Origin of the sequence: Emticicia sp. W12TSBA100-4, assembly GCF_040253585.1 — a bacterium.
Lineage (GTDB): Bacteria > Bacteroidota > Bacteroidia > Cytophagales > Spirosomataceae > Emticicia.
The window spans coordinates 1-115343 of record NZ_JBELAU010000016.1 but is presented as its reverse complement, the minus strand read 5'-3'; the positions used below and the strand labels follow the sequence as shown (position 1 = coordinate 115343).

Genomic DNA, 115343 nt, shown 5'->3' with positions numbered 1-115343 from the left:
AGGTTTCAGTAACTTTCCCATTAGTGGTGCGGGTAAAAGTTTTTTTACTGGTATCAAAGCTAATAATTTCTGTATTGACTGCTTTAATTTCAGTCGGTCCATTAGGGGTTGGGTAGCCAATACTCGTTTTAAAAAGTTGCCATTGGCCATCAATTTTATTTAACGATGGCTCTATTGTATTTTCTACTTGGCAAGCCATTAGAGAAAATAGAAAGATTGTTAAAAAAAAGATTTTCATTTTTGTTTAATATTTACAATTTCAATTATCTCAACAGTCGATTTATTTCCCCAGCCACAGATAAGTTCGCCTTTTTCTTGAGTGGCTTTGTAAGTCAAAATTACTGGAATCTGAATGTTTCCCGTGTAAGTGTTTTCTGGAAGTTTAGCAATTTCAGTGTTTAACAAACTTTTAAACATGGCACTGCTTGCTTCGGTTGGTAAAACATCTTTAATTTTATCTCCTTTCGAGTCAATCAGCGAGATATGCTCAGCACATCCATCAACAGGCAAATTATTATTGAAAATAACGGCGTTGGCTTCTATTAGAGGTCTTGTATCTTCTTCTGTAATCGCAGTACAGGTATTGACTAAAATAGAGAGCGTGATTATTGATAACATTTTCATAGTATTAATCCATTTTTTGTTTTATTCTTTAAGGATACATAAAAGTGTAAAAAGGTTGGAATCTAAAAATCAAATTCTAAAATTTCGGGGTCGTTCATTAAACTTTTGATTGCTTTTTCGTGGTTTTTTTCTGGGCCTTTTACAATCCAAATACCGCTGATATTTTCATAAGTTTTATTTTGTGTGCCACGCTCAGCTTCAAGGCCAAACTGTTCGAATTTTTCTTCATAATGTTTCAAGGTTTTAGTTTTGAATTTACAAACAATTCGGTAAGTGCGAATTGTATTTTTACGTTTAATAAATTGCTGAATAGGCACGAGCGAATAAAGAGCCGCCACTACCAAAATCATTGCTACAAAACCAGTCTCATAAAGTCCATCACCAAAGCCCACACACATTCCCAAAGCAGCTGTAACCCAAGCCGCTGCTGCCGTAGTGATGCCCGTAATGCGTCCGTTTGAATTATCTCTAAATATAATTCCACCACCCACAAAACCAATTCCTGTGACAATATTGGCGGCAATACGAGCGGGGTCAGAGCCAAGTTTGATAGAAATAATCGTAAAAAGAGTAGAACCTAAACAAATCAGAATCATTGTTCGTAAACCTGCTGATTTGCTGTGGTATTCGCGTTCGAGTCCGATAATCGCACCAGTTCCTGCCGAAATAAGTAGTTTTATAATATCTTCTGTAATAAAATTCATTGTTTTTATGTGTAAATAAATGTCAAATTTTATATAGTCAAAAGTATGATTAATTTTGACTTTTAAATTTAAAACGTTTACTTTCAATGTTAAGTTTTTATGTTTCCCGAAAAACTTAACACGAATTTTTTGTTTTTTTGTGCAATGTTTAGTGTCTTTGCGTTATAATTATATAACATTAATTTAACAATAAGTTAATATTAAACATATCTTCAGAATGAAATCCGAAATCAAACAACAGGCTGCCGAAATTGTAACTGCCTTATCAGCAGTAGTTAGTAGCGAGACGACTAACAAAAAAATCAGGAAAGCTATTGAAAAATCGGCCGAAAAATTAGCAAAAGAAGTTGCTGAGATTAAAAAAGATGCTGAGAAGAAAGAGAAAAAAGCTGCAAAAAAGGCAGAAGAAGAAATAAAAAAAGCATTGAAGAAGGCCGAGAAGGAAGCCGAAAAAGAGGCAAAAAAAGTAGCCAAAAAACTCGAAAAAAAAGCTGACAAAAAAGCTGAAAAGAAACAAGAAAAGAAGAGTAAAAAAGCTGAAAAAGAAGTAAAAGCAGTGGCACAGCCAGTAGCCCCAAAACCTGCAGTAGCACCGAAGCCAACGGTTACTAAAAAAGCGACTACAGCAAAGCCAGCGGCTAAACCAAAACCTGTTGCCCCAACTAAAGTTGTGAAAACAGAAACAGTAGAAACTAAAGAATAAAATATGAGAAAATGGTGTAAGTTAAATAATTTTCGAGCATTCATAGCATTGGCTTGCACCATTTTTTTGGTTTCATTGACGGTATCGGCTCAGAATGTCAATGAGTTGATAATCAGCGAAATAATGGCAGATCCAACGCCTACAAAGGGTTTGCCCGAGAAAGAATACATCGAACTATACAATCGCAGCGATAAGGTAATTGACCTTAATCGTTTCAAACTTACTTATAGTACAACCACCGTAACGTTTCCGAGTTTTTTAGTGCAGCCCCAAAGCTATGTGATTGTTACGAGCCGTACCAACGAAGCTGATTTCAAGCCTTACGGAAATGTGGTAGCACTCACGAGTTTTTCGCTCCTAAATACGGGCACAACGCTCACGATTCGGAATCCACAAAATAAGACAATCTTCTCTGTAACCTATTCAGATAAATGGTACGAAAAAGGTAAAGACCAAGGCTACTCACTCGAAATGATTGACACTAATTTTCCGTGCGTAGAAGAAGGAAATTGGACTTCATCATCGGCAGCATTGCAAGGCACACCCGCCAAAGAAAATGCCGTAAAAGCATCAAAACCAGATCTAACGCCGCCAACTTTGAGCCGCTTTGAGATTACAAATGGCATAAACGTAAAATTGATTTTCTCCGAAAAACTGGATAGTCTTTCGGCTATAAGTATCAATGCTTATAGTTTTGATAAAGGCTTGAAAATCAATACTATATCGGTTGGATCTCCGCAAAATACGAGTGTAAATCTTATGCTAAACTCTGCTCTACAAGAAAACACACTTTACACACTCACTGCTAAAAACATTGCTGATTGTTCGGGAAATGTTTTGCTTTCGGCACAGGCTCTTATCGGTAATCTAAAACCTGCCGATTCGGGAAATGTGGTGCTAAACGAAGTGCTGTTTAACCCAAGAAGTGGGGGGGAAGATTTTGTGGAAATCTATAACCGAACCGATAAGCTGATTTCGCTCAAAAATTGGACTTTGGCCAATGTCGATGCTACGGGCAAAATCGCCAATATTCGCACTATTTCTACAACAGATTTTGTCTTGCAACCGAAACAATTTTTGGTGCTTTGCCGAACTGCCAGTACGGTACAAAACCAATATTATAAATCAGTAAAAGCAAATTTTCTGGAAATCCCTTCGATGCCCTCGTTTCCAGATGATGAAGGCTCGGTTGTTTTACTGAACGAAACCCAAAAAGTTTTCGACCGATTCGATTACACTGAAAAAATGCATCATCCTTTGGTTGATGATAAAGAAGGTGTTTCGCTTGAAAAAATTGATTATAATAAAACCTCTACCAGCCCAACTAATTGGCAATCAGCGGCCTCGACTGAAGGTTTTGCAACACCTGGCTATGCCAATTCTCAGCTTTTAGTTGATAATCAAGAAAACATTTTTAAAATCGAACCCGAAGTTTTTACACCCGATGGTGATGGCCAAGACGAAGCGACAAAACTCACTTTCCAACTCGACCAAAGTGCTTATGTAGCCAATATTCAAATCTTCGATATCAATGGTCGATTAATTCGCCAACTTGCTCAAAACCAATTGCTTGGTATTAATGGAAGTATTGAATGGGATGGTAAGACTGTGAATAATGAAGTTGTTCCAGTTGGATATTACGTTTTGCTGGCCGAACTTTTCAATACCAACGGAGATAAAAAACACTATAAAGGCAAAGTGGTTGTTGGTAGCCGATTCTGAGTAAAAACCTTTCATCTTCATCATAAAACAAAATGAAAAAACTATTTTTCACATTCATTTTTTATATAATATTAATGGATATTTCTGCTCAGAAACCAAGCTTTGAAAGTACTAAAACTGCCATAGAAGCCAAACTCAAAACCGTTGAAGGTGAGTTTGCCGTAGCGTTTAAAGATTTACAAACAGGAAAAACACTTTTTATTAACGAAAAAGAAAATTTCCACGCTGCCAGCACTATGAAAACACCCGTGATGATTGAGGTTTTCAGACAAGCAAAAGCAGGGAAATTTAAGCTGACTGATTCGATTTTAGTAAAAAATGAATTTAAAAGCATTGTGGACGGTAGCCCGTACAGTATGAATATAGCCGATGATAGCGGAGACGGAATGTATAAGCAAATTGGTAAGAAAATGACAATCTATGACCTTACTTATCAGATGATTATTGTTAGCAGCAATTTGGCTACGAATATTTTAATAGATTTGGTCGATGCTAAAAATGCCAATGAAACTATGCGAAAACTCGGTGCAAAAGACATTCAAGTGTTGCGTGGTGTAGAAGACCAAAAAGCATTTGATAAAGGTTTAAGCAACACAACTACGGCCTATGATTTGATGCTGATTTTCGAGAAAATAGCACAAAATAAAGTGATTGAAAAGAAATCGTGCGAGGAAATGCGTAAGATTTTATTCGACCAAAAATTCAACGAAATTATTCCAGAAAAGCTTCCGAAAAACGTAAAAGTTGCTCATAAAACGGGCTCAATTACGGGCGTTCAGCATGACTCAGGCATAGTTTATTTACCCGACGGACGAAAATATGTATTGGTTTTACTCTCAAAAAAACTCAAAAATGCTGATGCGGGCGTAAAAGTTTTATCCGAAGTTTCGGAGATGATTTATGGCTTGATGTAAAAAATATCACGCAACCATTTGTATCAATTATTACGTACATATAAAAAAATAAAAAATTTCACAGCGTTTTAAATCATTCGTTCGTCTTAGTAATTGTACAGTGATTATGACAGCAAACTGTGAAAAACCGTACTAACAAACTTGATGAAAATGCGTTACGTAAGAAAGATAACTGAAGAACAAGTTGAGCATCTAAGAGAGGTATCACGCCGTAGTAGAAACTACCGTGAGCGTGAGCGAGCAAAAGCTATTTTATTGAGTTACAAAGGATACAATGTAACTGTATTGTCTGATATTTTTGAAGTAAGCCGTGGCACAATTACCAACTGGCTGGATGCTTGGGAAGAGCGTGGCGTTTTTGGATTGAAAGATTTACCTAAGCAATTAAATACCAATTCATTAAGCGAAAAACCTTTGATGTATAATTGAAAATTTTGAAACAAATCTACTTTTTTTCTCTATGGAAAGTCTGTTGCTACTGGCGGCAGGCTTTTTTTGCAAATGCCTAATATCTTTCTGTGGACTCATGGACTATCGACTGTTTACTAAAAGGCTATTTTAATTTAGCAAGAAAATACTGGACTAATCTGATTTCTTGGGTAAATTTGCTTAGAAATATCTACAAAAAAATCATTCTGTAGATTATTGCTTCTTTCATCAATGAAACCAGACTTCTCGAAAATATCTTTAGAGTCAAGCACATCGCTTCCTACCAACGAAACGCAATCGGGAACTTCGACATACTTTCGTACGGCTGAGGGCATCAATCTAAAACCAAGATTCACCGCAAAAGATATTGAATCGGCCGAACATTTGCATTTTTCGGCAGGTATTCCACCTTTTTTGCGTGGGCCGTACAGCACAATGTATGTCATGCAACCGTGGACGATTCGTCAATACGCTGGTTTTTCGACGGCCGAAGAATCGAATGCTTTTTATCGCAGAAACTTGGCGGCTGGACAAAAAGGACTTTCTGTGGCTTTCGATTTGGCAACCCACCGAGGTTATGATTCTGACCACCCTCGTGTAATGGGCGACGTCGGAAAAGCAGGGGTTGCTATTGATACTGTCGAAGATATGAAGATTCTTTTCGACCAAATTCCGTTGGATGAAATGTCAGTTTCGATGACCATGAATGGGGCAGTTTTACCAATTATGGCATTTTATATTGTAGCTGCCGAAGAGCAAGGTGTTTCACCCGAAAAACTCTCTGGAACTATCCAAAACGATATTTTAAAAGAGTTTATGGTGCGAAATACTTACATATATCCACCAGAGTTCTCAATGCGAATTGTAGGCGATATTTTTGCCTATACCTCGAAAAATATGCCGAAATTTAACTCGATTTCGATTTCGGGGTATCATATTCACGAAGCAGGAGCTCCCGCTCATTTAGAGTTGGCCTATACGCTTGCCGATGGTTTGGAATATATCCGCACAGGAATTGCGGCAGGAATGGATATTGATAGCTTTGCTCCACGTCTATCATTTTTTTGGGGAATTGGCATGAATCATTTCATGGAAATTGCCAAAATGAGAGCGGGGCGTTTGCTTTGGTCAAAAATTGTGAAGCAATTTAATCCCAAAAGTGCTAAATCTTTGGCTTTACGCACGCACTGCCAAACTTCGGGTTGGTCACTGACCGAGCAAGACCCATTCAATAATGTGGCTCGGACAACCATCGAAGCAATGGCTGCTGCTTTGGGGCATACGCAATCGCTGCATACGAATTCGTTGGATGAAGCTATTGCTTTACCAACCGATTTTTCGGCCAGAATTGCTCGTAATACACAGTTATACATTCAGCACGAAACCGAAATTTGTCGAGTAGTTGACCCGTGGGGAGGCTCGTATTATGTAGAATATTTAACCAAAGAGTTGGTAGAAAAAGCATGGGCTTTGATTGAGGAAGTGGAAGAGTTGGGCGGAATGACAAAAGCGATAGAAACTGGTTTGCCAAAAATGAGAATCGAAGAGGCGGCAGCCAGAAAGCAAGCCAGAATTGATTCGGGAAAAGATATAATTGTTGGTGTAAACAAATATAAAACCGATACCGAAACAATTATTGATGTATTAGATATTGATAATCAGGAAGTTAGAAGAAAGCAAATCGAAAAACTCGAACATATAAAAGCCGAAAGAAACGAAGTCGAAGTGCAGGCGGTTTTAGATAAAATTACGGAAGTTGCTGCAATTAATGGAAGTGAGGGTGAATTAAACCTTCTCGCCCTCGCTGTCGATGCTGCTCGCAAACGTGCCACTTTGGGCGAAATATCTTACGCTATGGAAAAAGTATCAGGTCGCCATAAGGCAGTTATTCGTTCGATTTCGGGCGTGTATCAAGCAGAAGTTTCAGATGATGAAAATTTCAGATTGGCTAAACAAATGGCTGACCAATTTGCCGAAATCGAAGGTCGTCGTCCGAGAATCATGGTCGCTAAAATGGGACAAGATGGTCACGACCGTGGAGCAAAAGTAATCGCTACAAGCTTTGCCGATTTAGGTTTTGATGTAGATATTGGTCCACTTTTCCAAACGCCTGAAGAAACGGCTCGTCAAGCAGCTGAAAACGATGTGCATATTGTAGGAGCTTCAAGTTTGGCGGCTGGACACAAAACGCTCGTTCCGCAACTCATCGAAGAACTCAAAAAACTGGGTAGAGAAGATATTATGGTTATTGCTGGGGGCGTAATTCCCGCTCAAGATTATCAGTATCTTTATGATGCGGGCGTAAAAGGCGTTTTCGGGCCTGGAACTGTTATTTCGGTAGCCGCTCAGAAGATTTTGAAGGAGTTGATGGCTTAACTATTTTACCACAAAGAACACAAAAACACTAAGTTTCACTAAGCTGAAATTTAGTGTTTTTTGTTTTAATATTCTCTTTGCAACTTTTCAGCCTCTTTCTGCATCTACCTTACAATATTACGATTTTGAAACCGTAGTATAAATAAGAAAAGCTATTCCATGAAAACACACCAACCTTTATGCGTAAAAAACTATTACTCCTATTATTTATTACTCAAAATCTACTTGCTGCTGGCGGCATTAAAGGCAAAATCAAAAACGAAAAAGGTGAAGTAATGCCCTACGCTTCGGTGCTGGTAAAAGGTACAGAAATTGGCACAATGGCCAACGAAAATGGCGACTATGAAATCAAACTAAAAGCGGGTTCTTACGAAATTGTTTTTCAGTACATTGGCTACCAGTCGGTCACGAAAAAAGTTGATATTGGAGAAAATGTACAGACACTCAACATCACGATGAAAGAAGTGAGTATTGAGTTGGGAGGAGTGAAGGTTTCTAATAACAGCGAAGACCCTGCCCTCACAATTATGCGGAAGACCATTGCTATGTCGCCGATTCATCACAAAGAAGTAGAAAGTTATTCGCTTCGCAATTATGTTCGTGGCTCTTTTAAGGTGGATGATGTTCCGTTTATTTTCAAGAAAGAAATGGAAAAAAACTTCATCAAAGAGGGACAAACGTATGTGTTAGAATCGGTCAACGAAATAAAATTTAAGCAACCCAACAGCCTTAGCGAAAGAGTGCTTTCGGTTCGCTCGAATATTCCGCCAACCATGAAAGGAGCAGAGAGTATTTCATTTAGCCGAATCAATTTTTATAATCCTCGAAACGAGGAATCGCCCATTACAGCCAAAGGTGCAATCAATTATAAATACGTTTATGAAGGTTTTTTTCAAGATAAAGGGCTGTATATCAATAAAATAAAAGTAATTCCGAAAATAAAGTCGCCTGGACTTTATCGTGGTACGATGAATATCATAGAAGGCACGTGGAGTCTGCACAGTGTGGATTTTGAGTCGGAGGAGCAGATTGGTAAAGTAAAAATGAAAGTAATTTTTTCACCAATCGAAGATATTTGGATGCCCGTACAAGCCGATGTATTCAGTACGATTGACGCTTTTGGAATAGAAGGCTCAGCACGAGTGGTTACATCTTTTAAAAACTATCAGTTGGTTAAAAATCCAAAGTATGCTACCATCAAACCACAAGTGTTGGACGATAAGATTTTCAAGACCGAAGCCAAAGGCCTTAACCGTAAGAAACTGGATACAAAGACCATTCTCGAACAGAAGGAGATAACACTTAAACAACTCAAAAAACTCTCGAAAGACCTCGAAAAAGAGGAGATAAAAGAAAAGAAAGAGAAAAAAGAGGAGATTATTGCCTCGAATTATTCTCGCTCGGAGGATACCCTTGCACGCAAACGCACCGAAGATTTTTGGGCTGAAGAACGCCAAGTGCCGCTGACTGAAATTGAGGTAAAAGGTTATAAGCGAGCTGATAGCATTTATGCTGTAAATGCCACAAAAATAAATGTAAAGCTCAAAGAAGATTCGCTCAAAAAAGCACGTCCCGCCAAATTTAAATTTGGGCATTTGATGTCGGGTAATTCATATCCTTTTAATCCAATCGACAAAAACGATAAAAAGAAAGGCTATAAAGATTATTTTACGATTGGAAATTGGAAAGAAGATACACGCTACAATGCCGTTGAAGGCATCAATATTGGTTTCCCGAGATTAAGCTATCGCCACAGAATTGATTCGCTTGGTTCGTTTTCGATGAATGTCAAGCCGCATTATTCAATTCAAAGAGAAAGACTCAATGGCTCGCTTGGCATTGGTTATGGACAGAAAAAGTTTGGTATCGGTGCAGAAGCAGGGCGTAAAGTATTTCAGATGAATAACGAAGAACCCATTAATAACTTAGTCAATGCGGCTTATGCTTTGCTCGATAATCGTCATTTTGGGAAGTTTTATGAACAGAAATATGTACGAATCAATTTCAGTCCACGTGTCAATGATAATATTTACTTACGAACTTATTTACAATTTGCTGAGCGATACCGTTTGACTAATATTGAGAAGCAAGGTTTCCGAAAAATAGCCGACAAATACTATGAATCGAATGACCCAATTCATCAAGATTTCAAAACAACTGCTTTTGATACGCACACCCAAACCCGATTTAATGCAGTGCTGACTTACCGACCATTTTCGAGAGTCAGAATCTATAATGGAAATCGTTATGTGCAAACTTACGGCCCAACTTTCCGACTCGAAAACCTTTCGGCATTTGGCGAAACTGGCTTTAATCGTATCGAATTGGGCATGAATCATGACTTTAAGTGGAAATTAAAAGATGTGTCACTCAGAGCAGAAATCGGAACATACTACGGAAATAAACCTACTTATTTTCTTGATTATAAGCACTTTAATGGCAACGAAACTTTTATTCAAACCCACCAAGATTTTCGAGATTTGCCTTATTATCAGTACAGTACCAATGGGAGCTATGCCCAATTATTCACCAAAGTCGATTTCAAAAGATTATTACTGACCAATATTCCGTACCTCCAACGAAAGGGCTGGGAAGAACGTCTCTACGGAAACGTTTTACTCACCAATCAAATCAAACATTATGAGTTGGGATATGGCATAAAAGGTCTTTTTGGTCTACTCAATGCTGAGGTTTACAGTATTTTCAATCAAAATCAATATTCTCATACAGGCTTTAGGGTTTATTTACCGATTAAGTCGGGGGTTAATTTTTAGAATCGTGCATAAGTTTTTATCTTTGTCCAAAATAATAAGGAAATGATTGCACTACGTGAGCCAAAACCAGTCAAACGTCCACCTCGGAAAATTCCTGTCCATCTCGTTTATGAAATAATGGATGGAAAACCCATCTATTATCGTGGGTATCGAGATGTGCTTTTGAATAAAAAAACTTTTGAGGAAATCATGGGAGCAAGTAGTTTGCAATCAATCATCATTTATTATTTGGTAAGTTTTATTGCGAAGTTTATTGATGAAGACAAATTTACTGTGCTTACTGGCGAAGCAGGTTTGCATTTAGACCATCGCAATAATTTGGCAAACGATATTGCAATTTTTGATAACACAATTTTGACTCCCGATAAAATCAATAAAAAATATGCCGATGTTCCACCTAAAATTGCCATAGAAGTAGATATTACCGCTGATATTGAAGACTTAGGCGAGTCGGGGTACATTTACAAGAAAACTCAAAAACTACTTAGTTTCGGTACAGAAACAGTTTTTTGGGTATTAACAGCCGCTCAAGTAGTGATTGTGGCTACTTCCGAAAAAATCGAAACTTTTAATTGGAATAAAGATATTCAATTGATTGATAATCAGCTTTTTAATATTGGGAAATTTCTTGACAAAAAAGGAATTATAGTTGAGTAAGTAAAAGATTTTAATCCAAAATACTGTTATAAACGTTATATAAACATGAATCAGAAGGAATTCATGTTTTTTTCATTAAATAGGGTAATTCCTATGCAATAAATTTTACTAATAATGACCACAAATACAAGCGAAGCACTTTTCGCAAAAGCCAAAAACTTCATTCCAGGAGGAGTAAACTCACCAGTAAGGGCATTTCGTTCGGTAGGCGGAAATCCAATTTTTATTAAAAGAGCAAAAGGTGCTTATATCTTCGATGAAGACGATAATCAATACATTGAGTTAATTAACTCTTGGGGGCCGATGATTTTGGGTCACGCTTTCGAACCAGTTGAGCAAGCAGTGAGTGAAGCCATCAAAAACTCATTTTCGTTTGGAGCTCCCACTCGCCGTGAAGTAGAAATGGCCGAATTGATTATCTCGATGGTGCCTTCTATCGAAAAAGTGAGAATGGTAAACTCTGGCACAGAAGCCACAATGGCAGCTATCAGAGTAGCCCGAGGTTATACAGGAAGAGAGAAAATTATCAAGTTTGAAGGCTGCTATCACGGTCATGGCGATTCGTTTTTGATTGCCGCAGGAAGTGGAGCCGTTACGATGGGCGTGCCTGATAGTCCAGGAGTAACCAAAGGTGTGGCCAATGATACCTTGACAGCTCCTTACAATAATTTGGAAGCCGTTCAGATGCTTTGCGATGCCAACAAAGGACAAATCGCAGCGTTGATTTTGGAGCCAGTTGTGGGAAATATGGGTTGTGTTTTGCCTAAAGAAGGTTATTTACAAGGCTTACGTGATATTTGTACAAAAGAAGGAATCGTATTGATTTTTGATGAAGTAATGACAGGATTCCGTTTGGCAAAAGGTGGAGCTCAAGAGCGTTTTGGCGTAATGCCAGATTTGACAACTTTGGGTAAAATCATCGGTGGAGGAATGCCAGTAGGGGCGTATGGTGGAAAAGCCGAAATCATGAATTGTGTGTCGCCACAAGGGCCTGTTTATCAAGCAGGTACACTTTCTGGAAACCCGATTGCAATGGCTGCGGGTCTGACGATGTTACACCACTTAAATGACCATCCAGGAGTTTATACGCAACTCGAAGCAACTGGAAATCAGATAGTTAGTGGTATTCGTTCGATTCTGGACAAACTGAATCTCAATTACCAAATCAACCATGTTGGTTCGATGTATAGCCTTTTCTTTACAGAAACACCAGTAGTAGATTTTGAAACAGCAAAGACATCAGATACCGCTAAATTTGGTAAATATTTCCACGGAATGCTTGACAAGGGTATCTATCTTGCACCGTCTCAATACGAAGCTCTTTTCCTTTCTACGGCTCTTTCGCAAGAAAACATTGCTGAGATTTTAGCGGCGAATGAAGCAGTTTTGAGTATGATATAATTAATTTAAGCCTTTTTTATCCCGTAGGGATTGAATATCGGTAGAAAGATATAATACTGTTCATTTATCATGCCGTAGGTATGAAACATTATAGCCGAGAAGTGTCATACCTATATTCAATTCCTAAGGGATAGTTCAGAATTGATGGAAAACGATGAAGTATTCAGTAATAACCCCCGTATATAACCGTCCCGAAGAAGTCAGAGAATTGCTTGAAAGTTTGAGCAAGCAGACCTTCAAAAACTTTGAAGTAATCATCATCGAAGATGGTTCAACTTTGAAGTGCGATGAGGTATGTGCGGCTTTTCAAGAAAAACTTGATTTGAAATATTTCTTCAAACCAAATTCTGGACAAGGTTTTTCTCGAAACTACGGCTTCGAGCAAGCAACGGGCGATTATTTTGTGCAGCTTGATTCTGATGCGATTATTCCTGCAAATTATTTTGAAATTGTAGATAATCATCTAAAAACTAATTGGTTAGACGCCTACGGTGGCCCCGATGCGGCTCACGAAAGTTTCACGGATATTCAGAAAGCCATTAATTATTCGATGACATCAGTTTTTACAACGGGCGGAATCAGAGGAAAGAAAAACAATGCTGGTGGACAGTTCCACCCACGAAGTTTCAATTTCGGAATTTCTCGTAAAGTTTGGGAAGAAACGGGTGGCTATACCATGACTCGCATGGCCGAAGACATTGAGTTTAGTATCAGAATTTTATCGAAAGGTTTTAAAGTTGGTTTGATTGAAAAAGCCTTCATTTATCATAAAAGAAGAACTGATTTTGGTCAGTTCTTCAAACAATTGCATTTCTTTGGTCGTGGGCGTATCAATCTTGCCAGAATGTTTCCTTCGGAGCTCAAATTGGTGCATTACTTCCCGATGCTCTTTACACTCGGAGTTTTATCCATTCCGATAATCTTCTTTATTGATAAAATTTTATTCTTTATTGCCGTTTTTCTACTCTTACTCTACATTATGATGATAGTGATTGACTCTGCAGTTCATAATAAAAGTCTAAAAATCGGTTTTCTTAGCGTAATTGCCTGTTTTATTCAGCTAATGGGCTATGGTTTTGGTTTTATGCAGGAAAAGTTTTTAGGAGATAAGAAATAAATATAAGTACCCAAAAACTGTCGACCATTGACTATCGACAGTGGACTTTCAAATAAAAACCTCCTGATTTTCAAGCACTTCTTCTTTCAAATCTTCAATGATTTTATCTAAACCTTCGTACCAATCAAGGTGTGGAGAATGTGCTTCACAGCCACCTGCGTGCGGTACACAGGCCGTGTATTGATGTTGTTTGTGGCAAGCTGGGCAGCGTGCAATTGTCTTGAAAGTATCCCAAATGTGGCCGCAGTCGCATTGCCAATATTCGCCGCCATCGGGTTCCCATTTACATTTTGGGCAACAAATTTTTATTTCACTCATAATTTTTAGTCAACGGACGACGGTCGGTAGTCCATAGTTTTTCTTTCAATCAACCGTTAAATTCACCAACATAAAAGACTTAATTTTGGTTTGAAACCGCTAAGTATTTTTTCAGATAATCTACGCTTCTAACAAAAGGATTTAGTCCTAAATATAAACATAGTGCCGATAATGAATAGCCCAAAAGTTGCGTAATAAAGATTGAATAGTGAATTTTATTTGGGTCGTTATAAACAGCATCATTGAGAAGACCAACGGTAAGCGGACCAAAACCAAGCCCGATAATATTGACCACGAATAAGAAAAAAGCCGAGAAAATTGCTCGCATTTTGTTTGGAACAATTTCTTGAATAGCTGCCGTTGCTGAACCGTAAGGAAACGAACTAAAAAAGCAAAATCCTGCAATAAAATATATTCCAATGTTGATGTCTTCAATCAATAAGCCAACCGTACAGAGCGATGCTGCTATCATTCCTCTAAAGCCCGCCAACATTTTGGCCTGAACTACACCTTTTTTTGTCAGATAATCAGCATATTTTCCGCCCGTAATTACGCCTAAGGTTGAAAAGGCCGTCACCAAAAGTCCAAATGTAACTCCTGCTTTCGTATCTGTCCAACCATGCACTCGGCCGAGCATTGTCGGCACCCAATAGATGCCAGCATAAGTAGCAAAAGCCATGAAAGCCATACTAAAATTTAAGTATGAAAAAGTTTGTCGATTGGCTTTGAAGTAGGTAATAATTTCCTTGAAACTGCTTGTTTCGCTTATTTCTTTATCAGAATCAAACTCTACACGTTTGGGTTCTTTGATGGTTTGAACAAGAAAAACAATCAAAATCCCTGGCAAACCAATGTAAAAGAAAATCATTTGCCACGAAAATATTTCGCCAACGAATGGTAATACGATGTTTTCTTTTCCTATCATGGTTCTGAGTGCCGCACCAATCAAAATCGACAAACCCGAACCTAAGTATATTCCCATATTGTAAACACTCAGTGCAGTTGCGAGTTTCTTCTTTGGAAAATAATCAGAAATAATCGAATAAGCCGCTGGCGAAAGTGCAGCTTCGCCGATACCAACGCCCACTCTGGCCAGAAAAAACAATGAATAACTACCTGCTATTCCGCAAAAAACGGTCATGATACTCCAAACCAAAATTCCCCAGCTGATGATGCGTTTCCGATTCATGCGGTCGGCCATTAAACCAATCGGAATACCTACTAAAGTATAAAGAACCGCAAAACTGAGGCCCATTAAAATTCCCATTTGTGTATCTGAAATACCAAAAGAAGTTTTGATTGGCTTTACGAGCAGTGAAATAATTTGGCGGTCGATGAATGAAGAAATGTAGGCAAGCAAAAGCACACCCACAACATACCACGCATAACGTAGCGAAGGTTTGGTTTCCATGAGGCTTAGGTTTAGATTATGTGTGGAAGTTAAGGCTTTTTAAGAGTAAATTATAATTATTTTAATTAAAAATTTACTTATTCTTGGCTTGAAGGCGTTTTAAAACCTTTTTAAGTAGAAACACAAAAAGTAAAACCCCAAGCACAGCCACCAAAATAGGCAACCAAAGCGTCAGAAGAGAAAAAATAATCGCAATCGAATTTTCAAAAGTTGCAAAGAAAGCATTTCCAAAACCACCAGTAAATTTAGTAGAAGCCAGTCGAAGGAGGCCAGTTCCTGCTTGGATTGTGCCAGCCACGCCACCACCTGCCAGTATTCCGAGTGTCCATTGGAGTTCAGGCGAATCTATTTTCAGAAAAGAATTCGTCAGAATTGTTCCAGCCACAAACGAAGCGGGGGTTGTAATGGTATCGAGCAAATTATCAATAACAGGAATATAATAAGCCATGATTTCGGCCACTGTAGCTGCTCCTAAAATGTAAGTTGCCGTCGGGCTACTCAACCATTCAAAGCCATTCGAAAGGTCAAGTACATGAAAACGAGTAGCCAAATTAGCTACTAACATCGGTACAAATACCCGAAAACCTGAGCAAGCACTTAGGGCAATGCCTACTGCAAGACTGATGATAAGTTCGGTCATGATTAAAAGCAAGTAGATATTTTCAGAAGTAAAGCTAACGAATTATTACAGAAATCATTTACTAAACTACCTATAAAAAATAATCGCAGAGCCAGCAGACTCTGCGATTAGGTAACTTTGAATCTATGTAATTTATTTTAGACGCTAATCAGATACTGACTTATTTAAGTTTACTGCCCTTGACCTAGTGAGAAGCCCATTTTACCATCAAACGTATAAAGGTTTTCGGTTTTTACAGTATCAATTCCTTTCTCTATAGCACGGCCGAGCAACTGAATAATGGCTTCTTTACTCATCTGATTGCCTTCAGTAGGCTTGAATCTACAACGCCAGTGGTCAGTGCAGAAAGTTTCTTCAAAACCTTCTGGCCAAACCTTGATACCTCGGTTAGTTATCATCGAAAGTTTTACCTCGTTGGTGTTAAGTGTCTGTACGATAGCGGCCAACTCGTCAGGACTTTTGCCTGCCCAGTGAACGAATAAATCAACACCGACCAATTCTTTTTTGGCTGGGGCTTTACGTACATATTTTGGTAGATTAAGCGTAGCGTTTTCGGCATAACTTACTGATTTTAAGAGTTTTGGTTCTTGACCAAGATTGGCAATTACTGCTTGAGCAAATTCTTTCGTACCAACTTTTTCTTTACTTATTCCTTCTTTGTAAATATCGTAAGTATGAATACCGTCTTCAATAGTTTTTAGCCAAGCATTCTGCACTTTTTCGGCAACTTTAGTTTGGCCGATGTGGTTGAGCATCATGATTGCTCCTTGCAAAAGTCCCGATGGATTGGCCATATTTTGTCCCGCTCTACGAGGAGCCGAACCGTGGATTGCTTCAAACATGGCACATTCTTCGCCAATATTGGCCGAACCCGCCAAACCTACCGAACCAGCAATTTGAGCGGCCACGTCAGAGAGTACATCACCGTAAAGATTAGGCATCACGATTACATCAAAAGCCTCTGGCGTATCAGCCATTTTTGCCGCACCGATGTCGATAATCCAATGCTCATTTTCAATTTCTGGATATTCTTTCGCAATTTCATCGAAAACTTGGTGAAACAAACCGTCCGTTTGCTTCATAATATTATCTTTCGTGAAGCACGTGACTTTCTTACGGCCATAGTGTTTGGCGTACTCAAAAGCATAACGCACGATTTTTTCACAGCCCGGGCGGCTGATAAGTTTTAAGCACTGAACAACCTCATCGGTTTGCTGATGTTCAATTCCTGCGTATAAATCTTCTTCGTTTTCACGCACAATAACCACATCCATAATCGGGTGTTTGGTAGCTACAAAAGGATGCAAACTCATGCACGGACGCACGTTTGAGTAAAGTCCCAAAAACTTGCGAGTCGTTACGTTCAAACTTTTATAACCACCACCTTGAGGCGTTGTGATTGGTGCTTTTAAGAAAACCTTGTTGCGTCTGATTACGTCCCAAGATTCTTTGGCAATACCTGCTGTGTTGCCAGCCAAATACACTTTTTCACCTACTTCAATCTCTTCCACTTCGATTTTTGCTCCTGCTGCTATCAAAATCTCAAGCGTGGCATCCATAATTTCTGGACCGATTCCGTCACCTTTTGCTACTGTAATTTTTGTCATTGCGTTTTGATTATTTTGATTTAACGCTGCAAAATTCCGAACAAAAATTCATTTATTTTTATTTATATTTATAATGACATACATAAACAATAATTATGAATTATACACTGCATCAATTACAGGTATTTCTGAAGATTACCCAGACACAGAGTATCACAAAGGCCGCCGAAGAGCTTTATCTCACTCAGCCAGCCGTATCGATTCAGCTAAAAAATCTGCAAGACCAATTTGAGATTCCACTCACGGAAGTAGTTGGTAGAAAGCTATTTATTACAGATTTTGGTAAAGAAATAGCGGAAGCAGCAGAGAAAATTTTGAACGAAGTTTACTCCATTAATTATAAAACAATGGCACACAAAGGCAAGCTGACAGGCCGCCTAAAAATCTCGGTTGTTTCGACTGGAAAATATGTAATGCCTTATTTTTTATCAGATTTTATTACCCGAAATGAAGGTATAGAATTGATGATGGATGTGACAAATCGGGCAAAAGTGATTGAAAGTTTGGAGAAAAATGAAGTAGATTTTTCGTTGGTTTCGGTGTTGCCCGATAATCTGAAAGTTGAAAATATTGAGCTACTACGAAATAAATTGTTCTTAGTGGCTAACACTAAAAGTAAGTTTACTAAGAAGATCTACGATAAAAGTATTTTTGAAGAATTGCCACTTATTTACCGAGAACAAGGTTCGGGAACAAGGCTTGTGATGGAACGATTCATCGAAGAAAATAAATTACCTGTCAGAAAAAAAATGGAATTGACCTCTAATGAAGCCGTGAAACAGGCTGTTATTGCGGGTTTAGGCTGTTCTATTATGCCATTGATTGGTATTAAAAACGAACTTCTACACGGTGATTTACAGATTATTCCAGTAAAAAGCTTCCCAATTACTTCGGTTTGGAATTTAGTTTGGATGAAAAACAAAAGTTTTTCGCCCGTAGCCGCTGCATTTTTGAAATACATTAATGAACAAAAAGAGGCCATCATCCACGAAAAATTTGAGTGGTTTGAGAAATTTTAAAAATTTTCAAATCCTCAGGCAACGCACATAACACTTTTGGGATTATTGTTATTGAAATGAATCTACAACACCTCATAGCATCTTGCAAAACGGCTGACCGAAAAGCTCAGAAAGCCCTGTTTGATGGGTTTTCTAAGACTTTCCTAAGGCTAAGTTTTCGGTATCTGAATGACCGTCAGTATGCCGAAGATGCTTGTTTGGAAGCTTTTGCTTTGATTTTCGAGAATCTGCAAAAGTTTGAATATCAATCAGATGCACAAGCGGAGGCTTGGATGAAACGAATTGTGGTAAATCAGTCATTAAAGATTTTACGGAAAATGAAAACCTTACTTTATCAACAGGTTTTGGAGGATGATTTTACGGAAACGAACGAAATCGGGATTGAGGATGAACTCTCAGCTCAGGAATTAATGGTAATGATTGCAAAATTGCCCGATGGCTACCGAACGGTTTTTAATATGTACGTAATTGAAGGCTACACTCACACTGAAATTGCCGAAGTACTGAATATCACCGAAGGAACGTCTCGGTCGCAACTTTTCAAGGCAAAAGCCATGATGAAGCAGAGTTTAGAGAAACAAAATTGTAGAACAGGGTTGTAGGACAGGTTTTCAACCTGTCGAAAACAGAAAACAAGAAATGATGCAAGAAGAACAAAATATCAAATATAAAATCGAAAACTTATCTGAGAGCGAATTTGCTGACTTAGATATGGATTTCGATGATACCGACTTGTGGAATAGGCTCGAAGCAAGATTGGATGAAAAAAAGACTCGAAAGCCCAGAATTTTATGGCTTTGGTGGGCAGCAGCGAGTTTATTGGTAGGCGTATTTTTTTTCAATAATTTTAGTGAAAATCCATCAAGTCAAGTTTTAAAATCAGATAAAAGGCCATTAAAAACTACTAAATCCACACCTAAAAAAGAAGAAGTAATTCGAGTAGAAATTAAGAGAAGGTATGAAACAAAGACAACAAAACCTCAAAATGAGTTACTTGAAGAAGAAGTAATTCGAGTAGAAATTAAGAGAAGGTATGAAACAAAGACAACAAAACCTCAAAATGAGTTACTTGAAGAAGAAGTAATCAATGAACAGGTTTTGAACAGAAAACAACTTGATTATCAACTTTCAAGGATAGATTTTCAACCAAAATTGGACTCAATTTCTGTCACAAAAAAAACAATTGTTTACGAACCTAAATTCAAAGCCCAGCAGGTGACAGTTGTTGATTTTCCTATCATTCCTGATGCACTGATGAAGCGAGAAAGCTTTGCCAAACGTGCTTTCCGACAACTGAAAAGCTTTAATAATGAAGGTAAAATTGACTGGCGAGAACTCAATATTGAGCCACGCAATGTGTGGGCCTATCTCGAAAGAAATTTTAAATACGACACAACCAAAATAATACCTAACGTTAAATAACACACTTTAAACTATCAAAAAATGAAAACGCAACTCTTTTTTCTTGCCTTAATTTTTTCCTCAACTTTCGCAAAAGCAAATGCCGTTGAAGATTCGCTCATTGCCAATATCGGTAAAAAAGCAAAAGTGATATTTTATGCCGAAAACAAGGCAGATTTGAACGAAATTGCCAAATATGACCTTAATAAACTCTTTGCCGAAGTGCGTAAACGCTCAGAAAAGAATTTCTCGAATAACGAAGAAGTAACGCTTCGAGAAGCCGACGACCTCAAAAATCGTGAAGTAAACACAACTGTTTCGACTAAAAAATGGCTGAAAAACATGAATTTAAATTTGTTTGTGGGGGCGAGCCCTTTCTCATCATTTACTAATGTTGTTGGTCCCGCAGTTCTGAGTACTAATTCTGTCCCACAATCTATTGAAAGGGGAAGGTTTACGGTTGAAGGAAAAACAGCTCTAATGATAGGTGTAGGAGGTTTCTATGATAAAAGTTTGCTCAAAAAAAAACGTACTGAATTAATAGTAAAATATGGTGGAGGACTTGAATTAATAAATTCGAAATTTAGTATTGAACAAAATGCAACTATTGTAAATGCTTTTCAAAATGACGTCGGTGTTGACCTTCCCATTTTTTTTACAAATGAATTAAAAAATACAAAAGTGACTTCAACTAATCTTTACACATCTTTTATTCCAACTTATAATATACTTAATGCGAGAAAACAGAAAACTTTCAATATTGGTTTAGGAGCTAAGTTTGCGGTAAATTTTAATAATATCACTTTTAAAGAAAACTTTCATCGTGGAGGAGGCCTATATATGAAAAATAGCCCGTACGTATTTATTCAAAATCCTACCTTTCAAACTGCATTTATTGCAACTATTGGTTATAAATATGTAAATGCTTTTATACAAGTCATACCAAATCATACGACAATAAAGTCTATAATTGGCACATACTATAATCCTCTTGATGATACTTCTAAACAAATCTCAAAGAAAACTTACGTAATCGGCTTACGATTCGGTAAATAACCAAACATTTTGCCATTTCCCAAAAGAGCCAAATCCAAATGGCTCTTTTTTTATGATAAAATTATCGTTTTCAAAAAATCTCTTTGTTACTTTGTGGCCTTACTGCTTTATTAAAAACTATGTTTGTTGATGCCATCGAAGAAGTTGGTCGATTTACTCGTCCGATTCAGTTTATTTCAAGAAATTATAACGAGACAATCGTCACTGGCGGAGCCGCAACGATGTTTTTCGTCAATGAGTTTTCGTGTGCCGTTACCTGCAAACACGTCATTGATTTGATAGGAAACCGCACGAATATCAATCAAAAATATGCTAATTTTAAGCGAGAGCGTGCTGCTATTCCCCGCAATCACCAATACCAAAAGTTCATCAAAGGACTCGAAAATAAGTACGATTATACCCCCGAAACGATTGTTGAACTCAACGAGCGTTTTTTGGATTGCACAGCTGACCCAACGTTGCGTTTTCGTTGGATAAACCATCCAAAATATGATTTAGCAATTATTATTTTTGAGCAGTTTCAGCAACCTTTATATCAATCGTATGCCCGATTTATGAAAGATAGTTCGGGGCTAAAACAAGGAAAATCGCTTTGCCGACTCGGTTATCCATTTCCCGAATTTACCAACTTTCAATATAATCCAGAAGTCGACGAAATTTCGTGGACAAACAGCGGAATCATCGGCACACCACGCTTCCCGATTGATGGAATGTTGACAAGGCATTTAGTCGAAAATAACGAACTTTATGGTGTTGAACTAAGCACCCCAGGCTTACGTGGACAAAGCGGAGGCCCACTTTTCGACCGAGATGGCGTGGTTTGTGGCATGCAAAGTAAGACCAATGCTCTACACTTAGGTTTTGATATGCACAATGCTTCGCATAACGTCAATGGAAAAACTATCAAAGTCAATAATCAGCCTTTTCTGCACGTTGGGCATTGCATTCACGTAGATATTATCAAATCATTTTTGGCTCAAAACGGTATAAAATTTTATGAAGCGTAGGGATTAACGCGGAATATAATGCTAAATGTTTAATGGAATACCTTACAGTTTTCCTCTTTTATTGTAAAATCAAAGATTTCATTCAAAAATCCGTACTTTTGTAAAATAATAATAAAAACAAACGATGGATATTTTTGTAGGCAGTTTACCTTTCAAACTCAAAGAGAAAGAATTAAAAGAACTTTTTGAAAAGTTTGGAGAAGTAACATCGGCCAAAATTGTAAAAAGTAAATCTACACGTCAAAATAAGGGTTTTGGATTTGTGGATATGCCCAACGAAGAAGAAGTACGTAAAGCCATATTTGAGCTAAACGGCTTTGAGATTATGGGGCGAAATTTGGAGGTAAGTATTTCGGAGAAAAAAGATAAATCAAAGGCAAAAACAACTAAAGCTCCGAAGCTAAATTCGCAAGGAAAACTATTTGTGAAAGAAGGATATAAGCCTTTCAAGGGAAACGATAAACGTGGAAACCGATGAAATTCGACGATTATAGTATTTCGCACGAACTCAAGAAAAATATTGCGGAGTTAGGCTTTAAACGCCCGACAGATATTCAGTTTAAGTCGATTCCGCCGATTTTGAAAGGTGAAGATGTGCTGGCCATTGCTCAAACAGGTACAGGAAAAACCGCCGCTTTTGCCATTCCGATTATCAGTATTTTGCAGGAAATGAAGCATTCGGTGCGATACGAAGAAGGAATAAAGTGCATAGTTCTTGAGCCTACTCGTGAGCTGGCTTTGCAAGTGACTGAAGTATTTCAGAAAATGGCTAAAGGAACAAAAGTCGAGACACTTTGCCTTTTTGGTGGCGTTGACCAAGCTCCGCAAGTAGATAAAATTGCAAAAGGCGTTGATATTCTAATTGCTACACCGGGCCGAATGTTTGATTTGATTTACCAAAAGCATCTCAAAATCACGGGCGTAGAAATCTTAGTACTTGATGAAGCCGACCACATGCTTGATTTGGGCTTTATCAAAGACATTCAAGATGTAAAGAAATTCTTGCCAAAATTTCATCAAACGCTATTCTTTTCGGCAACAATCAATGAACAAATCAAGAAAGTAGCTTATTCGTTGGTCAGAAATGCAATCAGAATTCAGCTTTCTCCCAACGACCCCGTTGCTAAGAACATTAAGCATTCGGTGGCTTTTGTGGAAATGGATGATAAACGTTTCTTCTTGGAAAGAGTCATTAACGAAAATCCCGAAAGTAAAATTTTGGTTTTTGTGCGTACGAAAGTGCGTGCCGAAAGAGTAAAATCTGCTATGCAAAGAGTGGGAATTGAAAGCGAAACGATACATGGAGATAAAGAACAACTTGATCGACTTTCGGTTTTAGATAAATTCAGAAGTGGCGAAGTTAAAATATTGATAGCCACTGATGTAAGTGCCAGAGGAATTGATATTGCCAACGTGGATTACGTAGTAAATTATGATTTGCCCGATGTACCAGAAAACTACGTGCATAGGGTAGGGCGTACGGGTCGAGGAATGCAAAAAGGTTTGGCCGTTTCGTTTTGTGCAACCGAAGAAAAACCTATCCTCGATGAAATAGAAGGCTTTATGGGAAAGAAAATCAGAGTTTTGGAACTTGATAAACAAGAATACAACGAAACGATTGATTTCTCGAAAGATACAACCAATTATGATTTGAAAGCTTTGCTCAAAGAAGCCGAAGAGTTTGAAGCATCAAAGAAAAAGACAAAAAAGAAGAAAAAATAAGGTATGGAACAACCTAACAATCCGTTGCATGGCATTACGCTTGAAAGAATAGTAAGAGAACTCAGAGATTATTACGGCTGGGACCAAATGGCTTATCATGTGAATGTCAACTGTTTTGCCAATAACCCATCGCTCAATTCGAGCTTGAAGTTTCTAAGAAAAACCGATTGGGCAAGAAAAAAAGTAGAAAAGTTGTACCTTAGAATGCTTCAAGAGCAGAATGGATAAAAAGAAACCGCCCATTGCTGAGGCGGTTTTAAGTTTTTACTTTTCAAGATTACTACGAAATTTTTATTTTGATGCTAAAATTAACTTTGCGTGTTCGGCATTTGCCGCAATGATTTCATTTCCTTTTGGGTCAATATAACCCAGTTTTCCCTCTTTTCTATACATTGCTATTCCTTCATTGAAAGAGTCAAGCATATCATATTTTGGCGAAACTACTTCCTTACCATTCTGATTGATAATTCCGTATTTTTCATCATTTAATACAATTGCATACCCATTGCTAAAGCTACGAATATCATCATATTTTGGCGAAACAATCATCTTTCCAGCTTTATTGATAATGCCATATTTATCACCCATTTTTACGGCAGCTAAATTTTCTTCAAAAGCACTTGCCATTTGGTATTGAAGAGCAATGACTTCGTTACCTGATTTGTCAATAAAACCATATTTTCCACCTATCATCACAGTTGCCAATCCTTCTGAAAATGGCAATGAAAATTCATATTTTGGAGCAATAATTTGTTCGCCTTGCATGTCAATGTAGCCATTTTTGCCATTTACATTGATTACGGCTAAACCATTAGTAAAGCCCATTGCAAACTGAAATTGAGGTTTAATGACCTCTTCGCCAACTTCGTTGATAAAGCCATATTTCGAACCACTTCTTACGAGGGCCAAACCTTCGGAAAATACTTCACACATATCATATTTAGTATCTATTACAACAGTCCCGTTTTTGCGAATAATTCCATATTTATTTTTAATTCTTACTACCGCATATTCGCCTTCAAAATCATTGACATAATCATAGATACATGGTACTTTTATTGTGCCAGTTTTATCAATAAACCCAAACTTTCCTTGAGAGCTAATCTTAGCGTAGCCATCTTTGAAACGAAGAGGTGCTTCTTGTCCGAAGACCATAGCATAAGCAAAGAACATTAGCATTAAAAACAGAATAAATTTTCTGTAAGCTGCGAGAGCGTTAAACAAGTATTGAGTATTCATGACTTTTGTAAAGGTTTTTTAATAAGTATAGCATTGCACAACTTAGACCAAACTATATGCCAAAAAAATATTAAACGGTGGTGACTTTTGTTTTAGAAATGCGTCTCAATAAATTAACTTTATTAAACTTTCCGGAAATGCCCTATTTTTGATAGTTATTTATTAAAGTATATAGGAAGAGGCTTGGAAAATGTAGAAATATTTTTTATTGAGAGTCAAATTATGTCTCTGAAACGCTGCATTTTACTGTTAAAACATTCAATTGGCGTGATTTTTGATAATAGCATATAGCCTTCGTATAGCTTTAAAATTGTGTAATTATCTTCATCAAGTAACTTAATTTATACTTTACCAAGTTCCTCAGTAAATAACTTATTGATTATCAGTAGTTTATTGTTAACAAATGATACGCTAATGACCTTGTGAGGTATAGAAAAGGTAATATTTGCAGATAATTTGAAAAAAAGGAGAGAAATATCAAAAATATGTTTGATTGTAAATTTATTTGCCTACATTTGTGCTTTTAAAGTACTAATACAAATACAAAATGTCTAACGGAACAGTAAAGTTTTTCAATGAAACCAAAGGATTTGGTTTTATCAAAGTAAATGGCTCAAACCAAGAAGTATTCGTTCACGTGTCTGAATTAAAAGACCAAATCCGTCAGGATGACGAAGTTACTTTCGACATCCAAGAAGGAAAAAGAGGTTTAAACGCCGTTAACGTAAAATTAGCATAATTATATCATCACTTCGGTGAGTAGAATTATATAATTTACAGGAAGCCCCCGATGAGTCGAGGGCTTTTTTTGTGCCTAATTTCCTGATAATCAAGGTAGTGCCGAATAATAAAAATGGTTTGGAGGTTTGGATTTGGGTTTGTAGGTTTGAGAGAAACTTTAAACCGAAAAATGTTATGGCAAGAGTAAGTGTAAAATATAGGCTTGTCGCACCTGCGGGAGTTCCTAATAATCAATTAGATATTCTTGATTTTAGTATTGGTAATTTTAATATTATGCCAACACTCCGAAATGACGAGAAAATAGGTGTGATTCCTAAAACGTTTGAAAATACTCATACTTTTGATATTTTTCCAGTGAACCAGTTTACACCAGTTCGAATTATTACAAAAAGCCCTCTTGGTACTGCGTGGGCTTTAGAAGTAACTTTCATTGTATTGGGGCTACCTAATAATACAATCGCACCAATTGTTATTGTTGCAAATTTTAATGGAATCGGTATATTTAATCAATCTGTAAAATGGCGAAACTAAAACTTTCTATTCTAATCATATTATTGATATTTAGTAGTTCTAATGTCCTTCACTCACAAGTTCTAAATCAAGACGCAAGTGGAGGTACTACTATAATGTATCATGGTTCTACTGTAAACTTTGATGCTGCAAATAGTAATCTCTCTTTTGCTTACAATAACTTTAAGAATGAATTTCCAAATAATTCGACTAAGCACGTTTTTTTTGGATTGAGGATGCGTGCAGCTGCTAAAAATGGAGTTGCTAATTTAATTACTTCTGGTAACGTTACTCCAGACGGAGAAATTGGAATTGCTTTTGGTAAGATTTTTACTAATGAGGAGAATATAAGTCCTTTATTAATAAGAATTAACGAAGCAAGGACTAAGATATTTGATTTGCAAAAAGAAAGCCAAGAGTTTTTGGAAAGTGAACTTAAGAAATTAAAAAAAATCAACACTAATAAAGAGTTGCTTCTTGATATTGAAAATATTATAAAACAAAATGGATTAGACGAAATACCTGAAACATTGAGAGTGTATAAAAATCAGAATAACAAACATTTTTTGGAAAAAGAGGCAAACGACGAATTTAGTGAATATTTAGAAAAAACGGAGCAATTGAAAAAAATAGTTTCAACTGTTAACGAAAAAAATGATAAAGATTTAATTCAATCATACGAAAAGATTGCCAGAAGCTACTGGCAGAGTAGACATCTTGTATATGGAAATATCAATCTTACAGGGACACAGTTTATGTATGAAAAAGATGCTGCTAATATAGACTTAACAAAAAGGTATAAAAAACAGAATTTTACGGGAGCTAAAATTGGTATTGGATACAATTATCAGAAAGGAGGGCAAGTTATTTACGGTTTAGGTCTTGGGTACGAACTTACGAATACATTTAGTTTACTTGATGATACAGATATTACATTAATAGATACTAAAGTAAATTCAACTCAAAAAATTGAAGTAAAAAAAGCTTTTACTGCATATTCAGGGAATTATGATGTTTTTAATAGAATTTACTTGAATGCTGATGTGATTAAATTTTTTAAAGGATTAGATAGTGAAAAAAGTGTAATTGTAGGGAATCTTTTTTTTAGACATTATGAATCAAATTATAAGAAAAAATTTCCTACGATTACTAATATAGGTGCTGGTGCTTATTTCTTCAAAAATAATGGTACTTTTTTAGGTGGGATATTTATAGAAAGTCAAGATATATTTGATAATTTATGGAAGCAGGGTTTTATCCCAGATGAAAAATTATTATTTAAAAGATTTGTAGTTGGCCTTACTACTAAGTTTAGTATTGGAACTTCAATAATTCAATACAATCCGATAAAATAAAAATTGTTTCCGAAGTCTCTCTTTAAAGAGACTTCGGAATACATATCTAACGCTCCATCACCCAAACCCCACGCCCATAGGTTGCAATGACCATTTTATTATCTCGTGGGTGAATGAATAAATCTTGTACTGAAACACTCACTGGTAAATTAGCTTGCACTGATTGCCAGTTTTTGCCGCCATTTTTTGAGGTATAAATGCCTAAATCTGTTCCGCAGTAGAGAATTGAGGTATTGAAAGGGTCTTCTCGAATCACATTTACTGGTGAGGCAGGTAAATCACCCACAATACTTACCCAAGTTTTTCCAAAGTCGGTTGATTTATAAATATATGGTTTTATGTTATCTTCACGGCGGTCGCTGAGGGTGATGAAAACCGTACCGTCTTTTGTTTTAGAGGCTTCGAGTCTTGAAACGTGGGTGTTTTGTGGTAAACCTGTCATAATTTTTATCCAAGTTTTTCCATCATCTTTCGTAAGATGCACATTTCCGTCATCAGTGCCTACATATAATGTGCCTTGCTTGAATGGTGATTCTGCCAGTGCCGTAATAGCCTGATGAGCAATGGCATAAGGTAGTTTTCCCATTCGATTTTTATCGTTATTACTCAAATCCGGACTAATGCGTTTCCAAGTTTCTCCCATATCAGTTGACTTGAACAAATACTGCATTCCGTGATAAATTGTATGATTATCAAAGTTGGAAATATGCGTATATGCCAACCATTCTCCACGATGAGTTTCTTCATCTTCCGCTTTTTTGATAGTGATATTCTTGATGCGTTCTCTGCCTTCTTTAGTCAAATCGCCTCTCTGAATTCTGCCATAAAAAGCACTTGAATACGTAATGTTTGGATCTTTGGGGTCAATCGCAATGATGCTCCCTTCACCACCTGGTACAAAATGCCAGCCGTTTTTCTTATCATTAATTCCACTACCTGCTTGCCATGATACATTTGCTCCCATTGAGCCTTCGTCTTGTACAGATCCATGAATATTGAATGGCGTTGCCATATCATAAGTAACATTATAAAACTGCGTTGTTGGAATTTCCTTGAAGAAGTTTTTCCAAGTTTTACCGCCATCATAAGTAACAATTATACCTCCATCGTTTGAAATCAAGATATAATTTGTGTCCGAAGGGTCAATCCAAAGTCCGTGATTATCCCCGTGAATGCGTACATTATTTTCATTTTTAACTATCTTCCAAGTTTTTCCTGCATCTTCCGACTGTGCGGTGTTGATTCCCATGATAAAAATCTTGTTTTCATTTACAGGGTCAACTCTAATCTGACTAAAAACCCAGCCATACGTCCCGCCAAATGTTTCCATTTGCTTGTCGTTTGCACTCATTTTTGTCCAAGATTCGCCTTTATCAATGCTTTTATAGACTTCCGCTCCCAAAATGACTAATTCTTTCGGGCGACCGTACGAATCAAGTTCCCCTTCGTTGCCTTGACGTTTGGGTGTGTGATTATCAACATACGCATACAAAACATTGGGTTTAGAAGCACACATTGCTATGCCAATTCGGCCAGTGTTTTTGGTATCGGGCAAACCATTTTTTATGATTTTCCAAGTTTTTCCTGCATCAGTTGATTTGTAGAGGTAGTCACCGTCTTCGGGAGTTGGGTCGCTCCAACGTTTACGAACTCTATTCCACATTGAGGCATAAAGTGTGTTTGGTTCAGATGGGTCAATCAATAAATCTATACAGCCAGTTTTTTCGTTTTGATATAAAACTTTGCTCCAAGTTTTACCGCCATTGGTTGTTTTATAAACTCCTCGGTCGGCATTATAACTCCACTCGTTCCCACTGGCTGCTACATACACAATGTCGGGATTGGTCGGGTGAATAACCACACGGGCAATGGTTGATGTATTTTCAAGTCCAAGATGTTGCCAAGTTTTTCCTGCATCGGTCGATTTGAATACGCCCATTCCTGGCAATGAAGCTCGGAGAATATTAGCTTCGCCAGTGCCAACATAAATAACATTAGGATTTGATTTTGACACCGCAAAGTTTCCGATTGATTGCGTACCGATTTCGTCCATTAATGGCTTCCAATTTTTTCCTGCATCTTCGGTTTTCCAAAAACCACCTGTGGCAAAACTGGCATAAATAATATTTTTATTTCCTTCAATTCCCCAAACATCGGTTGCTCTTCCGCTGGTATTGTCTGGGCCGAGGAGTCGCCAGTTTAGATTTCTATAAGGAGATTTTTTGACGAGTTCGACATGTTTCTGAAACGCATTTTTTCGGTCAATGCCCGTAGATGCACGATTATTTTGTGCGATGATTTGTTGATAAATGAAAATCGCCAAAAAGAGTGTAAGTTTTTTCATGTTTGAAGAAGATAGATTGTTTGGGTGAAGGTATTGCTTAGTAAATATAATGAAAATAGACTATTGATTGCCACAACCATCAATATAAGCTTTAAAAATCGCTCCTTGTTGGGTTTGAAAACCAGCAGTCAGTAAAATGCTTTTGGCGGCATCATAGGTTACGTTGGCAGTTGAGCCAATAATATTGTTTGCTTGAATTGTTTCCGATGCTTCATATTTTATGGTGTTTGAAATCTGATTTGTTAAGCTGTGAGTCGTCTGACAAGCTGATCGTTTCAAAACCATCATAAAACCACCATAAGGCTGCATATTTAAGCTAATTGTATTGTTGGTTTGTACTTGATAACTGGTTTCGGAAGTGTCAATGTCTCGTGGAGTTGCACCATCGTTCAAAAGCTGCTTTGTATAATCTCCAGTGGCAATGAATGATAGCGGTAATGTAATATTTCGTACTTGATTTTCGCCATTAATGCCCGAAATATACCAGTTTTCGCCTTTACGGCGAGCCATCACAACGTGCGTTCCAGGGAAGCCTTCTACTAAACGAGTTTCATCCCAAGCCGTTGGAAGATTACTAATGATTGTTTTGGCTAAAGTTGGTAAGTTTGTATAACTCGCTACCATATCAACTAAGTGAGTTACGCCCGATTCAAAGGTATTGAGTAAGGCAATTTCGTGAACGTCGGTTGTTAGGTGTTCAACTCCTCTTCCCCAGCCGATGATTGTCGGTGTATAATCCATTGGGCCAATTACATTTCTCGTAAAGGGTAAAATCGTGTGGTGACGGGGTGCGTTGGGCAAGAAACTTCCATCAAAAATATAGGCTTCAGAACCTTTCACAGCTTCCATTGCCACTAAATTTGGATATGTTCGTGACCAACCTTTTGGGATAACGTTTCCATGAAAATTTACCATCAATTCATAATCAGCAGCATCTTTCAGAATATCAATGTAAAGTTTCATTAATTCCTGTTTATCGCTCTGAAAGTAGTCAATTTTAACACCTTTGATTCCTAAAGCGTGAATACGAGCAAATTCCTGTCGGCGAGCAGATTGAATGTGCATTAAGTCACGAGGTTGTTCACCATAATCATTTGAAGGCCCGCCCGAATTATACCACAACCAAAGTTTTACGTTTTTACTATTGGCGTAGGTGATTAAGTCGTTGATGTCTCCGCCATTTCCCATTTGATTCCAATTGGCATCAATCAATGAGTAGGGTAGGTTTAAGTCGGATGCTAAATCAATGAAAGTTTTTAGTTTGGCGAAATTAGTCGGACTGCCGAGGTCTGACCACCAACTCCAAGTCGAAATCCCTGGTTGTATCCAAGTTGTGTTTGCTATCTGCGATGGTTTACTGACATGAGAAACAAGATTAGATTCTACCACATTATTGAGTTGTTTTCCAATCATTATTACTCGCCACGGCATTGTCCATGGTAGGGTAGAACCAGCATAAGATGGATAACTATTACCATCGTCTGGGTTTGGTACAGCAACCGAAAATGTACCGTTACCGAAATAAGAAGATAAGTGAGATGCGAAGAACTTTTCATCTAAATCGGCTTCGGTGAGTAATATCCAAGCATTGGGTGTTTGAAAAAGTGCAGGAAATGCCAAACCATTGAATTGATTAATGGCTTGATTGAGGCTTACGCCATTTTCGTAAAGTTTTTCATAAACAGGTCTGAAATTATCATAACCTTGAATCCATGTTTTGCTATTATTAACAGGTATTTGGAAGGTAGTTTTATCTTCAGTTGTGTAGAAAGTGTTATTGGAAGTTTCAGGAAAACGATAACGAAATGCTACTCCATCGTTGTAAGCTCTGAAAATAACCTGAAATTTACCGTTGTCTGAATTATGAAAATTAAGCGTGATTTCGTTAGCATTATTGCGAAGTTGTAATTGTTTCCCAATCAACATCGAATAGTTTTCGTCAATGGTGGCGGTGCTGCTACTTTCAAAAATTAGACTATTATAAAACGATTGGTCGATGCGAGAAATACCCAAGTTTGATTGTTCAATAACAGTTTGGGTTTGATTATTTTCGAGATATTCTACATAATATTTAAGCGTACCATCTGGTTCGATGCGTTGGATTGTGGCTCTGATTTTGGCGTCAGGGGAACTAACTTGCCAACTCTGAGCAACCAAAGTGTAGGAAATAAAACAAGAAAGAAAAGCACTGTAAATAAATTTCATATATTTTTAATTATGCACTAAAGAATAATCAAAAATATACAAATTATGCTTTTAAACCAATACTTCTTTATACTGCATATTATAGAGATTGGCGTAAAAACCATCAAGTTTCAGTAATTCCTCGTGGCTGCCTTCTTCCATGATTTTACCTTTGTCGAGAACAATAATTTTATCGGCTTTTTGAATCGTGCTGAGGCGGTGAGCAATTACGATTGACGTACGTCCACGCATCAATTTATCAATGGCGTTTTGAATCAATTCTTCGGTTTCTGTATCAACTGATGACGTTGCTTCATCTAATACAATGATTTTTGGGTCATGTACCATCGCACGAACAAACGAAATTAACTGACGTTGCCCAACCGAAAGCGTTGCTCCACGTTCTTGTACGTTATAATCGTAGTCGTTGGGTAATTGCATAATAAAATCGTGTACGCCTACGAGTTTGGCCGCTTCTACAATTTTTTCTCTTGAAATACTGCTATCTCCCAGTGTAATGTTTTTTTCGATGGTATCCGAAAACAAAAATACATCTTGCAAAACTACACCTATTTGTTCACGCAAGCTCCGTAATTCGTATTCTTTTACATCTTGATTATCAATCAGAATAGTGCCTTTGTTTATGTCGTAAAATCTTGATAATAAATTAATTATCGAAGATTTTCCTGCACCAGTTGCACCCACAAATGCAACGGTCTCGCCATGATTTACATTGAATGAAATATCTTTCAAAACCCAGTTTTCATCATTGTAAGCAAACCACACATTTTTGAATTCGACTTCACCTTTTAGATTGGCTTTTTTAGAGCCATCATTGGCCGTATAATCATCGCTATCCAATAATTTCAAGATTCTATCTGTACTCACAATACCCATTTGGAGTGTATTCATTCTATCGGCAATCATCCTTATTGGACGAAAGAAAATGTTGATAAACATAATGAAAGCCGTAACCGTACCGTAAGTAACTTCGGCATTAAGCATTTGTTTTGCTCCAAACCAAACCACCAAACCCGTACCCAAAGCCGCAATCACCTCAGCAACTGGATAATAGATGGAATAATACATAATTGATTTAATATTCTCGTCTCGATGTTTGGTATTGATGGCGTGAAACTTCTCAAACTCAATTTTTTCAGAATTAAAAATTTGCACAATGCTCATTCCTGTGATGTGTTCTTGCACAAAAGAGTTGAGGTTTGAAACCGCATTACGCACTTCGTTGAATGATTTTTTTACTTTTTCTTTGAAAACATACGTACTAATGAGCATGAACGGAATCGTACTTAGGCTAATCAACGAAAGCTTCCAATCGGTGTAGAACATCACCGAAATAATAAGAATCAATTGCAAAATATCGCCCGCAATGGCTGCAATACCATCGCTGAAAACATCGGCCAGTGTTTCAATATCTGAAATCGTGCGAGTCACGAGTCGGCCGATAGGTGTATCATCGAAGAATTTTAGGCGTAAATGAAGAATTTTATGATAGAGTTGTACTCGAATATCACGAATGATATTCTGCCCAAGCCAACCAGCCAAATACGTATTGGTAAATTGTATAAGCGATTGTACAACCAAAAGACCAATCATGATAGCCATCATTTTGGCAAGACCAGTATAATTACCTGCCGAAACGGGGCCATCAATCGTTTGGCGAATCAACAAAGGTAGGGCAGGGGCCAGTGCAGCACCGAGCATAATTGTCAGCACCAAACTATAAAACTTAACATTGTAAGGCTTAATAAATTGGAAAAGTCGTTTGAGAATTTCCAAATCGAAGATTTTGCCAGAGGGTGAAGTTTCGTTTTTTTGTATTTCCGCCACAGATATTATTTATTGAAAGTATCAATTATTTAACCGATTTTGATGCTCAATAGTTTCAAAATGACTGTTTTATCCTGTGAAATTTGTGCTGATTGAGATTCGATTGTGTGTATTGTGGTACAGAAATCATAACCCCAACAATCCATAATCACGCAATACATTCACAGGTTTGTTGTAGAAAAACAACTCAAAATCTTCAAAGCCAGCGGCTTCGTATTCAGCTTTTATTTCTTGGAAAGTATAAACCTTTTTATTTTTTGTGGAAATTTTATCCAGTATTTCCACTAACCAATCGCCTTGAGCTTGGTTGAGTTTGATACTGAAAGTTTCTTTTTTATCGTGAAAGGTGAGATTTGCCGTCTGAAAAACTTGTCCCTTTTTTGTAGTATTTGTATAATTTACCAAAGGTTTTTTGCCCAGCCAAACTACTTTTGAAGTAGGTTTTAGCATAAAATTATCATCCTCTTCAAGTAGTGCATTTTCAATATAATTCTTCGGAACTTTTGTGCGTGGAATTTTGAAATCGAACCATTCTTGAAGTGGATATTCAAAACAAATGCCGTGCATATAATTGAGCAGTGATTTCTTCAAGCCATAGCTAAATGCCTCGTGGTCAGTGCCTTTTGGGTCAGAAAAAACTAAGTCGTTATTCGCAAAAGTGCCGACCGTATTGCTCGCTTTTTGCACTGAAAATTGTTCGGGATACATTCCAACGGGGCTGTGAGCCGTCATGGCAAATTGATGCCAAAAGCCTGATTGTAATGTGCCAATTTCAAACATCTGCCGTACCATTTCGAGCGAATCAATGGTTTCTTGTGCGGTTTGGGTTGGGAAGCCATACATCAAATAAGCATGAACCATGATACCTGCTTCGGTAAAATTACGAGTGACTTTAGCTACTTGTGCAACAGTAACACCTTTTTGAATCAGTTCCAGTAGTCGGTCGGAAGCAACTTCTAAACCTCCCGAAACGGCAATGCAACCTGCAGCTTTGAGTAACTGACACAAGTCTCTGCTAAAACTCTTTTCGAATCTAATATTAGTCCACCATGTGACAGTTAGTTTTCGACGTAGAATTTCCAACGCCAACGCTCGCATCAAAGCGGGTGGAGCAGCTTCATCGACAAAATGAAAACCGTTTTCTCCCGTTTGGGCAATCATTTCTTCCATTCTGTCGCAGAGTAGATTTGCTGCAATTGGCTCGTAGATTTTGATATAATCGAGTGAAATATCACAAAAAGTGCATTTCCCCCAATAACAGCCATGAGCCATTGTGAGTTTATTCCAGCGTCCATCGCTCCACATTCGGTTCATCGGATTCACTATTTCGATAACCGAAATGTATTTATCCAAAAGTAAATCGCTATAATCGGGCGTTCCAACTTCCGACTGTTTGTAGTCTTTTAGCGGGGAATCATTTTTATAAATGACAGCCCCCTTGCCCCCAGAGGGGGAATTTTCGAGAATAAATGTTCTCTTCAAAAAAGCTCCCCCATCGGGGGCGGGGGGGGCTAAAATTGCTTCCAACGGAGCTTCTCCATCATCGAGCGAAACGTAATCGAAAAATTCAAAGACTCTTGCATCAGACAGCGACCGTAATTCGGTATTGGCAAACCCTCCACCCATCGCAACTTTGGTTGCTGGATAATTTTGTTTCACCCATTGTCCGATTCTAAACGCACTATAAAGATTCCCGGGGAAAGGCACGGAAATTACTACCAATTTTGGTTGAATTTCTGCCATTCGTTCGCCTAATATCTTTACCAGAATTTTATCAATATAGCTGTAATCTTCTTGTAAGGTTGCGTATAATTCATCAAAACGGTTGGCTGAACGCCCCAAACGCTCGGCGTACCGACTAAACCCAAAATGTGGGTCAACGCACTCCATGATGAGGTCAGAAATGTCTTCGAGATAAAGCGTTGCCAAATGTTTGGCTTTGTCTTGCATTCCCATCGAACCAAAAGCCCATTCGAGGTCTTCGAGTTGAGCAAAGCGAGAGGCTTCAGGAAGGAAATTTTCTTGACAGATTACGTGTGAAAGTGTTGGATTTTTGCCTTGCAGAAATAAAATTACAGCATCAATTGTATTTATATAGTCTTCTTGGAGTGCGATTATTCGTTTAGCGTTCTCTGAGAACATTCCCCCATCGGGGGGTAGGGGGCTAAATAATTCATTTAATCCTTTTTTAGAAAATAAAGCCAAAATCACTTCAATACCCAAATCAGCTTGGAAGCATGAAATATCTTTGGTGTTCAGAAAACCCTTAATGTAGGCCGTTGCTGGATACGGCGTATTCAGTTGGGTAAAAGGGGGCGTTATGGCAAAAACTGTTTTATTCAAGAAAGTAGTATTTTATGGCTGCTTTCGCTCCATTGTCCAAGTATTTGAAATCATCTCATTCCACCAAATACTCATTTTATCATTGGCTTGTATGCGAGAATCGCCCCAATATGTACCTGATTTGGGTAGTGTAAACATCGGCTGTGCATCAAAATTTTGATTGATGTAAGCCACAACTTTAATGATTTGCTTGTTTTTTTCGATAAACTCAAAGAAAGGTTTATACCATTCGTTCCAAATTTGTAGTGGAGTAAGTTTTACCGTTCCTTCGCCAGCCACACCATCCCAATACAGACTAATATTTTTTCGATAAAGTCCGCTCAAACTGTATCCTTGTGGAGCAGCTTCACAAATCATTAAAGGTTTTTTCTTATTGATGGCGTAATAAAGCATTTCACTCGCCAGACTTTTCTGACTACGTTTATACACCAAATTTGTGCTATTGCTATATTTTGGTGAAAGTTTTGTGCCTGCCAAATACCACGAAATGCCACAAAAATCAACGTATTTATCACCCGGGTACCAATCTCCGATATTTTCGATTTTATTTTCCATAATATCATCAATGGGAGAGGTGCAAGCTTGCCAAACCGAAAGCCAGTTTCGAGGAGTTTGACTTTTTTCGTAATTTATCCTCAAAATATCGTGTACTCGCTGAAATGCCACAATATAGCGGCGGCGGTCTTCGTAGGCTTTGTTCCAGTTTCCATCAAATTCGTAGCCGATTCTTAGGTAAAACTTTACTTTTGGATAGCTTTTCAGAAAATCAGCCAGTTCATTGATTTTTACATCATAAGCACCATTGACAAGGTTTTGGAGGTTTGTCGCATCGTTCATCCAAATGCCCAGAGCCATATCAAACGGAACGTTTTTTGCGTAGCGTTTCAGACAAACATCGTCTAACACATTTTTTACACAATTATTTCCTGCACCTTTATTGGTTTGTGATTTTAATCCTTCTAAGGTGAAAATATCTGTGTATTGAGTAAGTCCAACGGGTAGCGGAAAACTACGATAGGTGAGACACTCATCGTTTTTTTCGATATGAAAATAGTCGTAAATCGCTTCTTCATCTTGCCCAATAAAAAGGCTTTGAGCCTTTAGATTGAGATGAAAAAATAAGGAAAAAGCAATGAATAATATCTTTCTCTTGTGGGACATTTCGGGAAATTAATTACGAATTATTCGATTGACGAATAACGATTTTTGAGCTTTTGGGTAATTATAGAAAAGTTTTTGGGTATAAAGACACAGAGAAAGAAACGTATTTATTTACTTAATACTTTGCCCCCCTGTGCCTCTGTACTTTTTATTTAATATAACGAAAATCTTGTCCAGCTTCTAAACTTAATAAAATCTCGTAATACATATCAATACACGCCCGAATATCATCTTTATGGCACATTTCTACTGTTGTGTGCATATATTTTTGAGCCAATGAAATCAAAGCTGAAGCCACGCCTTCGCCCGAATAAGCAAACGAATCAGTATCTGTTCCTGTCGAACGGCTGGCTGCTGCACGTTGGAACGGAATCTTTTTCTCTGTACAAACATCAATCATAAAATTCAAAAGATTATTCTGAACGGCTGGGCCATAAGTAAGTACAGGGCCACGTCCGCAAGCTAAATCTCCGTCAGTTTTTTTGTTGTACATCGGCGATTGTGTATCGTGAATCACATCGCAGCAAATTGCTACATTAGGTTTGAGTCTTCGAGAAATCATTTCTGCACCACGCAAACCAATTTCTTCCTGCACGGCATTTACAATATAAAGCGTGAAAGGTAACGAAATGTTATTTTCTTTGAGTTTTCGAGCAACTTCGGCAATGATATATCCACCTATACGGTTATCCAAAGCACGACCAACGTAGAATTTATCGTTCAACTCCATCAAAGTATCTTCAAAAGTAATCACACAACCTACGTGGATTCCCATTTCTTCAACTTCTACTTTTTTTGCAGCACCAACATCAATAAAAATATTTTTTAATGTTGGTTTTTCTTCGGTAGCTGCCTCACGTACGTGAATGGCTGGCCAGCCAAAAATACCTTTCACGATGCCTTTGCGGGTGTGAATATTAACTCGTTTTGATGGGGCAATTTGGTGGTCAGAGCCACCATTGCGACGTACATAAATATAACCGTCTTCGGTAATGTAATTAACAAACCACGAAATCTCATCAGAGTGAGCTTCGATAACTACTTTGTAAGGTTGCCCCGGATTAATAACTCCAACGGCGGTTCCGTAAACATCAACGATTTGCTCGTCGATGTAAGGTTTTAGGTAATCTAACCAAATTTGTTGACCCGACGACTCAAAGCCTGTCGGTGAGGCATTATTTAGGTATTCGTAAAGAAATTCGATGTTTTTTTCTGCCATTGCTCGCTGTATTTTCTTTGATGAATGATTTTCTCAATTTTATGTCAAAAGTAAGGCTATAACACGAAAAAACCTTAGAGTTTTTTGTAAACTCTAAGGTTTTTGTGATAATTAGTTGTTCGATTTACTAAACAATTATCTTAAACCAGTGTCAATACTGATGTCCATAGTCGTTTTTTGTCCAGCACTTACTTTAAAACCAGTGGGTAATTTTTGCACTTTACTGGTTGTGGTAATGTGTGGTTGATAATCTAAGTTATACAAACCATCGGGTACAGAAAAACTATAAATACCTGTTCTATCCATTTTCTTTTCTGCAACAACTTTAGCAGTGCTGGCATCAATGATTTGAACGGTATATTTACCATAAATAGCATCTAATTGTTCAAACGAAAAGCCACAAGGATGGCTTTCATCAGCGTTGGCTGGTTCGATTCCACAAAGTGGGCCAATTGAAAACTTGCCTTCAACAGAACCATTTAAACTAACTTCTTCTTTTTGGCAACTTAAATAAAATACACTGGCAATTACGAATATGATTATCTTTTTCATTTTAGTAGAAATTTTGATGTCTTCTATAAATATAAGATTCAAAATTCATGCTAATGGTTGGAATGCTTGAGTAATTATTTTTTGTCAATTTCTGCGTTTTCAGGTGGAGCAACAATTGATGCCACACAGCCAGTAATATAAGCGTAGAAAACCGAACCCGTATCTGCCAAAAATCCTGGCCCACCATCATTCGGATTCGTCGGTTTTAGTTCGATATACTTTCCTGCTTTATAAGTTACATTTGCACCCGACTGTATTTTGTTAGTTGCTGAAATTGTCTGTGAAGCCTGATACACCGACGTTCCGCTTGTTTTGTTATCGTAGGGTGAAATAAGCGTATAAGTATTTTGGCAAAGTGGGGTTGCCGATAATGTTGCAGTATAAGTTCCTCTGCCATGCGTTGCTAAAATAACCGTATTATCGGCCGAACGATAACGCATTGATTCGCATCTTACATGAGCCAAGCCTGAGTTTGTCAAAGCCCAACCTGGGTTTGTTGCCGTAATATCATTGGTTGACCAAACTCCCATATCAGTTGAAATAAGTACTTGTTTGTAGTTGAGAGGGTTAAACAAAGCATATCTCACAGGAATATTAGGTAAACCATAAGTCGATTCATCTTTGCTTACCCAACTTGTTCCGCCATTGTTTGTATAAAATACTGATTTTACGTTGTACGAAGATGATGTAACAACTAATTCATTATCGGTTGCACCGATATCTATACAAGAAATAAAACCTGTAAGGCCTGTTAATATTTTTGTGGCAGTCATCACAAGTGTATTGTTATAGACAAGTTTATAAACTTCTCCATTTCCTGTGCCTACGAAAAGTGTATTTGCAGTTTTGGCTACTTTTATAAACCTTAAATTTGGAGCTAAGTTTGCTGGTGTTGCTACATCAAAATAGGGTCTTGTCCTTACATTTGAGGTTCCACCTGTTATACCATCTACACGGTAAAGGTATGTTCTAATAGAAGTTCCAAAATCAGTTTGCCCACCATAAGTCCAGAAAGTATTATTGGGCGAATCAAAATCACATGGATTTAGAAAAGTTCCTGCATTTACGCCTACTAAGGTCTTTTTATAGACACCTTCTCTATCAAATAAATAATGATTGGCAAATACATACGACATGATAACCGTATTTGGATCGTTTTGGTCAACCAATGATGCTACACCATCACCGCCGTTGGCAATAGCTCCACAGCCAATCACTGTTGGTAGAGTTCTGATGATATGCGTTCCATTATCTTGAGCTCCCGCATATACGTATCCATCATTGGCTGTATTGGCAATTGCTGCATTATAGTATTGCGTAACATTATAGTCTTTGTTACGTTCTCCAAATACCAATCCAGCAGGTAAAGTTGTAGTGGCATCGCCATAGTTTGTAGAATAAAATACACCACCATCATTTCCTATAATAACCTCGTTGGGACTACCAGGGCGAAAAAGTATTGCATGATGGTCGGGGTGGATACAAGTTGCAGCAGGAGCACAAACATTTGGTTGATTATCATTTAAATAACAGTAATCGAATGTGTACCAAGTTGCTCCACCATCGGTGCTGCGTGCGTGAGTTGCTCCACCAACAATTACAATGTTTGGATTGGTAGGATGCACCCCAATAGCTAAGTCGTACCAAGCTTGCCCATTGGTATAATCTGGTGTCAGTGGGTCAGTTGTTGAGTTTGGAGGAGTAATGGTTGTTGACCATGTAGTACCTGCATCTGTTGAGCTTTTGAAATAACCTACGCCATCAGTTGCATCATCATGTGAAAGTACATAAATCTTTTGTGTTGCTCCACTCGTAGATGCTGCCAATGCAATCGAAGTGCGACTACTATTGTTAGGAATTGGTGTTGGGGTTATATTCGTCCAAGTTGTTCCAGCCGATGTAGTGGAGCGATACAATTGGCTTTTTGTGCCAGTCAGTGTAGTAGAGTTATAAAATCTACCATAAGCTACAAATAAAATCCCATCAGTTCCGATAGCAATATCAGACACAAAAGAAGCTGTAATAACGGTTGGTAGTCCTCCTGTCGTAACCAAAGTCCAAGTGGTTCCGCCATCGCTCGATTTGGCCAATCCTCCTTGAGTACCAGCATATACCACACCAGTTGAGGTAACTGCTATTGCTTGTACATTCTGAAAAGCATAGCCAAGACCTGTTGATACAGTGAAGTCGGGCATGGTCGAGAATAAACGTTTCCAAGTAGCTCCACCGTCAGATGTTTTCCAGATTCCTCCACCCATCACAGCATCGGTGTTTCCATAACCTTCGCCTGTTCCTACATAAAATATTTGTGGATTAGAGGGATCATAAGCAATGCAGGAAATGGCCAAATTATCCCAGAAATCATTGACTTTTAGCCAAGACGAGTTTGCATTGGTGATGTCATTATTATACCATACACCACCAGCAACACCACCAGCCCAAACTTTTTTATGGGTGGCATCGTTGGGGTCAAACATCAATGCACGAGTACGCCCTCCTATATTATTTGGTCCTCTTTCTTTCCAGTCAATCCCTGTAATGGCACTGTTGGTTTTTAAGATTCCATCAACTAATACTTGTGCTTTGAGTAATTCATTGTAAGGTACTTTCCCTGTTGAAGGAATTGCGATTTTTTGTAAATCCGCCTCTGCTCTTTCTTTAGGATAATCTATTGCATCTTTTTGCCCCCTGATTCTTGGGGTATCATTTATAATTTCGTCAATTCCTTGCTGAGCGTAGAGTGAGGAACTCGCAGATAGAATAAAGATAGATAGTAAACTTTTGATAAATAGTTGTAATTGTTTTTTCATTTTTATGGAGATGGGATGGAAATATGAGTAATTTAATGGAAAAAATATAAAAGCACATTAACTATCGAACAAAATTTATTATGCGGTAAATAAAACCAAAAAAGCATCACTCAAATTGGCGATGCTTTTCTCGAATAATAAACCCTAACCCTAAACTATGAAAAATATGGCGGTGAACCGCCTAATCATAATACTCTGTTTTACTTATGGTCTATCGACCGTTGACTGGACTGCCTTTCAATTCATCCCGACTGCTGAAATATCAAGAATCTTAAACTCTGTTCGACGATTGGCTTGATGTTGGTCTTCTTCACACTTTGCTTCATCATCACAGTTATTGAGCAACTCAGTTTCACCATAACCTTTGGCTACTACTCGATTGGTATTGATTCCACGAGCGGCTAAATAATCCAATACTGCTCTTGCTCTGTTTGCGGATAATTTCAAATTAAAAGCATCACTTGCACGGCTATCGGTATGTGAACGAACCTCGATTCTCATGTTTGGATATTTTTTTAGAATCGGTATAAGCTTGGTTTCCAGCTCTTTGGCTGCATCTGGTCTGATGAAAAACTGGCCGAAATCATAATAAATGTTTTCGAGTCTGAAAATATCTCCTTGACCAACCAATCCTAAATTTTGCTCAACAGTTTTGGGACTTTTGCGTGATTGTTTTACTTTACCCAAACTTTCGGTATTTTCGGCGTAGTGGTCTTTGGCTGCTGTTACCGAATAATCACCCTCTTTTTTAGGTTGGAATTCGTATCGACCATCTGCTCCCGTTACAATTTGTTCCTTCGAACCATCTTTTCCGTTTTTAAGCGTTACAACCGCCCCTTGAATTGGGCGTTGATTTACTTCCGAAACAATCGTTCCTTTGATAATTGGGGCTTTAGATTTTTCCAAATAAATTGTTATTGATGTCTGATTTTTGAGCGAAGAAGCAAATGTTCCGTAAGAAACGCCGTTCGACTCATAGCCTTCTTTCATGGCTTTAAACTCAAAATCAGTACCTGTTTCTAAACAAACTGTTACTTTTCCGTCAGAGCCTGTTACGAAAAGCTCTTTATTTTCACCATTTTTCGACATTCTTACATCGACTGTTTCTAATGGTTTTTTGCTTCCTGCATCATACACCAAAATATTTAATTGACGACATCCATGACGGAACGAATACAGATTATCATCGCCATAACCACGCTTGCGATTCGAACTAAAATATCCGCTCGAACGATTGCCTTTGGTGATGAATCCAAAATCATCTTTTTCAGAATTAATTGGTGTGCCGAGGTTTTTTATATCACTTACAGGAATTCCTTCCTTCATTTCCACATAAAAAACATCTAAACCACCCAAACCTTCATGACCATCTGACGAAAAGTACATATTGCCGTTTTCGTCCATAAAAGGAAACATTTCATTGCCTTCGGTGTTAATTTCACGACCCAAATTTACGGGCGAACCCCAATTTCCATCACGGTAATCGACTACATAAATATCTGTTCCACCAAAACCACCTGGCATATCTGACACAAAATATAATTTGGTGTCATCGGGTGATAGGGCAGGGTGTCCGCACGAATAATCATCGCTATTGAAAGGTAATTCTTTTACTCCTCCCCAGTGCTTGCCGTTTTCGGAAGCCATGTATAGTTTCAATTTATTGACTCCATCTGAACTCGTGCGACTGCGACCTTTATTGTAATTATTTCTGGTGAAAATTAGTTTTTTGTAATCTTTGAAAAACGTAACTGGTCCTTCGTGATATTTACTATTAAGCGTTTTGCTAAATTGTTCGATTTTAGAAAGGGGCTTCTCTTTTTCTTCGGTTGCCATTGCCTCCAATTTCTCAGAAGCACTAAACGACGAACCACCGCCCACACCACTGGCTTGCTTCATGGCTACGATATTATCTTTGCGAAGTTCGGCTGTATCGGGAAACATGAATAAATCAAGAAAAGGCGTTTGGTTTTGCATAAAAACCCGCTTAATTGCACCACCTTCTTCTCTTGCCGAAACAAACACCAAACCATTCTTATAATACATTGGACTGAAATCTGATTGACGAGAATTCAGTGCGTACAGATAATCAACTTTATAAGTAGCCGAATCTTGATAAAAATGGCTATTGTCCATGTAGGCTACCGTAAAACGACGGCCACGCATATCAGTCGTTTGTTCCTGACCGTAGCGGCTATACATTTTTTGAGATTCTTTATATTTACCATTATTGGCCAAAGCTTGAGCAAAATATAGATAAATTTCGCTTTCCAGTTCTTTGCTGTATCGGTCAATTAGTTCGGCATAAATACGCTCAGCATTTCGAGAATCCTGCACCTTTCGGTAGCTGTATCCGAGCTTTGTGAGAGCTTCTTTCATTTCGGGCGTACCCGTTTTGGCTGTACGAAGATAATCTTCGTAATTACGAATGGCTTCTATATAACTCATGTTTTCAAAACTGCGATTCGCAGCTTTCAAACGACCACTTTGAGCGAAGCTTTGTTGAGCTATTAGGAAAATGAAAGCCAACAACCAGATATTGTATTTTTTCATGTGTGAAGCACTTTTAAACTTGTCAATTAAATGAATATAATTCACTGCACGTATGGGTTTTGTATAAGCTTTCTCAAAACTCGTGCCAAATGGCAAAACGTGTTTCTGAAATGATTAAGTGGTCGTATTTAATTGGGAAGTATAAGTTGCTTTGGAATTGAAAGTGATGATTTGTAAGTAATTGATAGACAGATATATGGATAAGTATTTTTTGTGGAATAAGTTTGTGTTTAGAAGAAAAAGGGCAAGTATATAGACCAATAAATCGCTATATCATTTCAACCTTTAATACTTTTTTGGTGGTATCCATAAGTTTAAATCTATCATCAGCACGTTGACCAACTACCCAGACAACGGTATTTTGTGAGGTAAGCAGAAATATGTTTTTTTTAAGATTGAGCGAAATCTTTTTGTCAATCAAAAAGTCTGAAATTTTCTTTTTCCCTTTCATTCCGAGCGGAATAAACCAATCGCCTGTGTGCCATTGGCGTAGTGTAATTGGGAATGTGATTTTATCAAAATCGGCAAAAAGTACGCTACTGTTTCTTTCAAATTTTCCATCAATTTCTTCGATGCCCAAGACCGAAAAACTTAATTTTTTATCTAAAAAATCGAAAGACTTAATGTCTCTAATTTCATGAATATTTATATCCAAGCTTAACTCCCTCCCTATCGGGGCGGCAGCCGTTGCTGAGGGTTGGGGCGGCAGCCGTTGCTGAGGGGCTGTAATTACCAACTCCTCTCTATCTTTCAAAAGTGTAAAACTTTCAGAATGAAAAACTTTTCCCGAAAGTCCATCAAGCGAATTGAAAATTTCCTTCGATTGAAAATAATTAAAGCCAAATTCTTTCAGCAGTTCTTCTAAATAATAATTCGCTGACTGCCAGTATTTTATATTAGCAATTTTTAAGAAAAAAACGCCGCTTTCTTCTCGCATCACCGTTGCTTTAAAATGGCTAAGATTTTTTCGAAAATCGGCTTCGAGTGATTGAAAACGTTCGAGATTTCGGGCAAAAGTTTCGTCAAGATTTGGATTGATTTTTTTCAATAAAGGCACAACCTGATTCCGAATCAAATTTCGCTGATAATCATTCGAGGCGTTGCTGCTATCTTCTCTCCAAGATAAGTTTTTCTCAGCTACATATCCATCAATGGCTTGTCGAGAAGCAAAAAGTACTGGACGAATAATATGTCCTTTTTTGGCTGAAATACCCTTCAATCCTGAAATTCCTGTGCCTTTTGTGAGGTTCAGCAATACAGTTTCGATGCTATCGTTAAGATGATGAGCCGTTGCTATGTAGTCAAAGTTTAATTCTTGTCGCAGACTCTCAAACCATTCGTAGCGAAGCGTACGAGCCGCCATTTCAATCGAAATTTTGTTTTTCTTAGCGTATGCTTTTGTATCGAAGGTTTTTGTGTGAAAAACTACGTTGTTTTCTTTGCAAAGATTTTCTACAAAAATTTGGTCTTCGTCTGAGTCTCTTCCTCTTAGTTGAAAATTACAATGAGCTACTGCAAAGGATAAGCGACCGTCGCCTCGGTTCGCCCCACAAAATAGGTCAAACATTGTCACCGAATCTTTGCCTCCACTGACCGTAAGCAAGACTTTTTCCGAAGGCTCGAATAATTTTTGCTCGTTAATATATGTTAAGAAGGCATGAAGCATGAAAGCAATTACGTAATTTTGTGAACAAAATTAGAAGTTTCAATCGAAGATGATTAAAAATATTATAAAAAAAACAGCCACACTCCTTCCCCTCCCCGATAGGGAAGGGTTAAAAGTATTCTCATTTTTAAAGTCCCTTCCCATTGAGGCGACGGTCGCTACCGAGGGATTTGGACGGTCGGCCGCTGCCGTGGGGCTGTTGTTGTTGATTTCGATTTTTTCTTACGCCCAAAAAACACTCAATCCACCACCACCGTCGCCTTCAGGTTCACGCATTAATTTATTGAGTGCCGATAGTTTGGTGGGTGTCAATCAGTTGCCTTATTATACTCGTCAGTTTTTGGGAAATGTGTCGTTTCAGCACCGTGGGGCGATTTTATACTGCCAAAGTGCTACCCAAAACGAAACGACTAACACGCTGGAGGCTTACGGCAAAATCAGAATCGTGCAAGGTGATACGCTCACCATTACGGGTGATACACTTTATTATGACGGAAATACTCGTTTTGCTCGTGTATTGGGAAAAAAGGTTGTTTTGACCGATAAGAAAGTAAGCCTAACGACTCGTGTAGTAGAATACGATATTCAGAAAAACCGTGCATATTATCCAGTTCGGGGCGTAATTGTGCAAGATTCGAGCGTTTTGAAGAGCGAAAAAGGGTTTTATAATACCCGAAGTAAGATCTTTAACTACAAAGAAAACGTCGAAATCACCAATCCGAAATACACCATCACGTCGGATAGTTTGCAGTATAATGCCCGAACAAAAATGGCACTTTTCAAAGCTCCAACGCTTATCAAAAGTAAGGATGGCGATATTGTGGCCAATGCTGGAAGTACGTACAACACCCAAACCCAACAGTCGAACTTTAAAGGTCGCTCGAAAATTGTCAATGAAGATTATACGCTTACGGGCGATACGCTGAATTTCGACCAAAAGACCGAATCTGGTTTTGCCAGAGGAAATGTAGAATTAGTCTCGAAAAAAGATAAAGTTATTTTGAATGGAAAAGTTGGCGTGCGTGATGGAAAGACAGGCTTTACAAAAATTATGGGAAATGCCCTCATGCGAAGTACCGCCGAGCGAGACACGCTCTATCTGAGTGCCGACACACTTTATGCCTACGAGCGAAAAGATAGTTTAGTTGCTAAAACTGATCCCGTAAAACAAGCCAAAAAGGAAGACAAAAGCACCGCTGCCAAAATGGAAAAATTGCTGGCATTTGGACACGTAAAAGTTTATCGCTCAGACATCCAAAGTCGCTGTGACTCACTGCTTTATGATTTAAAAGACTCGGTGATTCATTTTTTCTCAAAACCAATTATTTGGAGCGATAAAAATCAATCCGAAGCCGATACAATTCACGTATATATGAAAAACAACAAAGTCAGCCGAATGTACATGATTAACAATGGCTTTGTGATTGCGAAAGATACGGCACTAAATTTTAATCAGATTAAAGGTCGGAAGATTACGGCATCGTTCAATGCTCAAACACGTATAGACAATGTAGTGGTTGAAGGCAACGGCGAAAGTATTTATTACGCACTAGATGAAAAAAATAAACTGATTGGTGTAAATCGAGTCGAATGTAGTAAGATGAACATGAAGTTTAAGGAAAATCAAGTAAACCGAATTTCGTTTTTAGGGCGTCCTGATGCAAAACTCGTTCCACCCGCAGAATTAACCAATGATGGCAATCGTCTCGATGGTTTTAACTGGAAAGAAAAAGAAAAACCAACAAAATCTGAGATACTTGGCGTGAAATTTGTAGATAAAAAAGTAGATGTAAAGCCTGTTTTGGAAGCCAAAAAGTAGCCGAACGAAAAAAAGTTTGTTTTTATTGCAACCTTTTGCCCCGAAAATGAGTCTTATACATAAAATATAGTTTTGATTTAAGCAACATTCTCGTATATTTGTAGTATCCCTAATAATATACGTGCTAAAAAATATAAGAAAAGTAGAGTTTCTATGGTTAAAAATTTACAAAAATATTTATCAGTACTGATTGGAGTTGTTATCCTATCCAACGCTGCCCTTGCTCAAGTTGAGAAAGGGAAGTCTCGTTTGGATATTGGTAAGAAGCCAACAACCGCTGCTAAATCGACTCTTCCAAAAACGGCGTTTGTGAGCAAACCAATGCCTTCGGAAGTGAGATTGAATAAGCCATCGGTGGTGAATCAGTACTTCCGCAATGCCTTGTTGAACGGCACACCAAAGCCGGTAGTTACCAAAACTTCAAACGCTGAAATCCCTGCAACTAACGATAGAAGTATTGGTGGAAACGAAAATAGCGATAAATTATATTCGAGCGAAAAAATAACTGTATCGAATATTTATCCAAATCCTGCTAACGATTATGCAACTGTTGATTATGTGATTACAGGAAATGTGAACGAAGCAAGTATGTCGTTTTATAATTTGCTCGGACACGAAGTTGCTAATTACGAATTAGATAAGTTTGACCGTAAATTGAAAGTACAAACAACTAATTGGGATTCAGGAATTTACTTGTATCAGTTGGTAATTGACGGTAAAAAAGTTGTCACGAAAAAGCTCTTGGTTAGACATAACTGAGAACTTAAATAATATTTTAAAAATCGAGTAATCGCTTGTTTATCAGGTAGATACTCGATTTTTTTGTTTTAAATGGGTTAATGTTTTATACAAAGTTATTGATGAAAACCAAAATTTGTGAGTTGTGTAAAATAGAAGAAACCACGCTTTACCGAGTTCAAATAAAGAAAGGTAAAATATGGATTTTTGTCTGTGAATCATGTTGCAATCAATCAAAAAACTTACCCGATTACCGTTATGGTGGTACGTGGAAAGGATACCGACATTAGTTTAAATTTGACCTTGGATAATTCTGTGATTTTATTTTCAGAGAAAATAGCTAATATTTACAGCATCATACACCTATAAACACAAAATAGAAAATGGCATTACCTAACATCTTTACAAAATCAGTTTCAGAAGAAATCATTGGGCGAATCAATGCACTTACACCAAGCACACAAGGCAATTGGGGAAAAATGAGTGTGTCTCAGATGTTGGCTCATTGCAGTGTATCGTATGAGTTGATTTATGAGAATAAACACCCCAAACCGAATGCTTTTATGAAATTCATCTTAAAATTATTGGTGAAAAATAAAGTGGTAAGTGAGGAGCCATATCCACAAAATGGGCAAACTGCTCCACAATTTGTGGTGAAAGAAGATAAAGATTTTGAGGTTGAAAAGAACCGTTTAATAAATTATATTAGAAAAACGCAAGAATTAGGTGAAGGCCATTTCGACGGTAAAGAATCTCATTCATTTGGAGCGTTGAACATTACCGAATGGAATAATATGTTTTATAAACACCTTAACCATCATCTGACTCAGTTTGGAGTTTAAACTCAACCCTTATTTATCGGTGAAAGCGTATTGATTTTTCAGTACGCTTTTTTACTTAATAGTTAGTCAAACGTTGGCGTTCTCGGCGATAATTCATGGGTGTTGTGTGCATAATCTCTTTAAAAACTCGATTGAAAAATGATTGATTGCCATAGCCTGATTCGTAGGCAATAAGTTCGATACTTTTATCAGAAAAAGACAGGGCTTTGCAGGCTTGCGTAATGCGGTATTCGTTCAACACTTGTTTGAAAGTTTTTTGGGTATGTTTTTGAAAAAAACGACAAAACGAAGAATCTGTTAGATGAAGTAAATCAGCAACGGTTTGACTGCTGATATTTTCGGCATAATGATTCGTTATATACTCAAAAACTCTTTCGATTCTTTCGGCCTGCTGCGGATTAATATTGCCCGAAACTACGCCCAAAACTTCATAGTTTGCTCTCGAAAGTTCGTCCAGCACATCCACAAACGTTAGCCACTGTTTCAGCGAATGGCTTTCTGGTAAAGTCTGAAATTTATTCCTAAAAACCATTTCATTACTAGAAAGTGGAAACACAACTCCTTCTTGAGCTACTTTTATAAGTTGACTAACTTTCTCAAACTCTGGAAATTGAGTGAGCAGAATATTCAATTGTTCGGGCGTAATTTGTAGCACATATTCTTCGTAATGTTCGCTTTCAAAACCCAAATCAAAGCTTTTATGTGGAATATTTGAGTTAAGCAAAATCACAACGCCATCTTCGTAAGCATATTCTTTGTTTCCGATATAAAGCTGACCTTTTCCGTGCGGTACACACACCAGTTCGATTTCGGGGTGAAAGTGCCACGACTTCATCGAACAAGTGCGAGTATTTATATTATGATACACCCGCAGCGATAAACCTTGCGAGGGCTGAACCACTTCTAAAAAAGGTTTTTTAGACTTCATTTGCTTAATTATTCTAATAAATAATAAAGATAAGGCAATTTAGTGTTAGAAAAAGAAAAAATAAGTAAACTTTATAATTGATAGTTCGCCTAATTTTGTACCAAATATTTTATGCCTATGCCAAATAAAACCTTACTTATCAACCGAATAGCAGTTTCGACTTTCTTTTTTGTTAATGGATTTTTATATGCCAATTGGACAGCCCGTCTGCCTGAATTACAACGATTCTTCGGACTGAATAATGCTCAATTAGGTTCGGTGCTGTTTTGTATTGCACTCGGGTCGATGGCCGCCATGCCTTTTGCGGGTTGGTTAGGTAGTAAATTTGGCTCCGATACTATTGTTAAAATCACAGCTTTGCTGTTCTGTGTGGCTATTCCCTTAGTAGCAATTTCGCAGAACGAATGGATAATTCGCCTCTGTTTTTTCTTTCTTGGAGCTGCTTCTGGCTCTATGGATGTAACAATGAACGGACAAGCTGTTTTAGTAGAAAGGTTGTGGGGAAAAGTGATTTTTTCATCGTTTCATGCGGTTTTTAGCATCGGAATGGCCATTGGTGCGGCTGTGGGAGGTGTTTTCTCCAGTTATCAAGTGTCGTTACAATCGCATTTATTTGTAATTAGTATTTCGGGCGTTTTGCTCTCTATTTGGGCTTCGTCAAAATTGTTAAAAGATACGCCGACTGTGAATGAAACAGTAGTTTCTGAAAGTAAAACTGATAAATTTTTAGCCTTAAAAACAATTTTACCTTTCGGAATTATCGCTTTTTGTTGCATGACTGGCGAAGGCTCAATGGTGGATTGGTCTGCTATTTTCATGAATAAAGTTGTTGGGCAAAGCGAAGTGTTGAGTGCGTGGGCATTTGGAGCATTTGGCGTATCTATGACTATCGGACGAATATTTGGTGATTACTTTACGCTTAAACTCGGCAAACAAAAACTGATGTTGATTGATGCTTTGCTGTCGATTGCTGGCTTAGGAATTGCCCTTGCTTTTGTCTCGGTTTGGAGTACGTTTGTAGGATTCTTTTTAGTTGGTCTTGGGCTTTCTACGATTGTACCAATTGTATTTTCTTCGGCCGGTAATCTTAAAAATATCAGTCCATCAGCAGGAATTTCGATGGCTACTTCGATTGGTTATAGTGGTTTTTTTATAGGTCCGCCAACGATTGGCTATTTGGCTGAGGCTTTTGGTTTGCGAGTAGGACTTGGTTTTGTACTATTTTTATTTGTGTTGATGGCGGGAGTTTTGGGTGTGATTATTCGCAAAAGTGAAGACTAACTAAAGTTTTCATATCGAAAAAGCATTTGAGAGATTTCATTCTGATTTTTCTTTAGTTCAAGACTATCGGTACACAGAATACCTTTCTGTTGAAGTGCTAATAATGTACGATTGAGACTTCGTAATGTGATGCCAAGATAATCGGCTAAGTCTTTTTTGCTAAGTTTTAGTGGTTGATTTGAGAAGAGAAAGATGATTTTTAAGATAGAATATTCTAAAGGATAGTTTTGTTGGTATGATGCACGGCTCGAAGTTTGAGCAAGTCTTTGAGCTAATTCCTTCAAAATTAGTAAATTAAGTTGCCAATTATTTTGTAGCATTTCTACAAAATAATCTCGATGAATTCGTAACACTTGTAAATTACTAATAGCTTCAATATTAGTCAGACTTTTGGTATTATGGAGAATTTCTAATTCTCCAACAATTTCACCACTACCCATAAATTCGAGTATATAATCCTTCCCATTGCTTTCTGTGATATAACACTTTGCAATTCCCTCTTTAATGATGTAGATGTGAGAAACCGCTTCGTTCTGAACAAGTATCTTATCTCGTGCTTGTATTTGTTTTTCAGTAACAATATCGTTTTTTAAGGCTATTTCCGACACACACCTCAGCAATTCTTGATTATAACTTATCATTTTGTAATAGGGGACAAATGTCCTTTTGGATACTAAATCTGATGTACAATTTTGCAAAATCATTTTGTTTATTACAAATTTATTGCAGTGTTTGATGAAAAAAATTGATTATTCAGTATTGCCAAAAGTAGAGTTACATTTGCATTTAGATTGTTGTTTGAGTTTCGATGTTGTACAGAAAATAGACCCAACGATTAGTTATGAAACTTATCAAGAATCATTTATTGCCCCTCCTAAATGTACTGATTTAGCTGATTATATTACTCGTGCTGTTAGTGGCTGTAATTTGATGCAGACTGGCGAACAACTAAGATTAGTAACACTTGATTTATTCGAGCAGCTTAAAAACGATTTTGTCATTTATGCTGAGATTCGATTTGCTCCACTTTTGCATACATTTAAGGGTTTGCTTCCTAATGAGGTTGTATCAATTGTTAACGAAGCTGTAAGTGAAGGAATCGCACAGACTGGTGTAGAAGCTGGATTAATTTTGTGTACTTTGCGTCATTTTTCGGAAGAACAAAGTATGCAAACCGTGAAATTGGTTGAGAAATTTAGAGAGTCGAATATTGTTGGATTTGATATTGCCGCCGATGAAGCAGGATTTCCGATAGATAACCATGTAAAGGCTTTTACTTATGCGAAAGAAAAGAATCTATACATAACCGCTCATGCTGGTGAAGCCAAAGGGTCCGAAAGTATGTGGGAAACACTTCAGTATTTTCATCCGACTCGTATTGGGCACGGAGTTAGATGTGTAGAAGACACTGAATTAATGCAGTTTTTGAAACAAAAAGACATTCACCTCGAAGTATGTCCCACCAGTAATGTTCAAACTAATGTGGTTGATAAAATAGCAAACCATCCCCTTGATAGAATTTATCAAAACGGAATTTCAATGAGTATCAATACCGATGCTCGCACTATTTCAGATGTGAACTTAAGAAAAGAATATGAAACGTTAGAGGAGTATTTTAACTGGGGAAAAGAGCATTTCTTAAAATGCAATCTTGAGGGTATCAAACATGCTTTCATTTCATCAGAGAAAAAAGCTATTTTAGTAAAAAAAATAAAAACTGTGTGGAATAAAACCAGTTAAGTCCAAGTCCTCTACTAAAAACAAAACCAATGAACATTAAAGTAATTGCTTTCGATGCCGATGACACCCTGTGGGTAAACGAACCTTATTTTTTAGAAGCTGAAAATAAATTCTGTGCTTTGCTTGAAGATTATTTGCCCCACCACACAATCTCGCAAGAACTCTTTAAAACTCAGATGGATAACCTGCCATTGTACGGATACGGCGTGAAAAATTTTACGCTTTGTATGATTGAAACGGCTCTTAGAATCTCTGATAATACATTGAATGTGAGTGTCTTAGAGAAAATTATTGAGAATGGAAAGGAGATGTTGCAGAAGCCAATTGAACTGCTTGATGGAGTAGAAGAAACACTAAAATCTTTATCGGAAAAATACCGACTCGTGGTAGCCACAAAAGGTGATTTGCTCGACCAAGAACGGAAATTGAAGAAATCGGGAATTGAGCATTATTTTCATCATATCGAAATCATGAGTGAAAAGAAAACACCTGATTATGAGAAACTTATTAAGCATCTCGATATTAAGCCCGAAGAATTTTTGATGATTGGAAATTCGATAAAATCGGATGTATTGCCAGTTTTAGAAATCGGTGGATATGGTGTGCATGTGCCGTATCACACGACGTGGGCTTACGAAAAAGTTGACCATAATATTGATAGCCCAAATTTCAGAAAAGTTGATTCGATTAAGGAGATTTTGCCGTTTTTGTTGGGGTAGAATTTATATATTTCTCAGAAAATCATCAAACATCATTACTCGGCGAAATCCTTTTTTTCTCAGGCCAGTTGCGAGAGGTTTGTCTCTTGTGAGGAATGGCAAATCTAATTGAATCGACAAGGCTAAATAGGCTGTATCTTTTATATCAATGTCGTTGAGTAAAAGATTTGATTTTTCGAGAGATTCTGGACTTAGAATGTAGTTTGGCAAGACAGTGATTTTAGAGAAAACTAAGATTGACCATTTGAAAAACTCATCCTCATTCATTTTAGTACGAAGTAGAAGTTGAGATTTGTATTTCTCAACTTCTACTAAAACAAATTCAGGCAAGTAAAAGTCATAAAATTCTAAAATAGGCTTATAACTTGCATTGCCGCTTATAAGCATACTCATCAGAATATTGGCATCTATCACATAGTTTGTCATCAGAAAAGAAACTTACTTTTTTCTTGTTCCCAAGCCATGTTTCGTGATAGTTGCCATTGCTCGTCATTTATAAGGTCAGACTCTTCTAAATCTGCCAAAATATCTTTTGCAGAAGCCTTTAGTTGAAGTTTCTGTAAATGTTCTTTCAAATAATTTTCTATCTGATTATAACCAAGCGTTTGTACAAATGCTTCGTCAAGTTGTAGCTTAAATTCAACCATAATGATTTGATTATAAAGCTAATTTAAGAACATTTTATAAAAGAATCAAGTTTTGAACTAATCTCACAAATTCCCACTCGCTTTTTTGTATCTTACACTTGCCACCAAGAAATTATAAATGCTACTTAGGTATTGATTTTCAGCGTTTTGTAATGAATATTCAGAGTTTTTTAGGTCTGAAATCACGATTACGCCTTTCTCAAATCTGAATTTATCGGTTTCTAAAATTTGTTGAGCGAGCGTGATGTTTTTCTTGGCTTCTTCCAAATTGAGTTTCGATTGTTGCAACGTATTCCACGTACTTTTAGATTCGTAATTGAAATCATTTCTCAAACGCTCCATATTTAGCTGATTGATTTTCTGACGAACCAAAAAATCTTGACTCGAAAGTTTGGCTTGTTTGCCATCGAAAATAGGAATATTCGCACGAATTCCTACATAATTGGCCGTAAACCAAGTTCCACTTGCAAACGGATTGAAAGTATCGGCAATCTGAAATGCCGAATAATTTCCGTAAGCCGAAACCGTTGGCAAATTTCTTGTTTTTTGTTTTTGTAGGTTCAGTTCGTTCAATCGAAGGTTAATTTCTTCAGCTTTTACTTCGGTTCGTTTGTCGGTATTCGATTGGTTATCAACGATTTGAGAATAATTTAGAATCGATGTTAAATCTTCGGCTGGCTCGGCTTTATCGTTGGTATTCAACTGATATTGAAGCGTAACTAAGCTTAATTCATAATCTTGTACGTTTTTAGTTTGGGCGAGTTTCGCATTGCTAACATCAAGCGAAAATTTATCTAAATCATTTTTTAGAATCGTTCCCTGCTCAAATTTTACCTGAGCGGCTTCCAGATAGGCATTGGCTCTTTGCAAAGCAATTTCCGATAAACGTAATTTTTCTTTATTGAAAACTGCCGAAAAATAAGCCTCCGTAATGCTTTGTTTGAGATTAATTTTTTGTTGCTCAAGTGTGTTTTTCTGAGCTTCGGTTTGGGTATCATTCACCAAACGGTCGATTTTTTTGTTGGCATCATACACTTTCTGCTCAGCTTGCAAAGCAAAAGTATTATTGAACGGACGCCCCAAACGCACAATCGTTTGTGATTCGCTCGAACCTGGCAAAGCAAAAGGTAAAACCGTAGTTTGGAGTTGGGTATTCCATCGCACATCGCCGTTGGCACTAACTTGCGGTAGCCATTTGGCCTTGATTTTATCGTTTTCGCTATTGGCAATCTGAATATTTAATGCCTGAGTTTTCAGCTCAATCCGATTTTCGATGCCTCTCTGAATCGCTTCATTGAGTGTGATTTTCTGAGCAAAAACTGGAAGTGTTTGCACCAAAACAATCGAATATGTAATCAATCTAACAATGTTCTTTTTCATGTATTTTGTAATTTTTTCAAATCTAAACACCTTATTTAGAAGAATTTTTTTTTTCTGCCTAAAACGGAAAAAAACAACCATAAAACTGTGAAGTTTTGGTGCTAAAAAGCTTTGCTTACGACCTAAAAACTGCGGCAGGTTCGAGTTTGGTTATTTTTCGCATGGCCAAAAGACTTCCCAAAACGGCAATAAAAAGCGTAACTATGACCAAGAAAACCGTGAGTTCGGGCGTAATCTGAATATCAAGATTCTTTTTGGTGGCCTGCACAAAACCAAAGAGTAGAAAATATGCCACCGCAAAACCCACAATCGAATAGATAGTTGCTTGCCAAAGAATCAGGCCTCTGATAACTCCGTTTGTTCCGCCGATGGCCTTGATTGTGCCATAATCTTTGATGCGGTCGTTTACGGCCGAAAACATCGTAAGTCCAACAATTGCAAAACCAGTTATGATGGCAAAGACAACCAAAAGCCCAAAAGAGGCCACAATTCCGCTATTGAGAGCAAAGTATTTGAGACTTTCGTCGGTAAATGTTTTTCCATCACGGGCTTTTACGCCTGGAATTTCTTTATTAATAGCTCGAATTACCTGCTCGACCGAAGCTCCGTTTTCCCATTCAACCAAAAAGGCTGATGCTTTGGTCGTTGGAATTTTACAGAGTTTTCTGGCACGGTCAACAGTCGTAAATCCGTAAGCTACGCCCAAACCTTTTGCTCCTTTGGTTTGTCCGACTAACACCACACGATTACCATTGTATTCAAAATGGTCGCCAAGTTTGATATTTTTTCCTTGAATCGGGTCATAAGAATCGCCAATGACTGCCCCTTCTTGTTGGAGGTCTTGGAGGTTGCCAAAGGCAAATTTCCACGGCCCACCTGCATACGATGGTGCTTGTGTACCAATCATCGTGATGCTGGTTTTTGTGCCGTTGCTAAACTTTGCACTTCCACCACCCACAATCAACTGATTGACTTTTTTTACGCCATTGATGCTCATGAGTTCTCGATAAATTCGCATATCGAGTAGGGGTAAATCGCTGACTTGCTGGCTTTTATCGCTCACTACCCAAATGTAGTTTTGGTTAAATTTTGCCAACGAAATAGTGCTATTGAGCAACGAAAAACAAATGCCGATTTGCTGTCCAATCAGAAAGACCGACAGGATGATACCAAACAAGATTCCAAACATTTTGGTCTTGTCGTACCACATAAATTTGAATGCTTCTTTTAACATATTCTGTGGGGCGATTCTTCCGAATCGCTCATTAATATTGTGTAAAATGAAAAGTCTGCTTATTGTTCGACCCTGATGGGGTCGTGTTATTGGTAGGTTGTGATTTTTCTACCAATATCTAACCCCTAACGGGGTAATTTCCATCGAATTAAAGATGTCTATGCGATTGAAAATTATTTATAGCGATTTGTAAAATCAACAATCCCTAATTTGTAATCTTTAATCTTCAATTTTGACTTTATTTCAATAAAATCACACAATCAACTCGGCTACCGATGAGTGGCATTTTGCCTGATTCCAAACGAATCGAAACATCACGCACACGGCGGTCTTCTTGCTCAGTTGATTGGTCTTTGAAAAGCGATTTTTGTTTCAAATAATCGGCGGCGTAACTTACCGAACCATTGGCAAGAGTATCGCCCGTTGTTTGCGAAATGATAAGTGCTTTTTGTCCGAGTTGAATTTTTTCGGCATACAATTCATCCACTTCCGTCTTAGCGATTAATGAGCCAGTTGGAGCAAATTCGGCAATTTGGGTAGTATTTGTTACATAATCGCCCGTTTTTACGGCAACCTTCAGCACCTTTCCCGAAACCAAGGCATCCACTTTTTTCTGATTTACAGCGGTTCGGAAATAATTTATATCGGCCTGTAATTCACTGATTCGGCTCTTCGATTGCTCAATGTTGGCGGCTGCCATTTCTACATCTTTTATCAATCTATCAACCGTAGCTTTGCTATCGTCAACGGCCTGTTTGGTTTGAGCATTTCCTTCAAACAAGCGGAGGTTTCGCTCGTAGGTGTCACGAGCATTTTTTAGACTAACTTTGGCTGCTTCCAGATTGACCTGATTGACGGCAATAGCTGCTTTTTGCGTAGCTATTTTGCTTTCTGACTGAGCAAGTTGGGCGTTTTCGAGGCTATTTTCAATCGTAAGTAAACTTTGTCCTTTTTGCACGATTTGGTTTTCTTTGATTAAAACCGCCAAAACTTTCCCGCTTGTTCCTGCCGTAAAATTTAGGATACCATCTTCTGGTTCGATGCGAGCAACGCCCAAAATGCGATTATTGGTAGTAGGAACTTTGGCGAGCGAATCGGCTTTGGCTTTTTCGGCGGCTTCTTTGTCTTCTTTAGTGCCGCAAGAAGCCAACACTGCCATTGTAAGAATAGAAATAATGTAATTTTTCATGCTTTTAAATGCTATTTTCTGATTTTTGACGAATCTGATTTGAATGAGTAAATGTTTTATCATTGAATTGGTTGATTAAAAATTTCGGTGGCGATTCCGTTTTTTACTTCAACTACACGGTCGGCGTACTCTTGTAGGCGTGGGTCGTGCGTCACGACTGCCACCGACTTGCCTTGTCGAGCTAAGTTGCGGAGTTCATTCATCACAACTGATAGCGAATCTTTATCGAGTGAAGCGGTTGGTTCATCGCAAAGAATCAATTTTGGGTTTGTCACCAAAGCCCTTGCGATGGCAATTCGTTGTTGCTGGCCACCTGAAAGTTCTTTCGGTAGGTTTTTTCGGCGGTTGGTCATTCCTACAATTTCTAAGGCTTTTTCGACTCTTTTCTTAATTTCTCCGCCCGAAACTCCTTGTAATTTCAATGGAAAAGCCACGTTGTCTTCGGCATTGAGCGGGGCAAGCAGATTGAAACTTTGAAACACAAAACCGATAGTATCAAGGCGGAGTTTGGCCAACTCATTGGTTTTGAGGTCGTTAATGTATTTTCCATCTACCCATAAATTGCCAAACGAAGGGTAAATCACGCACCCCAACAGCGATAATAGGGTGGTTTTTCCCGAACCCGATGGCCCGATGATGAGCATCAATTCACCTTCGTTGAGTTTGAGCGAGGTGGGTTGAAGAGCAACAATCGTTTGGTCGCCTACTTTATAGTGTTTCCCAACTTCTTTTAATTCCGCAATCATTTTTGTTGATTTATTTTATGTTTCTGTAATAAAAACATTAATTATGATGCAAATATATTATGTTTTCAAAGTAATAAAAAAGAAAAATTGAAAATTTATTTTGAAAACATATTTTATTATGTAGATTTGTTTGTCATTTATTATGAAAACAAAGTAAGTTTAATTTTGTTTAGTAGTATATAAAAGATTTTGTGATGAGTAAGAAAATAGTAGAATTAGTAAATCTTTGGTCGAAGTATGAAGATGAAAATCCAGAGATGAGTATTGCTGATTTTTGTGTGAAATATTTGGCCGAAAACAGTACGCAATCGTTGGAAGAATGGCATAGCGTGCCTGTCAATGGACAATTGGCGGGTTTGTTGGGTAGATTAGTGAAGTATTCAAATCTTTATTCAAAAAAAGCACTCAATCATTTTCCGTTGAATAATATCGAAGATTGGATATATCTGATTTCGTTGATGGATTTGAAGACTCCAAAAAAGAGTGAGTTAATTTATGAAATGTTGTCGGAGTTTCCGTCGGGAATTGATATTATTAAAAGATTAATTGCCGCCGATTTGGTAGAGGAATTTCCTGATGAAAATGATAAACGCTCGAAGCGAGTAAAAATCACTGAAAAAGGGCTACAAGTGTTGGCCGAAAGTATGCCTTACATGGATAAAGTTGGCCGAATGGCTTTTGATACACTAACGCCCAGCGAAAAAACGATGATAGTGAATATCTTGAAAAGGCTGGATAGTTTTCATAACGAGCATTTCAAGAATATACGCAATATTGAATTTGAACAAGCTTTTGAGGTGCTAACGAGCGGAGAATAAAACCCTAAGATTGCATTAACAATCATTAACAAAAAGCCGAGTAAACCCTTCGAGTAGGTTTTGCATCTAAGTATTAAATTCCAATAATTAAGGAAGTTTAATAATAGAAAAACAAAACGAGAAGACTATGAGAAAGCTAATGATTGTGGCAATGTTGGTAGCAAGTGCTGCCGTGGCCAATGCACAAAGAGGATATGACCGCAATGATGATGCCTACGGACGACGTGGCAATGACAATGGACGCTACGATAGAAACGATAATTATGGTAGAGGTGGCTATGATAAAATTGATAGTTATCAACGTGAGGCTCGCCGCCAAATTGCTTGGGGAATTGAAAGTGGACGTATTACATCTCGTGAATCAAAACGTTTATTGCGTGAAGTAGAGCAAATCGAATACAAAGAAAATCGTTATAAACGTGATGGTGTGCTTGACCCACGTGAACGCCGTGATTTAATGGAAGATTTGACAGTCTTGAACCGTTGGATAAATCGAGAAAAACGTGATGGCGACCGTGTAACTTACGAAGACTTTAGTCGAGGCAATCGTGGCCGTTACGATGACCGTTATAATAGACGTTATTGATTATCCCTGACTAAGTTTAAGGAAGTCTTCGGACTGGGCGTCCCCCTTCAAGCGAAGACTTCCTTTTTTTATACCATAATCTAAACCTCCTCTGTCTGCAACTGCTTTTCATAAAGTTCACGATACGCTCCACCTTTTTCGTAAAGTTCGTCGTGCGTGCCTTGTTCTACAACTTCTCCATTGTCCAAAACCAAGATTTTATCAGCCAGTTTAGCCGACGAAACTCGGTGAGAAATAATCACCGAAGTACGGTTTTGCATGATGCGTTGGAGGTTATTCAAGATAATATTTTCGGTGTTGGTGTCAACAGCTGAAAGACAGTCATCGAGAATTAAAATCTTTGGTTCACGGGCAATTGCACGAGTAATCGAAAGTCTTTGTTTTTGTCCACCCGAGAGCGTAATGCCTCTTTCTCCGAGTTTTGTATCAAATTTTTCAGGAAAATCCATGATGTTTTGATATAAATCGGCATCTTTTGTTGCTTGAATTACTTGTTCGTCAGTAATATTTGGTGAGCCAAATTTGGCATTGTTCATAATCGTATCCGAAAATAAAAATACTTCTTGCGGCACATATCCCATTTGGCTACGTAAATACTGAACATTGTATTCTTTTATCGAAACACCATCGAAGAGAATGTCTCCGCTCGTGGTATCGTACATTCGCACAATCAGGTTCGCAATTGTACTTTTCCCAGAACCCGTCGTGCCGAGAATAGCTACTGATTCGCCCGATTTTATATCCAAATTAAAGTTTTTGAGTGCTTGAATGCCCGAATCGGGATAAACAAAATCAATGTTTCGGAAACTGATATTTCCTTCGATTGGAGTAGTCAGATTTTTTGTAGAAACGATTTCGGATTTTACCTGTAAAAACTCATTGATACGTTTCTGCGAAGCGGCTGCACGCTGGATTTGGCTCGATGTCCAACCCAGAGCAATGAGCGGCCAAGTGAGCATAAATACGTACATGATAAACTCCGTTACGTTTCCTGGTGTTAATCTTCCTGCAATAATCTCTTGTCCGCCCACATATACGCACAGTACCGTACTTAAACCAATCAATAAAGCCGTTGTTGGCGAAAACAAAGCATCGACACGAGTCAATGCCAATGATTTTGATTTATAAACATCACTTTCTGCCGTAAATCGTTTGGCTGAATCGTCTTCACGGGCAAATGCTTTCAAAACTCTGATTCCAGAAAATGCTTCCTGCACAAACGTTGAAAGTTTAGAAAGGCTTTTCTGAATTTCTTCCGAACGTTTATTCATGGTGCTACTAACCATAAAAATACTGGCCGAAAGCACTGGCATTGGCAACAAAACCCACCAAGTAAGACGAGTATTGACCGAAAACATATAGCTCAGAACCAATACAACCAGCACAAACATATTCATCAAATACATGAGCGATGGCCCGACGTACATCCTTACTTTACTCACATCTTCCGAAATACGTGCCATTAAATCACCAGTATTGTTTTGACGATAAAAACTCAGCGGAAGGCTCTGATAATGAGCATAAATTTCATTTTTCAAATCAAACTCAATGTGGCGAGACATCACGATGATTGTCTGACGAACGGCAAATAGAAATATACCTTTCGAGATAGCCATCGCCAAAATCAATAAACCATAAATACCGATGCTGGTCGTGAAGACATCGTACATGGATTTTTGGGTCTGCGAATTATCGTAGAGAAAATAAATATCAATCGTTTCTTTCACCAAATCGAGTGCATGACGCACGATTTGGGCAGGAATAATGCCAAAAAGATTGGAAACGATGGTAAAAATGATACCCAAAATCAAGTACCATTTGTATTTCAGAAAGTATTTATTGAGGTAAGCGAGATGTTTCAAGAGTTCTGAATGCTGAGTTATGAGTTCTGAGTTGTTTGACCCATAAATTTTAACAACGATTTTTTGAAAATTGTTGCAAAGGGAACCTTTTTACTCAAAATTTTATCTCGCTGCGATTATCATTCCTAAACCAATCACATAGCACAAAAGCATAATGTTGAGTATGGTTGAGGTGCCTTTAGGGGCGTTTTTAAATTCTTTCCAGATATAAATTCCCCAAATTGCGGCCACGATGGTTGCTCCTTGTCCTAAGCCATAAGAGATTGCAGGGCCAGCTTTTCCAGAAGCAATGATATTAAAAGACATTCCTTTGCACCAAATCATTCCACCCAAAACTCCCATCAAGTGGTTTTTGAATGAACCATTAAAATAATCAGCATAACTAACAGGTTTTCCCTCGAATGGGCGTTTCATTAGTAAAGTATTGAATAAAAAATTACTCAGTAAAACACCAATCGCAAAAAAGAAAACGGCAGTATATGGACTTAATTTTCCTGCTTCGGGAACATTGAAATCAGGAAACATTGATGCGGCCACATATTTATAGAAATAACCCATCAGAATACCCGCCACGACTGACAAAACTAAACCTTTGGTCGAAACGCTGCCTTGCCCGCTTTGCATTTTTCGGTAAGCATTGGCGTTTAGTAAAATTGCTAAAACAATTAAAGCCATTCCACCAAAAAGTAGGGTTTTATCACCCACTGGATTATCAATATAATTGACTACCACACCAATGACCAAGGCCAAGCCAATACCTACTGGAAATGCGACTGACATTCCTGCAATCGTAATGGCTGCTACCAACAATATATTTGCGGCATTAAATACAACGCCACCAATAATGGCCGACTGAATACTTTGACTATCAGCTTGTTGTATATCAGCTAAGAAACTTCTACCACCTTCACCAATGCTTCCAAAAGTAAAAGCAAAAATGACAGACATTAATAAAATACCAAGTACATAGTCCCAATAAAAGGCTTCAAAACGCCAATCTTTAGAAGTTAATTTTTGGGTATTTGCCCACGAACCCCAGCAGAGCATCGTGACCAGCGTAAATATAACAGCGAGGGTATAATCTTGAATGATGAACATAGTTTTGTTGAGTTTAGGTTAGAGGAATTTCTTTTATGATGACTTCGCTTTTGGTAGCTTCGACTACGCTCAGCCACCAAAAGTAAAAACTATGTGGTGGCCGAGCGTAGCCGAGGCCAAGTTGCTGAAGCTGAATCGGTAGCTGAGCGTAGCCGAAGCTATTTCTTCTTATAAGGTCCAAAAGTGCCGATGGTCATTTTTTGTTGTGGTTTGCTCGAATACCATACTAATTCCGATAAATAACAAATCACTTCGGGGTCGGGGTTGAGTAATTTTAGTTTTACTTTATGAGGTGCATCGCTTAGTTCGTATTTCCAGCAAATTTCGTGGCGACGAGTAGTGAATTTTACAGGAAGTTTGACTGTTTCGTGTAATTTTCCATCAACATATACTTCAATTTGAGCAAATTTTTCACTTTTAGAGTCCCATGAACTGCCTTCTTGTGGTTTGGCTTCACCTTTCACTACAAAGCCATTTCCTTCAAAATCTAATTCGATTTCGTTTTCTAAATTTTTACCAATCCATTTTTTATCGAGTGGGTAATGTCCTTTGAAACTCTCCTCAAATCTAACGGTGGTTGGTAGTTGGCTTTTAATCGTAATCATATCGCCCGAAACTTTTCCACCGTTACGCTCGATGTTTTGTATAGCGTGTTTTGTGCCAATTTCATACACATCATTGAGAGAAGTAGAAGTGTATTTAAAATCCATATCTTCGATTTCCTTTAAACCCAATTTCCAGTATTCGGGAATGGCCTTGTAGCCCAACATCGCCCCTAAAATTCCGCCTGCTGAAGATGGATTACAGTCCGCATCTTGTCCGCAGCGAGTAGTGATTTCCATTGTTTGGGTAAAATCTCCTTTGCCGTAGAGTAAGCCCAACACAACATAAGCTGAGTTGATAGTCGCATCAATATTGAAAGGAGCAAAAACACCGTCTGGACAGCCAATATCGTTTGTCCATTTTTGTTGAAGTTCAAACCAAGTTTTTTTCCAATTGTCAGGATACATTTTGTGCCATTTTATCACATCGGCAATACATTTATAATACTGTGATTCCTTCGGAATTGTCTTTAAGGCTTCGTTTACCACATAATTGATGTCATTCGATGTCAAAGCCAGCGAATACATTGCTCCGATATAGACACCACCGTACCAGCCATCACCGTAGTTCATGATATGTCCAATTTTATCCGAAATTTTCGAGGCGGTATTTGGCATTCCCGGCGACATTAGTCCCGCAAAATCAGCTTCTATCTGATAATCAATGCAATCGGCGTGCGGATTGTTGAGCCAATGCCCCGAAGCAGGTGGCATGATTCCTTGCAAAATATTGTAGCGAGCCGCTTGGTTGGCATGCCAAAGCATATAACCCGCATTGGCATAAGATTTAGCGTGAGATTCTACTGGAGCATCGAGACCTTCACGCTCGAATACTTCTACGAATGTCAAATCCATGTAAAGGTCGTCGTAAACTCCTGGATTATTGGTCATTGTCTTTTGTAGTAAGCCATCATACCAAGGAATTTTTTGGTAGTCGTTAATCATTGTTCCGTTGAACTTGAACTCAACTGGAGCTCCGAAGGTAACGCCGATGGTTTGGCCTGCCCAACCACCCATGATTTTATCTTTGAGCTTTTCTTTGCTCATAGTAATCATCTTTTGAGCGTAAGTAAGTGTAGATAATAGGCAGAAAATAATGGGTAAAAGTTTGTTTTTCATGTTAAGGTTGAGTTATTGTTTTTTTTTATTGTCGTGTAAAACAAGGTTAATGTACAAAAATAAATTGTTAAAATACTAAATTCATCACAAATTTTGAGGGTTTCAGAACATTCTTTTATTCTTGCTTTATTGAGAGATTAATTTTGGACAAATAATTTGAAACATTTACTCACAAAACAATGAAGAAGCGATTACTTTCAATATCTGTTTTCATAATCTATTGTGCAATCCTAATCAAGGTTATGGTCTTTAAGGATATGCCAACTATTAGAATAGGCCAACTCATGTTGAATTTTTCGGGAACAAATGCAGGTCATGGACCAAATTTTGTGCCTTTCAAGACCATTTTGCCTTATCTTTTGGGGCATAAAGGATTAATTATTGCGGGAGTTAATTTAATCGGAAATATCGCATTACTTGTGCCAATTGGCTTTCTTGTGCCTTGCATTTACCCAAATTTGAAATGGAAAAGCTTGCTTATTATTGCCATTATCGCTGGTTTTTGCATTGAACTGCCGCAGGTAGCATTAGGAGTGGGCATTTTTGATATAGACGACATCATATTGAATGCACTTGGTCTGATGATTGGCTATTGGACTTTTTTGATTGTCGCACAATGGGTGCGATTAAAAAATTACAAAGCCATAATTGCTGCCACAATTCTTATTATTGTGGTCTGTGTCACCATTTTATATGCCATTTATCCGAAGGAACAGCCAATAAATTTTAGAAAAAATGCTACGAATATAAATTCGGATAATAAAGATGTTATGTTACAAGGCGATGACCCTTGCAATGGTACTGGTGGCACAGGACAGATAATTGAAGTAGGAGATAGCTCACTAAATATCAGAAGAAATGATGGCGTTGTGCAGACTGTTAAGTTTACCAATGGCACTACAATTAAAAATTCAATGGGGCTTGTTTCTAAAGCTGATTTGAAGATAGGAAATAGAGTAACACTCGTGATTGACGAGGCGGAAACGGCATCGTTTATTTTGGTTTGTAACTTAAGATAGTTTAACATCAGGAGATGTTAAAATGCCTCTGCGAAGAAATATTCTTCGCAGAGCGGGGTTACAAAGAATACAGATTACATAAACCCACTATGAGGATTAAAAATAAAAACATCTGTAAACTCTTGTACAGTTTCAAGAATATAAAGATGTTCATTGAAATAGTCCATATTCAGGTCTTCAGTAGCTATCATTTCTATTCTTTTTGAACAAGTAGATATTTGCTTTCGCTTTTCTGAGTCTTGTATCATTTCTGCCATTTCTTGAGATTCTTGAAGAACTGATGAGGATTCATTTATTGAAAGTTTAACTACCCAGTTTTTTATTTTTATATAAATGATTTCTCCCTCAACTTCTATTACAAATTCTTTTGAAGAAAAGGTTCTTTTAACTCTATCTATAAAATTATCTAAATCGAAGTTTGAAAATTGACCTATTAAAATAAAGTTTTCATATGTTTCAAAACACACATTTTTATTATCATAAACATAAGTATAACCTCCATTTTCTTGAACTTCACCATTTATATTTTTGTATAGAGTGCCTTTGGTATTAAAATAGAGAGTCCTTTTAATTTCAGTAATAGGCGTGACTGAAACTATCAATCCAGAAATAATTGGAAGGTATTTTTTTTTACCATTGACTTTTTCAATATTTATGTCCCAATATGCAGTTGTTAAATTTTTTATTAAAACTTCTCCAATGTATCTCACACAAAAATCTAACATTTTATCCGTTTGTAACGAAGGTAATGAGTCTAAAGTAAAAACGTTTAAAATATGCTCTTCAAGAATGTTTAGAGAGTAAATGGAAAGGTCTAATTTTTCTCTAATATGTTTAGGAAAAAGTTTAATTCCCGCATTTAAGTTTTTAGAATTTTCACTTTTCCATTTTTCTAATAAAACCTCTGTTCTATTTGTATTCATTGTCTTGTCCTGAAATAGGTTTACACAAAACTATGTAAACAAATGGCAAGAACCAAGACATTGAAAATTAACATACATCACTCCGCAAAGGAGCAGAAGCTTGAGCTCCCATACGAGTAACCGAAATGGCGGCTGCTTTGCAGGCAAACTCAATTGCTTGTTCTAAATCATTTCCTTCAGAGAGTGCAACCGCCAAAGCACCGTTGAAGACATCGCCAGCGGCAGTAGTGTCAACAGCTTTAACGACAGGAGCAGTAATTAAACGATTGGTAGTCGAATTGTGTAAATATGCCCCTTTTGAACCCAGCGTAATAATGACATTTTTTACACCTTTTTCGTGGAATTTGAGAGCGGCTTGTTCGGCAGTTTCGAGGTCTGTAACTTTTATTCCTGTTAATAATTCAGCTTCGGTTTCATTGGGTGTGATGATGTCGAGATACTGGAAAACAGTTTCGTCGAGCATTTGTGCTGGAGCTGGATTTAATATAACTTTTGCACCACTTTCATAGCATTTTTTGATGGCAAATTCCACGGTCGGAATCGGAATTTCGAGTTGCAGTAAAACCGTGTCATTCGTCGAAATTCGTTCAATCGCTTTTGCTACTTCCGATATTTGCAAATTTCCATTTGCACCCGAAGCTACTGCAATGCTGTTTTCGCCTTTGGCATCAACCAAAATCAAAGCCACGCCCGAAGGATTTTCTACATCAGTAAACACAAAATCAGTATTAATCCCTTCTTTCTGAAAGCCTTGAATGGCTTGTTTGCCGAAAATATCATCTCCAACTTTACTAACAAAAGTTACCTCTGCACCCAATTTTGCAGCAGCTACTGCCTGATTTGCACCTTTTCCGCCTGCATTCATCAGAAACGTACCTCCAAGAATGGTTTCCCCAGCAGCTGGTAATTTCTCAGATTTTACGACCATATCAGTATTTGAACTCCCGATAACGAATATATTTTTTCCTCTGTTCAAGTCCCTCTCCATCGGGGAGGGATTTAGGGTGGGGCTATTTTCTTTCATCTTCCTAAATTCTGTTTTAAATAAACATCCATGATTCGCTTCAAAAACTCTTCTGTGTTGATACTCACGCCAATTTCGGCATTGGGTATTTTGGTTTTATCCATGCGAGTATAACCTTTGTCATCAACTTCAATGAAAACTTTTTCGGTTTTGAATAAATCGGGGTATAGTGCCATTCCAATGGCTACTGCATCAAAAAGAGTAGGGGTTGCCGTATTCGACCAGAGAGTTTTGAGGCCACAAAGTGCATTGGTAAGTGGACTTTGGCGGTAAAGCAATCTTTCTTGCATCATTTTATCCCATTTCACAAAAGCAGTAATGTCAAGCCCTGCATAAACGATGTTTGCTCCCGAATTAACAAACTTTTTAGAAGCTTCAATATCTACTTTCACATTCCATTCGGGGTTGATGGTTGGACTACCGTTATACCCAATATAAAACGAACCAAACATCGCAATTACTTTCTTGGCCAGTTTCAATGCTTGTGGGTCTTTTTCAATAATATCTTTCATATTGGTGACTGGCCCAACCGAAAATAAAATCACTTCATTTGGATATTTGCGTAGTTGTTCGATAATAAAATCTGCCCCTGATTGCTTAATCGGCTTGACTTTACTGAACCCTTTCGACCAATAATATTGCTCGGCGTACCAATTTGCACGTTCGTCTATGTTTGAAGTATTTCGTCCCATAGCTACTGGAATCTGTTCCAAACCAGTTTCATAGAGCATTTTGCAGGCTAATTCAGCACGGTCGTTGGTGCGTCCGTAGCAAGTTGTTATGCCCAAAATTTCAAATTTATCGGTACTGGACAACATTAATGCCACGGCGTAGGCATCGTCAATGTCATCGCCTAAATCGCAATCAAGGATTACTTTTTGTTTTTGAGCTTGTACAGAAATGAATACTAAGCAAAGAATACCAAGTAGAAGGAGTTTTTTCATGAGGTTTTGGTCAAAAAATATGCTCAAATTAAATACAATTTTTTCATTGTTTTACAATATTCTATTCTTGATTTTATTACTGACGAGTGTTTTACAAAAACCTTTTTCAAAGAATGCTAAAATTTTGTTGATAATCCATAATTTTACCCTCTGTTTTCATCTTTAACTAACAACAAAAAATGTTTTCATTCTTCAGAAAGACCCTTTGTTTACTCCTGTTCTTTATACCAAACTTTGTAGTTTTCGCTCAAAATAATAAACCATACATAGTAATGGTTTCGTTTGATGGATTTCGCCACGATTACGTAGAAAAATACAATACCCCCAATATCAAAGAGTTTATCAAGCAAGGAGCAGCGGCCGAAATGATGCGTCCTTCATTTCCGAGTAAAACTTTTCCGAATCATTATACGCTTGTCACGGGGCTTTACCCTGGCAATCATGGCTTGGTGGATAATACTTTCTATGATAAAGGTCGAGATACTTTTTACTCGATTCGTCAACGAGCAAAGGTCGAAGACTCGTATTATTATGGTGGTTTGCCGCTTTGGCAATTGGTGCAGCAAAACGGTATGAAATCGGCTTCGTATTTTTGGGTGGGTTCGGAAGCTCGCATTGAGGGAGAATTTCCGAGTTATTATCATAGATTTGATGATGCCGTGCCGCACAAAAACCGTGTAAACGCCGTCTTCGATTGGTTGAAATTACCCGAAGCCGAACGCCCGCATTTGATGACGATTTATTTTTCGATGGTTGATACGCAAGGCCACGAATATGGCCCTAACGGACAGAAAACCAAAGAAGCAGTTATGGAAGCCGATAGTTTAGTTGGAATGTTGGTGGAAGGTTTGAAGAAAATAGATTTGCCAGTAAATGTAATCTTAGTAGCCGACCACGGAATGTATGAAATGCAAAACAAACCAGAGTATTTTATTTACCAAGAAGATATTTTGGCAGGTTTACCGAAAGACGATTTTATTTTCGTGAATAACAGCACACACGCTAATATTTTTGTGAAAAATAAAGCTAAAGAAGACTCGATTTACAACGTAGTAAAAGCAAGAGAATCGCACTTTAAGGTTTATAAAAAGGCTGAAATTCCTGCAAAACTGCATTTTAATACTCACCCTCGCATTGGTGATTTATTTTTTGTAGTAGAGCCAGCATACAGCATTTATTCAAAAGAATCGTTAGCTAAAAAGCCCGAAACTCGTGCCGTTTGGGGTGTTCATGGTTTCGACCCAAGCATAACCCCTGAAATGGGAGCGATTTTCTACGCCAAAGGGCCAAACATCAAAGCGGGTATAAAAATTCCTGTTTTCGATAATATCCATGTTTATCCGTTCGTAGCGGCAATTTTAGGAATTACTCCACCAAAAGTTGATGGCGATATTAAGGTTTTGGAAGGGATTTTGAAGAAATAGTATGATGTTTTTCTTGATACAAATATTTAAAATCTATATATTTGATTACTAAACTTTTCAAAGTATGTCAACATTAATTTTAGAAGTCAATAGCGAGCAGGAAAAAGTGTTAGAAGGTCTCTTGAAATACATGGATATATCGTTTGAGAAAGTAAAACCCAAAGGAGATTTTTGGGATTCAATCTCGCCCAATGTTAAAGAACGTATTCAAAAAGGATTAGATGATGCTGATGCAGGTAGATATTCATCGGCTAACGATTTTATTGGTAAACTAATAGCTGAATGAGAGAAGTTGTTATTACTGATAATGCTAAAGAAGATATAGAACATATTGCTTCTTTTCTTAAAATACAGTTTTCAAACCAAGTTAAAACTGATTTTTTGGTAAATCTTTCAGAAAAACTGCTTTTTATTGAGAAAATGCCTTTTATGTATCCTAAATCAATTAAAAATGAGCGGGTTAGAAGGTGTGTTATACATAAAAATACCGTTTGTTATTATGAAGTAACGGACGAGCATATAATAATTTTAAGTGTTTTAGATGCTCGAATAGACCCCGATACCCTTAGATTTTGAATGATATATCTGACCAAATAATTATAATTTCTGCTAAAAAGGCTTAGAATTTCAAAATTCTAAGCCTTTTCTAATATGAGCTTAACTTGGTTCTAATTTAGGTGTTGTAGCTTTGTACCATCATAATAGGAAAAGTTCAGTTTTTAGTTTAGAGTAGCCAAAAAAGCAGTTGATATTCGACTGCTTTTTTCTTATCTTACGCATAAAACAAAATAATATAGAAGAGAAATGTTAGATATAATAGTGCCTTTGCTATCCTTGATTGCCTTAGAAGTAATTTTAGGAATTGATAACATCATTTTTATTTCAATTCTGGCCGATAAACTCCCAGAGAACCAACGAAACAAATTACGCTACTGGGGTATTGGCCTTGCAATGGTCATGCGTTTACTTTTGCTCGGTATTATATCGTGGATACTTAAACTTGACCAAACGCTTTTTTCGGTCATGGGTAAAGATATTTCAGGAAAAGGATTAATTTTGATTGCAGGAGGACTTTTTTTGGTTTATAAAAGCACCAAAGAAATTTATCATAAAACCGAGGACGATGCTGATAAACCTCACACCGAACCCGCAAAAAGTAGCTTTTCTAAACTCCTATCAGAAGTCATTATTTTAGATTTGGTGTTTTCGATTGACTCTATCATTACGGCGGTCGGAATGGTGCAGCAACTTTGGGTGATGTACACCGCAGTTGTTGTTACGGTAGGCATTATGTTGGTAGCTTCAAAGCCAATCAGCGAATTTATTCGGAAACATCCTTCGTTTAAGATACTTGCTCTGTGTTTTTTGATGATGATAGGCGTATCTTTATTGGCCGAAGGGCTTCATTTTGAAATTCCGAAAGGATATATTTACTTCTCGATGGCATTTGCATTTTTGGTTGATATTATTCAGATGAAAACCGTCAAGAAAGCATAACGGAAATAACAAGAACATCAACAAGACTATGATAGAAAATAAGAAAATACTCATCGTTGAAGATGAGGTAAAAGTAGCAACTTTCATCAAAAAAGGCCTACAAACTCAAAATTTTGAAGCAGAGGTTGCCGAAACAGGGAATGAAGCCAAACGTTTTTTTGAAGAAGATTCGTTCGATCTTATCATACTCGATATTGGATTGCCCGATATGAGTGGTTTGGAATTTTGTGAGTACGTTCGTCAGAAAAATACTAAAATTCCGATTTTGATGCTAACTGCTCTCGGAAGCGTAGCCGATAAATTATCTGGTTTTGAAGTCGGCACTGATGATTACATGGTAAAACCCTTCGATTTTATGGAGCTTTTGGTGAGAGTAAAAGCCTTACTCAAACGAACTATCGAAATAGAGCAACCTTCCGAAAAACTTAAAGAAGCCGATTTAGAGTTAGATTTAAAAGAAAAAGTTGCTCGTCGTGAGGGAAAGGTTGTGGAGCTTACTGCCAAAGAATTTAGTTTGCTCGAATATTTGATGCTAAACAAAGGCAGGGTAGTATCGAAAGTAGATATTGCCGAAAAAGTGTGGGATATAAATTTTGATACTGGCACAAATTTTATCGAAGTTTATGTCAATTATTTACGTAATAAAATTGATAAAGGGTTTTCAAATAAGCTCATTCATACGATTGTAGGAATGGGCTATATGCTAAAAAATAAATGACGATTCGTACACGAATGGCGGTGCTGTTTTTGGGCATCTTTTCTGTTTTATTGCTTGTTTTTTCGGCGGTAATTTACTTCGAGAGTGAAGTTTACCGCCAAAAAGAATACAAAACCCGTCTTCGTCAGGAAGCCCTTACGGCAGCTACTATTATTTTCAATAAAAATGAAATTAGTCCTGATTTATTGAAACTTTTGGATAAAAATAATGTCACGGCTCTCAATCAAGAAGAAATCATTATTTATGATATTGATGATAAAGTAATCTACGAAAGTGGCTCTGATAGCCCCAATCTAAAACACGAACTACTGAATCAAATTAGAAAACAAAAAGAGCTTTTTTGGGAAGAAAATGACCTTGAAATGTATGGAATTGTTATAAAAAACAATAGCAAAGATTACATCGTTTTGGCATCATCAGTCGATAAATATGGTTTAGAAAAACAACGAAATTTGGCCTTAACCTTAGGTTTTTCGGCATTGCTTTTGGTTTGTATCAGTGCCATCACTGGTTGGATTTTTGCTCGAAGAATGCTCTTCCCGATTCAACAGATGATTAAGAAAATAGACAGAATTCGTGCCTCTCAACTGAATTTAAGACTCGATGAAGGCAATAAAGCCGATGAGTTAGAGCAGCTTTCTATTCGATTTAATCAAATGCTCGACCGCCTCGAACATGCTTTTCAGACGCAACGTTCGTTTGTCTCCCACGCTTCGCATGAGTTACGAACCCCACTCACTGCCATTACTGGGCAAATCCAAGTTTCGCTTTTGGCCAATGATAATCCAGTCGATTTGAAACTCATGATTCAGTCAGTTTTGGATGATGTACAGCAACTTAACAAGTTGACTAATAATCTTTTAGATCTTACAAGCATTGATGCCGATGATACCAAATTTAAACATACATTGGTTAATGTATTGGAAGTTATTTGGCAGATTCGTACCGAATTATTAAAGAAAAACCCCGATTATCAGATATTGATTAGCTTAGATGATAGTGCCGAACTAATGCCCGAAGTGAAAGGTAATGAAGGTTTACTCTTCACCGCTTTGATAAATTTGATAGAAAACGGTGCAAAGTTTTCGCCTACACACACAGTTGAAGTAAAAATCAAGATAGAAAATCAAGTTTTGCTCATTGATTTTCATAACGAAGGCTCGGTGATTCCTGCAAACGAACTCAACCAAATTTTTGAGCCTTTCAAACGTGGTTCAAATTCTCGCAATACTAAAGGGCATGGCGTTGGCCTTTCGCTTACCCGCCGAATCGTGCAACTTCATAAGGGAGAAATCAAGGTAAGGTCTTCGGAAACAGAAGGTACAACTTTTACGCTTTTACTACCCAAATAAAATTCTAAGCCACTTCTAATTTTAGATTAATTCCAGCCTAATGTTGGTGTTTTATCTTTGTTATGTCTTCAGAGGAAGGCATTCATACTAAATCTAAAATTAGAAATAACATGAAATCAAGAGTTATCGTCTTCATATCAGCAATTGGATTATTGTTGGGAAGTTGTACAATTGTGCGTCAGGGGGAAGTAGGTGTGAAGCGTTCGTTTGGTAAAATTAAACCCGAACCATTGATGGAAGGAGCAAGAGGTTTTAATCCGTTTACTACAACTATCATAAAATTACCAACTCGCACAATGAATATGGAGGTACGTTTGCCTCTACCATCAAAAGAAGGTCTTACTGTTCAGTCAGATGTTTCAATATTATATCGCTTAGAAGGAAGTTACGCACCTAAAGTAATTGAAAATTTGGGTAGAAATTACGAACAAGTAGTGATTTTACCAGTTTTTCGCTCGGCGGTAGCAGATATTTCTTCGCAGTACTTTGCCAAAGACATGCATACAGGGCAACGAGCAGGTATCGAAAAATCAATAAAAGATTTGATGATGGCACAACTAAAAGACCGAGGTTTTGTGATTGAAGCGGTTTTATTGAAAAGCATTGTTTTGCCAGCTGGCCTCACCAAAGCCATCGAAGATAAACTCGAAGCCGAGCAAGATGCCCAAAGAATGCAATTTGTGCTTGACAAAGAGCGTCAGGAAGCAAGACGCCGAACCATAGAAGCTGAAGGTGTGAGAGATGCCCAAAAGATTATAGCGGAAGGATTAACACCGCTGTTGATTCGCTTCAAGGCAATCGAAGCATTTAATAAATTATCTACATCGCCCAACACAAAAGTAATTATTACTAATGGTGACCAACCGTTAATGTTAAATTCAGATAAATTGGAGTAGAAGTAAAAACAGTGTCTGGTCTGAGCAGAAATCGTTTTAGGGGTTCGTTTTCATCAGAAAAAAGCCAGACATCTGTTTTAAAATATCCCTTGTACAACAATAAAAATAAATTATTCGAAAAAATATAAATATAAAACAAAATGAAAAATTTCATAAAATATGCGTTCGCTTTCATAGCAATCAGTTCAAGTTCGGTTTATGCTCAAAAATCATCAATTGATTCTCCGCATAACTATAAGCGTCCAGTTTTTCAACAACGCAAATCACTGGCAGAGAGCAATAGCGTAACAATATACAGTCAGCCATCGCATCAAATCCAAAATAATATAAGTTCGGTGCATAACTATAAGCGTCAAGGACGAGTAGATTTTACATCGGAAGCGGCTTTAGCAATACAAATGCCTACTAATCCCATAACTTTTAATCCTTTGGTTTCGTCAAATAATTACAAAGCTCATTTCACCACAACTGAGTTTGGTAAGCAAATAGCGAGCAAAGAAACAAATAACAATCAGACTACGATAAATATCAATAAAAACGAAACTTCGAGTAGCGGAGTTAATTAATCACCCTATCATTCCCGAGCAATCATTGGTTGCTCGGGAAATTTATAATCCAACCCTTATAAACCATGACAATGTTTGAATATAGCAAAATGATACTTGAAAAAGTTAGTTTTGAGCCTCGAATTTTTAAGAAGGAATTGAGGAAAGCACTCCGTCAATCAACCAAAAAAGAATTTAAACAATTGATGAGTTGGTGCAGAGAGAAATTTAGCAAAAAACGAGGTATTTCGCAGATGAGTTTGAGGCAGGAGTGAGTGTTAAGCAAGAAGCGTATCTAAACATTATTCAGATGGAAAATCGTATTTTAATATATATTTTAGGCGTAATAATTCTTTTTCAATTTGGAAGGTCTTACGGGCAAAGTATTGATGGTCAATTGTTTAATAACGAATATACAAGTATTGATGAGGCTTTGAAAAACCCCGAAAAAGTTATTCGTTTAAATCTGAGTAACCAGTCGTTATCCGAATTTCCAAAGGGTCTATCGAAGTTTAAAAACTTAGAATATTTAAGCTTCCGAAATGACCATCTGACAAATCTTTCTCCCGAAATAAGTAGCCTTAAAAAACTCAGAGTACTCGATTTAGGAGGAAACGATTTTACGGTTTTACCTATAAGTTTGACCAAACTCCAAAACTTGGAAGAGTTGTATCTGGACAACGAGAAAAACCTTGATATTCAGCAAGGAATTGAGATTTTAGGCAAATTACCTAAACTTAAAATATTGCATCTGGATAATGATGGGATTGAAAAACTCCCGCCAAATATTAAAAAACTATCGCATTTGGAAACACTCTCTTTGAGTAATAATCTTTTGCGAGTAGTACCGCCACAGATGAAGGATTTGAAACATTTGAAGTATTTGGATTTAAATAATAACCATTTACCAACAAATTTGCATCTGAATCAGCCAGCGGATTATGGACTAAAAATTAGGTTTTAAAATGTTAAAGTAGCGAGTGTTTTACTTGCTACTTTTTTTATTATACGCTTAAATGTTTAGGTAAAGAAATATTTAGACTAAAATCATCCGCAATTGGTGCTAATCGTTTGGGCGGAATCGGAATGATTCCTGACCAAATCGGTAAAGGCTTATCTTCCTCGTCATCGTTGGGCATTCCTGTTCGTAAACGTGCAGATGCCTCCGAAATATCAAAAACCAAAAGCATAGTTTTGTTTACTTCGCTGGGTTTCATGGGACGGAGATACTCCCAACTATTCGGAACAATTTTTTCGGTTAATTCTTTGAAAAACAAATACTTCGCTTCGTAATCATCAATTCGAGTGGCGTTTGAAAAAATAATCACCGAGCGATAATTGACCGAATGGTGAAAAGCTGATTTTGCTACTACTAAAGCATCGGTAAGCATCACTGAAATACAAACGGGTATTCCTGACTCAATTCCTCTCAGAAAATGGCTACCAACTGAGCCATGAATATACAATTTATCTTCTTTCCGAACAAAGGCAGTTGGAATAGAAAAGGGTTGATTATCAATTGAATAGCTAATTGTGCAAAACAAAGCTTCATCTAAAATTGAGTAAATCAATTCTTCATTGTATTGTGTACGCTTCGGCATTCTGCTGGTAGTCGTACGTGGGGTTTGCTGTATCATAATTTTGTGTAAGTTTTTATAATTCAAGTCTAAAATGGTGGTAAACAATTTTCATTCCTTTGTTCAGATAGAGGCGGTGAGCGTCATATCGCTGATGTCCTGAATCGAGATGAACTGCTTTTAACCCTTCTGCTTTTGATTTTTCTACGACATAATCAAACAATGCACCTGCATGACCTTTGCCACGAGCTTCGGGTAAGGTCGAAAGGTCATCAATGTAAATGTAGCGGCCATCAAAAAGCGTGGTTAAATAGCGAAATCCGCACGCTGAAATGGCTTTTCCGTTTTCTTCGATAAAAATCAACGAGTAATTTTCGGTTTGCATTTTCGGTAGTAATTCTAAAAGCAATTCGGGCGTAAGGTGCGGACGCAGGGCTTGCATCACATCGAAACATTTCAAAAAATCTTCTTTGGTTTGAGCGGTTTTGATTTGCATAATGATTTCTGTTTGAAATTTCTTCAACAAAAGTATATCTTTACTGGATGGGTGTAATCAGCCAATTTTAATAAAATGGGTAGTCCAGTTTGAAATATGAGTAATTATATTTAATTTAGATTAATAAATGAATAATTCAATGTCAAGTAGTGAAAATGTATCGAATCAAAACAGGCTTAGTAGTCTGCAAATAAGTATTTTACGACTTTTTTCTCAAGATTTAGAAGAACAACAAACGCTTGAAATTCGTAAAATGCTATTGGATTACTTTGATTTACAACTTCAAAAAGAATTAGAGGTTGTGATTGAAGAAAAGGGCTATACAACAGAAGATTATTATCAAATGTTAAACTCTAAATCCTAATGCTTAGAGTTGTTATTGACACCAATTGTCTCAGAGCTTCGATTCCACCAAAAAGCCCCTTCTATCAGTTATATATTGATTTTAAAGCAGGAAAATTTGAATGGTATGTAAGCACAGAGATACTATTAGAATACGAGGAAATTCTTTCAAATACCTACTCGCCCAATACTGCTAAAATTGTACTTCACCAATTGGCAATTGCTCCAAATGTAATTTTTGCCGAGCCAGCCTTTCAATGGCATTTAGTTGAAGATAAAGATGATAATAAATTCTCTGATTTAGCTCTGAGCATCAATGCCGATTATTTGATTACAAACGATACAGACTTCAATATCTTTAAAACTTTAGATTTTCCAACATTGAGTGTGCTGAATTTGGAAACATTTTTATCTATTTTGAATCAAGATAAATAGACTATGTTACCATATAAATCGCTTTTTTTAATAAATAAAAATCTCAAAACGCCTGTTTATCAGCAAATTACGAATCAGTTTACGAGTTTGATTCGCAACGGTACGCTAAAATCAGGACAAAAAATACTAAGTTCAAGAGTTTTGAGCGAAGTGCTGGGCGTTCACCGAAAAACCGTTATTATGGCTTTAGATGAACTTTTGACTCAAGGTTGGCTCGAAACCAAACAAGGAAGTGGAACATTCGTGGCTAAGAGTCTTCCAGAAATAAAACCACAAAAACTCAAAGAAAGCGAGAATATTTCTATCAAAAAAGCGGGTTTTAGCTTTGAACAAAAACCTATTTTATGCCGAGAAGTAGTAAAAGCATCGGATAAATTACATTTGGATGATGGTTTTCCCGACCCTCGTTTAGCTCCCTTGCTCGACTTGGCGAGAGCCTATCGAGGTAATTTAATTCATGGAAACTCTTACGTAAAACTTGGCTACGGTGACACCAAAGGCTCATATTGGTTAAGACAAGAATTGGCAACGTATTTGAATGAAAGTAGAGGTTTGAAGATTACGCCCGAAAATGTGCTAATTGTACGAGGAACGATGATGGGAATGTATTTGCTTACAACGGCATTCGTGAAAGCAAACGATTATGTGGTATTGAGCGAAATGACTTGGGCAAGTGCCAAAATAAATTTCCAACACGCAGGAGCAAACATCCTGACAATTCCGACCGACGAAAACGGAATTGTGGTTGATGCGTTGGAAGAATTATGTGAAAAATACCTGATAAGATTAATTTACGTTACCTCGCACCACGATTATCCAACAACCGTTACGCTCAAAGCCGACCGACGAATAAAACTCTTGAAATTGGCCGAAAAGTATCGTTTTATTGTCTTTGAAGACGATTATGACTATGATTTTCATTACCAAAGCAAACCACTTTTGCCACTTGCCAGTGCCGACGAAGTAGGAGTGGTGCTATATTCGGGGTCGTTTACTAAAAGTATTTCGCCTGCTTTTAGGGTCGGGTATCTGATTGCTCCCGAAGAGGTGATAGAGCATTTATCGTATTACCGCCGAATCATCGACCGACAAGGCGATGTCATGCTCGAAAATGCCATTGCCGAACTCCTGCATGAAGGCATTATACAGAAGCATTTAAGAAAGTCGTTGAGAGAATACCGAGAACGACGAGATTTTTTCTGTGAATTATTAAGCCAAAAACTCAAAAACGAAGTCAGTTTTCAGATTCCCGAAGGAGGAATGTCGGTCTGGACAACCTTTGATAAAAGCATAGATTTGGTAAAAACTGCCGAAAACGCCCTAAAGAATGGACTTTATTTCTCGAATGGCATACAACATAATTTGCCCAATAACACTATTAATGCTACACGTTTGGGTTTTGCTTCTTCTTCGGTTGCCGAACTGGAGAAATGTGTTGAAGTATTGAAGAAAAGCATACTAAATATTTGATTTGAAGAGCGAATAACATATTTTTGGTAGAAAATAAAAGAGAAATGGTAAGAACTAATGAAATATCGGAATTGCCTAAGACCTTAGCTGAGTTCTTGATTTGGGAGCCAAATGATGGTTTTAAGTATGAGTGGAATGATGGTGAGCTAATCAAATTTACGGGGATGAACAAAAAACAGCTTTATATATATGACTTACTCCTTGAATTATTTATTGATAAAGGACTAAAAAAACGAGGCACTTTTGTAGCAGAATATGATACAATGCTCACAGGTATTCAGATGAGAAGACCAGATATTGCATATTTAACAAAAGAGCAAGTGCAACGTACTAAAGCGGGTATTGATGAAATTCCAGAGTTTGTTATAGAAATATTATCCGAAACCGATAATGTAAATAAAGTAGAAGAAAAAGTAGCCGAATATTTTAAAGCGGGTGTAAAAGTAGTTTGGAATATTTACCACGAAACAAAAGCAGTATATGTTTATACTTCAAGAAAAAGTGTAAAAATTTGTACAGACGATGATATTTGTTCAGCTAACCCAGTACTACCCGAATTTGAAATAAGTGTCAATCAGATTTTTGAATAGTGCTAAATAACATCAGTTCTTTTTCTCCAAACTGTATCATGCTTTCAAACTGCATTCCTATTTTTCTGATTAAACCAATAGATTTTTCATTCTCTGGATTTACGATGGCTACTATACGTTTGATTTTCAGTACATTAAGTGCGTAGTCAAGTGTAGCGGATGCTATTTCAAACCCAAAACCTTTGCTGATAAGATTGGGTAAAAAAGCAAAACCAATATCAATATCGGGTATAGTATCACGTTTGATCAGGCCACACATTCCAATAGTTTTTCCATTCTCTTTTGCTACTACGGCATAAAAACCAAAGCCATTTTCGGCATAACTTTTTAGGCTGCCATTCAGCAAATAGTTTTCAGCATCTTCAATCGAATGCACATTTCTATCACCAATAAATTGTAGCCATGTGGGCGTATTGAGCAATTCAAGGATAAAAGGTGCGTCGTCAAGCGTGAATTGACGTAGAATTAATCGTTCGGTTTCTAAAATTTCCTTCATCTTTTTAAACTCCCCTTTAGGGACAGTCGGCCGTTGCCGTTAGGGGCATTAATAAAACCTCAACTCCGCTCGTCGATTGCGTTGTCGGGCATCTTCGGTGTCGCTATCGGCTTTTTTACCGCCGTCGCCTTTGAGTTTTATGCGGTTATCTTTGATGCCTTTGTTGAATAAAAAACTTGAAATCACCTTTGCCCTAAACTCTGACAGATATTGATTTTGTCGGGCATCGCCTATGTTATCGGCATAACCCGTAATTTCAATATTCACATCGGGCGAGTCGAGTAGTTGTTTGCTAATTTCTTCTAAAATCTGTTTCGATTCTGGTTTCAAAACACAACTACTTTGGTCGAAAAAAAGCGTTTTTTGTTCTAAATTAAATGTTTTTTTCTCAGTAGTGTAGGCTTGTTTTTCCATCTGAACAATCTTTGTTTCTACTGCCGCTGAAGTAGTGTTACTCAAAAAATTGGTCTGTTTTTTTTGCTTTGGTTCAAGCACAACTAACACTTGGTTGACACCTTCAACCGCCAAAAACTCTCTGATTACCTCTTTTTCTGTATTTGAATTGATAGAAATCTTGTAATTACCACCAGTTTTGAGTTGCCCCAAATACATATTATTAGTCTTCGATAACACAATTTGTTTTTGTGTGCCACCAGAGACTTCAAAAATATTAACATTCTGTAATTCTACCTCGTTTTTGATAATAAGATTCAGGAATGATACTTTTTTGATGAGTTTTGCTGTGTTCTCGTGTACGGTTTCATCAAACGTTTCAATGTCAATTTCACTCAAAAATTTCTGATAACCTTCAGCCATAACTTCAACCATCAGATGCTCTCTTTCTGTAAAGTTATGGTCAAAAACCGATGCTTCTCGGCTGGTAGCCTTATTGATCACATTGTTTTTGTAAGTTCCTGTGAGTCGAAATTGTGCAGGAATTGCTTTGTTTTCGAGGGCATCAACTGCCTGAAAAACTTGTTTATTTATCGGAATTCCTTGGTCTTGCTCAGCTTCTTTTTCCTTTTTTCGTTCCGAAAACTCCAATAAAAGTTGATTGATTTTTGATTTCCCATTAAAAACCAAAGGGATTTCAGCAATAGCCGTTGATTCACTCAGATTTTCGAGGTTCATCAATACATTTGAAACGATATAGCCATTAGTTTTGGCCTGAAAAACACATTGTTTGGGTAGTGTTTTTATCTCAAAACTGCCATCTCCTTTACTTTTGGTTTCTTGTGTATTTAATTGACTATCAGTATAAATGATTTTTATTTGGGTAGCCAGCGGCATTTTGCTTTTATAGTCTCGGATGATGCCTTTTAGTGTAACCGTTTGGTTTTCTTGACTCATTGCCGATGTAGTGAATATCGTCAAAAGAATCAATAAGAATAAACTACTTTTCATTGATTAGGTTAGTGTATAATTTTAAGCACAAAGTGATCATGATTTCAAAATGGCCCCAAATATAGTACTCAAACTTTGTAAAGCCTCAACTATAACTGCTTCATTTTCAACAGGGATTTTCAAGAATACTTTTCCTGACTCATCTCTATAAATAAGGTGTTCGAGTAGAGCCTTGCTTTCTTCGGGATTTTTTAAGGTTTGGGTTAATTGTGTGAAAAATTGAACGCCATTTTTTATCAATTCTTCGCTTGGACTACTTTCTGCCTGCTCTTCATCAGCGTTTGGCGTTGTTTCCTGTACATCATCATCACCTAAGAAAGTGGTGACATTTTCTGGCAGCTCAATCAGCGATTTTTCTGCATTATTGGTAAAATTCTGTTCTTCTGCTTCGTGTTCTTCGGTGGCATCAATGATGGTATTTTCGTCTTGCGGAGCATCGGTCAGGTTTTCAACCGAACTCATAAACTGCTTGAATTTATCTTCGCCCAAGAAAATCGTATCTTCGCCTCCATCAAGTACGCCTTCGGCCATTGCACCTTTAAATTTCAGCACATCAAGCATTTTATGCTCAATCGTTCCCGTCGAAACCAGATTAATGATTGATACATTTCGTTCTTGTCCAAGTCGGTAAATGCGGGCGATGCGTTGCTCTAAAATCGCTGGATTCCACGGAATATCTAAATTTATCAGCAACGAAGCTGATTGCAGATTCAAACCTACTCCGCCTGCATCGGTCGATAAGAAAACTCGGCTGTCGGGGTCGTTTTTAAAATTATCAAGCAAATCTTTTCGCTTCACACTCTCAATGCCTCCGTGAAGGTTTTCAAACTTAATGCCTCGTTCGGTCAATTCTTGAGCCACGAGCCTCGTCATGCGTTCCCATTGACTGAAAATAACCACTTTTTCGTCCGAATTTTCAAAAAACTCGTCCAAAATATTCATTACTTCTTCAATCTTAGTATCGTGTCGAGTCTTTTGGTCGAGAATGTACGTGCTATCACAAACCATTCGCATTTGGCTTAACGATAGCAATAAACGTCGTCGGTCTGTTTCGTTCAAAAAGCCAAATTTACGCCATTTACTCACTAATTTTGCTACATTATCGCCTAAACCGTTGTGAATATCCATTTGTTCTTGTGTCATTGGCACAAACAAATTTTTATCCATTCGCTTCGGTAATTGCGATAAAACCTCTTTTTTAGTACGTCTGATAAGAATATCCGACAACAATTTTGAGATTTCGTTGAGGTTTTTGTATCCTACTACTTTTCCCGAATCGTCAGTGATTTGATATTGATTCAAGAAACGATAAACAGGTCCCAAACGGAAAACATCAATGAGTTGCGTAATCGAATAAAGTTCTTCGAGTTTGTTTTCGAGCGGCGTACCCGTAAGTATGATAGCGTAGGGCGTAATGAGTTTTTTGATTTGTTGCGAAACCTTCGTTTTCCAGTTTTTTATACGTTGGGCTTCGTCCAAAATTACCATATCGGCCTCCATTTTATTGAGCAAATCGAGGTCTTGCGTGATGGTGTGGTAGCTCACAATCACATAAAAAGCATCAACGTATTGGTACTGTGCCGTGCGTTTAGTGAGCGTGCCTTCAATTACATGAACACTGGAGTCGGTAAATTTTTCAATCTCTGATTTCCATTGGTATTTTAAGGAAGTCGGACAAACAATTAGTACCCGATTGATGCCCAATTCTTTTTTATATAACTCAGCGGTAGCAATGGCTTGGAGGGTTTTCCCGAGTCCCATTTCATCGGCAATGAGGCTACGGCCCGCAATTGCGGCAAACAAAACGCCTTTTTTCTGATACGGAAAAAGCTCTGTTTTTACTAAACCACTAAATGTTGGGTCGTTTTCTGCTTTTGGGATAAGACCTAAAAAGAAATCTCGGCGACGGATTTTGTCTCTTTCGCCAATCACAAAATCAAGAGCATCGGAGTAGCACCTAAAACTCTTACTTATTTTCTTGGCTTCCTCCAGAAAAACCTCAAAAACTGCGAAAGATTCAGGTTTTAAGATGTAATTTTCATCGAAATAGGTTTTTGCTAAACTAAGATATGCTTCACGGTTTTCATCGCCAATTCTGATTTTTATTTGTTTCCCATTCAGATAATCTAAGTAAACCGAACTATAATGTGGCTGAAAAACGCCATCTTTAAAGGCTTTTTTTGAACCGTGAACATTGCTCAAATAATGCAGTGTGGCACTGATGTGCTTACAAACGCCCAAACGATTGGTTTTAAAGTCGAGACATTCACAAAAATTATGGGTATCGTCGGCACTTCTGATGGCAACTTTATACGAATTATTGGTGACGCTATTCGTGACCTGAAAGTCAGAAAATATTTTTTCGGGGCCGATATTCGTAATCAAAAATTCATTATCCTGTCCGAACTGTTTTCTGAGTGCAATTTGCCATTGGTCGAGGGTCAAATTGTCGGGCTTTCTATAATAAGGGATTTTCTTGGGCGTTTCTACCTTTTTTTTCTTGGCAGATTTGCTTTTTGAAACTTTATGAGTTGCCATCGGAAGGTTTTTTGGGAGTATCTAAAATCTGCTCGAATTTACGAAAAATTCGTGATTAGCAAAGGTTTAGAACTCTGCGAAGCTCTTATTTTGCATAAAGTTATTTTGTTTTTGGCTATTTATAACGTATTACTGGAACCCTCATAATTGTTATTATTCTGGAAAAATACTCACATAAAAACAAAAGATTAAGCAATTTGTAGAATTGTTAACGAAATTTATTGACTAATAAGCAGGGAAATAGAATATTATTTTTTTGTGATTTTATTGTTTATTTTCAAATTCTGCTAATATCTTTGATGCGGATTTAAAAAATCCATTTTTTTGAAATATAAATGTGTAAATTTGACACAATATTGTTGCGGTGAAACTATCAATTCATACATAGGTTTCATTCTTAATTTCAAATGTAATTCTAATTATTGTACTATTTTATTGAAAAATGATGAATTGATATTCAAAATATAACGATTTATAGAATTTATTGATATATTCACGACTCATAATTAACCCTAATAAATTTACTAATGACACTTGGACTCGAAACGCTCGACTACGCCATTTTTTTCATCTATTTCGTTATCGTATCTTCTTACGGCTATTGGATTTACAAAAACAAGGGCAAGCAATCTGCCGATAGCAAAGACTTCTTTTTGGCCGAAGGCTCGCTAACTTGGTGGGCAATTGGTGCTTCAATCATTGCCTCAAATATCTCGGCCGAACAATTTATTGGTATGAGTGGGCAGGCTTTTCAGCTCGGTATTGCCATTTCGGTTTACGAACTTTTGGGTGGCGTTTCACTAATCATTGTGGCGGTTTATTTTCTGCCGATGTACCTCAACAATAAGATTTTTACGATGCCACAGTTTCTCGCCAAACGCTATGATAAGCGACTGGCAACAATTATGGCAGTTTTTTGGCTTTTTCTCTATATTTTCGTCAATCTTACTTCAATTATTTATCTCGGAGGTTTGAGCTTGGAAAAAATGACAGGTTTTAGCTTTATGACCTGTGCTATTTTCTTGACGGTTTTTGCAGTAATTATTACCCTCGGAGGTATGAAAGTAATTGGCTATACTGATGTTATTCAGGTTGTTTGCTTGATTTTTGGAGGATTAGCAACTACCTATTTAGCCCTTGATTTACTTTCAAACAAAGTAGGAACAGGAGCGGGTGTTTTTGAAGGTCTAAATCTAATTGCCGACAAAGCTGATAGTCATTTACACATGATTTTCAAACCTAATCAGTATCAAGTACACGACGGAAAAGGTGGTTTTATTGATGCCTACAAGCAATTGCCAGGTATTATGATGTTTATTATTGGTGGGCAATGGGTAAATAACCTTAACTATTTTGGTTGTAATCAATACATGACTCAACGTGCGTTGGGTGCAGATATTTCTACGGCTCGTAATGGAGTTTTGTTTGCCGCATTTATGAAAATGTTGATGCCATTTATTGTAGTTTTGCCAGGTTTGGCGGCTTATGTAATTTTTCAAGAAAATGCTGATGCTTCAATTGTAAATGGAATTACGAGCAATGGCGTTGTGAAACCCGATAATGCTTATCCAGTTTTGTTAAATTTATTGCCAGTTGGTTTGAAAGGCTTAGCTTTTGCTGCTCTTACTGCTGCAATTGTAGCTTCATTAGCAGGAAAAGCCAATAGTATTTCTACAATTTATGTATTGGATATTCATGCGAAATTTTTCAATAAAAATCTTACTGAAAAACAAACCGTTTGGACGGGTCGAGTGGCAATCGTTGTTGCATTTATAATTGCTCTGATTGTGAGTCCGTTGTTGGCTAATTTCGGACAAGCGTTTGAATACATTCAAGTTTATACGGGTTATATTTCACCTGGTATTTTGTGTATTTTCTTACTTGGTTTCTTCTGGAAAAAAGCCACTGCCAACGGAGCTTTAACAGCTGCAATTTTGAGTATTGCACTTTCGGCAGTTATCGAAAACCTTTATCCCGAATTCCCATTCTTAAATCGTATGGGTGTCGTATTTTGGATTTGTTGTTTGGTTCACGCAACCATCAGCTTAATTGAAGGAAAAGGTAAAGACCAAGAAAATGCTTTTGAAGTGAAGAAAGAATGGTTTAAAGTTGATAGAACTTTCGCTATCGGAGCGGTAGTTGTAGTGGCAATCTTTACGATTATTTATACGATTTTTTGGTAAAAAGAAAAGTTTTTATAGATGGTACTTTTGAGAATTTAGCTCAGAAGTACCATTTTTTATGCTTCATCAATCGTTAGGCCATCTTTAAGCTGATACTTTATTAAAACTTTGGTGTAGTGCCGATTACGTCTGTTTTTCTTGGCATCTGCTCGTTTATCGTTGCGTTTGTCTTGCACGATTCGCTCCAAATTATTCAAATCCGTAATTTCTTGAATGTCATTAATTGAAGTGCGTCTGGGCATATTTTTTTATTAATTGGCTGGTTTCAATTAAACTAACCAAATAATAAAAAGTTTTATCTTTCTCTTATAGCTTTATTGTTTCTACTTACTTCAACTGTAAATGAAGCAGTTGTCAATTCTTTCAAGTCCACACTTATAAAGATTAAACAATCTTATAGACCATCATAATAAGACAAAACCTTAGCTATATCAAAATCGTTTTTGAAAGAAAGATTTTCTTTTTTGATATAGGCCTCTATTTCTGCTTTTTTATCTTCTAAGGCGTCTAAAACTGAGCTTTTCTTGACTTTAACCTTTACGAGTGAGTTGTCGGACTTGCGAATAAAATATTGAGAATTATCGACATAAGAGTCATAGCGACGGTCGGCACTGTAACCGCCTTGATAGTTAGCTTTTAGGACATTCTTACTTACATATTTTAGCAAAGAAGATTTATTCTTATATAAAACCATCAAAAAGCAAACAGGTACAGTACCGCCATCGGCTTTGAGATTTTCCACTTTTACGAATGGATAGCTTACATTTTTACTGGCATCAATAATTGTAAATGCTGTAATTTGATTCGGAAATATAATGATTGAATCACCCTGCGGACGCTTCATTAATAACTCTTTGGTTTGGGTATTGTACTTTAGCAAATGGCTCTTTTTCCCTGCATCGCCATTCGTAAAAACTAATTTCCCTGAGAGCCATTCATCAATAAAATAGGGTGTTCCTTGCATTCCTTCGTAGCGAAGGTCGTAAGTTCTTACGGCCCCAGTTCCACCACCAATCTCTTCGTTTCGTTGTAAGGAATTGTATATCATTGCTGCCTGAACCGATGGGTCGTCTTTGAGGTCAGCAACTTTTTTTTGTTCTTCTTTCTTTTCTTGCCCGAAAGCTATGTTTGAAATAAGTGTAATCAATAAAAGTGCTTTTTTCATAAGTTTAGGTTTATTTCTTTCGTAAATATAGTAAGCGAACATAATATTCGTTCCACAAAAACGAAAAAATCCTGCCATTTTGTGTGGCAGGATTTAAATATATAAGAATATTCATGAATTTCTATCGACTTTCGTAGGTGGACAATAGTCTCAAGAATCAATATTCGTGAGGTAAAACTCCGTTTATTTGCTCGTGCCACGGCAAACCTTGCGTATTGAGCAAATCCATGAATGGGTCTGGGTTTAGCTCTTCGCAGTTCCAAACACCCGCTTTTTGCCATTCTGGGTTAGTGAGCATCAACATTGCTCCAATCATGGCTGGTACGCCAGTTGTATATGATACTGCTTGGGCTTTTACTTCTTTATAGCATTCTGCGTGGTCACAGTTGTTCCAAACGTAGTAAGTTTTGTCTTTTCCATCTTCGATACCTTTGATTTGGCAACCAATTGAAGTCTGACCTGTGTAGTTTTCTCCTAAAGTATCAGGAGCTGGCAATACGGCCTTCAAAAATTCTAAAGGAACGATGTCCATGCCATTGAATTTCACAGGGTCAATGCGAGTCATACCTACATTTTGAAGTACTTCGAGGTGAGTCAGATAGGCTTGCCCGAAAGTCATCCAGAATCTGGCACGTTTCAATGTTGGGAAGTTTTTTACCAAAGATTCGAGTTCTTCGTGGTATAAAACATAAGATTCTTTCGGACCGATTCCTGGGTAATCAATGGCTTTATGAATCGACATTGGTGGAATTTCTACCCATTCACCGTTTTCCCAATAACGTCCGTTTTGAGTAATCTCACGGATGTTGATTTCGGGGTTGAAGTTTGTGGCAAATGCTTTTCCATGGTTTCCAGCATTACAGTCGATGATGTCGAGGTAGTGCATTTCATCAAATTGGTGTTTATTTGCATAAGCACAATAAACTTGTGTTACGCCCGGGTCGAAACCACAACCTAAAAGAGCCATCAGGCCAGCTTCTTTGAATCGGTCTTGGTAAGCCCATTGCCAGCTATATTCAAATTTAGCTACGTCTTTTGGCTCGTAGTTTGCTGTATCGAGGTAGTGTACGCCAGTTTCCAAACAAGCATCCATGATGGTTAGGTCTTGGTATGGAAGGGCTACATTGATGACCATTTTGGGTTGGAAACTTTTGATTAAAGCAACCAATTCTGGTACGTTATCGGCATCAACTTGTGCCGTTTGGATTTTTACACCGTGCATTTCCTCAATATCAGTTGCAATTTTATCGCATTTTGATTTTGTGCGACTTGCCAACATGATTTCGGTAAATACTTGGGAGTTCATCGCACATTTGTGAGCGACAACACTGCCGACTCCACCGGCACCAATGATAATAACTTTTGACATTCTTGACTCTGATTAAACTGATTTATCAGATTTCCCTGATTTTTTGATGAATTTGATTCGTCTTTGTGTCTCAAAAATGCTATGAAACAAAAGTTTACGATAAGTATTTAGATTGCACAAAGTCTTGCAAAGATACTACTTGAAATACAAATGAGGGTATAAAATGTATTATGTTTTTTGAAAATAACAATTACCGTTAAATAAATTTATCTTGATGAAGAAATCTTTTTTGATTATATTCGTTTATAAGAGGTAGATAGCAGTTTAAATGTAAGGTATTTTGTGGCTTTAGTATCGAATTGTGTCCAAATAAAAACTCCATATAAACTAAATTAATTTGCCATGAACAGAGCAGCTAAATCTGAATCCCAAATGAAGTACGCTGAAGTTTTATTAATCAGCGGTCTAACCATAGCAGTTGCTATTGGTATGTATTTTACTAATGTTAAACTTTGGTAAAATCCCGATTTTATTTCCTTATCTAATAACTATAAACAAAAATCCCCGTTCTCGAACGGGGATTTTTTATTTCGATGTAGAGACGACTTCGCCTCTACGAATATTCGATTTACGCAAGAGCAGCAACACCTGGCAAAGTCTTACCTTCCATATATTCGAGCAATGCACCGCCACCTGTTGAAACATAAGAAACACGGTCGCCAAAACCTGCATTGTTGATAGCCGAAGCTGAATCGCCCCCACCAATAAGCGAGAAAGCACCGTTTTCTTCCGTTGCTTTAACTACTGCTTCAGCAATAGCGTTTGTGCCAACTGCAAAATTCGGGAATTCAAATACGCCCATTGGGCCATTCCAAAGAATAGTTTTTGATTTTAAAACTGTTTCAGTGAAAAGTTTCACAGATTCAGGGCCGATGTCATATCCTTCCCAATCGTCGGTAATTTCTCCTGTTGGTACCGTGATTCGGTTGGCATCGTTTGAGAATTTATCGCCACAAACGTTGTCAAGTGGCATGATAAGATTAACCCCTTTTGCTTTTGCTTTTTCAATAAGCTCTAAAGCCAAAGGCATTTTATCTGCCTCTAAAAGTGATTTCCCGATTGAACCACCTTGTGCTTTCGTGAAAGTATAAGTCATACCACCACCAATGATAAGGTTATCAACTTTATCTAATAAACGCTCAATCAATAAGATTTTGTCAGAGATTTTTGCACCACCCATAATAGCCGTAAACGGACGCTCAGCGTTGTTTAAGATTTTTTCGGCGTTATCTACCTCGGCTTGCATTACGTAGCCACAAACACGGTCTTCAAAGAATTGACCGATGATTGCGGTAGAGGCGTGAGCTCTATGGGCAGTTCCGAAAGCATCATTTACCCAAACATTACCAAGTTTCGATAATTTTTCGGCAAACTCAACATTTCCTTTTTCTTCTTCTTTATAAAAACGAAGGTTTTCGAGTAAAAGCACTTCACCTGCTTGAAGGTTAGCCGCTTGCTCGGAAGCCGATGCTCCGATACAGTCATCAGCAAATTTTACTTGTAAGCCCAAAATTACTGAAAGTGGGTTTACTAAGTGTTTGAGAGAGTATTTTTCGGTTGGGCCATCTTTCGGGCGACCTAAGTGCGACATTAAGATACACGAACCGCCATCTTTCAAGATTTTCTTGATTGTCGGAATCGTGGCAGTGATACGAGTATCATCTGTAATTTCGTACTTGTCATTAAGAGGTACGTTAAAATCTACTCTGATAAGGGCTTTTTTACCCGAAAAATCGTAAGTGTCTAAGGTTTTCATTCAATAATGAATAATTAAGTGAATGGGCGTTTGAGCAAATGAGTAGATTTACTCATTTTTTGCGGCTCAAACATTATAAAAGGCTTTTTGAGAATCTTGTACAAATATAAATTTTCTTTTTGCTTTCATCACGAAATTCTACTACGTTTCTTTCGTTATTTATTGAAAAAACATAGAAAAATCATATTTTTTCTTTGCTAATTAAAATCTCGTTTTGCTTTGCTGACAACTTTTAGTTTATCTGTGTCGTCTTTGTTAGTAGTTTTGGAAATATTTACAGAATGATGAAAGCTATATTCGTATTTTTGTTTTTGATAGTAGGTATTTTCACTGAGTTAAAGGCTCAGGATGATGAAGAATACTATAAGCCACCGAGTAAACGCCTTGACGTAAGAAACAATACATACCCCAACCTTGACCGTAAATCAATGAGTTTGTATGTTGGCATTGAGGGTGGCTTTAAACTCAATTATGCTTCGCTCAATAATTCGATTGGAAATCTGGTGAGTAGTCAAAATAATAATGATTTTTCTTGGGGAGTATCTTTGGGCTATAATTCAGATAATAAGTGGGCGATAGAAACAGGTTATCTGAAAAATCCTGTTTATTTTATCCAGTCGGTGGCATCGGGTAGGGGTGTCCCTTTTACTTATCAAATTGGTAAGGATTTACATACGATTCCACTAAGATATAAAAGAAAAGTCTTAACGCTTGATGCCATCACAAAAACTGCTGGGCTGTATGTAGGAGGTGGTCTTCTGTTCAATACAAATGCTAAGGAACAGTTGGTTTATGAACGAACTTTTGTAGGGGTATCAGGAAATGCAGCCAATCGTGATACGATTCGACTTACGTCGGAATCATTTTTAAGTAATAAATTCAGAGTTGCTTTTGAAGGACAAGTTGAATTACAAGGGCGGGTAACTAACGGTTTTTATATCAGTATTTTTACCAGAGTAAATGTTGCTTCAAATGCTGGACTTCGTTCGGACTTGGCTTATTTTCAAAATTCAAATAAAATTGGTGAAGCAACACAGTCATTGAAAGGAATAAGTTATAATTTTGGCCTCTTATTAAGATTTGACCTTGCGAGAGGTTATAAATATCAGAGCCAAGTTGAATGAGCCGAAAAGTTATCATAGTCAATCGCCATTATCCACCTAACCCAGGAATTACGGGAGAATCTGCATGGGATTTGGCGAAATATCTCATCGAAAAACATCAAATCGAAGTACATATCGTAAACATTGAAGGTAGCGACGATGGTGGAGGTGCAAAGCGTGAGCCAGTGGGCAAGCTACATACCTTACAAACTATCTACGATGGAAAAAGTAAGATTCTGAAACAGCTGGCTGGCTTTTTAGATGGCTTTTTGCTTATCAGAAAAGCGAAAAGTATTGATAAAAAAGCTACAATTATAGTAATGACCAGTCCGCCATTATTACCATTTTGGGCTTCGATGTTGCTCTCGAACGGAACGCCGCCCGAAAGAAAATGGGCTTTGTGGTCGATGGATTTATTTCCCGAAGCCTTCGTAGCGATTGGTATGATTGCCGAGAAAAGTGCTGTTTATCAATGGTTTTTGAAGAAAACATACCAGAACTCTCCCAATAAATTAATTGCTTTGGGACGAAAACAAGCGGAGGTTCTGGAGGAGAAATATTTTAGTAAGTCCACAAATAAATTAGATACGACCGTTCTTCCTTGTGGTGTTATTTTTCATCAGACTTATGAAAGTCAGTTTCCTGCTTGGCGAGGAATGGCAGATAATAAAACCTATTTTGGTTATTGTGGAAACTTGAATGATGCTCATAATGAAAGTTTTCTGATAGAATTCATTAAAGCTTTCAACCCCGAAAAGCATCATTTAGTTTTGGCTCTTTATGGAAAAAAAGCTCAAAGTGTGCTTGAATTTGCCAAAAATTACGAAGGAATTACGATTTTATCGAATGTACCACGCAGTCAACTCAATTTTTTGGATGTGCATTTGGTGAGTTTATTGACAAAATACACGCATCTGATGATTCCGTCGAAAGCAGTTAGTGCGGTAGCGGCTGGTGGTGCAATTTTGTTTTGTGGAAGCCAGGAAAGTGATAATTGGGATATGCTTCAAGAGGCTGCATGGCTTATTCGTGAAGATGCTGATTTGGGCGAACAGATTCGAGAATATTTGGGTAATTTAACAAATGAAGATTTGGCAATCAAAAAGCAAAATGCCCAAAAACTAAATAAAGATTTACAGCAAAATGTACTGAAAGCCTACGAAGAAATTGCCGATTTTATAAAACAAGTTTCCTAACTTGTTTCGCAATAAGCACAAGTCAGGAGACTTGTGCTACTAAACTTCTGTAAACCTCCAAATACTGCTTAACTACCACTTTTTCAGAATAATTATCCAGCACTTTTTGACGAGCGTTACTTGATAATTCTGCATGGATTGCCTCAAATAAAACCCATTTTATTCCTTCGGCTAAACTTTCAGCCGATTTGTATTCTGCTAAGAATCCGTTTTTATAACTTTCAATCATTTCTGGAATTCCGCCAACTTCAAAACCAACCGCTGGCGTGCCACAAGCCATTGCCTCCATGATAGTATTAGGTAGGTTTTCTTGAATCGAAGAAGTAACAAATACATCAGCTGCTGAGTAAACAGAAACAATTTGATTGACATCAGAAATCTTGCCCAAAGCATGAGCCTTAAAAGGTAGTTTTTGAATCGTTTCAGCATCGCTTTCGCCCAAAACTACTAATTCAATCTCTTGATTATGAGAGTTTTGTACTTTTAAAATCTCCAAAGCCTCTTGGAAATAACTAAATCCTTTCCAAATAACTGAAACCTTTGCTGCTACAAAAAGAATCAATTTTTTATCAATCGGTAAGCCCAATTTTGCTCTTACTGATGCTTTATTTTGTGGCGAGAATAGATTTGTATCCAAAGGATTTGGAATTGCTTTTACCGAAAAATCTTTAAATAAACTACTCTTTTTTGCCCGATTACTCAACCACTGACTACACCCAACTATTGTAATATTATTTCTTGATGCTTGCTGACCGTTTCCTGAGCGAAGCCGAAGCGAATGGTCGAAAATTGCACTTTTCCGTTGCCAAACTTTATTTGATAAGTCAGTTGGCGATGGATTTTTGAGATATTGTACACAATTTCCGCAAGAATTTTGAAAGTTTTCGCAGTCTCCACTATGATGGCAACCGCCCGTAAAAGCCCACATGTCATGTAGTGTCCAGACGATAGGCTTATTGAGTGTAAAAAGCTTTTCGAGCGATTTTAATGATAAAAAGCCAAAATTTATCCAATGTAAATGGATAATGTCTGCCTCTTGCACGAGTGGATGCTCTGAAATATCAATTCCCGAATTGGCTGGCGAAAATGCGAAGCGAATTTCTTTGTTTTTTTCTTGAAATTTGAAGTAGAGTCGCTCTCTTACGAACCGTTCAAAAGCCAGTTTTTTTTGTAGCCATGTTTCAGCAATTGCCTTTACATTTGGGTTATCTCGCTTTTTTTCTTGCACCAACATTGTCGCTTCCATGCCTTCGGTCTGATTGAGGGTATTGAGCAATCTCAAGCAAGCAATGGCGGCCCCGCCCATAGCATCGTCGGTATTGATAAGTAGAATTTTCAAACGAAAGAAAATTGATTGATAAATTGAATGCGAATTACGTGATTTTTTATGGAAAATTACTAAGGTATTTCACATCATTGGATAGCTTTATTTGTATAAATTATACATTTCTCAAAAAAATATGGAGAAACTGTAAGTTTTGTGTAGGCTTGACGACTAATTGTTCAAACGAAATAAAACATCAAAATGGAAAAAGACTTTGTCGAAATGCTCAATACTCATCGAGGAATCATTTTTAAAGTGTGTAACCTGTATTGCCACGATGAAGAGGCGAAAAAAGACCTTTTTCAAGAAATAGTTTTGCAGTTGTGGAAGGCATATCCAAATTTTAGAAACGAAGCTTTGAATACTTCATGGATGTATCGGGTTGGACTGAATACTGCGATTTCTAATTTAAGAAAAGAAACTAAAAAGCCTGATAGGAAGTCGATTACAGTAGAAGAGTTTCAGATTCCAGATATGAGTTTTGATGCTGAGCAAGAAGAGAAATTGGGAATGTTGAAACTGGCAATCGAAAAACTTTCGGAAGTAGAAAAGGCAATAATCATGCTTTATCTGGAAGAAAAAACTTACGATGAGATAGCCGAAATTATTGGTATTTCCAACTCAAATGTGGGCGTGAGATTAAACAGAATTAAACAAAAATTGGAAAAAATTATTAAATCAAATATATTATGAACTTAGAAGAATTAAAATCAGCTTGGCAAGTTTACGACCGCAAACTTCAAGCATCGCAGGCAATCAACGAAAAGTTAATTTTTAGTATGATTAGAGAGCGTTCAAATTCAAGGGCTTCACGCATCAAAAAAGAGAATACTTTGTTATTAGTGTTAATGTTTTTAGAGTTTTTTCTTTTGTTGGCAGTTTTCGCAGGAAATCCTTTTGATTTTAGGTTTTTGTGGCAATATGTTCCATTCTTGGTTATTTTACTGGGAAACCTGATGGCTATTGTTATGCTTTTTAGAGCATATAAAATGCTGAAAACTGATATTACTGACGCCAATTTGAAGTCGTTCTTGAAAAACTTGATAGCTACATTTGAGAGTAATAAAAAAGCCGAAGGCTGGTTCGGAGTAATTATGTTTGTGTCGGGGTGTTTGACTATTTTCTCATTTTTGCCACATAAGCTGGCCACCAAAAGCCTATCAATGGCAATCATTGATACCTTGATTCCGTTGGCTATTTCGGTGGTAATTTACCTAATTGCCCATAAAATGGGGGCGTTTAATAACCAAAAAGAGGTAGCATTCAAAAAAGATTTGAATGAACTGGAGAAATTACAGCAAGAGTTGCAAGAAAATTAATTCAATAAAAGTATTAAAACTTATAGGCGTTTTTTTCGTTATATATCCATAAACCATGTATTTTAATGAAAAAAACGCTTATTATCATTGGTCTTTGCAGTTTCACTTCTCTACTGGCTTTTAGATGTAAAGAGGCGAAAGATGCCCCTACGACCACAACGCCAACCACACCCACAACAGTGGTAGTTACTCCTCCAACGACTGTTTCGTATCAGGCAGTGGAGGCTTTTCCGAAACTGTCTTTCAATTCTCCCGTTGATTTTACGCATGCCAATGATGGCTCAAATCGACTGTTTGTGGTTGAGCAAAGGGGCATAATTCAAACTTTTGAAAATAATGCTAATACCGAAACCAAATCGGTTTTTTTGGATATTGTCAGCCGAGTTGCTTCGGGCGGAGAAATGGGCTTACTGGGTTTAACTTTTCATCCTGATTTTAAGAGTAACGGCTTTTTCTTCGTGAATTATACCCGAAATTCTCCTCGTCGTCAGACCGTAATTGCAAGATTCAAAGCTAATGGCCAAACTGCTGACCCAACCAGTGAAACTATCTTACTTACTTTCGATCAACCTTATACCAATCATAACGGTGGTCAATTGGCTTTTGGAGCAGATGGTTATTTATACATAGCTACGGGTGATGGTGGAAGTGGCGGTGACCCACAAAATTATGCTCAAAATCGAGCCAGTTTACTTGGTAAAATGCTGAGAATTGATGTAAATTCTACCACTAAAGGTAATTATGGAATTCCAAAAGACAATCCTTATGTCAGTAATACACAAGGCTTTAGCGAAGAAATTTATGCTTATGGTCTTAGAAATCCGTGGCGTTTTAGTTTCGATTCTGTCACAAAAAATCTATGGGTAGGTGATGTCGGACAAAATGCAGTTGAAGAAGTTGATATTGTTGAAAAAGGAAAAAATTATGGATGGAGGATAAAAGAGGGAAATAATTGCTACGCAAGAATGTCGGAATGTAATGAAATTGAAAGCGTAGCTACTCCGCCCGTTTGGAGTTATTTACAAGGTAGTAATGGCCGTTCAGTAACAGGTGGAGTCGTGTATAGAGGTAAAAAATACACCGATTTGGCAGGGAAATATTTCTGTGGAGACTACGTAAGTGGAAAAATTTGGGCTTTGACTTATGATGGTAAAGCTGTAACAAAAGCTGATGAAATTACGAATGTAAGTACAGTTTCAGCTTTCGGGCAAGATGCCAATGGCGAGATTTATATGCTCAATCTTGGAAACGGAAAAGTTTATACATTAGCTAAGAAATAGTTTTGCTCTATATCCATGGCACGCTATGTGTGTCATGGATAAACTGTATCAGAAAATCTTACTTACTTTCAACCACAAATTCTTCATTGCACCGTTCAATTCGGGCGAAATATTGCTCCAATAAATAATTATTCCATACAACACAGTAAGAGCTGCCGAACGATAACCCATATCTACTATCGACATCAATTTATTTCCTCCGAATTCGGGTAAAATTCTGATAGTCAGCCACGAAACGAATGCTACAATAATAACTTTTACCAAATCAAAAGAAAAAGGCTGCATGCCGAGTTTAATCAAAACAACTAAATAGCGAGCCAAGTTATAATAAACCGTAGCGATGGCCAGTGCAAATGCTGCACCATTCATGCCGTAGATGGGTATCAGAAAATAATTGAGTGCAACAGTGATAAAAATTAGTCCAACCATGATATATGTATCATAAATGTAGTGTTTTGAAAGAGCCAAAATAGTTCCGTTCAGTCCCGTTGCCAAGTCGAAGAGTTTTCCCAGACAAATAATAATCACTACCATTTTTCCTGCCGAATATTCGGGTTTTAGAAAAAGAAAAAGGTTATCAATGTTGAGATAAATGCCGAGAAAAATCCAACAGCCAACAATCAAAGCGGTAGTGCAACTTTTCTTATAAATGGTACTAATATTCGATAAATCATTGTTGGCAAACGAGTCGGCAATTAAAGGTTGAGCCGCTTTATTTACCGCCAAAAGCGACATTCCCATTACGCTACCAAAAAACGAAGCAGTATTGTAGATACCTGTTTCAGAAAAAGTAGTGATTCCTGCCAGCATGATTTTATCAATATACAAAATCACCATTGATGAAAACCCTGTCAGAATCGTTAAGAAGCTATAAAAACCAAATTCTTTACTAAAAGCAGACGTCATGACCGAAAAATTCGGTTTCAGCGAAAAACCTTCGAGTTTGCTTGCTTTCCAGAGCATAGGCACTACATAAAACGATACCGCAAATACCCACACATACATAAATTGCTGAAAATCAACTATTTGGAATATGAAGAATAATATCGCAATCAACTGCAGTAATCGTTGTAGAAACTGAGCCAGGAAGGTTCCTGTTACGGTATCGTAGAGGTTTTTTGCGTAGTTATCAAGCAAATTGAAAAGGAGAGTGGCCAATGTAAGCGGCAATAAAAAATAGAAATTATCTGCAAAAAGCGTAGAGTTTTCTTCGTTTTTAATAATAGTTTCTTTCAATAAAACAAGACCGATAGTCGTAATGATAAAACCAGCCATTCCCACCAAAAGCCCTAAGAAAAGATAACCATTGTGTCCGTTTTTAGCATTGCGAAAGTGTGGAAAAAATCGACTTCCTGCGGCATTGAACCCTAACGATGAAAGTTGCACCAAAACGTACATATAAGAAAGTAAAACGGCTAAAAGTCCATTTTGGGCGGGTTCAAGATAATTACCAATTAAGAAAAACTGTGTAACGAATCCAACCAACACACCTCCATAAGAGAAAATTGTACCAAGAAAAGCCTGTTTTTTTATAACATTCATGAATTGTACAACAACTTTCCAAGTTGTTCCTTTGAGTGAAAATATATACCAAGTAAAATCGGTTTTAAACCTAAATCAAAATAATTGGCTTACAATTTGCAAAGTTAATCATCAAAATAGACAATATTTGCAGTAAAATTGAATTGTTTGAATAATGGCCGTTTCGGAAGAAATAAAAACAGCATCATTGATGCTTGATAAAAATGATATTTGGCGTGCATCTCATGCCGAAAAAATGTCGTATCCCGAAGAGGGAAATAATTATTGCTTTGCTGTTGAAGACAACAGTTTTTGGTTTAAACACCGAAACGATGTGATTCTGACGCTTACGCAACGCTTTAAATTTGCTAAAAACTTTGCCGATGTGGGCGGTGGAAATGGGTTTCAAGTAAAGTTTTTGTCTGAAAAATATCCTGATAAGCAAATATTTTTGATAGAACCAGGCTATGCGGGCTGCCTTAATGCTAAGAAAAGAGGTGTGAAAGAAGCCTACAATATATTTTTTCAAGAATTTCCGTTTGCAGAAAAACAAATTGATGCAGTCGGACTTTTTGATGTAATCGAACATATCGAAGACGATAAAACATTCTTAACTGGACTTGCTCAATATCTGCCATCAGGGTCGCATATTTATATCACTGTACCTGCCCATCAATGGCTTTGGTCAGAAGTTGATGATGAAAGCGGGCATTTTCGCCGTTATAACCTCGAAATGTTCGATAAACTCGCTAAAGATTGCGGATTGGAATATACTTACGGTAGTTATATTTTCTCGTATTTACCGCCAATAATGGGTGTTTTACGTGCTATTCCGTTTCGTTTGGCTCGACTTTTTGGTAAAACTCGTCAAAATACAATTGATGCAGAATTTGATAATCATACACCATCAAAATTGGCCGTTGCGATATTTAACAAAATTCACAGTTGGGAATTGGCTCGACTGAGAAAATCAAAAATGGCGTTTGGTGCAAGCTGTGCGGTGGTTTTAACTAAAAAATAATTTTAAAGCGGTTCGCCGCCCGTTCAGAATGAGGGAATGATAGAATATGAAAAATCATTCGCTCATTCACTCATTCACTCATTCAATATTAATTTTCTCGTGATTCCTTTTAATAAACCATATCTTTCGGGCAACGAGCTACAATATATCGGAGAGGCCGTACAATCAGGTAAAATCTCTGGAAATGGTGTTTTTACTAAAAAATGTCAGCAGTTTTTTGAAGAAAAATACAGTTTTCGTCGCTGCTTACTCACAACTTCATGCACAGATGCCCTCGAAATGGCTGCCATTTTGTGTGATATTCAAGCAGGTGACGAGGTAATTGTACCATCTTATACTTTTGTTTCTACAGCCAATGCTTTCGTGTTGCGTGGAGCAAAAATTGTATTTGCTGATAGTTCTGTCGAAAATCCAAACCTCGATGCTGATAAACTTTCGGTCTCAATTACGCCTAAAACCAAAGCAATTGTGGTGGTGCATTACGCAGGAATTGCATGCAATATGGACAAAATAATGGCAATTGCCGAAGCTAATAATTTATTTGTAATAGAAGATGCTGCCCAAGCTGTTGACTCATTCTATAAAGATCGTCCTCTGGGAAGTATCGGACATTTGTCGGCTTTTAGTTTTCATGAAACCAAAAATATTATTTCGGGCGAAGGTGGAATGTTGGTTATCAACGATGAACGTTTCGAGAAACGTGCCGAAATTATTTGGGAAAAAGGAACCAATCGTTCGGCATTTTGGCGTGGTGAAGTTGATAAATATAATTGGGTAGATATTGGTTCATCGTTTTTGCCTTCTGAAGTGGTAGCTGCCTATTTATTTGCTCAACTTGAAAATCTTGAAAAAATACAATCAAGACGTAAACAGATTTGGGCAAAATATTATGAGGCATTTTCTACTTTAGAGCAATCAGGAAAACTAAAATTACCAGTAGTACCAAGTTACGCCACCAATAATGCTCACATGTTTTACTTGCTCACCGATTCGATTGAGCAACGTGATGCCTTGATTGGTTTCTTGAAAGAAAACAAAATCTATGCTGTTTTTCATTATATTTCTTTGCATAGCAGTCCATTTTACAAAGAAAAAGCAGGTGATGTTTCGCTACCCATAAGTGATTATTATTCTGATTGTTTGGTGCGTTTGCCTTTGTTTTACGAACTAACCGAAATAGAACAACAATTGATTATTGATAAAATTATTGAGTTTTATAATTGATATAGGGTCAAATTGTTTACCTTTTTTATTGTTTTATCTATCTTTCCTAAATTTTCTATGAAGTAAATGTTTTGGCTAAAGCCGATATGTTTACTGACTTTTATCCGTCAGTTAAAACTGACGGCAATGAACAAATAGTCTAAATATTTATGTCTATTTTTTTGAATAAATCACTCATTATCAGTTTTTTACTTCTTCTGAGTTTCTTTGCCTTTATTATATTTTTGGGCGAAGATGCTTCAATTAGAGTGCATGATAATCTGGAAGCAAACATTGCTTGGTATAAATCATTGGTCGACCAGCACCTACTTTGGGCGAGTTCATACACACCTAACGAAACCGTGATGCAAGCCCCACGTATTGCCTTTGGCTCTGAATGGAGCTTGATTGCATGGTTGTTTGTGTGGTTTAAGCCAATTGTTGCCTATAATATCAATGTGGTTTTGATGAGTTTGGTTGCTTTTGTTGGTACCTATTTGTTTACAAAAGATACCCTCAAACTTTCGCCTAAAATCGCTCCTTTCATAGCTTTGGGTTTTGCTTTATTACCTTTTTGGTTTTCAGGTGGACTGAGTTCCGCAGGGCAGCCTTTACTATTTTGGAGTTTTGATAGAATCTTAAAAAAACACAATTCTGTTATTGATTGGATTATCTTCCTGTTATTTCCTTTTTACTCTTCCTTAATTCTATCTGGGTTATTCATGATGGTATTGATGGTTGGGTATTTGGGGCTGAGTTTTCTCAAAAAAGAAAGAAAAATTGCTTACGATAAAGGTATATTATCGCTTTTTATACTAACAGTCGGGTATATTTTGGCCGATTATCGTTTGTTTTTAGATATTCTTAAAATCGGAACGCCCGCTGGGTTTATTCCTCATCGAGTAGAGTTTGTACAAGGTAATACTTTCTCGGAGTGTCTGAAAGCTGCCAAAAACTCGTTTATCGGGGGACAAAATCACTTTCAATCTTTTCATACGTATCTTATCCTTCCGCTCGTATTTTTTTACATAATTTATGGTTTTTTCAAGCAGAAAAAGCTCGTTGTTATTGTTTTTTATATTCTTTGTTTGGTCATTATTGCTCTCATTGATGGGTTTTGGAATTTTACGGGTTTTGAGTCTTTGAAAGACAAATTACCAATTTTGAAAGCTATTCAACTCGACCGCTTTTATTCACTTTATCCGATTCTTTGGTTTGGTGTTTTTGTGTTGATAATCAGAGAGTTACCGACTAAATTAGCCATAGCTTTAGCCAGTATTCAAGTCATCATTGTGTTATTCTCAAATCAGTTGGTGAGCGATTATATCAAGAAAACCATTCACGGCCGAGATTACGTTTCTTACCGTGAGTTTTATGCCGAAGACCTTTTCTCAAAGGTAAAAATTGTGTTGAATCAAGACGAAAATCCAAACAAACGAGTAGGAATGGTAGGGCTTCACCCTGCGGTTGCACAGTACAACCAAATTCCGACCGTTGATGGTTATGTGGTGCTTTATTCATTGGCATATAAACATCAAATGCAAACAATTATTCAACCCGAATTGAACCAAAATAAATTTATCAAAAACTATTTTGAACAGTGGGGGAGTAGGTGCTATTTGTTTGATAATGAGGCTATTATTGCAGGTGATGGTATTCTGAAAAAACAAAAATGCTGCACTGAAATCCTAGATTATGACTTCGATAAATTGAAACAATTGAAGTGCGGTTATATTTTATCGGCAGTTGAAGTGAAGCACCCATCGGAGCATTTAAAATTGCTTTCAAAAGTAGAAGATGCGAACTGGCGAGTATGGATTTATAGGATTATTTAGTCAATAGTCCACTGTACAGAGTTTTTGAACTGAGAGAATAGCGACGGCATCGCTACGAGCGATGCCGTCGCTGGGCTTGTCAATTGGATTTCGCATGAATCAACATTCTTATCGTTTCATTGATAGATAAATTTATCTTTGCAATAGATTGATGATCAGATTCTAATGCACGGTTGGTCATTGACTATTTATTCAACCCTATAAATTTACATGAAAAATTATACTTATACGCTTTGTATCGTCGTAGCGGCTACTGTTGCTTATTTCTTTCCTCAATATTTTACCGAAATCAATGGTTTTCAGCTAAAAGAGTTAATCATTCCGCTGTTGCAAATCATTATGTTTGGCATGGGTACCACCATGACTTACGAAGATTTCCAGGGTGTAATAAAAATGCCAAAAGCTGTTATTGTTGGTTTGGTGTGTCAGTTTACAATTATGCCATTTTTGGGGTTTACTATCGCTAAAAGTTTCAATTTTCCACCCGAAATTGCCGCTGGAGTTATTTTAGTAGGTTGTTCGCCAAGTGGTTTGGCTTCCAATGTGATGTCGTATATTGCCAAAGCCAATGTTGCTTTATCAATCACCATTACTTCATTCGCTACGCTTTTAGCACCCATCATGACACCTTTTTTAATGAAAATGTTGGGCGGTCAATTCATCGAAATTGATTTTTGGAGTATGACGCTCGATATTTCAAAAATGATAATAGTGCCAGTTGGCGTTGGTTTTTTACTCACAAAATTATTGAATGGAAGAGGCGAATGGTTGCAAAAAGTGCTACCAATTATCTCAATGGCTGGCATTGCCGTGATTATTGTGATTATTACGGCGGCAGGGCAGAAATCATTGCAAACGGTTGGTTTAGCTTTAGTTTTTGCTACTTTCTTGCATAATATTGGCGGTTTTATTTTGGGTTATTGGGGAGCAAGATTATTCAAATTACCCGAACAAGATTGTCGAACTGTAGCCATCGAAGTTGGTTTACAAAATGCAGGTTTGGCATCAGGTTTAGCCAAAGCAATGGGAAAGCTCGCCACAGTCGGCATAGCACCAGCACTTTTTGGGCCAATTATGAACACCAATGGCTCACTTTTAGCCAGTTTTTGGAGTACGAGAAAGCCTTCATAAGTTCTGAATTCTGAGTTCTGAATCATTTTCGATGTCTGAGCGGGCTGGGTCGCCAGTGTCCAGTTCGGTCGAAGTCACCGAAAAAAGTTCCCCCATCGGGGGCGGCTACTTCCATTTCACCACATTACTCATTTCACTCTCATTCTGTAAACGGTCAAGAGCCGTAACTACATAGACATAGCTTTTCTCTTGATTGAGGGTTTTATCTGTACAACTCAAAATACCTTCGTTTCTGACAATCTGCAAGATTCTGGCAGGGTTATCGAGATTTATTTGCTCATTTTCTTCAAAACGATAAACCACAAACGCATTTACCTCATCGCCATCTTTGGAGGGAGTAGCGGGCAATTCCCAAGTGATAGCTACGCCCAAATCCGCAATTTTACGAATCTTAACATTCTGTGGAGCATTCGGTGGAACTTTATCTTTCCATGGCATTGTGGGCATGAGGGCTGGGTAATAATAAAGTCTTTTCAAAGAGTCATTGACTGATAATTCATTATTAATCAATTGTTTAGAACTAAAATACATACTGCCAGAAATCTGTGGTTTAGTACGATTGTAGCGAATCTGACGAGGAATCTGATTGGCTTTTTCCCAACCAATTTCTTTGCTACCAGCTTTTACTCGATACACACCATGACCAATATAAAGATGGCGACCAAACGAGTTTTTTATCCACCAATCGGTCATTGTTTTGTACGGAACTTTATCAAACTCGAAGCTGAAATAAATCTGTGGGGTGATATAATCGAGCCAGCCTTCTTTCACCCATTTGCGAGTATCGGCATAAAGATTATCATACGAAGGTTGTCCACCTTGCGTGGCCGAGCCAATTGGGTCAGTTGAAACATTTCGCCAAACGGCTGATGGGCTAATCCCAAACTTTACCTTTGGTTTTTCTCGTTTAATAGCTTCACTGACGTTTTTTACGACCATATCTACATTATAGCGACGCCAATCTTCAATATTTTTGAGACCATTGCTGTATTTTCTGAATGTATCTTCATCACGAAGTTTTTGATTTGGTTCGGTATAAGGATAAAAATAATCGTCGAAATGAATGCCATCCACATCGTAGTTACGTACAATTGTCACGACCACATCCGTTATATAATCTCGCACTTCAGGAATTCCCAAATTGAATAATTTATAGCCGCCATAACTCAGAAACCATTCGGGTTTGGTTTTCGTTATATGTTCGTCCATGATACTCTTTGATGCCTTATGCACGCCACGATTCATATTGAGCCACGCATGAAACTCTAAGCCTCGTTGGTGAGATTCTTGAATCATAAAAACCATAGGGTCGTAGTAGGGTTCGGGAGCTTTGCCTTGTTCGCCCGAAAGCCATTCTGACCACGGTTCTTTGCCACGAGCATAAAAAGCATCGGCTGCTGCACGGACTTGTACCAAAACGGCATTCATGCCATAGCTTTTTTGTTTGTCGAGTATGGTTCTAAATTCTTGTTGTTGGCTTTCGGAACTAAGACCTTTGCGAGATGGCCAGTCGATATTATCAACTGTTGCTACCCAAACCCCACGAAATTCACGCTTAGGGCCAGCAGGCTTTGAAACAACTTGTTGGGTAACTTTTTTATTACATCCGCTCAGGAAAGCGTAGATTATCAGGCAAAAAGCAGCTTTTTTGAAGTGCATCGAAATACTTTTTTGGAAATTTTGTTCAAAATTAGAGAAAAATTTAACCCAAAGGTTATTTTTTGTTACTTTTGCTTATGTTTATGTGGCTATTAGCCATTAGCTTTTAGCTTTTAACTCCGAAATCATACATTTAGAAAAGTGTTTTGATGTAAAATTTATTCACTCATTCACTCATTCAAAAGTCAATCATTAATAATTTCCTGTGAAAGAATACGGAAGTAATATTCAGAAATTAACAGACTACATCGTGAGTCTGCCTGACCGTGAGCAACGCACAAAATATGCCCATATTTTGATTGAGTTGATGCGTCAGATACACCCAAATATGCGTGAGGGAATTGATTATTCAAAAAAACTTTGGGATGACCTTTATATCATTGCCAATTTTGATTTGGATGTTGATAGTCCATTTCCGCCACCACCGAAAGAAATTTTGGGTAAAAAACCAATGACTGTTCCCTACAATCAGCATCAATTGAAGCACCGTTTGTATGGTCGAAACTTGGAATTATTGGTTGTAAAAGCCATGATTACGCAAGATTATGACGAACGCAAAGCGTTTATTTCTTACATGGTGCGTTTGATGAAGAGTTTCTTCCAAGTTTGGAACAAAGACACCATCGAAACGGCTGATTGTTTACAGCAAATTCTTGAATTGTCGGGCTTTAAGCTTCAAAAAGAGATTGACGAACTTCGTCGAGATGGTTTGATGGAATCATCGCCGAGGGATGGCAGCAGCAATCGCCAACGTACGCAACAAAACCAATCTCAAGGCGGAAATAACTACCAGTTTAGAGATAACCGTGGTGGTGACCGTGATAATCGTGACCGTAATCGTAGCGGTGGTGGAGACAGAAACGATCGCAACAAAAATTTCGGTAGCGGTGGCTATAAATCAAATAACGACCGCAACGACAGAAATAATAATAACAAAAATAATAATAACCGCAGACCGAGATAGGTGCTTAGGCACAATTGAGAATTAAAAATTGAGAATTAAGAATTATTAAAACTAAGTTTTGTAGATTCCAAATACTCCTTTTATCATTCTCAATTCTTAATTCTCAATTCTTAATTCCAGAAAATGGCATCTTTTAAAATTACAGGAGGACGAAAACTTAAAGGTGAGATTGTTCCACAAGGAGCAAAAAACGAAGCATTACAGATTTTGTGTGCCGTTTTGATGACCAAAGAACCAGTAACGATTCATAATATTCCGAATATCCGTGATGTAAACAAACTCATGGAATTGCTCGAAGATATGGGCGTAAGTCGTAATAAAGTAGGCGATGGCTCGTACCGTTTTCAAGCCGATGCTGTGAACTTTGAATACTTCGAGACGGCCGAATATAAAGACAAAGCAGCTTCATTGCGTGGTTCAATCATGCTTTTGGGGCCGATGTTGGCACGTTTTGGCAAAGGAAAAGCACCACGCCCAGGTGGAGATAAAATCGGTCGTCGTCCGTTGGATACGCACTTCACAGGTTTTCAGAAACTCGGTGCCGAATTTATCTACGATCCGAACGATGCTTTCTACACAGTAGATGGCTCGAAACTCAAAGGTGCGTATGTATGGATGGACGAAATTTCGGTAACAGGAACGGCCAACGTTTTGATGGCTGCTGCAATGGCCGAAGGTACGACAACCATTTATAACGCTGCTTGTGAGCCTTATCTACAACAGTTGTGCAAGATGCTCAACCGTATGGGGGCAAAAATTACAGGAGTTGGCTCAAATCTCCTCACGATTGAAGGTGTGAGCGAATTGGGCGGTTGCGAGCATACGATGTTACCAGATATGATTGAGATTGGTAGCTTTATTGGTTTGGCGGCCATGACACAATCAGAGATTACGATTAAAAACTGTCAGATTCCAGAACTCGGTATTATTCCTGATGTATTCAAGAAATTGGGTATCAAGATGGAATTCCGTGGCGATGATATTCATATTCCTGCTCAGACTCACTACGAAATCAGTTCATTGATTGATGGCTCGATTCTGACGATTTATGATGCTCCGTGGCCAGGATTTACACCTGATTTGATTTCGATTATTTTGGTAACGGCTATTCAAGCGAAAGGTGCGGTATTGATTCACCAAAAAATGTTTGAAAGCCGCTTATTCTTTGTTGATAAATTGATTGAAATGGGAGCTCAAATCATTTTGTGCGACCCACACCGTGCGAACGTGATTGGCTTGAACCGTGAACATAATCTGCGTGGAATCAGAATGACATCGCCTGATATTCGTGCGGGGGTTTCGTTGTTGATAGCAGCACTTTCGGCTGATGGCACGAGTACTATTGATAACATTGAGCAAATTGACCGTGGCTACCAAGACATCGACAAACGTTTGAATGCGATTGGTGCAGAAATTATTAGAATTTAGTTTTTGAGTCAACGGACGACAGTCTACTGACCACAGATTAAAAATGGGTTGTTTCGGCAACCCATTTTTTGTTTAAAAGCTAAGTTGCTGATTATCAGCCTAAAAGCTAAAAGCTAATTGCTAACAGCAAAAAACATTAAAATATTTTGAAAATTTCTTGGCTTGAGTTTTGGATTTGAAAAATTAAATTCTACCTTTGCAGTCCCAAAGCGATTTGCCCGGATGGCGGAATTGGTAGACGCGTTGGTCTCAAACACCAATGAGGTTACACTCGTGCCGGTTCGACTCCGGCTCCGGGTACTACAAACAGCAAAAGAAAGTTAGCCCTAAGTAAATTAGGGCTTTTTTTATGCCCTACGCCCTATAAATACGTAAAAATACGCATTTCAATAAGGGTTTCTACTCAAAGAAAATCAACTAACATAGTTCGGTACTAACATTGATTAGATTAAAACTTTTTAATCTTAAATTTTTAAATCAATGCAAAAAATTATCAATTCTACGAAATGGATTTATGCTTTTATATCCGTCGTTGCGATGCCGTAAATAAAAGCGGTCAAACCTCAATTTATTGTACCATTACCATCAACGGCACTTCTGCTGTGCCTTTCAGTACAGGCATAAAAATAACGGCCAGCAAATGGCTACCAAAACGCAAAACTACCAGCGACGAAACCTCCGACACCGTACGCCGTGAAATAAACAATATTGAAAACTTGCTAAGAAAAATAAAGGTGGATTTACAGGAAACCGAAAAAATAATAACCGCCAACGCTATAAAGGATAAATTTATGATAATCAGAAACGGTGCAACCACACGAAAGAAAAAAGCCGAAACGGTTATGTTTTTGGATATGGCCAAAATGTATATTGATAAAAAAGTAAAAATGGGTGCATCTGACCGAACCCGAAAAAACAACAATACTTTTCTGAATAACATCAAACAATATCTGCAGGAACAAAAAATAAAGAATCTTACTCCCTCAAAGATAGATTATGAATTTATAGAAGACTTTACGATGAAGTTTCAGTTTGAGCAAAAAAACTCAAAGAATTACACTAATTGTCATATCGGATTTATTTCTGCAGTATTGGATTTGTGCGTATTGAAGAAAGTTATAAAACACAACTCGATGACGAGTTTAAAATTAAACTATGAGGACAATTTTGATAACAAAGGACTTACGATTAAAGAAATAGAAACACTACAAAATGCACAAGAACTAAGCGAAAACGAACAAAAGGCCGTTGATATATTTTTGTTTTTGTGTGGTTCGGGTTGTGATTATTGCGACTATATAAAAATTAATGCAGAAAATTTTATCAGTCGAAAAGGCACATTGATGCTTAATTATGAAAGACAAAAAACCATAACCTACAATACAAATAATTCAAATATTGCGAACCCGATTTTAAAAGATTGTGCTATCAAGATTGTAGAAAAATACGGCCAAAACAATTTGCCAAAAATGAAGTATTTACAAGACGTTAATTCTACGCTCCAAGCGGTGGCCGTTCGGCTGGGAATTAAAACCAAATTAACCACCAAACGGGGGCGTAAAACATTTTCTAATTTATCGGTAAATAAAGAAATGCACACCGACGAACAAACGGCTTACCAGTTAGGCCATAGTTCAACAAAACAACTAAAACACTACCGAGCGTATAATGATGAGATTTTAAATAATTTGCTGGGGTAATACCGAATAATCAATAAATTAAATAAGCCTTGAAAATTATTTTTGATAGGCTTATTTTTGAACTTCACTAAAAACAATTACACAATGAAAAAACTAATATTTGTTTTATTGACTTTTGCGGTATTTGGTTGCACTAAAGACGAGCCATCAGACGATTTTTTATATTTTGATGAAATAAAAGGACAATACAACGGCCATGCTGTTTTGAGTGAATCGGGTAAAAGTTTTATGTTGCCGTATCAATCAATTACCACCAAACTTATAGTAAAAAGAAATAATTTTGAACCTCCTTTTTTTGAAATAACCGAGTATGATTATTCAACGGTAGTTAGAACATTTACGGTTAAGCCTTTTGCAACTACGGGAGAAAAAAACAACTATATTTTCAAGGATTCTAATATGAATGATATTGCATCAGTAGATAATCAGTTTATTTGGGTCAAAAAGAGTAATACGGGTGATAAGTATTATTTTAAAAGATAGCCAAATAATATTTTGTAAAACAGCTCTCATGGACAAGATTTTTCAGAATAATATTTGTCAATAAACAAAAAAGCCCGTCAAACGACGGGCTTTTTGCATTATAGCCATGAAAGCATAAATTAAGATAATTTCATGCTCCTGTTTGCTTATAAAAATAAAGTGTAATATATTTGACATATAACACTAATAAACAAAAGATATATGGAGAGCCTAAACTTAAAGAGTAAATGCTATTTAATGATTTCAGAATTTGGTGAGTTTACAATGGCATTTTCAAACATGAAAAAAGCGTATGATTTCTTGTTAGAACGTGAATGGACTGATAAGGTAAATTACAGTTATTTTTCGAGAATTATAAGAATTGAAAACAACCAAAGATTTTGGGAGTATAAACCAATAAAAGAATTTAATAGAAAATCAAAAGTTAGAATTGTACCAATAAAAATATTTTGAAATGCAAAATCAAAAACGCTCCACCTGTGTTTATTGTGGCCGAAAATTGATGCAAAATAGACTAACTCAAATTCATGTACCACAATATGCACACCTAACATTTAAAATAGTACCTATGTGGGTTTGTAAATATCCTAAGTCAAGAAATGTATATGATTTAAGTTGTGGCGAGTTATTAATGAAAGATTTAGTTGAAATAGTTGATAAATTTAATGAAAGTCGAACAAAACTTTTTATGCTGCGAAAATGTCAGACCTGACCTGACATTTTATCGAGCGAAAACAAAAAAGCCCGTCAAACGACGGGCTTTTTGCGTTATAGCCATGAAAAAGGTAGATAAACTACAATGGTCTGCAAGAATCGAAGTAAAAACGCTCTTCTTTCTTAAATTCTTTACCGAAATAATTATTTACACGGGTAAAGTTTACGTAACTGTAACCCGTTTCGGGGTCAAATATCGGAGTTTGGCCAATTGGCAAACTAATTTCTTTTTCAAGAACGGTATCAGAAAAAACAAATTTTTTCATAACTGATAATTGTTTGAGTTGAATTTAAACGGTATTGCTGGGTCTGTTGGGTGCAACGCTACTTCTACCGAATATTCGGTAAATGTGCCAGCTTCAGAAATTACGTTGAGCTTAACGTTTTCGGTTTCGCTGTTGGCATATCCAGCAAAAAGCGTATGACGTGTATTGCTTGTATTGTGGTACACCCATCTGTAAGTACCTGTTTTAATTGTACGGTTAAAGTAGGCATTATGGTTGTTTCCACGGCTTTCGTAATTTGAAAACGGGTGAACTGCTACAAAGTTTTGAACCCAAAAAGCTATTCTGTCTTTAATGCCTTGTGGTGCGGTTGCCATTTGGCCAGCATCAAAGAAATTTGGGTGATGACCTCCAACATTATCTTTAATGTGTAGTATCAATGTACCATTTTGGTCATATAGCCATTGTTCGCTTGTGGCGGTTGCGTTTGGTGGTGTATCTGATACGGGCGTGGCTACTCTGCTATGAGAAACCAAATGTGCCGTGATGTTTGCATCAGACTGCTGGAAAAACTCAAAAATATACGCACCCGTTGGTGTGGTTGTACCACCACCGCCACCAGTACCGCCATTGTCTATGTTTGTCTTTTTTGGCGTTGGTGGGGTTGTGGTGGTTATTGTTTTTGTCGCTGGGGTTTTGGCATTACGAGAAAAAACGTAAAGCAAAACCCCGATTATGATAAGATTTTTCATAAGATATTAGTTATAATCTTGAATTATTTTGTCTGTAAAACCTTGTTTGATAAGTTTTTCATTATCAAATAAATAATATCCAACTTGTAAAACTTGACCGTAATTATCATAAGTAGAAACATTAAATTCAACTCTGAATCTGCTATCAATTTTTACTGATGAAAATTGCTTTTGAGTTTCTAAATAGTACGGTTTATTATTTACATAGTACGGAATGCGAAGTTTGTCTTTGCCCTTTCTGAAAATAGTTTCTACACTAAATGGAACTTCTTTTAGGTACATATATGCTGAAACAAGCAATGATGCAAAGAAAAGATTCTCAATAGTTAAATACTTTTTCATTGCAAAATTTGGTTAATTTGTTCGACTTCTGACGGCTCTAAATTGCTAATTTTCGACTGCATACCACGAATAATGTCTATTTGTGGTGCAAGTTCGCCAAACGAAAAGCCCGAAAGTTCGAGTTGTGCGTTTCCTTTTATTGATGTAGCAATTCCATGTTCGTTTACATCAATAATCATTTCGCCTTCTTTCATCTGATTGAAAACAAATATGCCCTCTTGGTTCTTGAAACAAACGTATGTTTCAGATTGAGATAAATTCAATTTTACTTCTGCCATGATATTAGAATTTTTTACGGTGACGTTTCCAGTAGAAAAAAAGCCTTAACGGCCTTATCTTTTTATTGTTTCGATACAAAACAGCTTCAAACTTTTGTATCCGTGATTGCTGGGTATTGTTGAGCATTTCCAGCGTAGTAATGTAAGATTGTTGATACTTTGTCAGACTGTCACAAATAAAGAAATCATATTTGCACGACAAATAAGCATCTTTATAAAGACTTACGGCTAAGTTTTCGCTTTCGTTCTTCCCTTTCGGCTTTAAGTTTTGCCCGTATGCTGTCCATACTACTAACAGCATCAGAAACAGTATTTTCAGTAATAACCAGCCCTTTTTTTTCATAGAGTTGTATCTTTTTATCTACTTCTGAAATATTTTGTTTTGCCTTTTGGTGTTTGGCCGTTGCGGTGTAAACCTCCGACTTTTGCACGGTTGACCGTTCTTGTAGTTTGTTTTCGAGTTCGGCCAGTTGTTCGTCGAACATCAAAAGTTCGTCGGTGTGCTGGGTTTGAATTTCTTCGGTGTAATGCTCTCTTAATTTGCCATCGACAAATGAAAAAGAACGGGTAACGACGAAATATAAGATAACTGCATATAAGGCAATTTTTTCTAATCCTTTTTGCTTTATCCAGGCCAAAATTTTATCTATGATTGTGCTATCTGTTTGCATATCTCAATAGTTTTTTCCCAAGTTGCTTTACGCTCTGAAAGATGAGTTAAACCCCCGTTTATTTTTTTCGTAATGGCTTCAAAGTCCAGTTTGTCGGACAGCGTGTTAAGGTCGTGTTTGTGCCAGTAATAGACTGCACTCAAAACAGCAATATGTGGGTCTTTTAGCTTTTCGGGATTCTTTACAAAGTCTTCGTTTATACCCAAACTACGGGCGAATTTATCAAAAAAACAATAGTTGAAAAATCCTGTTGTATGAATCCAACCACGGCCTTTGTATTTTACACCATATCCCGAAACTATATTGCCTAAGTCTTTACGTCCTTCATAATCTGAACCGCTTGCATATTCTTCAATACCGTTCAAAAAATCGCATTCGTGAAAGCATTGTGCAAAGAAAATACTAAGCCTTTGCCATGTTACAATGCCAAATTGTGGCAAGTACATATTCAAAAAGTATAGATAGGGTTGAATGTTTTTCAATCGGCTATCAATTTGCGAAAAATCAGCTTTTAGTAAATTCATTTTCTTGCTGGGCGTTCTTTGATTAGTTCGGTTAGTGCATTTGTTGCATTTGTGTTGTTGTGGATTGCATCAACGGCTTTGGTGTGAATATCCAAGAACATTTTATCTTTTTCGTTTAGACGGTTTTCGAGCGTTGTTTCTCGCTCTGTTAGTCTTTTATACAAGAAAAAGATAATAACGCACATTACTGCAATGACAGGGCTTAGTTTTGCAAGGTCTGAAAGTGTTTGTTCCATACTATTTTCTAATTAAAATTACTGCATAAAATGCTTTGAATGTCACACCCCAAATTGCGAAGAAAATAGGTATATTCTCCAACCTAAAAGATTTTTCAAGGCAGAAACCTGTGATAATTGACAATATAAATATGAGTTTGAAGATGTGCCATGCGTCGCTAAAAGTGTCGGTAACACCCGAAAGAAAAGACGGGTACTTTCTGCCATTTTCTTTTTTGCCGTTTCTGTATTTGTTCACCCAACTTTCGTTAGGATTCCAAAATTTAGGATTAAAGTTTTTGAAAACAGAACTTGAAAAATGGTGTTGAAGTACGTCCATTACCGCACTACAAAATGCAGCTATAAAAATCAATATGTAAGGCAAATAATACATTTTGAAGAAATAACCCTTACAATTAATAAGGGTTATGTTTTATCGTAAATTACTAAGAGACTAATTTCAATGCACCGTTTTCAATGTATAGATTTAAACGGTCTGTGTAAGGTGCTGTTTCTGCTACACCCTTGTTTGCGTGCAATGCAGGTGCGTTTTCTGTGCCTACGATGTCTTTGATTGAATCAAAAACCGATACTGTACAGGTGCAGTCGGTACCCGTAACAAATCTGCTTTGATTTTGAGAAACAAATTCTGTTTGTCCTTCCATCAGTACGCTTTTGTCTTCGATTGAAAGCAAAAAAGGTGAAAACCCTTTAGTGATATATACATTCATTTTATGTAATATTTTGAAAATTGAAAACTTAATTTTTAAGCTGACCAAACGATAGTAGTACCCGTATATCGGCCTAATTTGTTGGTG

The 115343-nt window shown here is 37.3% G+C and carries 110 protein-coding genes and 1 tRNA gene (1 of these 111 running past the window's edge); 59 read left to right on the top strand and 52 right to left on the bottom strand.

Annotated features, from left to right (window positions below; translation table 11 throughout):
- The 3 genes from ABR854_RS22020 to ABR854_RS22010 all read right to left on the bottom strand — a co-directional run.
- Positions 1-238: the 5' portion of a hypothetical protein gene (locus tag ABR854_RS22020; protein WP_350268011.1), read on the bottom strand. It extends 191 nt beyond the left edge of the window; the window shows 238 of its 429 coding nt (coding positions 1-238); the start codon lies at positions 236-238; the stop codon falls past the left edge of the window.
- Positions 235-618 carry a hypothetical protein gene (locus tag ABR854_RS22015; protein ID WP_350268010.1) on the bottom strand — a complete coding sequence of 128 codons (384 nt, stop codon included), beginning with the start codon at positions 616-618 and terminating at the stop codon, positions 235-237. Before ABR854_RS22015 ends, ABR854_RS22020 begins: the two co-directional genes overlap by 4 nt.
- Positions 619-686: 68 nt before the next feature.
- The gene (locus tag ABR854_RS22010; RefSeq protein WP_350268009.1) at positions 687-1328 is read right to left on the bottom strand and encodes an MgtC/SapB family protein; all 642 of its coding nucleotides are present in this window, start codon (positions 1326-1328) and stop codon (positions 687-689) included.
- A gap of 217 nt (positions 1329-1545) precedes the next feature.
- Between ABR854_RS22010 and ABR854_RS22005 the strand changes: the two genes are divergently transcribed.
- From ABR854_RS22005 to ABR854_RS21965, 9 genes are all read left to right on the top strand, one after another.
- The gene (locus ABR854_RS22005; protein ID WP_350268008.1) at positions 1546-2031 is read left to right on the top strand and encodes a hypothetical protein; all 486 of its coding nucleotides are present in this window, start codon (positions 1546-1548) and stop codon (positions 2029-2031) included.
- 3 nt (positions 2032-2034) lie between these two features.
- Positions 2035-3753, top strand: coding sequence for a lamin tail domain-containing protein (locus ABR854_RS22000; RefSeq protein WP_350268007.1), 1719 nt, complete (start codon positions 2035-2037; stop codon positions 3751-3753).
- A 32-nt stretch (positions 3754-3785) separates the two neighbouring features.
- On the top strand, positions 3786-4667 hold the full coding sequence (locus ABR854_RS21995; RefSeq protein WP_350268006.1) for a serine hydrolase: 882 nt from the start codon (positions 3786-3788) through the stop codon (positions 4665-4667).
- A gap of 150 nt (positions 4668-4817) precedes the next feature.
- On the top strand, positions 4818-5096 hold the full coding sequence (locus tag ABR854_RS21990; RefSeq protein WP_350268005.1) for a helix-turn-helix domain-containing protein: 279 nt from the start codon (positions 4818-4820) through the stop codon (positions 5094-5096).
- 231 nt (positions 5097-5327) lie between these two features.
- Positions 5328-7472, top strand: coding sequence for a methylmalonyl-CoA mutase (gene scpA / locus ABR854_RS21985; RefSeq protein WP_350268004.1), 2145 nt, complete (start codon positions 5328-5330; stop codon positions 7470-7472).
- 179 nt (positions 7473-7651) lie between these two features.
- Positions 7652-10246, top strand: a complete 2595-nt coding sequence (locus ABR854_RS21980) for a DUF5686 and carboxypeptidase regulatory-like domain-containing protein (protein ID WP_350268003.1) — start codon at positions 7652-7654, stop codon at positions 10244-10246.
- A gap of 42 nt (positions 10247-10288) precedes the next feature.
- Positions 10289-10903 carry a Uma2 family endonuclease gene (locus tag ABR854_RS21975; RefSeq protein WP_350268002.1) on the top strand — a complete coding sequence of 205 codons (615 nt, stop codon included), beginning with the start codon at positions 10289-10291 and terminating at the stop codon, positions 10901-10903.
- A 114-nt stretch (positions 10904-11017) separates the two neighbouring features.
- Positions 11018-12304: a glutamate-1-semialdehyde 2,1-aminomutase gene (gene hemL / locus ABR854_RS21970; protein WP_350268001.1), complete on the top strand. Its 1287-nt coding sequence runs from the start codon at positions 11018-11020 to the stop codon at positions 12302-12304.
- Between the two features lie 154 nt (positions 12305-12458).
- On the top strand, positions 12459-13421 hold the full coding sequence (locus ABR854_RS21965; protein ID WP_350268000.1) for a glycosyltransferase family 2 protein: 963 nt from the start codon (positions 12459-12461) through the stop codon (positions 13419-13421).
- A gap of 48 nt (positions 13422-13469) precedes the next feature.
- Here the strand turns inward: ABR854_RS21965 and ABR854_RS21960 are convergent, their stop codons facing one another.
- The 4 genes from ABR854_RS21960 to ABR854_RS21945 form a co-directional block, all read right to left on the bottom strand.
- On the bottom strand, positions 13470-13739 hold the full coding sequence (locus ABR854_RS21960; RefSeq protein ID WP_350267999.1) for a hypothetical protein: 270 nt from the start codon (positions 13737-13739) through the stop codon (positions 13470-13472).
- Between the two features lie 79 nt (positions 13740-13818).
- A complete protein-coding gene (locus ABR854_RS21955) occupies positions 13819-15150 on the bottom strand; it encodes a spinster family MFS transporter (RefSeq protein ID WP_350267998.1) in 1332 nt (443 codons plus the stop codon).
- Positions 15151-15223: 73 nt separating this feature from the next.
- Positions 15224-15790, bottom strand: coding sequence for a DUF4126 domain-containing protein (locus ABR854_RS21950; protein WP_350267997.1), 567 nt, complete (start codon positions 15788-15790; stop codon positions 15224-15226).
- A 170-nt stretch (positions 15791-15960) separates the two neighbouring features.
- Positions 15961-17397, bottom strand: coding sequence for an NADP-dependent isocitrate dehydrogenase (locus tag ABR854_RS21945; RefSeq protein ID WP_350267996.1), 1437 nt, complete (start codon positions 17395-17397; stop codon positions 15961-15963).
- A gap of 95 nt (positions 17398-17492) precedes the next feature.
- Between ABR854_RS21945 and ABR854_RS21940 the strand changes: the two genes are divergently transcribed.
- The 8 genes from ABR854_RS21940 (at position 17493) to ABR854_RS21905 (ending at position 23830) form a co-directional block, all read left to right on the top strand.
- The gene (locus ABR854_RS21940) at positions 17493-18416 is read left to right on the top strand and encodes a LysR family transcriptional regulator (RefSeq protein ID WP_350267995.1); all 924 of its coding nucleotides are present in this window, start codon (positions 17493-17495) and stop codon (positions 18414-18416) included.
- Positions 18417-18472: 56 nt separating this feature from the next.
- The gene (locus tag ABR854_RS21935) at positions 18473-19018 is read left to right on the top strand and encodes an RNA polymerase sigma factor (RefSeq protein WP_350267994.1); all 546 of its coding nucleotides are present in this window, start codon (positions 18473-18475) and stop codon (positions 19016-19018) included.
- 37 nt (positions 19019-19055) lie between these two features.
- The gene (locus ABR854_RS21930; RefSeq protein ID WP_350267993.1) at positions 19056-19838 is read left to right on the top strand and encodes a hypothetical protein; all 783 of its coding nucleotides are present in this window, start codon (positions 19056-19058) and stop codon (positions 19836-19838) included.
- Positions 19839-19859: 21 nt separating this feature from the next.
- Entirely contained in the window at positions 19860-20873 is a 1014-nt protein-coding gene (locus ABR854_RS21925) for a hypothetical protein (protein ID WP_350267992.1), read from the top strand.
- A 119-nt stretch (positions 20874-20992) separates the two neighbouring features.
- Positions 20993-21880, top strand: coding sequence for a S1 family peptidase (locus ABR854_RS21920; RefSeq protein ID WP_350267991.1), 888 nt, complete (start codon positions 20993-20995; stop codon positions 21878-21880).
- A gap of 124 nt (positions 21881-22004) precedes the next feature.
- Positions 22005-22358 (top strand): RNA recognition motif domain-containing protein, encoded by a 354-nt coding sequence (locus ABR854_RS21915; protein WP_350267990.1) that lies wholly within the window; start codon positions 22005-22007, stop codon positions 22356-22358.
- Complete coding sequence (locus tag ABR854_RS21910; protein ID WP_350267989.1) at positions 22355-23602, top strand: DEAD/DEAH box helicase; 1248 nt, start codon at positions 22355-22357, stop codon at positions 23600-23602. The genes ABR854_RS21915 and ABR854_RS21910 overlap by 4 nt, the downstream gene beginning before the upstream one ends.
- 3 nt (positions 23603-23605) lie before the next feature.
- On the top strand, positions 23606-23830 hold the full coding sequence (locus tag ABR854_RS21905; protein ID WP_305951864.1) for a VF530 family protein: 225 nt from the start codon (positions 23606-23608) through the stop codon (positions 23828-23830).
- 63 nt (positions 23831-23893) lie between these two features.
- Here ABR854_RS21905 and ABR854_RS21900 read toward each other — a convergent pair whose 3' ends face one another.
- Positions 23894-24841, bottom strand: a complete 948-nt coding sequence (locus ABR854_RS21900; protein ID WP_350267988.1) for a WG repeat-containing protein — start codon at positions 24839-24841, stop codon at positions 23894-23896.
- Positions 24842-25388: 547 nt separating this feature from the next.
- On the opposite strand from ABR854_RS21900, the gene ABR854_RS21895 reads away from it, so the two are divergent.
- From ABR854_RS21895 to ABR854_RS21885, 3 genes are all read left to right on the top strand, one after another.
- Positions 25389-25580: a cold-shock protein gene (locus ABR854_RS21895; RefSeq protein ID WP_188768763.1), complete on the top strand. Its 192-nt coding sequence runs from the start codon at positions 25389-25391 to the stop codon at positions 25578-25580.
- Between the two features lie 176 nt (positions 25581-25756).
- Entirely contained in the window at positions 25757-26113 is a 357-nt protein-coding gene (locus ABR854_RS21890) for a hypothetical protein (protein WP_350267987.1), read from the top strand.
- Complete coding sequence (locus ABR854_RS21885) at positions 26101-27447, top strand: hypothetical protein (RefSeq protein ID WP_350267986.1); 1347 nt, start codon at positions 26101-26103, stop codon at positions 27445-27447. The genes ABR854_RS21890 and ABR854_RS21885 overlap by 13 nt, the downstream gene beginning before the upstream one ends.
- Before the next feature lie 46 nt (positions 27448-27493).
- On the opposite strand, the gene ABR854_RS21880 is transcribed toward ABR854_RS21885, so the two are convergent.
- The 10 genes from ABR854_RS21880 to tilS form a co-directional block, all read right to left on the bottom strand.
- Complete coding sequence (locus tag ABR854_RS21880; RefSeq protein ID WP_350267985.1) at positions 27494-29791, bottom strand: WD40/YVTN/BNR-like repeat-containing protein; 2298 nt, start codon at positions 29789-29791, stop codon at positions 27494-27496.
- A 60-nt stretch (positions 29792-29851) separates the two neighbouring features.
- Entirely contained in the window at positions 29852-31996 is a 2145-nt protein-coding gene (locus ABR854_RS21875; RefSeq protein ID WP_350267984.1) for a glycoside hydrolase family 97 protein, read from the bottom strand.
- A 51-nt stretch (positions 31997-32047) separates the two neighbouring features.
- Positions 32048-33823, bottom strand: coding sequence for an ABC transporter ATP-binding protein (locus ABR854_RS21870; protein ID WP_350267983.1), 1776 nt, complete (start codon positions 33821-33823; stop codon positions 32048-32050).
- A 126-nt stretch (positions 33824-33949) separates the two neighbouring features.
- The gene (locus tag ABR854_RS21865; protein ID WP_350267982.1) at positions 33950-36166 is read right to left on the bottom strand and encodes a B12-binding domain-containing radical SAM protein; all 2217 of its coding nucleotides are present in this window, start codon (positions 36164-36166) and stop codon (positions 33950-33952) included.
- 12 nt (positions 36167-36178) lie between these two features.
- The gene (locus ABR854_RS21860; RefSeq protein ID WP_350267981.1) at positions 36179-37327 is read right to left on the bottom strand and encodes a glycoside hydrolase family 26 protein; all 1149 of its coding nucleotides are present in this window, start codon (positions 37325-37327) and stop codon (positions 36179-36181) included.
- A gap of 148 nt (positions 37328-37475) precedes the next feature.
- The gene (locus tag ABR854_RS21855; protein ID WP_350267980.1) at positions 37476-38546 is read right to left on the bottom strand and encodes a M20/M25/M40 family metallo-hydrolase; all 1071 of its coding nucleotides are present in this window, start codon (positions 38544-38546) and stop codon (positions 37476-37478) included.
- 135 nt (positions 38547-38681) lie between these two features.
- Positions 38682-39098: a hypothetical protein gene (locus tag ABR854_RS21850; RefSeq protein WP_350267979.1), complete on the bottom strand. Its 417-nt coding sequence runs from the start codon at positions 39096-39098 to the stop codon at positions 38682-38684.
- Between the two features lie 74 nt (positions 39099-39172).
- Complete coding sequence (locus tag ABR854_RS21845; protein WP_350267978.1) at positions 39173-41908, bottom strand: WD40/YVTN/BNR-like repeat-containing protein; 2736 nt, start codon at positions 41906-41908, stop codon at positions 39173-39175.
- Positions 41909-42145: 237 nt separating this feature from the next.
- Positions 42146-44461 carry a carboxypeptidase regulatory-like domain-containing protein gene (locus tag ABR854_RS21840; protein ID WP_350267977.1) on the bottom strand — a complete coding sequence of 772 codons (2316 nt, stop codon included), beginning with the start codon at positions 44459-44461 and terminating at the stop codon, positions 42146-42148.
- A gap of 268 nt (positions 44462-44729) precedes the next feature.
- Entirely contained in the window at positions 44730-46127 is a 1398-nt protein-coding gene (tilS, locus tag ABR854_RS21835) for a tRNA lysidine(34) synthetase TilS (protein WP_350267976.1), read from the bottom strand.
- A 49-nt stretch (positions 46128-46176) separates the two neighbouring features.
- Here tilS and ABR854_RS21830 point away from each other — a divergent pair, with 49 nt between their 5' ends.
- The 4 genes from ABR854_RS21830 to ABR854_RS21815 all read left to right on the top strand — a co-directional run bounded on the left by ABR854_RS21830 (position 46177) and on the right by ABR854_RS21815 (position 49526).
- Positions 46177-47946: an OstA-like protein gene (locus ABR854_RS21830; RefSeq protein WP_350267975.1), complete on the top strand. Its 1770-nt coding sequence runs from the start codon at positions 46177-46179 to the stop codon at positions 47944-47946.
- 153 nt (positions 47947-48099) lie between these two features.
- Complete coding sequence (locus tag ABR854_RS21825) at positions 48100-48705, top strand: T9SS type A sorting domain-containing protein (RefSeq protein ID WP_350267974.1); 606 nt, start codon at positions 48100-48102, stop codon at positions 48703-48705.
- A 101-nt stretch (positions 48706-48806) separates the two neighbouring features.
- Positions 48807-48974: a DUF8622 domain-containing protein gene (locus ABR854_RS21820; RefSeq protein ID WP_350267973.1), complete on the top strand. Its 168-nt coding sequence runs from the start codon at positions 48807-48809 to the stop codon at positions 48972-48974.
- Positions 48975-49067: 93 nt separating this feature from the next.
- Complete coding sequence (locus ABR854_RS21815; RefSeq protein WP_350267972.1) at positions 49068-49526, top strand: DUF1569 domain-containing protein; 459 nt, start codon at positions 49068-49070, stop codon at positions 49524-49526.
- Between the two features lie 55 nt (positions 49527-49581).
- Here ABR854_RS21815 and ABR854_RS21810 read toward each other — a convergent pair whose 3' ends face one another.
- Positions 49582-50454, bottom strand: a complete 873-nt coding sequence (locus ABR854_RS21810; RefSeq protein WP_350267971.1) for an AraC family transcriptional regulator — start codon at positions 50452-50454, stop codon at positions 49582-49584.
- Positions 50455-50571: 117 nt separating this feature from the next.
- Here ABR854_RS21810 and ABR854_RS21805 point away from each other — a divergent pair, with 117 nt between their 5' ends.
- Entirely contained in the window at positions 50572-51735 is a 1164-nt protein-coding gene (locus ABR854_RS21805) for an MFS transporter (RefSeq protein ID WP_350267970.1), read from the top strand.
- Here the strand turns inward: ABR854_RS21805 and ABR854_RS21800 are convergent.
- Positions 51732-52376, bottom strand: coding sequence for a Crp/Fnr family transcriptional regulator (locus tag ABR854_RS21800; RefSeq protein ID WP_350267969.1), 645 nt, complete (start codon positions 52374-52376; stop codon positions 51732-51734). The two genes, ABR854_RS21805 and ABR854_RS21800, sit on opposite strands and share 4 nt — an antisense overlap.
- Positions 52377-52470: 94 nt before the next feature.
- Here ABR854_RS21800 and add point away from each other — a divergent pair, with 94 nt between their 5' ends.
- Complete coding sequence (gene add / locus ABR854_RS21795; RefSeq protein WP_350267968.1) at positions 52471-53475, top strand: adenosine deaminase; 1005 nt, start codon at positions 52471-52473, stop codon at positions 53473-53475.
- A gap of 29 nt (positions 53476-53504) precedes the next feature.
- Positions 53505-54194 carry an HAD family hydrolase gene (locus ABR854_RS21790; protein ID WP_350267967.1) on the top strand — a complete coding sequence of 230 codons (690 nt, stop codon included), beginning with the start codon at positions 53505-53507 and terminating at the stop codon, positions 54192-54194.
- 3 nt (positions 54195-54197) lie between these two features.
- Here ABR854_RS21790 and ABR854_RS21785 read toward each other — a convergent pair whose 3' ends face one another.
- From ABR854_RS21785 to ABR854_RS21760, 6 genes are all read right to left on the bottom strand, one after another.
- The gene (locus ABR854_RS21785) at positions 54198-54620 is read right to left on the bottom strand and encodes a PIN domain-containing protein (protein WP_188768728.1); all 423 of its coding nucleotides are present in this window, start codon (positions 54618-54620) and stop codon (positions 54198-54200) included.
- Complete coding sequence (locus ABR854_RS21780) at positions 54620-54841, bottom strand: hypothetical protein (RefSeq protein WP_350267966.1); 222 nt, start codon at positions 54839-54841, stop codon at positions 54620-54622. The genes ABR854_RS21785 and ABR854_RS21780 overlap by 1 nt, the downstream gene beginning before the upstream one ends.
- Before the next feature lie 63 nt (positions 54842-54904).
- Positions 54905-56221: a TolC family protein gene (locus ABR854_RS21775; RefSeq protein WP_350267965.1), complete on the bottom strand. Its 1317-nt coding sequence runs from the start codon at positions 56219-56221 to the stop codon at positions 54905-54907.
- Positions 56222-56336: 115 nt separating this feature from the next.
- The gene (locus ABR854_RS21770) at positions 56337-57455 is read right to left on the bottom strand and encodes an ABC transporter permease (RefSeq protein WP_350267964.1); all 1119 of its coding nucleotides are present in this window, start codon (positions 57453-57455) and stop codon (positions 56337-56339) included.
- A 238-nt stretch (positions 57456-57693) separates the two neighbouring features.
- Positions 57694-58644, bottom strand: a complete 951-nt coding sequence (locus ABR854_RS21765; protein WP_350267963.1) for an HlyD family secretion protein — start codon at positions 58642-58644, stop codon at positions 57694-57696.
- 59 nt (positions 58645-58703) lie between these two features.
- Positions 58704-59390, bottom strand: coding sequence for an ABC transporter ATP-binding protein (locus ABR854_RS21760; RefSeq protein WP_350267962.1), 687 nt, complete (start codon positions 59388-59390; stop codon positions 58704-58706).
- A 194-nt stretch (positions 59391-59584) separates the two neighbouring features.
- On the opposite strand from ABR854_RS21760, the gene ABR854_RS21755 reads away from it, so the two are divergent.
- Entirely contained in the window at positions 59585-60208 is a 624-nt protein-coding gene (locus ABR854_RS21755; protein ID WP_350267961.1) for a MarR family winged helix-turn-helix transcriptional regulator, read from the top strand.
- Between the two features lie 127 nt (positions 60209-60335).
- The gene (locus tag ABR854_RS21750; protein WP_350267960.1) at positions 60336-60794 is read left to right on the top strand and encodes a hypothetical protein; all 459 of its coding nucleotides are present in this window, start codon (positions 60336-60338) and stop codon (positions 60792-60794) included.
- Between the two features lie 80 nt (positions 60795-60874).
- Here ABR854_RS21750 and ABR854_RS21745 read toward each other — a convergent pair whose 3' ends face one another.
- From ABR854_RS21745 to ABR854_RS21735, 3 genes are all read right to left on the bottom strand, one after another.
- Positions 60875-62656 (bottom strand): ABC transporter ATP-binding protein, encoded by a 1782-nt coding sequence (locus ABR854_RS21745; RefSeq protein WP_350267959.1) that lies wholly within the window; start codon positions 62654-62656, stop codon positions 60875-60877.
- A 102-nt stretch (positions 62657-62758) separates the two neighbouring features.
- Positions 62759-63754 carry a GRP family sugar transporter gene (locus tag ABR854_RS21740; RefSeq protein ID WP_350267958.1) on the bottom strand — a complete coding sequence of 332 codons (996 nt, stop codon included), beginning with the start codon at positions 63752-63754 and terminating at the stop codon, positions 62759-62761.
- A gap of 158 nt (positions 63755-63912) precedes the next feature.
- A complete protein-coding gene (locus tag ABR854_RS21735) occupies positions 63913-65475 on the bottom strand; it encodes an ADP-ribosylglycohydrolase family protein (RefSeq protein WP_350267957.1) in 1563 nt (520 codons plus the stop codon).
- 179 nt (positions 65476-65654) lie between these two features.
- Between ABR854_RS21735 and ABR854_RS21730 the strand changes: the two genes are divergently transcribed.
- The gene (locus ABR854_RS21730; RefSeq protein ID WP_350267956.1) at positions 65655-66494 is read left to right on the top strand and encodes a VanZ family protein; all 840 of its coding nucleotides are present in this window, start codon (positions 65655-65657) and stop codon (positions 66492-66494) included.
- A gap of 74 nt (positions 66495-66568) precedes the next feature.
- Here ABR854_RS21730 and ABR854_RS21725 read toward each other — a convergent pair whose 3' ends face one another.
- The 3 genes from ABR854_RS21725 to ABR854_RS21715 all read right to left on the bottom strand — a co-directional run bounded on the left by ABR854_RS21725 (position 66569) and on the right by ABR854_RS21715 (position 69385).
- On the bottom strand, positions 66569-67417 hold the full coding sequence (locus tag ABR854_RS21725; protein ID WP_350267955.1) for a hypothetical protein: 849 nt from the start codon (positions 67415-67417) through the stop codon (positions 66569-66571).
- A gap of 67 nt (positions 67418-67484) precedes the next feature.
- A complete protein-coding gene (gene rbsK / locus ABR854_RS21720) occupies positions 67485-68405 on the bottom strand; it encodes a ribokinase (RefSeq protein WP_350267954.1) in 921 nt (306 codons plus the stop codon).
- Between the two features lie 32 nt (positions 68406-68437).
- Positions 68438-69385, bottom strand: a complete 948-nt coding sequence (locus ABR854_RS21715) for a nucleoside hydrolase (protein WP_350267953.1) — start codon at positions 69383-69385, stop codon at positions 68438-68440.
- Positions 69386-69564: 179 nt separating this feature from the next.
- Here ABR854_RS21715 and ABR854_RS21710 point away from each other — a divergent pair, with 179 nt between their 5' ends.
- The 9 genes from ABR854_RS21710 (at position 69565) to ABR854_RS21670 (ending at position 76781) form a co-directional block, all read left to right on the top strand.
- Positions 69565-70809 (top strand): alkaline phosphatase family protein, encoded by a 1245-nt coding sequence (locus tag ABR854_RS21710; protein ID WP_350267952.1) that lies wholly within the window; start codon positions 69565-69567, stop codon positions 70807-70809.
- Positions 70810-70873: 64 nt separating this feature from the next.
- Positions 70874-71095: a hypothetical protein gene (locus ABR854_RS21705; protein WP_350267951.1), complete on the top strand. Its 222-nt coding sequence runs from the start codon at positions 70874-70876 to the stop codon at positions 71093-71095.
- Positions 71092-71385, top strand: a complete 294-nt coding sequence (locus ABR854_RS21700) for a type II toxin-antitoxin system RelE/ParE family toxin (protein ID WP_350267950.1) — start codon at positions 71092-71094, stop codon at positions 71383-71385. The genes ABR854_RS21705 and ABR854_RS21700 overlap by 4 nt, the downstream gene beginning before the upstream one ends.
- 228 nt (positions 71386-71613) lie before the next feature.
- Positions 71614-72306 carry a TerC family protein gene (locus tag ABR854_RS21695; protein ID WP_350267949.1) on the top strand — a complete coding sequence of 231 codons (693 nt, stop codon included), beginning with the start codon at positions 71614-71616 and terminating at the stop codon, positions 72304-72306.
- Positions 72307-72334: 28 nt separating this feature from the next.
- Entirely contained in the window at positions 72335-73024 is a 690-nt protein-coding gene (locus tag ABR854_RS21690; protein ID WP_305951906.1) for a response regulator transcription factor, read from the top strand.
- Positions 73021-74376 (top strand): HAMP domain-containing sensor histidine kinase, encoded by a 1356-nt coding sequence (locus tag ABR854_RS21685; protein WP_350267948.1) that lies wholly within the window; start codon positions 73021-73023, stop codon positions 74374-74376. The genes ABR854_RS21690 and ABR854_RS21685 overlap by 4 nt, the downstream gene beginning before the upstream one ends.
- Positions 74377-74486: 110 nt before the next feature.
- A complete protein-coding gene (locus tag ABR854_RS21680; RefSeq protein ID WP_350267947.1) occupies positions 74487-75272 on the top strand; it encodes a prohibitin family protein in 786 nt (261 codons plus the stop codon).
- 140 nt (positions 75273-75412) lie between these two features.
- Positions 75413-75838: a hypothetical protein gene (locus ABR854_RS21675; protein ID WP_350267946.1), complete on the top strand. Its 426-nt coding sequence runs from the start codon at positions 75413-75415 to the stop codon at positions 75836-75838.
- A gap of 289 nt (positions 75839-76127) precedes the next feature.
- The gene (locus ABR854_RS21670; RefSeq protein ID WP_350267945.1) at positions 76128-76781 is read left to right on the top strand and encodes a leucine-rich repeat domain-containing protein; all 654 of its coding nucleotides are present in this window, start codon (positions 76128-76130) and stop codon (positions 76779-76781) included.
- A gap of 40 nt (positions 76782-76821) precedes the next feature.
- Here the strand turns inward: ABR854_RS21670 and ABR854_RS21665 are convergent, their stop codons facing one another.
- Complete coding sequence (locus tag ABR854_RS21665) at positions 76822-77454, bottom strand: pyridoxamine 5'-phosphate oxidase family protein (RefSeq protein WP_350267944.1); 633 nt, start codon at positions 77452-77454, stop codon at positions 76822-76824.
- Positions 77455-77470: 16 nt separating this feature from the next.
- Complete coding sequence (locus ABR854_RS21660) at positions 77471-77890, bottom strand: GNAT family N-acetyltransferase (protein ID WP_350267943.1); 420 nt, start codon at positions 77888-77890, stop codon at positions 77471-77473.
- A 139-nt stretch (positions 77891-78029) separates the two neighbouring features.
- Between ABR854_RS21660 and ABR854_RS21655 the strand changes: the two genes are divergently transcribed.
- The 4 genes from ABR854_RS21655 to ABR854_RS21640 are packed head-to-tail and all read left to right on the top strand — an operon-like array spanning position 78030 to position 80727.
- On the top strand, positions 78030-78254 hold the full coding sequence (locus ABR854_RS21655) for a DUF8507 family protein (protein ID WP_350267942.1): 225 nt from the start codon (positions 78030-78032) through the stop codon (positions 78252-78254).
- Positions 78254-78667, top strand: coding sequence for a putative toxin-antitoxin system toxin component, PIN family (locus ABR854_RS21650; protein WP_350267941.1), 414 nt, complete (start codon positions 78254-78256; stop codon positions 78665-78667). The genes ABR854_RS21655 and ABR854_RS21650 overlap by 1 nt, the downstream gene beginning before the upstream one ends.
- 3 nt (positions 78668-78670) lie before the next feature.
- On the top strand, positions 78671-80137 hold the full coding sequence (locus ABR854_RS21645; protein ID WP_350267940.1) for an aminotransferase-like domain-containing protein: 1467 nt from the start codon (positions 78671-78673) through the stop codon (positions 80135-80137).
- Positions 80138-80181: 44 nt separating this feature from the next.
- Positions 80182-80727, top strand: coding sequence for a Uma2 family endonuclease (locus ABR854_RS21640; protein ID WP_350267939.1), 546 nt, complete (start codon positions 80182-80184; stop codon positions 80725-80727).
- Here the strand turns inward: ABR854_RS21640 and ABR854_RS21635 are convergent.
- From ABR854_RS21635 to ABR854_RS21625, 3 genes are read right to left on the bottom strand one after another with little or no spacing between them, the layout of a single operon-like run.
- Positions 80708-81223 carry a GNAT family N-acetyltransferase gene (locus ABR854_RS21635; RefSeq protein ID WP_350267938.1) on the bottom strand — a complete coding sequence of 172 codons (516 nt, stop codon included), beginning with the start codon at positions 81221-81223 and terminating at the stop codon, positions 80708-80710. The two genes, ABR854_RS21640 and ABR854_RS21635, sit on opposite strands and share 20 nt — an antisense overlap.
- 48 nt (positions 81224-81271) lie before the next feature.
- Positions 81272-82627 (bottom strand): OmpA family protein, encoded by a 1356-nt coding sequence (locus tag ABR854_RS21630; protein ID WP_350267937.1) that lies wholly within the window; start codon positions 82625-82627, stop codon positions 81272-81274.
- A 36-nt stretch (positions 82628-82663) separates the two neighbouring features.
- Positions 82664-85165 (bottom strand): DEAD/DEAH box helicase, encoded by a 2502-nt coding sequence (locus ABR854_RS21625; protein WP_350267936.1) that lies wholly within the window; start codon positions 85163-85165, stop codon positions 82664-82666.
- A gap of 527 nt (positions 85166-85692) precedes the next feature.
- Here ABR854_RS21625 and ABR854_RS21620 point away from each other — a divergent pair.
- A complete protein-coding gene (locus ABR854_RS21620) occupies positions 85693-87348 on the top strand; it encodes a sodium/sugar symporter (protein ID WP_350267935.1) in 1656 nt (551 codons plus the stop codon).
- A 56-nt stretch (positions 87349-87404) separates the two neighbouring features.
- Here ABR854_RS21620 and ABR854_RS21615 read toward each other — a convergent pair whose 3' ends face one another.
- From ABR854_RS21615 to ABR854_RS21600, 4 genes are all read right to left on the bottom strand, one after another.
- Complete coding sequence (locus ABR854_RS21615) at positions 87405-87590, bottom strand: hypothetical protein (protein ID WP_188768649.1); 186 nt, start codon at positions 87588-87590, stop codon at positions 87405-87407.
- A 152-nt stretch (positions 87591-87742) separates the two neighbouring features.
- On the bottom strand, positions 87743-88513 hold the full coding sequence (locus ABR854_RS21610) for a hypothetical protein (RefSeq protein ID WP_350267934.1): 771 nt from the start codon (positions 88511-88513) through the stop codon (positions 87743-87745).
- A 157-nt stretch (positions 88514-88670) separates the two neighbouring features.
- Positions 88671-89882 (bottom strand): saccharopine dehydrogenase family protein, encoded by a 1212-nt coding sequence (locus ABR854_RS21605; protein WP_350267933.1) that lies wholly within the window; start codon positions 89880-89882, stop codon positions 88671-88673.
- A 568-nt stretch (positions 89883-90450) separates the two neighbouring features.
- Positions 90451-91638 carry a phosphoglycerate kinase gene (locus tag ABR854_RS21600; RefSeq protein WP_350267932.1) on the bottom strand — a complete coding sequence of 396 codons (1188 nt, stop codon included), beginning with the start codon at positions 91636-91638 and terminating at the stop codon, positions 90451-90453.
- Between the two features lie 281 nt (positions 91639-91919).
- On the opposite strand from ABR854_RS21600, the gene ABR854_RS21595 reads away from it, so the two are divergent.
- Together ABR854_RS21595 and ABR854_RS21590 are read left to right on the top strand one after the other, a co-directional pair.
- On the top strand, positions 91920-92762 hold the full coding sequence (locus ABR854_RS21595; RefSeq protein ID WP_350267931.1) for a hypothetical protein: 843 nt from the start codon (positions 91920-91922) through the stop codon (positions 92760-92762).
- Complete coding sequence (locus tag ABR854_RS21590; RefSeq protein ID WP_350267930.1) at positions 92759-93937, top strand: glycosyltransferase family protein; 1179 nt, start codon at positions 92759-92761, stop codon at positions 93935-93937. The genes ABR854_RS21595 and ABR854_RS21590 overlap by 4 nt, the downstream gene beginning before the upstream one ends.
- A gap of 22 nt (positions 93938-93959) precedes the next feature.
- Here the strand turns inward: ABR854_RS21590 and ABR854_RS21585 are convergent, their stop codons facing one another.
- On the bottom strand, positions 93960-95276 hold the full coding sequence (locus tag ABR854_RS21585) for a glycosyltransferase family 4 protein (protein ID WP_350267929.1): 1317 nt from the start codon (positions 95274-95276) through the stop codon (positions 93960-93962).
- A gap of 186 nt (positions 95277-95462) precedes the next feature.
- Between ABR854_RS21585 and ABR854_RS21580 the strand changes: the two genes are divergently transcribed.
- The 3 genes from ABR854_RS21580 (at position 95463) to ABR854_RS21570 (ending at position 97860) form a co-directional block, all read left to right on the top strand.
- Positions 95463-95954, top strand: a complete 492-nt coding sequence (locus tag ABR854_RS21580) for an RNA polymerase sigma factor (RefSeq protein WP_350267928.1) — start codon at positions 95463-95465, stop codon at positions 95952-95954.
- Positions 95951-96580 (top strand): hypothetical protein, encoded by a 630-nt coding sequence (locus ABR854_RS21575; RefSeq protein WP_350267927.1) that lies wholly within the window; start codon positions 95951-95953, stop codon positions 96578-96580. The genes ABR854_RS21580 and ABR854_RS21575 overlap by 4 nt, the downstream gene beginning before the upstream one ends.
- A gap of 65 nt (positions 96581-96645) precedes the next feature.
- A complete protein-coding gene (locus ABR854_RS21570; RefSeq protein WP_350267926.1) occupies positions 96646-97860 on the top strand; it encodes a PQQ-dependent sugar dehydrogenase in 1215 nt (404 codons plus the stop codon).
- A 48-nt stretch (positions 97861-97908) separates the two neighbouring features.
- Here ABR854_RS21570 and ABR854_RS21565 read toward each other — a convergent pair whose 3' ends face one another.
- Positions 97909-99402: a lipopolysaccharide biosynthesis protein gene (locus tag ABR854_RS21565; protein WP_350267925.1), complete on the bottom strand. Its 1494-nt coding sequence runs from the start codon at positions 99400-99402 to the stop codon at positions 97909-97911.
- A gap of 154 nt (positions 99403-99556) precedes the next feature.
- Here ABR854_RS21565 and ABR854_RS21560 point away from each other — a divergent pair, with 154 nt between their 5' ends.
- The 4 genes from ABR854_RS21560 to ABR854_RS21545 all read left to right on the top strand — a co-directional run bounded on the left by ABR854_RS21560 (position 99557) and on the right by ABR854_RS21545 (position 104571).
- On the top strand, positions 99557-100402 hold the full coding sequence (locus tag ABR854_RS21560) for a class I SAM-dependent methyltransferase (protein ID WP_350267924.1): 846 nt from the start codon (positions 99557-99559) through the stop codon (positions 100400-100402).
- 99 nt (positions 100403-100501) lie between these two features.
- Positions 100502-101626: a dTDP-4-amino-4,6-dideoxygalactose transaminase gene (gene rffA, locus ABR854_RS21555; protein WP_502881223.1), complete on the top strand. Its 1125-nt coding sequence runs from the start codon at positions 100502-100504 to the stop codon at positions 101624-101626.
- A gap of 149 nt (positions 101627-101775) precedes the next feature.
- Positions 101776-103440, top strand: a complete 1665-nt coding sequence (locus tag ABR854_RS21550) for a DUF6044 family protein (RefSeq protein ID WP_350267922.1) — start codon at positions 101776-101778, stop codon at positions 103438-103440.
- A gap of 210 nt (positions 103441-103650) precedes the next feature.
- Entirely contained in the window at positions 103651-104571 is a 921-nt protein-coding gene (locus ABR854_RS21545) for a bile acid:sodium symporter family protein (protein ID WP_350267921.1), read from the top strand.
- 105 nt (positions 104572-104676) lie between these two features.
- Here ABR854_RS21545 and ABR854_RS21540 read toward each other — a convergent pair whose 3' ends face one another.
- The gene (locus ABR854_RS21540) at positions 104677-106230 is read right to left on the bottom strand and encodes a glycoside hydrolase family 10-like protein (RefSeq protein ID WP_350267920.1); all 1554 of its coding nucleotides are present in this window, start codon (positions 106228-106230) and stop codon (positions 104677-104679) included.
- Positions 106231-106435: 205 nt separating this feature from the next.
- On the opposite strand from ABR854_RS21540, the gene ABR854_RS21535 reads away from it, so the two are divergent.
- The 6 genes from ABR854_RS21535 to ABR854_RS21510 all read left to right on the top strand — a co-directional run bounded on the left by ABR854_RS21535 (position 106436) and on the right by ABR854_RS21510 (position 111517).
- A complete protein-coding gene (locus ABR854_RS21535) occupies positions 106436-107194 on the top strand; it encodes a DUF4290 domain-containing protein (RefSeq protein ID WP_350267919.1) in 759 nt (252 codons plus the stop codon).
- A gap of 123 nt (positions 107195-107317) precedes the next feature.
- On the top strand, positions 107318-108622 hold the full coding sequence (gene murA, locus ABR854_RS21530) for a UDP-N-acetylglucosamine 1-carboxyvinyltransferase (protein ID WP_350267918.1): 1305 nt from the start codon (positions 107318-107320) through the stop codon (positions 108620-108622).
- A gap of 216 nt (positions 108623-108838) precedes the next feature.
- A tRNA-Leu gene (locus tag ABR854_RS21525) sits at positions 108839-108922 on the top strand.
- A gap of 206 nt (positions 108923-109128) precedes the next feature.
- The gene (locus ABR854_RS21520) at positions 109129-110322 is read left to right on the top strand and encodes a site-specific integrase (RefSeq protein WP_350267917.1); all 1194 of its coding nucleotides are present in this window, start codon (positions 109129-109131) and stop codon (positions 110320-110322) included.
- A gap of 84 nt (positions 110323-110406) precedes the next feature.
- On the top strand, positions 110407-110805 hold the full coding sequence (locus ABR854_RS21515; RefSeq protein WP_350267916.1) for a hypothetical protein: 399 nt from the start codon (positions 110407-110409) through the stop codon (positions 110803-110805).
- Between the two features lie 502 nt (positions 110806-111307).
- Entirely contained in the window at positions 111308-111517 is a 210-nt protein-coding gene (locus ABR854_RS21510) for a hypothetical protein (protein ID WP_350267915.1), read from the top strand.
- Positions 111518-111599: 82 nt separating this feature from the next.
- Here the strand turns inward: ABR854_RS21510 and ABR854_RS21505 are convergent, their stop codons facing one another.
- The 8 genes from ABR854_RS21505 to ABR854_RS21470 form a co-directional block, all read right to left on the bottom strand.
- Positions 111600-111785, bottom strand: a complete 186-nt coding sequence (locus tag ABR854_RS21505) for a hypothetical protein (protein WP_350267914.1) — start codon at positions 111783-111785, stop codon at positions 111600-111602.
- Positions 111782-112495 (bottom strand): hypothetical protein, encoded by a 714-nt coding sequence (locus tag ABR854_RS21500; RefSeq protein WP_350267913.1) that lies wholly within the window; start codon positions 112493-112495, stop codon positions 111782-111784. Before ABR854_RS21500 ends, ABR854_RS21505 begins: the two co-directional genes overlap by 4 nt.
- Before the next feature lie 6 nt (positions 112496-112501).
- Positions 112502-112837 carry a hypothetical protein gene (locus tag ABR854_RS21495; RefSeq protein ID WP_350267912.1) on the bottom strand — a complete coding sequence of 112 codons (336 nt, stop codon included), beginning with the start codon at positions 112835-112837 and terminating at the stop codon, positions 112502-112504.
- Positions 112834-113115, bottom strand: a complete 282-nt coding sequence (locus tag ABR854_RS21490; protein ID WP_350267911.1) for a hypothetical protein — start codon at positions 113113-113115, stop codon at positions 112834-112836. Before ABR854_RS21490 ends, ABR854_RS21495 begins: the two co-directional genes overlap by 4 nt.
- A 212-nt stretch (positions 113116-113327) precedes the next feature.
- Positions 113328-113786, bottom strand: coding sequence for a hypothetical protein (locus ABR854_RS21485; RefSeq protein WP_350267910.1), 459 nt, complete (start codon positions 113784-113786; stop codon positions 113328-113330).
- Entirely contained in the window at positions 113762-114310 is a 549-nt protein-coding gene (locus tag ABR854_RS21480) for a glycoside hydrolase family 19 protein (protein WP_350267909.1), read from the bottom strand. The genes ABR854_RS21485 and ABR854_RS21480 overlap by 25 nt, the downstream gene beginning before the upstream one ends.
- Positions 114307-114546, bottom strand: coding sequence for a hypothetical protein (locus ABR854_RS21475; RefSeq protein ID WP_350267908.1), 240 nt, complete (start codon positions 114544-114546; stop codon positions 114307-114309). The genes ABR854_RS21480 and ABR854_RS21475 overlap by 4 nt, the downstream gene beginning before the upstream one ends.
- 425 nt (positions 114547-114971) lie before the next feature.
- Positions 114972-115256: a hypothetical protein gene (locus tag ABR854_RS21470; RefSeq protein ID WP_350267907.1), complete on the bottom strand. Its 285-nt coding sequence runs from the start codon at positions 115254-115256 to the stop codon at positions 114972-114974.
- Positions 115257-115343 lie beyond the last annotated feature (87 nt).

What these genes read in the sequence shown, in the direction of transcription:
- ABR854_RS22015 (WP_350268010.1), bottom strand. Translation starts at nt 618, where the DNA reads ATGTTATCAATAATCACGCTCTCTATTTTAGTCAATACCTGTACTGCG.
- ABR854_RS22010 (WP_350268009.1), bottom strand. Translation starts at nt 1,328, where the DNA reads ATGAATTTTATTACAGAAGATATTATAAAACTACTTATTTCGGCAGGA.
- ABR854_RS22005 (WP_350268008.1), top strand. Translation starts at nt 1,546, where the DNA reads ATGAAATCCGAAATCAAACAACAGGCTGCCGAAATTGTAACTGCCTTA.
- ABR854_RS22000 (WP_350268007.1), top strand. Translation starts at nt 2,035, where the DNA reads ATGAGAAAATGGTGTAAGTTAAATAATTTTCGAGCATTCATAGCATTG.
- ABR854_RS21995 (WP_350268006.1), top strand. Translation starts at nt 3,786, where the DNA reads ATGAAAAAACTATTTTTCACATTCATTTTTTATATAATATTAATGGAT.
- ABR854_RS21990 (WP_350268005.1), top strand. Translation starts at nt 4,818, where the DNA reads ATGCGTTACGTAAGAAAGATAACTGAAGAACAAGTTGAGCATCTAAGA.
- scpA (WP_350268004.1), top strand. Translation starts at nt 5,328, where the DNA reads ATGAAACCAGACTTCTCGAAAATATCTTTAGAGTCAAGCACATCGCTT.
- ABR854_RS21980 (WP_350268003.1), top strand. Translation starts at nt 7,652, where the DNA reads ATGCGTAAAAAACTATTACTCCTATTATTTATTACTCAAAATCTACTT.
- ABR854_RS21975 (WP_350268002.1), top strand. Translation starts at nt 10,289, where the DNA reads ATGATTGCACTACGTGAGCCAAAACCAGTCAAACGTCCACCTCGGAAA.
- hemL (WP_350268001.1), top strand. Translation starts at nt 11,018, where the DNA reads ATGACCACAAATACAAGCGAAGCACTTTTCGCAAAAGCCAAAAACTTC.
- ABR854_RS21965 (WP_350268000.1), top strand. Translation starts at nt 12,459, where the DNA reads ATGAAGTATTCAGTAATAACCCCCGTATATAACCGTCCCGAAGAAGTC.
- ABR854_RS21960 (WP_350267999.1), bottom strand. Translation starts at nt 13,739, where the DNA reads ATGAGTGAAATAAAAATTTGTTGCCCAAAATGTAAATGGGAACCCGAT.
- ABR854_RS21955 (WP_350267998.1), bottom strand. Translation starts at nt 15,150, where the DNA reads ATGGAAACCAAACCTTCGCTACGTTATGCGTGGTATGTTGTGGGTGTG.
- ABR854_RS21950 (WP_350267997.1), bottom strand. Translation starts at nt 15,790, where the DNA reads ATGACCGAACTTATCATCAGTCTTGCAGTAGGCATTGCCCTAAGTGCT.
- ABR854_RS21945 (WP_350267996.1), bottom strand. Translation starts at nt 17,397, where the DNA reads ATGACAAAAATTACAGTAGCAAAAGGTGACGGAATCGGTCCAGAAATT.
- ABR854_RS21940 (WP_350267995.1), top strand. Translation starts at nt 17,493, where the DNA reads ATGAATTATACACTGCATCAATTACAGGTATTTCTGAAGATTACCCAG.
- ABR854_RS21935 (WP_350267994.1), top strand. Translation starts at nt 18,473, where the DNA reads ATGAATCTACAACACCTCATAGCATCTTGCAAAACGGCTGACCGAAAA.
- ABR854_RS21930 (WP_350267993.1), top strand. Translation starts at nt 19,056, where the DNA reads ATGATGCAAGAAGAACAAAATATCAAATATAAAATCGAAAACTTATCT.
- ABR854_RS21925 (WP_350267992.1), top strand. Translation starts at nt 19,860, where the DNA reads ATGAAAACGCAACTCTTTTTTCTTGCCTTAATTTTTTCCTCAACTTTC.
- ABR854_RS21920 (WP_350267991.1), top strand. Translation starts at nt 20,993, where the DNA reads ATGTTTGTTGATGCCATCGAAGAAGTTGGTCGATTTACTCGTCCGATT.
- ABR854_RS21915 (WP_350267990.1), top strand. Translation starts at nt 22,005, where the DNA reads ATGGATATTTTTGTAGGCAGTTTACCTTTCAAACTCAAAGAGAAAGAA.
- ABR854_RS21910 (WP_350267989.1), top strand. Translation starts at nt 22,355, where the DNA reads ATGAAATTCGACGATTATAGTATTTCGCACGAACTCAAGAAAAATATT.
- ABR854_RS21905 (WP_305951864.1), top strand. Translation starts at nt 23,606, where the DNA reads ATGGAACAACCTAACAATCCGTTGCATGGCATTACGCTTGAAAGAATA.
- ABR854_RS21900 (WP_350267988.1), bottom strand. Translation starts at nt 24,841, where the DNA reads ATGAATACTCAATACTTGTTTAACGCTCTCGCAGCTTACAGAAAATTT.
- ABR854_RS21895 (WP_188768763.1), top strand. Translation starts at nt 25,389, where the DNA reads ATGTCTAACGGAACAGTAAAGTTTTTCAATGAAACCAAAGGATTTGGT.
- ABR854_RS21890 (WP_350267987.1), top strand. Translation starts at nt 25,757, where the DNA reads ATGGCAAGAGTAAGTGTAAAATATAGGCTTGTCGCACCTGCGGGAGTT.
- ABR854_RS21885 (WP_350267986.1), top strand. Translation starts at nt 26,101, where the DNA reads ATGGCGAAACTAAAACTTTCTATTCTAATCATATTATTGATATTTAGT.
- ABR854_RS21880 (WP_350267985.1), bottom strand. Translation starts at nt 29,791, where the DNA reads ATGAAAAAACTTACACTCTTTTTGGCGATTTTCATTTATCAACAAATC.
- ABR854_RS21875 (WP_350267984.1), bottom strand. Translation starts at nt 31,996, where the DNA reads ATGAAATTTATTTACAGTGCTTTTCTTTCTTGTTTTATTTCCTACACT.
- ABR854_RS21860 (WP_350267981.1), bottom strand. Translation starts at nt 37,327, where the DNA reads ATGTCCCACAAGAGAAAGATATTATTCATTGCTTTTTCCTTATTTTTT.
- ABR854_RS21855 (WP_350267980.1), bottom strand. Translation starts at nt 38,546, where the DNA reads ATGGCAGAAAAAAACATCGAATTTCTTTACGAATACCTAAATAATGCC.
- ABR854_RS21850 (WP_350267979.1), bottom strand. Translation starts at nt 39,098, where the DNA reads ATGAAAAAGATAATCATATTCGTAATTGCCAGTGTATTTTATTTAAGT.
- ABR854_RS21845 (WP_350267978.1), bottom strand. Translation starts at nt 41,908, where the DNA reads ATGAAAAAACAATTACAACTATTTATCAAAAGTTTACTATCTATCTTT.
- ABR854_RS21840 (WP_350267977.1), bottom strand. Translation starts at nt 44,461, where the DNA reads ATGAAAAAATACAATATCTGGTTGTTGGCTTTCATTTTCCTAATAGCT.
- tilS (WP_350267976.1), bottom strand. Translation starts at nt 46,127, where the DNA reads ATGCTTCATGCCTTCTTAACATATATTAACGAGCAAAAATTATTCGAG.
- ABR854_RS21830 (WP_350267975.1), top strand. Translation starts at nt 46,177, where the DNA reads ATGATTAAAAATATTATAAAAAAAACAGCCACACTCCTTCCCCTCCCC.
- ABR854_RS21825 (WP_350267974.1), top strand. Translation starts at nt 48,100, where the DNA reads ATGGTTAAAAATTTACAAAAATATTTATCAGTACTGATTGGAGTTGTT.
- ABR854_RS21820 (WP_350267973.1), top strand. Translation starts at nt 48,807, where the DNA reads ATGAAAACCAAAATTTGTGAGTTGTGTAAAATAGAAGAAACCACGCTT.
- ABR854_RS21815 (WP_350267972.1), top strand. Translation starts at nt 49,068, where the DNA reads ATGGCATTACCTAACATCTTTACAAAATCAGTTTCAGAAGAAATCATT.
- ABR854_RS21810 (WP_350267971.1), bottom strand. Translation starts at nt 50,454, where the DNA reads ATGAAGTCTAAAAAACCTTTTTTAGAAGTGGTTCAGCCCTCGCAAGGT.
- ABR854_RS21805 (WP_350267970.1), top strand. Translation starts at nt 50,572, where the DNA reads ATGCCAAATAAAACCTTACTTATCAACCGAATAGCAGTTTCGACTTTC.
- ABR854_RS21800 (WP_350267969.1), bottom strand. Translation starts at nt 52,376, where the DNA reads ATGATAAGTTATAATCAAGAATTGCTGAGGTGTGTGTCGGAAATAGCC.
- add (WP_350267968.1), top strand. Translation starts at nt 52,471, where the DNA reads ATGAAAAAAATTGATTATTCAGTATTGCCAAAAGTAGAGTTACATTTG.
- ABR854_RS21790 (WP_350267967.1), top strand. Translation starts at nt 53,505, where the DNA reads ATGAACATTAAAGTAATTGCTTTCGATGCCGATGACACCCTGTGGGTA.
- ABR854_RS21785 (WP_188768728.1), bottom strand. Translation starts at nt 54,620, where the DNA reads ATGACAAACTATGTGATAGATGCCAATATTCTGATGAGTATGCTTATA.
- ABR854_RS21780 (WP_350267966.1), bottom strand. Translation starts at nt 54,841, where the DNA reads ATGGTTGAATTTAAGCTACAACTTGACGAAGCATTTGTACAAACGCTT.
- ABR854_RS21775 (WP_350267965.1), bottom strand. Translation starts at nt 56,221, where the DNA reads ATGAAAAAGAACATTGTTAGATTGATTACATATTCGATTGTTTTGGTG.
- ABR854_RS21770 (WP_350267964.1), bottom strand. Translation starts at nt 57,455, where the DNA reads ATGTTAAAAGAAGCATTCAAATTTATGTGGTACGACAAGACCAAAATG.
- ABR854_RS21765 (WP_350267963.1), bottom strand. Translation starts at nt 58,644, where the DNA reads ATGAAAAATTACATTATTTCTATTCTTACAATGGCAGTGTTGGCTTCT.
- ABR854_RS21760 (WP_350267962.1), bottom strand. Translation starts at nt 59,390, where the DNA reads ATGATTGCGGAATTAAAAGAAGTTGGGAAACACTATAAAGTAGGCGAC.
- ABR854_RS21755 (WP_350267961.1), top strand. Translation starts at nt 59,585, where the DNA reads ATGAGTAAGAAAATAGTAGAATTAGTAAATCTTTGGTCGAAGTATGAA.
- ABR854_RS21750 (WP_350267960.1), top strand. Translation starts at nt 60,336, where the DNA reads ATGAGAAAGCTAATGATTGTGGCAATGTTGGTAGCAAGTGCTGCCGTG.
- ABR854_RS21740 (WP_350267958.1), bottom strand. Translation starts at nt 63,754, where the DNA reads ATGTTCATCATTCAAGATTATACCCTCGCTGTTATATTTACGCTGGTC.
- ABR854_RS21735 (WP_350267957.1), bottom strand. Translation starts at nt 65,475, where the DNA reads ATGAAAAACAAACTTTTACCCATTATTTTCTGCCTATTATCTACACTT.
- ABR854_RS21730 (WP_350267956.1), top strand. Translation starts at nt 65,655, where the DNA reads ATGAAGAAGCGATTACTTTCAATATCTGTTTTCATAATCTATTGTGCA.
- ABR854_RS21725 (WP_350267955.1), bottom strand. Translation starts at nt 67,417, where the DNA reads ATGAATACAAATAGAACAGAGGTTTTATTAGAAAAATGGAAAAGTGAA.
- rbsK (WP_350267954.1), bottom strand. Translation starts at nt 68,405, where the DNA reads ATGGAGAGGGACTTGAACAGAGGAAAAAATATATTCGTTATCGGGAGT.
- ABR854_RS21715 (WP_350267953.1), bottom strand. Translation starts at nt 69,385, where the DNA reads ATGAAAAAACTCCTTCTACTTGGTATTCTTTGCTTAGTATTCATTTCT.
- ABR854_RS21710 (WP_350267952.1), top strand. Translation starts at nt 69,565, where the DNA reads ATGTTTTCATTCTTCAGAAAGACCCTTTGTTTACTCCTGTTCTTTATA.
- ABR854_RS21705 (WP_350267951.1), top strand. Translation starts at nt 70,874, where the DNA reads ATGTCAACATTAATTTTAGAAGTCAATAGCGAGCAGGAAAAAGTGTTA.
- ABR854_RS21700 (WP_350267950.1), top strand. Translation starts at nt 71,092, where the DNA reads ATGAGAGAAGTTGTTATTACTGATAATGCTAAAGAAGATATAGAACAT.
- ABR854_RS21695 (WP_350267949.1), top strand. Translation starts at nt 71,614, where the DNA reads ATGTTAGATATAATAGTGCCTTTGCTATCCTTGATTGCCTTAGAAGTA.
- ABR854_RS21690 (WP_305951906.1), top strand. Translation starts at nt 72,335, where the DNA reads ATGATAGAAAATAAGAAAATACTCATCGTTGAAGATGAGGTAAAAGTA.
- ABR854_RS21685 (WP_350267948.1), top strand. Translation starts at nt 73,021, where the DNA reads ATGACGATTCGTACACGAATGGCGGTGCTGTTTTTGGGCATCTTTTCT.
- ABR854_RS21680 (WP_350267947.1), top strand. Translation starts at nt 74,487, where the DNA reads ATGAAATCAAGAGTTATCGTCTTCATATCAGCAATTGGATTATTGTTG.
- ABR854_RS21675 (WP_350267946.1), top strand. Translation starts at nt 75,413, where the DNA reads ATGAAAAATTTCATAAAATATGCGTTCGCTTTCATAGCAATCAGTTCA.
- ABR854_RS21670 (WP_350267945.1), top strand. Translation starts at nt 76,128, where the DNA reads ATGGAAAATCGTATTTTAATATATATTTTAGGCGTAATAATTCTTTTT.
- ABR854_RS21665 (WP_350267944.1), bottom strand. Translation starts at nt 77,454, where the DNA reads ATGATACAGCAAACCCCACGTACGACTACCAGCAGAATGCCGAAGCGT.
- ABR854_RS21660 (WP_350267943.1), bottom strand. Translation starts at nt 77,890, where the DNA reads ATGCAAATCAAAACCGCTCAAACCAAAGAAGATTTTTTGAAATGTTTC.
- ABR854_RS21655 (WP_350267942.1), top strand. Translation starts at nt 78,030, where the DNA reads ATGTCAAGTAGTGAAAATGTATCGAATCAAAACAGGCTTAGTAGTCTG.
- ABR854_RS21650 (WP_350267941.1), top strand. Translation starts at nt 78,254, where the DNA reads ATGCTTAGAGTTGTTATTGACACCAATTGTCTCAGAGCTTCGATTCCA.
- ABR854_RS21645 (WP_350267940.1), top strand. Translation starts at nt 78,671, where the DNA reads ATGTTACCATATAAATCGCTTTTTTTAATAAATAAAAATCTCAAAACG.
- ABR854_RS21640 (WP_350267939.1), top strand. Translation starts at nt 80,182, where the DNA reads ATGGTAAGAACTAATGAAATATCGGAATTGCCTAAGACCTTAGCTGAG.
- ABR854_RS21635 (WP_350267938.1), bottom strand. Translation starts at nt 81,223, where the DNA reads ATGAAGGAAATTTTAGAAACCGAACGATTAATTCTACGTCAATTCACG.
- ABR854_RS21630 (WP_350267937.1), bottom strand. Translation starts at nt 82,627, where the DNA reads ATGAAAAGTAGTTTATTCTTATTGATTCTTTTGACGATATTCACTACA.
- ABR854_RS21625 (WP_350267936.1), bottom strand. Translation starts at nt 85,165, where the DNA reads ATGGCAACTCATAAAGTTTCAAAAAGCAAATCTGCCAAGAAAAAAAAG.
- ABR854_RS21620 (WP_350267935.1), top strand. Translation starts at nt 85,693, where the DNA reads ATGACACTTGGACTCGAAACGCTCGACTACGCCATTTTTTTCATCTAT.
- ABR854_RS21615 (WP_188768649.1), bottom strand. Translation starts at nt 87,590, where the DNA reads ATGCCCAGACGCACTTCAATTAATGACATTCAAGAAATTACGGATTTG.
- ABR854_RS21610 (WP_350267934.1), bottom strand. Translation starts at nt 88,513, where the DNA reads ATGAAAAAAGCACTTTTATTGATTACACTTATTTCAAACATAGCTTTC.
- ABR854_RS21605 (WP_350267933.1), bottom strand. Translation starts at nt 89,882, where the DNA reads ATGTCAAAAGTTATTATCATTGGTGCCGGTGGAGTCGGCAGTGTTGTC.
- ABR854_RS21600 (WP_350267932.1), bottom strand. Translation starts at nt 91,638, where the DNA reads ATGAAAACCTTAGACACTTACGATTTTTCGGGTAAAAAAGCCCTTATC.
- ABR854_RS21595 (WP_350267931.1), top strand. Translation starts at nt 91,920, where the DNA reads ATGATGAAAGCTATATTCGTATTTTTGTTTTTGATAGTAGGTATTTTC.
- ABR854_RS21590 (WP_350267930.1), top strand. Translation starts at nt 92,759, where the DNA reads ATGAGCCGAAAAGTTATCATAGTCAATCGCCATTATCCACCTAACCCA.
- ABR854_RS21580 (WP_350267928.1), top strand. Translation starts at nt 95,463, where the DNA reads ATGGAAAAAGACTTTGTCGAAATGCTCAATACTCATCGAGGAATCATT.
- ABR854_RS21575 (WP_350267927.1), top strand. Translation starts at nt 95,951, where the DNA reads ATGAACTTAGAAGAATTAAAATCAGCTTGGCAAGTTTACGACCGCAAA.
- ABR854_RS21570 (WP_350267926.1), top strand. Translation starts at nt 96,646, where the DNA reads ATGAAAAAAACGCTTATTATCATTGGTCTTTGCAGTTTCACTTCTCTA.
- ABR854_RS21565 (WP_350267925.1), bottom strand. Translation starts at nt 99,402, where the DNA reads ATGAATGTTATAAAAAAACAGGCTTTTCTTGGTACAATTTTCTCTTAT.
- ABR854_RS21560 (WP_350267924.1), top strand. Translation starts at nt 99,557, where the DNA reads ATGGCCGTTTCGGAAGAAATAAAAACAGCATCATTGATGCTTGATAAA.
- ABR854_RS21550 (WP_350267922.1), top strand. Translation starts at nt 101,776, where the DNA reads ATGTCTATTTTTTTGAATAAATCACTCATTATCAGTTTTTTACTTCTT.
- ABR854_RS21545 (WP_350267921.1), top strand. Translation starts at nt 103,651, where the DNA reads ATGAAAAATTATACTTATACGCTTTGTATCGTCGTAGCGGCTACTGTT.
- ABR854_RS21540 (WP_350267920.1), bottom strand. Translation starts at nt 106,230, where the DNA reads ATGCACTTCAAAAAAGCTGCTTTTTGCCTGATAATCTACGCTTTCCTG.
- murA (WP_350267918.1), top strand. Translation starts at nt 107,318, where the DNA reads ATGGCATCTTTTAAAATTACAGGAGGACGAAAACTTAAAGGTGAGATT.
- ABR854_RS21520 (WP_350267917.1), top strand. Translation starts at nt 109,129, where the DNA reads ATGGATTTATGCTTTTATATCCGTCGTTGCGATGCCGTAAATAAAAGC.
- ABR854_RS21515 (WP_350267916.1), top strand. Translation starts at nt 110,407, where the DNA reads ATGAAAAAACTAATATTTGTTTTATTGACTTTTGCGGTATTTGGTTGC.
- ABR854_RS21510 (WP_350267915.1), top strand. Translation starts at nt 111,308, where the DNA reads ATGCAAAATAGACTAACTCAAATTCATGTACCACAATATGCACACCTA.
- ABR854_RS21505 (WP_350267914.1), bottom strand. Translation starts at nt 111,785, where the DNA reads ATGAAAAAATTTGTTTTTTCTGATACCGTTCTTGAAAAAGAAATTAGT.
- ABR854_RS21500 (WP_350267913.1), bottom strand. Translation starts at nt 112,495, where the DNA reads ATGAAAAATCTTATCATAATCGGGGTTTTGCTTTACGTTTTTTCTCGT.
- ABR854_RS21495 (WP_350267912.1), bottom strand. Translation starts at nt 112,837, where the DNA reads ATGAAAAAGTATTTAACTATTGAGAATCTTTTCTTTGCATCATTGCTT.
- ABR854_RS21490 (WP_350267911.1), bottom strand. Translation starts at nt 113,115, where the DNA reads ATGGCAGAAGTAAAATTGAATTTATCTCAATCTGAAACATACGTTTGT.
- ABR854_RS21485 (WP_350267910.1), bottom strand. Translation starts at nt 113,786, where the DNA reads ATGCAAACAGATAGCACAATCATAGATAAAATTTTGGCCTGGATAAAG.
- ABR854_RS21480 (WP_350267909.1), bottom strand. Translation starts at nt 114,310, where the DNA reads ATGAATTTACTAAAAGCTGATTTTTCGCAAATTGATAGCCGATTGAAA.
- ABR854_RS21475 (WP_350267908.1), bottom strand. Translation starts at nt 114,546, where the DNA reads ATGGAACAAACACTTTCAGACCTTGCAAAACTAAGCCCTGTCATTGCA.
- ABR854_RS21470 (WP_350267907.1), bottom strand. Translation starts at nt 115,256, where the DNA reads ATGAATGTATATATCACTAAAGGGTTTTCACCTTTTTTGCTTTCAATC.